General features: G+C 67.5%; 106 protein-coding genes (1 of these 106 running past the window's edge). 60 read left to right on the top strand and 46 right to left on the bottom strand.

Going from position 1 to position 115,343, the window contains the following annotated elements; all coding sequences use genetic code 11:
• Positions 1-87: the start of a cytidine deaminase gene (gene cdd / locus ACSF9G_RS17315; protein ID WP_436643371.1), read on the bottom strand. It extends 309 nt beyond the left edge of the window; 87 of the gene's 396 nt are visible here — the first part of the coding sequence; the start codon lies at positions 85-87; its stop codon lies off the left edge, out of view.
• 54 nt (positions 88-141) lie between these two features.
• Complete coding sequence (locus tag ACSF9G_RS17310; protein WP_436643370.1) at positions 142-645, bottom strand: CAP domain-containing protein; 504 nt, start codon at positions 643-645, stop codon at positions 142-144.
• Positions 646-990: 345 nt separating this feature from the next.
• Here ACSF9G_RS17310 and ACSF9G_RS17305 point away from each other — a divergent pair, with 345 nt between their 5' ends.
• Complete coding sequence (locus tag ACSF9G_RS17305; protein WP_436643369.1) at positions 991-2,412, top strand: saccharopine dehydrogenase NADP-binding domain-containing protein; 1,422 nt, start codon at positions 991-993, stop codon at positions 2,410-2,412.
• Between the two features lie 99 nt (positions 2,413-2,511).
• On the opposite strand, the gene ahcY is transcribed toward ACSF9G_RS17305, so the two are convergent.
• The 12 genes from ahcY to ACSF9G_RS17245 form a co-directional block, all read right to left on the bottom strand.
• Entirely contained in the window at positions 2,512-3,906 is a 1,395-nt protein-coding gene (gene ahcY, locus ACSF9G_RS17300) for an adenosylhomocysteinase (RefSeq protein ID WP_436643368.1), read from the bottom strand.
• An 86-nt stretch (positions 3,907-3,992) separates the two neighbouring features.
• Complete coding sequence (gene metK / locus ACSF9G_RS17295; RefSeq protein ID WP_261616971.1) at positions 3,993-5,183, bottom strand: methionine adenosyltransferase; 1,191 nt, start codon at positions 5,181-5,183, stop codon at positions 3,993-3,995.
• A gap of 31 nt (positions 5,184-5,214) precedes the next feature.
• Positions 5,215-6,645, bottom strand: coding sequence for a hypothetical protein (locus ACSF9G_RS17290; protein ID WP_436643367.1), 1,431 nt, complete (start codon positions 6,643-6,645; stop codon positions 5,215-5,217).
• Between the two features lie 328 nt (positions 6,646-6,973).
• Positions 6,974-7,963 (bottom strand): 3-hydroxybutyryl-CoA dehydrogenase, encoded by a 990-nt coding sequence (locus ACSF9G_RS17285; RefSeq protein ID WP_436643366.1) that lies wholly within the window; start codon positions 7,961-7,963, stop codon positions 6,974-6,976.
• On the bottom strand, positions 7,963-9,048 hold the full coding sequence (locus ACSF9G_RS17280) for an NAD/NADP octopine/nopaline dehydrogenase family protein (protein ID WP_436643365.1): 1,086 nt from the start codon (positions 9,046-9,048) through the stop codon (positions 7,963-7,965). Before ACSF9G_RS17280 ends, ACSF9G_RS17285 begins: the two co-directional genes overlap by 1 nt.
• Positions 9,049-9,066: 18 nt before the next feature.
• Positions 9,067-10,356: a TRAP transporter large permease gene (locus ACSF9G_RS17275; protein ID WP_436643364.1), complete on the bottom strand. Its 1,290-nt coding sequence runs from the start codon at positions 10,354-10,356 to the stop codon at positions 9,067-9,069.
• 18 nt (positions 10,357-10,374) lie between these two features.
• Positions 10,375-10,899, bottom strand: coding sequence for a TRAP transporter small permease (locus ACSF9G_RS17270; RefSeq protein WP_436643363.1), 525 nt, complete (start codon positions 10,897-10,899; stop codon positions 10,375-10,377).
• A 21-nt stretch (positions 10,900-10,920) separates the two neighbouring features.
• Positions 10,921-11,949, bottom strand: coding sequence for a TRAP transporter substrate-binding protein (locus tag ACSF9G_RS17265; protein WP_436643362.1), 1,029 nt, complete (start codon positions 11,947-11,949; stop codon positions 10,921-10,923).
• 40 nt (positions 11,950-11,989) lie between these two features.
• The gene (locus ACSF9G_RS17260; RefSeq protein ID WP_436643361.1) at positions 11,990-13,513 is read right to left on the bottom strand and encodes a class I adenylate-forming enzyme family protein; all 1,524 of its coding nucleotides are present in this window, start codon (positions 13,511-13,513) and stop codon (positions 11,990-11,992) included.
• Between the two features lie 10 nt (positions 13,514-13,523).
• A complete protein-coding gene (locus ACSF9G_RS17255; protein ID WP_436643360.1) occupies positions 13,524-14,795 on the bottom strand; it encodes an acyl-CoA dehydrogenase family protein in 1,272 nt (423 codons plus the stop codon).
• Between the two features lie 8 nt (positions 14,796-14,803).
• Positions 14,804-15,544, bottom strand: a complete 741-nt coding sequence (locus ACSF9G_RS17250; RefSeq protein ID WP_436643359.1) for an alpha/beta fold hydrolase — start codon at positions 15,542-15,544, stop codon at positions 14,804-14,806.
• Entirely contained in the window at positions 15,541-16,587 is a 1,047-nt protein-coding gene (locus tag ACSF9G_RS17245) for a 2,5-dihydroxypyridine 5,6-dioxygenase NicX family protein (RefSeq protein WP_436643358.1), read from the bottom strand. The genes ACSF9G_RS17250 and ACSF9G_RS17245 overlap by 4 nt, the downstream gene beginning before the upstream one ends.
• A gap of 171 nt (positions 16,588-16,758) precedes the next feature.
• Between ACSF9G_RS17245 and ACSF9G_RS17240 the strand changes: the two genes are divergently transcribed.
• The 7 genes from ACSF9G_RS17240 (at position 16,759) to ACSF9G_RS17210 (ending at position 24,477) form a co-directional block, all read left to right on the top strand.
• Positions 16,759-17,721 (top strand): flavin reductase, encoded by a 963-nt coding sequence (locus ACSF9G_RS17240; RefSeq protein ID WP_436643357.1) that lies wholly within the window; start codon positions 16,759-16,761, stop codon positions 17,719-17,721.
• Between the two features lie 62 nt (positions 17,722-17,783).
• A complete protein-coding gene (locus ACSF9G_RS17235) occupies positions 17,784-18,692 on the top strand; it encodes a LysR family transcriptional regulator (RefSeq protein WP_436643356.1) in 909 nt (302 codons plus the stop codon).
• Positions 18,693-18,824: 132 nt separating this feature from the next.
• The gene (locus ACSF9G_RS17230; protein WP_436643355.1) at positions 18,825-19,982 is read left to right on the top strand and encodes an ABC transporter substrate-binding protein; all 1,158 of its coding nucleotides are present in this window, start codon (positions 18,825-18,827) and stop codon (positions 19,980-19,982) included.
• A gap of 281 nt (positions 19,983-20,263) precedes the next feature.
• Positions 20,264-21,259, top strand: a complete 996-nt coding sequence (locus ACSF9G_RS17225) for an ABC transporter ATP-binding protein (RefSeq protein WP_436643354.1) — start codon at positions 20,264-20,266, stop codon at positions 21,257-21,259.
• Positions 21,256-22,206, top strand: coding sequence for an ABC transporter permease (locus ACSF9G_RS17220; protein WP_261616985.1), 951 nt, complete (start codon positions 21,256-21,258; stop codon positions 22,204-22,206). Before ACSF9G_RS17225 ends, ACSF9G_RS17220 begins: the two co-directional genes overlap by 4 nt.
• Positions 22,196-23,011, top strand: a complete 816-nt coding sequence (locus ACSF9G_RS17215; RefSeq protein WP_436643353.1) for an ABC transporter permease — start codon at positions 22,196-22,198, stop codon at positions 23,009-23,011. Before ACSF9G_RS17220 ends, ACSF9G_RS17215 begins: the two co-directional genes overlap by 11 nt.
• Before the next feature lie 38 nt (positions 23,012-23,049).
• Positions 23,050-24,477 (top strand): gamma-aminobutyraldehyde dehydrogenase, encoded by a 1,428-nt coding sequence (locus ACSF9G_RS17210; protein WP_436644024.1) that lies wholly within the window; start codon positions 23,050-23,052, stop codon positions 24,475-24,477.
• Positions 24,478-24,578: 101 nt separating this feature from the next.
• On the opposite strand, the gene ACSF9G_RS17205 is transcribed toward ACSF9G_RS17210, so the two are convergent.
• Positions 24,579-25,655: a right-handed parallel beta-helix repeat-containing protein gene (locus tag ACSF9G_RS17205; protein ID WP_495542737.1), complete on the bottom strand. Its 1,077-nt coding sequence runs from the start codon at positions 25,653-25,655 to the stop codon at positions 24,579-24,581.
• Positions 25,656-25,873: 218 nt separating this feature from the next.
• Here ACSF9G_RS17205 and ACSF9G_RS17200 point away from each other — a divergent pair, with 218 nt between their 5' ends.
• The 15 genes from ACSF9G_RS17200 (at position 25,874) to ACSF9G_RS17130 (ending at position 43,186) form a co-directional block, all read left to right on the top strand.
• Positions 25,874-26,200: a c-type cytochrome gene (locus ACSF9G_RS17200; RefSeq protein WP_436643352.1), complete on the top strand. Its 327-nt coding sequence runs from the start codon at positions 25,874-25,876 to the stop codon at positions 26,198-26,200.
• Positions 26,201-26,313: 113 nt separating this feature from the next.
• Positions 26,314-27,087, top strand: coding sequence for a ferredoxin--NADP reductase (locus tag ACSF9G_RS17195; protein ID WP_436643351.1), 774 nt, complete (start codon positions 26,314-26,316; stop codon positions 27,085-27,087).
• Positions 27,088-27,160: 73 nt separating this feature from the next.
• Positions 27,161-29,239 carry a hydantoinase/oxoprolinase family protein gene (locus ACSF9G_RS17190; RefSeq protein WP_436643350.1) on the top strand — a complete coding sequence of 693 codons (2,079 nt, stop codon included), beginning with the start codon at positions 27,161-27,163 and terminating at the stop codon, positions 29,237-29,239.
• Positions 29,236-31,017 (top strand): hydantoinase B/oxoprolinase family protein, encoded by a 1,782-nt coding sequence (locus ACSF9G_RS17185; RefSeq protein WP_436643349.1) that lies wholly within the window; start codon positions 29,236-29,238, stop codon positions 31,015-31,017. Before ACSF9G_RS17190 ends, ACSF9G_RS17185 begins: the two co-directional genes overlap by 4 nt.
• Before the next feature lie 11 nt (positions 31,018-31,028).
• Entirely contained in the window at positions 31,029-31,898 is an 870-nt protein-coding gene (locus tag ACSF9G_RS17180) for an FAD binding domain-containing protein (RefSeq protein ID WP_436643348.1), read from the top strand.
• Complete coding sequence (locus tag ACSF9G_RS17175; RefSeq protein WP_436644022.1) at positions 31,898-34,666, top strand: molybdopterin-dependent oxidoreductase; 2,769 nt, start codon at positions 31,898-31,900, stop codon at positions 34,664-34,666. Before ACSF9G_RS17180 ends, ACSF9G_RS17175 begins: the two co-directional genes overlap by 1 nt.
• Before the next feature lie 32 nt (positions 34,667-34,698).
• Complete coding sequence (locus ACSF9G_RS17170; RefSeq protein ID WP_436644021.1) at positions 34,699-36,270, top strand: 6-hydroxynicotinate reductase; 1,572 nt, start codon at positions 34,699-34,701, stop codon at positions 36,268-36,270.
• Complete coding sequence (locus tag ACSF9G_RS17165; RefSeq protein ID WP_436643347.1) at positions 36,270-36,734, top strand: MarR family winged helix-turn-helix transcriptional regulator; 465 nt, start codon at positions 36,270-36,272, stop codon at positions 36,732-36,734. The genes ACSF9G_RS17170 and ACSF9G_RS17165 overlap by 1 nt, the downstream gene beginning before the upstream one ends.
• Before the next feature lie 2 nt (positions 36,735-36,736).
• Positions 36,737-37,624, top strand: coding sequence for a UPF0280 family protein (locus ACSF9G_RS17160; protein ID WP_436643346.1), 888 nt, complete (start codon positions 36,737-36,739; stop codon positions 37,622-37,624).
• The gene (locus tag ACSF9G_RS17155) at positions 37,621-38,202 is read left to right on the top strand and encodes an amino acid synthesis family protein (protein WP_436643345.1); all 582 of its coding nucleotides are present in this window, start codon (positions 37,621-37,623) and stop codon (positions 38,200-38,202) included. Before ACSF9G_RS17160 ends, ACSF9G_RS17155 begins: the two co-directional genes overlap by 4 nt.
• 151 nt (positions 38,203-38,353) lie before the next feature.
• Positions 38,354-39,670 (top strand): ABC transporter substrate-binding protein, encoded by a 1,317-nt coding sequence (locus ACSF9G_RS17150; protein WP_436643344.1) that lies wholly within the window; start codon positions 38,354-38,356, stop codon positions 39,668-39,670.
• 204 nt (positions 39,671-39,874) lie between these two features.
• Positions 39,875-40,756, top strand: coding sequence for a branched-chain amino acid ABC transporter permease (locus ACSF9G_RS17145; RefSeq protein WP_436643343.1), 882 nt, complete (start codon positions 39,875-39,877; stop codon positions 40,754-40,756).
• Positions 40,753-41,745, top strand: coding sequence for a branched-chain amino acid ABC transporter permease (locus ACSF9G_RS17140; protein WP_436643342.1), 993 nt, complete (start codon positions 40,753-40,755; stop codon positions 41,743-41,745). The genes ACSF9G_RS17145 and ACSF9G_RS17140 overlap by 4 nt, the downstream gene beginning before the upstream one ends.
• On the top strand, positions 41,733-42,476 hold the full coding sequence (locus ACSF9G_RS17135; protein ID WP_436643341.1) for an ABC transporter ATP-binding protein: 744 nt from the start codon (positions 41,733-41,735) through the stop codon (positions 42,474-42,476). Before ACSF9G_RS17140 ends, ACSF9G_RS17135 begins: the two co-directional genes overlap by 13 nt.
• 8 nt (positions 42,477-42,484) lie before the next feature.
• Entirely contained in the window at positions 42,485-43,186 is a 702-nt protein-coding gene (locus ACSF9G_RS17130) for an ABC transporter ATP-binding protein (protein WP_436643340.1), read from the top strand.
• 42 nt (positions 43,187-43,228) lie between these two features.
• Here ACSF9G_RS17130 and pncA read toward each other — a convergent pair whose 3' ends face one another.
• Positions 43,229-43,861 carry a bifunctional nicotinamidase/pyrazinamidase gene (pncA, locus tag ACSF9G_RS17125; protein ID WP_436643339.1) on the bottom strand — a complete coding sequence of 211 codons (633 nt, stop codon included), beginning with the start codon at positions 43,859-43,861 and terminating at the stop codon, positions 43,229-43,231.
• A gap of 185 nt (positions 43,862-44,046) precedes the next feature.
• Here pncA and ACSF9G_RS17120 point away from each other — a divergent pair, with 185 nt between their 5' ends.
• From ACSF9G_RS17120 to ACSF9G_RS17110, 3 genes are all read left to right on the top strand, one after another.
• The gene (locus ACSF9G_RS17120; protein WP_436643338.1) at positions 44,047-45,513 is read left to right on the top strand and encodes a hypothetical protein; all 1,467 of its coding nucleotides are present in this window, start codon (positions 44,047-44,049) and stop codon (positions 45,511-45,513) included.
• 128 nt (positions 45,514-45,641) lie between these two features.
• Positions 45,642-46,736 (top strand): efflux RND transporter periplasmic adaptor subunit, encoded by a 1,095-nt coding sequence (locus ACSF9G_RS17115; RefSeq protein WP_436643337.1) that lies wholly within the window; start codon positions 45,642-45,644, stop codon positions 46,734-46,736.
• Entirely contained in the window at positions 46,737-49,871 is a 3,135-nt protein-coding gene (locus ACSF9G_RS17110) for an efflux RND transporter permease subunit (RefSeq protein WP_436643336.1), read from the top strand.
• 35 nt (positions 49,872-49,906) lie between these two features.
• Here ACSF9G_RS17110 and ACSF9G_RS17105 read toward each other — a convergent pair whose 3' ends face one another.
• The 5 genes from ACSF9G_RS17105 to ACSF9G_RS17085 form a co-directional block, all read right to left on the bottom strand.
• Positions 49,907-50,338: a GlcG/HbpS family heme-binding protein gene (locus ACSF9G_RS17105; protein WP_436643335.1), complete on the bottom strand. Its 432-nt coding sequence runs from the start codon at positions 50,336-50,338 to the stop codon at positions 49,907-49,909.
• Positions 50,339-50,353: 15 nt separating this feature from the next.
• Positions 50,354-51,589 carry a CaiB/BaiF CoA transferase family protein gene (locus tag ACSF9G_RS17100; protein ID WP_436643334.1) on the bottom strand — a complete coding sequence of 412 codons (1,236 nt, stop codon included), beginning with the start codon at positions 51,587-51,589 and terminating at the stop codon, positions 50,354-50,356.
• A gap of 1 nt (position 51,590) precedes the next feature.
• Complete coding sequence (locus ACSF9G_RS17095) at positions 51,591-52,373, bottom strand: enoyl-CoA hydratase/isomerase family protein (RefSeq protein ID WP_436643333.1); 783 nt, start codon at positions 52,371-52,373, stop codon at positions 51,591-51,593.
• A gap of 138 nt (positions 52,374-52,511) precedes the next feature.
• Positions 52,512-55,172: an AsmA family protein gene (locus ACSF9G_RS17090; RefSeq protein ID WP_436643332.1), complete on the bottom strand. Its 2,661-nt coding sequence runs from the start codon at positions 55,170-55,172 to the stop codon at positions 52,512-52,514.
• A 145-nt stretch (positions 55,173-55,317) separates the two neighbouring features.
• A complete protein-coding gene (locus ACSF9G_RS17085) occupies positions 55,318-56,253 on the bottom strand; it encodes a LysR family transcriptional regulator (protein WP_436643331.1) in 936 nt (311 codons plus the stop codon).
• Positions 56,254-56,406: 153 nt separating this feature from the next.
• Here ACSF9G_RS17085 and ACSF9G_RS17080 point away from each other — a divergent pair, with 153 nt between their 5' ends.
• The 7 genes from ACSF9G_RS17080 to cbbX are packed head-to-tail and all read left to right on the top strand — an operon-like array spanning position 56,407 to position 64,376.
• Positions 56,407-57,435: a class 1 fructose-bisphosphatase gene (locus tag ACSF9G_RS17080; protein WP_436643330.1), complete on the top strand. Its 1,029-nt coding sequence runs from the start codon at positions 56,407-56,409 to the stop codon at positions 57,433-57,435.
• Positions 57,436-57,440: 5 nt separating this feature from the next.
• Positions 57,441-58,316, top strand: a complete 876-nt coding sequence (locus ACSF9G_RS17075) for a phosphoribulokinase (protein ID WP_436643329.1) — start codon at positions 57,441-57,443, stop codon at positions 58,314-58,316.
• A gap of 12 nt (positions 58,317-58,328) precedes the next feature.
• The gene (tkt, locus tag ACSF9G_RS17070; protein ID WP_436643328.1) at positions 58,329-60,359 is read left to right on the top strand and encodes a transketolase; all 2,031 of its coding nucleotides are present in this window, start codon (positions 58,329-58,331) and stop codon (positions 60,357-60,359) included.
• Between the two features lie 3 nt (positions 60,360-60,362).
• On the top strand, positions 60,363-61,442 hold the full coding sequence (gene fba, locus ACSF9G_RS17065) for a class II fructose-bisphosphate aldolase (protein WP_436643327.1): 1,080 nt from the start codon (positions 60,363-60,365) through the stop codon (positions 61,440-61,442).
• Between the two features lie 44 nt (positions 61,443-61,486).
• Complete coding sequence (locus tag ACSF9G_RS17060) at positions 61,487-62,944, top strand: form I ribulose bisphosphate carboxylase large subunit (protein WP_436643326.1); 1,458 nt, start codon at positions 61,487-61,489, stop codon at positions 62,942-62,944.
• 35 nt (positions 62,945-62,979) lie between these two features.
• Positions 62,980-63,369 (top strand): ribulose bisphosphate carboxylase small subunit, encoded by a 390-nt coding sequence (locus ACSF9G_RS17055; RefSeq protein ID WP_436643325.1) that lies wholly within the window; start codon positions 62,980-62,982, stop codon positions 63,367-63,369.
• A 20-nt stretch (positions 63,370-63,389) separates the two neighbouring features.
• A complete protein-coding gene (gene cbbX, locus ACSF9G_RS17050; RefSeq protein WP_436643324.1) occupies positions 63,390-64,376 on the top strand; it encodes a CbbX protein in 987 nt (328 codons plus the stop codon).
• A 30-nt stretch (positions 64,377-64,406) separates the two neighbouring features.
• Here the strand turns inward: cbbX and ACSF9G_RS17045 are convergent, their stop codons facing one another.
• The 3 genes from ACSF9G_RS17045 to ACSF9G_RS17035 all read right to left on the bottom strand — a co-directional run bounded on the left by ACSF9G_RS17045 (position 64,407) and on the right by ACSF9G_RS17035 (position 69,191).
• Positions 64,407-65,570 (bottom strand): osmoprotectant NAGGN system M42 family peptidase, encoded by a 1,164-nt coding sequence (locus ACSF9G_RS17045; RefSeq protein WP_436643323.1) that lies wholly within the window; start codon positions 65,568-65,570, stop codon positions 64,407-64,409.
• 3 nt (positions 65,571-65,573) lie between these two features.
• Positions 65,574-67,316 (bottom strand): N-acetylglutaminylglutamine synthetase, encoded by a 1,743-nt coding sequence (gene ngg, locus ACSF9G_RS17040; RefSeq protein ID WP_436643322.1) that lies wholly within the window; start codon positions 67,314-67,316, stop codon positions 65,574-65,576.
• A gap of 99 nt (positions 67,317-67,415) precedes the next feature.
• Entirely contained in the window at positions 67,416-69,191 is a 1,776-nt protein-coding gene (locus tag ACSF9G_RS17035) for an N-acetylglutaminylglutamine amidotransferase (protein WP_436643321.1), read from the bottom strand.
• A 198-nt stretch (positions 69,192-69,389) separates the two neighbouring features.
• Here ACSF9G_RS17035 and ACSF9G_RS17030 point away from each other — a divergent pair, with 198 nt between their 5' ends.
• Entirely contained in the window at positions 69,390-69,899 is a 510-nt protein-coding gene (locus tag ACSF9G_RS17030) for a MarR family winged helix-turn-helix transcriptional regulator (protein ID WP_436643320.1), read from the top strand.
• A 93-nt stretch (positions 69,900-69,992) separates the two neighbouring features.
• Here ACSF9G_RS17030 and ACSF9G_RS17025 read toward each other — a convergent pair whose 3' ends face one another.
• Positions 69,993-70,619: a LysR substrate-binding domain-containing protein gene (locus tag ACSF9G_RS17025; protein WP_436644020.1), complete on the bottom strand. Its 627-nt coding sequence runs from the start codon at positions 70,617-70,619 to the stop codon at positions 69,993-69,995.
• A gap of 9 nt (positions 70,620-70,628) precedes the next feature.
• Positions 70,629-70,901 (bottom strand): LysR family transcriptional regulator, encoded by a 273-nt coding sequence (locus tag ACSF9G_RS17020; RefSeq protein ID WP_436643319.1) that lies wholly within the window; start codon positions 70,899-70,901, stop codon positions 70,629-70,631.
• 198 nt (positions 70,902-71,099) lie between these two features.
• On the opposite strand from ACSF9G_RS17020, the gene ACSF9G_RS17015 reads away from it, so the two are divergent.
• From ACSF9G_RS17015 to ACSF9G_RS16995, 5 genes are read left to right on the top strand one after another with little or no spacing between them, the layout of a single operon-like run.
• Positions 71,100-71,909, top strand: a complete 810-nt coding sequence (locus ACSF9G_RS17015; RefSeq protein WP_436643318.1) for a cyclase family protein — start codon at positions 71,100-71,102, stop codon at positions 71,907-71,909.
• A gap of 13 nt (positions 71,910-71,922) precedes the next feature.
• Complete coding sequence (locus ACSF9G_RS17010) at positions 71,923-72,732, top strand: cyclase family protein (RefSeq protein ID WP_436643317.1); 810 nt, start codon at positions 71,923-71,925, stop codon at positions 72,730-72,732.
• A complete protein-coding gene (locus ACSF9G_RS17005; protein WP_436643316.1) occupies positions 72,729-73,544 on the top strand; it encodes an SDR family NAD(P)-dependent oxidoreductase in 816 nt (271 codons plus the stop codon). Before ACSF9G_RS17010 ends, ACSF9G_RS17005 begins: the two co-directional genes overlap by 4 nt.
• Positions 73,545-73,562: 18 nt before the next feature.
• Complete coding sequence (locus ACSF9G_RS17000; RefSeq protein ID WP_436643315.1) at positions 73,563-74,492, top strand: 3-hydroxyacyl-CoA dehydrogenase family protein; 930 nt, start codon at positions 73,563-73,565, stop codon at positions 74,490-74,492.
• Positions 74,489-74,824: a cupin domain-containing protein gene (locus ACSF9G_RS16995; RefSeq protein ID WP_436643314.1), complete on the top strand. Its 336-nt coding sequence runs from the start codon at positions 74,489-74,491 to the stop codon at positions 74,822-74,824. The genes ACSF9G_RS17000 and ACSF9G_RS16995 overlap by 4 nt, the downstream gene beginning before the upstream one ends.
• A 19-nt stretch (positions 74,825-74,843) precedes the next feature.
• Here the strand turns inward: ACSF9G_RS16995 and ACSF9G_RS16990 are convergent, their stop codons facing one another.
• Together ACSF9G_RS16990 and ACSF9G_RS16985 are read right to left on the bottom strand one after the other, a co-directional pair.
• Positions 74,844-75,290, bottom strand: a complete 447-nt coding sequence (locus ACSF9G_RS16990) for a L,D-transpeptidase (protein ID WP_436643313.1) — start codon at positions 75,288-75,290, stop codon at positions 74,844-74,846.
• A gap of 211 nt (positions 75,291-75,501) precedes the next feature.
• Positions 75,502-75,936: a MarR family winged helix-turn-helix transcriptional regulator gene (locus ACSF9G_RS16985; RefSeq protein WP_436643312.1), complete on the bottom strand. Its 435-nt coding sequence runs from the start codon at positions 75,934-75,936 to the stop codon at positions 75,502-75,504.
• 161 nt (positions 75,937-76,097) lie between these two features.
• Between ACSF9G_RS16985 and ACSF9G_RS16980 the strand changes: the two genes are divergently transcribed.
• The 14 genes from ACSF9G_RS16980 to hypE all read left to right on the top strand — a co-directional run bounded on the left by ACSF9G_RS16980 (position 76,098) and on the right by hypE (position 93,957).
• Positions 76,098-77,189: a substrate-binding domain-containing protein gene (locus tag ACSF9G_RS16980; RefSeq protein WP_436643311.1), complete on the top strand. Its 1,092-nt coding sequence runs from the start codon at positions 76,098-76,100 to the stop codon at positions 77,187-77,189.
• Positions 77,190-77,493: 304 nt separating this feature from the next.
• Entirely contained in the window at positions 77,494-79,095 is a 1,602-nt protein-coding gene (locus ACSF9G_RS16975; RefSeq protein WP_436643310.1) for a flotillin family protein, read from the top strand.
• Positions 79,096-79,257: 162 nt separating this feature from the next.
• Positions 79,258-80,496: an urea ABC transporter substrate-binding protein gene (locus ACSF9G_RS16970; protein ID WP_436643309.1), complete on the top strand. Its 1,239-nt coding sequence runs from the start codon at positions 79,258-79,260 to the stop codon at positions 80,494-80,496.
• Positions 80,497-80,907: 411 nt separating this feature from the next.
• Positions 80,908-81,774, top strand: coding sequence for a branched-chain amino acid ABC transporter permease (locus tag ACSF9G_RS16965; protein ID WP_261617027.1), 867 nt, complete (start codon positions 80,908-80,910; stop codon positions 81,772-81,774).
• Entirely contained in the window at positions 81,774-82,817 is a 1,044-nt protein-coding gene (locus tag ACSF9G_RS16960) for a branched-chain amino acid ABC transporter permease (protein WP_436643308.1), read from the top strand. Before ACSF9G_RS16965 ends, ACSF9G_RS16960 begins: the two co-directional genes overlap by 1 nt.
• Complete coding sequence (locus tag ACSF9G_RS16955) at positions 82,810-83,523, top strand: ABC transporter ATP-binding protein (protein WP_436643307.1); 714 nt, start codon at positions 82,810-82,812, stop codon at positions 83,521-83,523. The genes ACSF9G_RS16960 and ACSF9G_RS16955 overlap by 8 nt, the downstream gene beginning before the upstream one ends.
• A gap of 5 nt (positions 83,524-83,528) precedes the next feature.
• Entirely contained in the window at positions 83,529-85,988 is a 2,460-nt protein-coding gene (locus ACSF9G_RS16950; RefSeq protein WP_436643306.1) for an amidase, read from the top strand.
• Positions 85,989-86,013: 25 nt separating this feature from the next.
• Entirely contained in the window at positions 86,014-87,798 is a 1,785-nt protein-coding gene (locus ACSF9G_RS16945) for an AMP-binding protein (RefSeq protein WP_436643305.1), read from the top strand.
• 198 nt (positions 87,799-87,996) lie between these two features.
• Positions 87,997-88,257, top strand: a complete 261-nt coding sequence (locus tag ACSF9G_RS16940) for a HypC/HybG/HupF family hydrogenase formation chaperone (RefSeq protein WP_436643304.1) — start codon at positions 87,997-87,999, stop codon at positions 88,255-88,257.
• A gap of 40 nt (positions 88,258-88,297) precedes the next feature.
• Complete coding sequence (locus ACSF9G_RS16935; protein WP_436643303.1) at positions 88,298-88,618, top strand: hydrogenase maturation nickel metallochaperone HypA/HybF; 321 nt, start codon at positions 88,298-88,300, stop codon at positions 88,616-88,618.
• A gap of 36 nt (positions 88,619-88,654) precedes the next feature.
• Complete coding sequence (gene hypB, locus ACSF9G_RS16930; RefSeq protein WP_436643302.1) at positions 88,655-89,476, top strand: hydrogenase nickel incorporation protein HypB; 822 nt, start codon at positions 88,655-88,657, stop codon at positions 89,474-89,476.
• A complete protein-coding gene (gene hypD, locus ACSF9G_RS16925; RefSeq protein WP_436643301.1) occupies positions 89,473-90,609 on the top strand; it encodes a hydrogenase formation protein HypD in 1,137 nt (378 codons plus the stop codon). The genes hypB and hypD overlap by 4 nt, the downstream gene beginning before the upstream one ends.
• A complete protein-coding gene (gene hypF / locus ACSF9G_RS16920) occupies positions 90,587-92,926 on the top strand; it encodes a carbamoyltransferase HypF (RefSeq protein ID WP_436643300.1) in 2,340 nt (779 codons plus the stop codon). The genes hypD and hypF overlap by 23 nt, the downstream gene beginning before the upstream one ends.
• Positions 92,923-93,957 (top strand): hydrogenase expression/formation protein HypE, encoded by a 1,035-nt coding sequence (gene hypE, locus ACSF9G_RS16915; RefSeq protein ID WP_436643299.1) that lies wholly within the window; start codon positions 92,923-92,925, stop codon positions 93,955-93,957. Before hypF ends, hypE begins: the two co-directional genes overlap by 4 nt.
• An 8-nt stretch (positions 93,958-93,965) precedes the next feature.
• Here the strand turns inward: hypE and ACSF9G_RS16910 are convergent, their stop codons facing one another.
• From ACSF9G_RS16910 to ACSF9G_RS16870, 9 genes are all read right to left on the bottom strand, one after another.
• Complete coding sequence (locus ACSF9G_RS16910; protein WP_436643298.1) at positions 93,966-94,436, bottom strand: hydrogenase maturation protease; 471 nt, start codon at positions 94,434-94,436, stop codon at positions 93,966-93,968.
• A complete protein-coding gene (locus ACSF9G_RS16905; protein ID WP_436643297.1) occupies positions 94,433-95,734 on the bottom strand; it encodes a Ni/Fe hydrogenase subunit alpha in 1,302 nt (433 codons plus the stop codon). The genes ACSF9G_RS16910 and ACSF9G_RS16905 overlap by 4 nt, the downstream gene beginning before the upstream one ends.
• Positions 95,709-96,500 (bottom strand): NADH-quinone oxidoreductase subunit B family protein, encoded by a 792-nt coding sequence (locus ACSF9G_RS16900; RefSeq protein ID WP_436643296.1) that lies wholly within the window; start codon positions 96,498-96,500, stop codon positions 95,709-95,711. The genes ACSF9G_RS16905 and ACSF9G_RS16900 overlap by 26 nt, the downstream gene beginning before the upstream one ends.
• A 2-nt stretch (positions 96,501-96,502) precedes the next feature.
• Positions 96,503-97,366, bottom strand: a complete 864-nt coding sequence (locus ACSF9G_RS16895; RefSeq protein WP_436643295.1) for an FAD/NAD(P)-binding protein — start codon at positions 97,364-97,366, stop codon at positions 96,503-96,505.
• Positions 97,366-97,827, bottom strand: coding sequence for a cyclic nucleotide-binding domain-containing protein (locus tag ACSF9G_RS16890; protein WP_436643294.1), 462 nt, complete (start codon positions 97,825-97,827; stop codon positions 97,366-97,368). The genes ACSF9G_RS16895 and ACSF9G_RS16890 overlap by 1 nt, the downstream gene beginning before the upstream one ends.
• A 2-nt stretch (positions 97,828-97,829) precedes the next feature.
• A complete protein-coding gene (locus tag ACSF9G_RS16885) occupies positions 97,830-98,936 on the bottom strand; it encodes a 4Fe-4S dicluster domain-containing protein (protein WP_436643293.1) in 1,107 nt (368 codons plus the stop codon).
• A 103-nt stretch (positions 98,937-99,039) separates the two neighbouring features.
• Positions 99,040-99,582 carry a flavin reductase family protein gene (locus tag ACSF9G_RS16880; protein ID WP_436643292.1) on the bottom strand — a complete coding sequence of 181 codons (543 nt, stop codon included), beginning with the start codon at positions 99,580-99,582 and terminating at the stop codon, positions 99,040-99,042.
• Between the two features lie 119 nt (positions 99,583-99,701).
• A complete protein-coding gene (locus ACSF9G_RS16875; protein WP_436643291.1) occupies positions 99,702-102,323 on the bottom strand; it encodes a winged helix-turn-helix domain-containing protein in 2,622 nt (873 codons plus the stop codon).
• A 149-nt stretch (positions 102,324-102,472) separates the two neighbouring features.
• Positions 102,473-103,660, bottom strand: a complete 1,188-nt coding sequence (locus tag ACSF9G_RS16870) for an LLM class flavin-dependent oxidoreductase (protein ID WP_436643290.1) — start codon at positions 103,658-103,660, stop codon at positions 102,473-102,475.
• A gap of 320 nt (positions 103,661-103,980) precedes the next feature.
• On the opposite strand from ACSF9G_RS16870, the gene ACSF9G_RS16865 reads away from it, so the two are divergent.
• The 5 genes from ACSF9G_RS16865 (at position 103,981) to ACSF9G_RS16845 (ending at position 108,279) form a co-directional block, all read left to right on the top strand.
• Positions 103,981-104,469 (top strand): TRAP transporter small permease, encoded by a 489-nt coding sequence (locus ACSF9G_RS16865; protein WP_436643289.1) that lies wholly within the window; start codon positions 103,981-103,983, stop codon positions 104,467-104,469.
• Positions 104,466-105,758 carry a TRAP transporter large permease gene (locus tag ACSF9G_RS16860; RefSeq protein ID WP_436643288.1) on the top strand — a complete coding sequence of 431 codons (1,293 nt, stop codon included), beginning with the start codon at positions 104,466-104,468 and terminating at the stop codon, positions 105,756-105,758. The genes ACSF9G_RS16865 and ACSF9G_RS16860 overlap by 4 nt, the downstream gene beginning before the upstream one ends.
• Positions 105,759-105,819: 61 nt before the next feature.
• Entirely contained in the window at positions 105,820-106,866 is a 1,047-nt protein-coding gene (locus ACSF9G_RS16855; protein WP_436643287.1) for a TRAP transporter substrate-binding protein, read from the top strand.
• 89 nt (positions 106,867-106,955) lie between these two features.
• On the top strand, positions 106,956-107,795 hold the full coding sequence (locus tag ACSF9G_RS16850) for an alpha/beta fold hydrolase (protein ID WP_436643286.1): 840 nt from the start codon (positions 106,956-106,958) through the stop codon (positions 107,793-107,795).
• Positions 107,796-107,835: 40 nt separating this feature from the next.
• Positions 107,836-108,279, top strand: a complete 444-nt coding sequence (locus ACSF9G_RS16845) for a cupin domain-containing protein (RefSeq protein WP_436643285.1) — start codon at positions 107,836-107,838, stop codon at positions 108,277-108,279.
• Positions 108,280-108,384: 105 nt separating this feature from the next.
• Here the strand turns inward: ACSF9G_RS16845 and ACSF9G_RS16840 are convergent, their stop codons facing one another.
• The 8 genes from ACSF9G_RS16840 to ACSF9G_RS16805 form a co-directional block, all read right to left on the bottom strand.
• Positions 108,385-108,618: a hexameric tyrosine-coordinated heme protein gene (locus ACSF9G_RS16840; RefSeq protein ID WP_436643284.1), complete on the bottom strand. Its 234-nt coding sequence runs from the start codon at positions 108,616-108,618 to the stop codon at positions 108,385-108,387.
• Positions 108,619-108,689: 71 nt separating this feature from the next.
• Complete coding sequence (locus ACSF9G_RS16835; RefSeq protein ID WP_436643283.1) at positions 108,690-109,493, bottom strand: DUF2189 domain-containing protein; 804 nt, start codon at positions 109,491-109,493, stop codon at positions 108,690-108,692.
• A 10-nt stretch (positions 109,494-109,503) separates the two neighbouring features.
• Positions 109,504-109,665 carry a hypothetical protein gene (locus ACSF9G_RS16830; RefSeq protein ID WP_436643282.1) on the bottom strand — a complete coding sequence of 54 codons (162 nt, stop codon included), beginning with the start codon at positions 109,663-109,665 and terminating at the stop codon, positions 109,504-109,506.
• Entirely contained in the window at positions 109,662-110,555 is an 894-nt protein-coding gene (gene ccoP, locus ACSF9G_RS16825) for a cytochrome-c oxidase, cbb3-type subunit III (RefSeq protein ID WP_436643281.1), read from the bottom strand. Before ccoP ends, ACSF9G_RS16830 begins: the two co-directional genes overlap by 4 nt.
• On the bottom strand, positions 110,552-110,746 hold the full coding sequence (locus tag ACSF9G_RS16820; RefSeq protein ID WP_436643280.1) for a cbb3-type cytochrome c oxidase subunit 3: 195 nt from the start codon (positions 110,744-110,746) through the stop codon (positions 110,552-110,554). Before ACSF9G_RS16820 ends, ccoP begins: the two co-directional genes overlap by 4 nt.
• The gene (ccoO, locus tag ACSF9G_RS16815) at positions 110,743-111,489 is read right to left on the bottom strand and encodes a cytochrome-c oxidase, cbb3-type subunit II (protein ID WP_436643279.1); all 747 of its coding nucleotides are present in this window, start codon (positions 111,487-111,489) and stop codon (positions 110,743-110,745) included. The genes ACSF9G_RS16820 and ccoO overlap by 4 nt, the downstream gene beginning before the upstream one ends.
• A 4-nt stretch (positions 111,490-111,493) precedes the next feature.
• Complete coding sequence (ccoN, locus tag ACSF9G_RS16810) at positions 111,494-113,122, bottom strand: cytochrome-c oxidase, cbb3-type subunit I (protein ID WP_436644019.1); 1,629 nt, start codon at positions 113,120-113,122, stop codon at positions 111,494-111,496.
• Entirely contained in the window at positions 113,122-113,541 is a 420-nt protein-coding gene (locus tag ACSF9G_RS16805; protein ID WP_436643278.1) for an Rrf2 family transcriptional regulator, read from the bottom strand. Before ACSF9G_RS16805 ends, ccoN begins: the two co-directional genes overlap by 1 nt.
• Positions 113,542-113,670: 129 nt before the next feature.
• On the opposite strand from ACSF9G_RS16805, the gene ACSF9G_RS16800 reads away from it, so the two are divergent.
• Entirely contained in the window at positions 113,671-114,147 is a 477-nt protein-coding gene (locus ACSF9G_RS16800; protein WP_436643277.1) for a hemerythrin domain-containing protein, read from the top strand.
• Positions 114,148-114,320: 173 nt separating this feature from the next.
• Positions 114,321-114,668, top strand: a complete 348-nt coding sequence (locus ACSF9G_RS16795) for a hypothetical protein (RefSeq protein ID WP_436643276.1) — start codon at positions 114,321-114,323, stop codon at positions 114,666-114,668.
• Between the two features lie 50 nt (positions 114,669-114,718).
• On the opposite strand, the gene ACSF9G_RS16790 is transcribed toward ACSF9G_RS16795, so the two are convergent.
• Complete coding sequence (locus ACSF9G_RS16790) at positions 114,719-115,084, bottom strand: DUF488 domain-containing protein (RefSeq protein WP_436643275.1); 366 nt, start codon at positions 115,082-115,084, stop codon at positions 114,719-114,721.
• Between the last annotated feature and the right edge of the window lie 259 nt (positions 115,085-115,343).

Below are 115,343 nucleotides of genomic sequence, written 5' to 3'. Positions count from 1 at the left end.
CGCGCCGACGGGAAAGTTCGAATGCGGCGCGTAGGCCTTCGCCATCGCCGCCTTCGCGGCCTCGAACAAATCGTGCGGATCGCTCATCACCGCTCCTTCGCGTAACCCGCGCCGCCCATCACCGGCCCGAACATCCCGTCTTCACCTGTCCCGGTCCGGGTCGGGGGCCGCCAGGATCAGCGCCCAATAGGTCCCGTACTTGTCATCCGCCCGCGCCGCGCCGACTCCGATCTCGGTTGCCTGCGGCTCGAGCAGGTTCGACCGATGGCCGGTCGACGTCTGCCAGCCCGCCAGCGCCGCGTCGAAGTCGTCGTAGCCGGCGCTGACATTCTCGACGGCGACGAGCCAGACGTAACCCGCCCCTTTGAGCCGCTTGTGCAGCGGGCCGATCAGGTCGTGGCCGAGCCGTCCGCGTCGCGCCATGGCCATTGCCTGCCGCTCGGCGATGGCGTTGAGGCGGCTGTTGGCGGTAACCGGGCCGCGTCCCTGTGCCGTCCGAAAGGCGGTGGTGGATGCGGCGGCGGCCCGCGTATCGACCGCAACGGGGCTGACGCCGCCGAAACCGACGGGCCCGGCGCACGCTCCCACGAGCAGCGTCAGGCAAAGGATAACGGGAAATGCCGCCCGGGCGGAAATCGCTTTCATCGGGCACCCCGCGGCACGCGGCAGCGCCACTGCGCGTCTGGATTCCGGTTGTTCACGTGCGGGGCTTCGGGTCTTTGACGGCGGTGAGAAATTCGTTCGCCATGTCCACCTCTCTATCGAAAATCCGTTCGGCCGGATCGTGGGCGCCCGTCTTGCCGGCCGGCCGGAGATTGGCACGGGCAGGTGGCGGTTGCACCCGCTTTGTGGACCCCGAACATCAATTTCTCCCGCGTTTTTCTGCCATATGGACAGCGCCGATCCCGGTGGTCGGGCTCGCCCGCATTTGCCTTGGCGGTCGCGACCTGCTTAACAGGAAGGCCCAGCCACCCCGTTTCCCTGGAGGCCGTGATCCGCGCCGCAACGCCGAATGGACATATCGTAATTCTCGGATACGGAACGATCGGCCAGTGCGTCCTGCCGTTGCTGATCGATCGATTGAACCGGCCTGCATCCGATTTCACGATCATCGACCGGATCGATCCGCCGGCCATGCTGTCGCCCTTTCGCGAGAGCGGCCTCACCTACCGGAAACGGGCGGTCTCGGCGCAGAATTTCGCGGAGGTTCTCGCGGAAGCCACGGAACCGGGCGATCTCCTCCTCAATCTCACCATGGGCGTCGACTCCCTCGCTGTCGCCGACTGGTGCCACCACCATGGCGTCTCCTATGTCGATACGGCGCTGGAGCCATGGGAAGGCTTCATCGAGGACTCCGATCTGCCCGCCGGCGAGCGCACGGAATATGCCCTGCACCAGCGCGCCCGGCTGCACGCGGAGAAGACCTGGCGGGCCGATGGTCCGACGGCGATCATCACCCATGGCGCCAATCCCGGCCTTGTCAGCCATTTCGCCAAGGCGGCGCTGATCGAGATAGCCAAGGGCATGAAGCTCGATTTCGCCGCGCCGTCGACGCGGTGCGACTGGGCCCGGCTCGCCCAGCGGACCGGCACCAAGGTGATCCATATCTCCGAGCGCGACACCCAGGTCTCGGCCACGCCGAAGATGCCGGGAGAGTTCGTCAACACCTGGAGCATCCCGGGCTTCGTCGAAGAGGCGATGATGCCGGTCGAACTCGGCTGGGGCACGCATGAGCGCGCCTTGCCGGACGACGCCCTTGAGCACGCGGAAGGCCCCCGCAACACGATCTACATCGACCAGCCGGCGGCCCGCTTCCAGATGTACTCCTGGGTGCCGACGTCCGGCCAGATCCTGGGCCTCGCCCTGCCGCACAGCGAGAACGTGACGATCAGCGACTACCTGACGGTCGAGGCCGACGGCGAGCCGACGTACAGGCCGACGGTCGCCTTCGTCTACCTGCCCTGCGACGGCGCCTTCACCAGTCTGCACGAGACGATGATGGGCGGCTGGCAGGAACCCGAGGCCGAGCGCGTCATCAAGCGCGACGTCATCGAGGGGCAGGACGAACTTGGCGTCCTGCTGCTCGGTCATGGCCTGAACGGGCTCTGGTACGGGTCGCAGCTCGATATCCACGAGGCGCGGCGCGTCGTGCCCCATTCCAATTCGACGGCACTGCAGGTGGCGGCCGGCGTGGTCGCGTCGTCGCTATGGGCGCTCGAGAACCCGAATGCCGGCTTCTGCGAGCCGGAGGACCTGCCGCACGACTTCGTGCTCGATGCGGCACGACCCTATCTCGGCCGCATCGTCTGCGAGCGGACCGACTGGACGCCGGTCGATCAGCGCCCGTTCATCGATGCGCCGCCCGAGCCTAAGGATCCGTGGCAGTTCTCCAATTTCCGCTCCGGCAACTAGCGGCGATCCATGGCTGGCGATCGTGCATCGCTCGCCACCACAAACAAAAACGGCGGGCTGTTTGCCCGCCGTTGTCGTTAAGCCATGTGTGGCCCGGCCTCAGTATCGGTAGTGGTCGGCCTTGAACGGACCTTCCTGCGACACGCCGATGTAACTGGCCTGCTCGGGGGTCAGCGTGGAGAGATTGACGCCGAGCTTGGCCAGATGCAGCGTGGCGACCTTCTCGTCCAGGTGCTTGGGCAGCACGTAGACCTTGTTCTCGTAGGCCGCGCCGTTGGTCCACAGTTCGATCTGCGCCAGCGTCTGGTTGGTGAACGAGGCGCTCATCACGAAGCTGGGGTGGCCGGTGGCGTTGCCGAGGTTCACCAGGCGGCCTTCGGAGAGCAGGATCATCCGCTTGCCGTCCGGGAACTCGATCATGTCCACCTGCGGCTTCACGTTGGTCCACTTGTAGTTCTTCAGGCCGGCCACCTGGATCTCGTTATCGAAGTGACCGATGTTGCAGACGATCGCCATGTCCTTCATCGCCCGCATGTGGTCCACCGTCAGCACGTCCTTGTTGCCGGTGGCGGTGACGAAGATGTCGGCATGGGGCGCCGCCTCTTCCATGGTCTGCACGGCGAAGCCGTCCATCGCCGCCTGCAGCGCGCAGATCGGATCGATTTCGGTCACGACCACGCGGGCGCCGGCGCCGCGCAGCGACTGCGCCGAGCCCTTGCCGACGTCGCCGTAGCCGGCGACCAGCGCCACCTTGCCCGCCATCATCACGTCGGTCGCCCGGCGGATGCCGTCCACCAGGCTCTCGCGGCAGCCGTACTTGTTGTCGAACTTCGACTTGGTCACCGAGTCGTTGACGTTGATCGCCGGGAAGGGGAGATCGCCCTTCTTCTGCATCTCGTAGAGACGCAGCACGCCCGTGGTGGTCTCTTCGCTGACGCCCTTGATCGAGGCCTTCACCTTGGCGAACCAGCCCGGGCTCGCCGCAAGCCGCTTCTTCAGCTGCGCCACCAGCGCCTCTTCCTCCTCGCTCGTCGGCGTCGGCATGGCCGAGGCGTCGGCCTCCACCTTGGCGCCGAGGAGGATGTACAGCGTCGCGTCGCCGCCGTCGTCGAGGATCATGTTGGCGACCTCGCCGTCCGGCCAGTGGAAGATCCGGTCGATATAGTCCCAGTACTCGGTCAGGCTCTCGCCCTTCACCGCGAACACCGGCGTGTTCTTGGCCGCGATCGCCGCCGCCGCGTGGTCCTGCGTCGAGAAGATGTTGCACGAGGCCCAGCGCACCTCCGCGCCGAGCGCCTGCAGCGTCTCGATCAGCACCGCGGTCTGGATCGTCATGTGCAGCGCGCCGGAAATCCGCGCGCCCTTCAGCGGCTGCGAGGCATCATACTCCTCGCGCGTCGCCATCAGGCCCGGCATCTCCGTCTCCGCAATCTCGATCTCCTTGCGGCCCCAGTCCGCCAGTCCCAGGTCCTTCACAACATAATCGCCAGACATCACCTGTCCTTTTCCATTTGAATTCACATTACACATAAGGGGCAGCCGATGCGGCTGCCCCGTTTAGTTCGACCAGGCCGATGGCCCTACGCGGCCGCCGAGCGGATGGCGTCGGCGAGATCGGTCGTTTCCCAGCTGAAGCCGCCGTCGGTCTCGGCCGGCCGGCCGAAATGGCCGTAGGCGGCGGTACGCGCGTAGATCGGCTGATTGAGCTTCAGGTGCTCCCGGATGCCGCGCGGACGCAGGTTCAGAACCTGGCGCAGCACCGAGCCGAGCTTGTCCTCGGCGACCTGCCCCGTCCCGTGCATGTCCACATAGATCGCCAGCGGATCGGCCACGCCGATCGCGTAGGAGAGCTGGATCGTGCAGCGATCGGCGAGGCCCGCCGCCACCACGTTCTTGGCGAGGTAGCGCGCCGCGTAGGCCGCCGACCGGTCGACCTTGGTCGGGTCCTTGCCGGAGAAGGCGCCGCCGCCGTGCGGAGCCGCGCCACCGTAGGTGTCGACGATGATCTTGCGGCCGGTCAGCCCGCAGTCGCCATCCGGCCCGCCGATCACGAACTTGCCCGTCGGGTTGATGTGCCAGTCGGTCTTGGCGGTCAGGAAGCCGTCCGGCAGCGCGCCGCGCACGTAGGGCTCGACGATGCCGCGGATGTCGTGCGAGGTCAGGCGGTCGTCGAGATGCTGGGTGGAGATGACCACCTGCGTGACCTCGACCGGCTTGCCGTCGACATAGCGCATGGTCAACTGGCTCTTGGCGTCGGGGCCGAGCATGCCGGACTCGCCGGACTTGCGGCCGTCCGCCATCAGCTTGAGGATCTTGTGCGAATAGTAGATCGGCGCCGGCATCAAATCCGGCGTTTCCTTGCAGGCATAGCCGAACATGATGCCCTGGTCGCCGGCGCCTTCGTCCTTGTCGCTGCCGGCGTCGACACCCTGCGCGATATCCGCCGACTGCGAATGCAGCAGCACCTCGATATCGGCGTGTTCCCAGTGGAAGCCGTCCTGTTCATAGCCGATGTCGCGGATCGCCATGCGGGCGCGGTGGGCGATGAGCTCCTTGGAGATGGTCTTCGGCCCGCGCGTCTCGCCGGCGATGACCACGCGGTTGGTGGTAGCCAGCGTCTCGCAGGCAACGCGCACCTGGCTCGGATCCCAGCCCTCGGCCAGGGCGATCCCGAAAAAGGTGTCGACCACCTCGTCCGAAACGCGGTCGCAGACCTTGTCCGGATGGCCTTCGGAGACGGATTCCGAGGTGAAGAGATAATCTTTCTGCATTGGGTGTTCCCCCTTTTCTGGGCAGACGGACTTAGGCTTGCCGTCGCGAGATCACATAGGTTTCGTCGTTGAACCACAGGCCGCCGTGCTTTCGCAGGACACCGGCGGTCGCGTCGATGTAGCGGCCGTCCTTGACGACATCGCTCAAGCGCTCGTCCTCGATCTGGGCCACGTAGATCGCCGCGTTCCAGGCCGCGAACAATGTCGAGGTGCCTATCGCCCCGGCAAGCTCGTTGGGCAGCGTGTGCATGTCGTAGCGGAACACCGACCGCGCGTCCGAATAGGCGTTGTACTTCAAATCCCGGTGCGTGGAACCGAGGATTTCTTTCGTCGCCTTGAGAATGTCGTGTCGGTCGTTCGTATAGGGCCGCTCTCCCGGCCAGACCGTCTGCACGATCTCGAGTCCGGGATCGTTGCCGTGGCTGTGGATACCCACGAGCCGGCCGCCGGGCCGGAGCGCGCGGGCCAGCGGGGCGACCACCTTGTTCGCCTTGAACTCGGCCGGCACGCGCAGGCGATAGGGCTGCGATGCGATGATTAGGTCGAAGTCGGCCGTCGCCATGCCCGGCTTCGGGATCACCGAGTCGAGCAGGAAGCGATGGTCGCGGCGATAGATGACGAGCACCACCGGCCGTTCGTAGATCGGATTGCCGGTTTTTTCGCTGGTCTTGGCCTGCCAGTGCTCGGCGAGGAACGGCTGCAGTGCCGTGATCTGTTCCTCGAACTCGAAGGACGACGATCCGTCCAGCGCCACCTCGTGCCAGACCAGACTGTTGGCTGCCGCCGGAGAGCGCACGCGAAGCCACGGCGCCTCCGCATAGTACATGTTGGTCAGCACCAGCACGGAGGCGGGGTGTTCGTGGAACCGGTCCGGCATCTTCTCCAGCGCCAGTCGGATATCTTCCAGGCTGATCTCCTTGCCGGAGATGTAGTGCGGCATGGTCGGGAAGCGGGCATGCATGGCCCGCATCAGACGGGTCAGCACCGTACCGTCGCCGAGGCCCGCGTCGAACACGCGCACCGCCGGCGGCGCCGGGTGGATATGGGCAAGCTCCATCGCCACGCGGTTCGCCACGACCCACTTTTCCGAGCAGGTGTTGACGAACATCAGGTATTTCTGGCGATTGTCGAAAAAGCGGAAGTTCTTGCCTTCGCCCTTCTCGTCCTTGGCCTGGGCGTTCGAAGTCGCGCCGGCCGGTGTCAATGTTTCCGTCCGCACCACCGCGCCGTTCGGCCCGAGTAGGGATCCTTCGGCTTCGGCGTTCCCGTTGTCGCGGTCGCCGTCTCGTTTCATGAAGTCTTGCAGGCGTTCGAGCGTGTTGAGTGTGACGCTCTTTCCGTCGCGCAGTCTGGCTACGAGCTTGCCGTCATTGACCGCCAGCCGACCAAACGTCGATTCCGCCATCCGATGGCGCTGGCAGTATTTGCCGATATCGGCGAGCAGCGCTTCGTGTCCGGACATGACCGTTCCCTCCCGACACTGTTCTTGTTTGGCTGGCACCAATTGCAACGCGGCTGGACTTTCTTGTCAAAGTAAACGTTGCCCATGCAGATAATGGGAAATTTTCCGAAATGCAAGCTGGGCCGGGGGTCGACCGGATGGGCTGGGGGGTGGTTGGGTCGATAGTTTCGAGAGAATTCAGCGGTTTTTGGACAAAATCACATCGAAACGGAAGGGCTGGCGTTTCCTTCGGGCGGAACACGCACGTTTGCCGGCCCACGGAGCGCAGTGGCAGTGGGAAGGGCGCCTTATTGCGGCGAGTGGGACAAAGCCCACTCGTTATTCGCATTCAGAGGATCGGGGGCCGAGCCGCGCCCATGTGCCTGAGCAGTCCGACGAAGGCGGCAAGGCGATCGCGCTGGTAGGCGCCGACGTCCATGCCGGAGTAGTCGAGGAAACCCTCGCGGGTCTTCAGGCCGATGCGGCCGGCCTGCATGTTGTCCTCGACGATCTTCGGGGCCACGTAGCGATCGGTGCCGAGCGCTTGGGTCATGTAGCGGTCGGCGTGGTAGAGGATGTCGCCGCCACCCCAGTCGATGAATTCGAGCACGCCGAGGACCGCGAACCGGAAGCCGAACCCGAAACGGGTCGCCTTGTCGATTTCCTCCGCGCTCGCCACGCCTTCCTCCACGAGCCGTGCCGCCTCGTTCATGCACAGCGCCTGCAGCCGCGGCACGATGAAGCCGGGGCTCGCCTTGCAAACCACGGGCACCTTGCCGATGCCCTCCAGCAGGTCGACCAGCCGCTGCGTGACATCGCGGTCGGTCTTCGCCCCGGGCGAAATCTCGACCAGCGGCACCAGGAAGGCGGGGTTGAGCCAGTGTGCGTTGAGAAAGCGCTCCGGCGGCGTGACGAAACCCTGCAGTTCGTCGGACAGCATGGTCGAGGTCGTCGAGGCAATGATCGCGTCTGCGCGCGCGTGTGCCGACAGGAGCGCGAAGGCGTCTTGTTTGGCCTCGATCGTTTCCGGCACCCCCTCGAAGATCACGTCGGCCCGGGCGAGCGCCGCCGGGGCCTGATCGGCGGTGGCGAACGCCACCCGCGACAGGATCGGTTCGATGGCCTCTTCGCCCATCATGCCGATGCCGGCGAGCATCGTCAGCGTCTGCCTGATCTCGCCGAGCGCGTCATCGCGTACCCGCTCGGCATCGGCGCCGTCGCGCGCTTTCAGGTCGACGAGCGTGACGCGGTGTCCGGCATAGGCGAAGACCACGGCGATGCCGCGGCCCATGCGGCCCGCCCCGGCGGCGGCAATGGTCTCCCTGTCGGCGTCGGCCATCACACTCCCTCCCGAAGCAGTCTCGTCATCCCGGCACGGTCGAGCCCGGCAAGACCGAGCACTTCGAGGGTCCGCCCGTTGACGCGGAATTCGTCGTCGCAGATGGCCGATCCGATCGCCAGCAGCCCCGTGGCGGTCGGCGCGGGAACGCCGGCCCAGTCGGCGACCGAGACGAGGAAGGCGAGCCCCTGCTGAACGTCCTCACGCATGTAGCGGTGCTCGGTCAGTACGATGTGCTCGCGCCAGTCGCCGGAATCGACCAGTTGCTCGTGTCCCCTGCGCCCGTACATCCACTCGTCGCCATCGGTGGCGTAGTGGTCGGCGAGCGGAAAATGCGGCGCGCCGTAGCCGAGCGCCTCGCGGACGGCCACCCGTTCCGAATCGAGCCGGTTGGTGACGCGGCGGACCGCTGCCTGGGTGCCCTCGTTGTGGATGTCCCAGTGATCGAAATGTTCCAGCGGCCCGGCATTCATCACGATCAGCGGCGGATGGATCACCGGGCCGGCGTTCATCAGCGCGCCTGACAGGCCATCGCCGCAATCCTCGACGCTTGGGTAGGCCTCGCGGATCAGCGCCAGCGCCCGATCCTTGTCCTGGAGCGGAAAGACGCCGGTCGGCAGCCGCGTCGCGCGCACCGTGATGGCGATGTCGCGCGGGCCGTGCTTGCGGGTCAGGTAGGGCAGGGTGCCGGTCTCCGCGAAGGCCACCTTGGCAGTGGACCCGGCATCGCGGATCGCCTTCGCCATCAGGTAGCAACCGAAGGTGCCCGGCGGCAGGAACACCACCTGCCCGTCCGAAAGATGCCGCGCCATCGACCGGGCGATATCGGTTTGCGCGAAGGCCGGTGCCGGGCAGACGATCAGATCGGCGCCGGAGACCGCCTCGCCGATATCGGTGGTGACGACCGCGATCGCGATTTCGCGCGTGCCCTTGAAGTCCTTCAGCGTCAGGGTGTTGCCGGCCGCGTTCAGTTGCTCGACGCCCGCCTTGTCACGCCGCCAGAATCGAACGCGGTGACCCTGTTCGGTCAGATCCGCGGCCGCCGCATGCGATCCGTTACCGCCGCCCAGAACGGCTATTTCCATGGCCTGTCAGCCTCCGGTCTACATTGTCGAGGGGATCAGAAGCGCCATCGACGGCACCGCGATCAGCAGGGCGATGCGGACGATATCGACGGCGATGAAGGGGACGACGCCCTTAAATATGGTACCGGTCGGCACCTCGGGCACGATTGACTTGAGGACGAACACGTTCAGGCCCACCGGCGGCGTGATCAGGCTGATCTCGATGGCGACGACGACGAAGATGCCGAACCAGATCGGATCTATGCCGAGCCCGATGACGACCGGAAAGAAGACCGGCACCGTCAACAGCATCATCGAGATCGATTCCAGCACCGCGCCGAGAACGAGGTAGATCAGCAGGATCACGATGATGACGGCGGTCGGATGCGCGCCGAGCGCCGTGATCCAGTCGCGAAGGTCGTTTGGCATGCCGGCGAGGTTGACGAAATTCGAGAACAGAAGCGCGCCGAACAGCACCAGGAACAGCATCGCCGTCATCCGCGCCGTCTCGACGAGGATCTCGTAGAGCGTCGCCCAGGTAAGGCGCCGGCGCAGGGCGGCGAGCAGGAATGCACCGAAGGCGCCGATGCCGGCGGCTTCGGTCGCGGTGAAGATGCCCAGATAGATGCCGCCCATGACGCAGGCGAACAAGCCGAGCACGCCGATGACGCCCTTGGTCGCGCGCACCCGCTCCATGAACGGCAGGGCTTCGATTTCGCGCTGGTGTTCGGGGCTGATGATCAGCGACAGGCGTACCGCGATCAGATAGCCGAGCACGCCGACGAGACCGGGAAGGATGCCCGCGAGGAACAGCTTGCCGATGTCCTGCTGCGTGATGACGCCGTAAAGAACGAGGACGATTGACGGCGGGATCAGAATACCGAGCGTACCGCCGGCGGCGATCGAACCGGTGGCGAGCGAGTCGGAGTAACCGTAGCGTCGCATCGACGGCATCGACACGCGCGCCATCGTCGCCGCCGTCGCCAGCGAAGAGCCGCACACCGAGGAAAAGCCGCCGCACGCGACCACCGTGGCCATGGCGAGGCCGCCGCGATAGTGGCGCAGCCAGGCGTTCGCGGCCGCATACATGTCGTCGGCGAGCCCGGCCTTGAGCACGAAGTTGCCCATCAGCACGAACAGCGGCATCACCGACAGGGTGTAGCTCATGCCGTTGTCGTAGAAGACCTGCCCGAGCAGCGCCATGGCTGGCGCCAGGCCGATCTTGACGATGATGCCGACGAACGCCACCAGCGTCATGGAAAACGCGATCGGAATGCCCCCGGCGATCAGGGCGAGCAGGACGACAATGCCGACGATCCAGTCAATCATCTCGTATCTGCCGGCCCGTTAGCGCAAACGCGAAGGAGCGGCGCGCAGCCTGCGCCAGTGCTCGGCGGCGACGACGAGCTGCGCCAGCGCCGCCAACGTGGTGAAGCCTGCCATCGTGTAGCCGATCGGGCCCTTGGGGACGCGCAGGAAGATCGTGACGTCGCCATAGGAGGCGAGTTGCACGGCATGCATCAGCAGGCGCCAGGCAACCAGCAGCAGGACGCCCGAACAGATGATCGAAACGATCACCGCGTGAATTTCGCGGGTGCGGCTGGAGAAACGCTCGGTAACCAGCGACACCGCGACGTTCTCCTCGTGTAGGCAGACCAGCGGCAGCGCGATGAAAATGATCATGCCGAGCATGATCTCGGTAATCTCGAAGGCGCCGGGCAGAGGCCGCGAAAGCAGGTAGCGGCCGAACACGTCGATGGTCGTGACCATCATCATCGCCATCAGCAGGACGGCGACCAGTACACCGAGCGTCAGCTCGGCGATCCGCAGGGCACGGCTGCGCCCCGCGGTGATATCGTGTGTCCTTGCCATCGGCCGGCGGCCGGTGCGGGATCAGTTGCCGGCCTTGACCTTGGCGATTTCCGCTTTCAGCGCCTCGTAGACGGCCGGACCGTCGACGCCCTTGGCGGAGATCTGCTTCAGCGCCTCGTCGCTGTAGGGCTTAAGCGCGGCATTGATGGCGGCAAGCTGATCTCCGGCGGGAACGACGAATGTCATCTTGCCGCTTGCCTTCATCGTCTCCATGGCGCCGGCGTCCGCCTTGTCCCAGACCTGGCCGGCAAGGCGGGCGAGGTTTTCACCCGACACGCTCGTGATGGCGTCCTGATCTTCCTTCGACAGCGCGTCCCACTTGGCCTGGTTGATGACCACGAAGAACGAAACGTTGTAGAGACCGCCGGGCATGATCAGGCCCTGGTCGAGCACTTCGTTGACCTTGAAGGCGGTGATGGATTCGGCCGGGAACTCGATGCCGTCGGCGACGCCGCCGGACAGGATCTCGTAGGCCTTGGTCACCGGTGCCTGGATCGGCACGAGACCGAGCGCTTTCGCGGCTTCCTGGGCGAAGCCGCCGCCGATGCGGATCTTCGACCCCTTGATGGAATCCATCGAGCTAAGATCGCGGCCCTTGGTCCACAGCTGGCCGGGGCCGTGGGTGAACACGCTCAGCACATGCGTGCCTTTGTGTTCGTCGACCTTGGCCAGGTCCTGTTCGTAGATGCGCCAGTAGGCGACCGACAGCCACTCCGACTTGTCGGACAGGCCCGGCAACTCGGCGATGGTCGTTACGCCGAAACGGCCGGGCGTGTAGTTGTGGACGCCATAGGTGACGTCGGCCACGCCGTTGACGGCGAAGTCGAAATGCGCCGGCGGCGGACCCAGCGGGGCTTCGAGCACTTCCATCTTGACCCGGCCTTGGGTCGCTTCCTCGACCTGCTTGGTCCAGGGCACGATGATCTCCGCGAGCAGCGGATGTTTCGGGGGCAGCCAGTTGGCGACGCGCAGAACGGTCTGGGCCGAGGCCGGCGAGACCGAAAGCGCCACACCCGCGGCGACAAGTAAAGCTCCGACAGTTTTTTTCATGGTCAGTTCCCTCTTTTTGTCGCGTTCTCGGCCAAGCCCCTTATGCCGGGGCGTTTGTCGCCTCGGCCGCGATGCGTGAAACTTCGTCGATGCGCACCTTGCCCATCGCGTTCTTCGGCAGCTCCGCGACGAACACCACGTCGCGCGGATGCTTGTAGCGAGCCAGCTTTCCCTCGAAATGCGCGGCGATCGTCTCCCGGCTTACCGAGGCGCCGGCCGCCACCACGACGGCGACAGGCACCGCCCCCCAGCGCGGATCGGGCCGGCCGACGACGCAGCACTCCGCAACCCCGTCGATCTCGCGCAACAGCCGCTCGGCTTCGGCCGGATAGATGTTCTCGCCGCCGGAAATGATCACGTTCTTGATCCGGTCTCTGAACCAGTAATCGCCGTTCTCATCATACTCGGCCACATCACCGGTCCGAAACCAACCCTCGGTAAAGGCTTTCGCGGTCGCGTCCGGATCGTTCCAGTAGCCGCTCGCGATATGTGGGCCCCGCACCAGGATTTCCCCGGCAACGCCCGGTCCGAGATCGTTGTCGGCGGTATCGACGATGCGAACCTCCGTATGCAGGCCGACCCGGCCCATCGAGCCGACGGTCGCATAGGCCTTGTCGATGCGCTGGTAGATCGCGATCGGCGCCGTCTCCGAGGAGCCGTAGACCTGAATGACCGGCACGGAGCGGGCGTGGAACGCCGCGATCAGGTCGTCCGGCACGATCATCGAGCCGGTCGCCAGCGCCCGCAGCGACGACAGATCGGTCCTGGCCCAGTCGCCATGGCCCGCCACCGCCGCAATCGTCGCCGGCACCAGCACCGAGAGGGTCGGGCGGTCGTCGTTGACCGCCTTCAGGAACGCTGCCGGATCGAACTTCTCGTGCAGCGTCACGGTCGCGCCGAGGTGGAGCGCCGGCGTCGTCTGGATGTTGAGGCCGCCGACATGGAACATCGGCAGGACGGTCAGCACGTGGTCGTGCGACGTCATGTCGTGCATGTGGATCGAATTGATCGCGTTCCAGGCGATGGCGGACTGGGTCAGCGCGGCGCCCTTCGGCCGGCCGGTCGTGCCGGAGGTATAGACGAGCAGAAGCGGGTCCTCGGCGCGGCCGGCCCGGTCCGGCGCGGCTCCCGCCGCCGCGATCAGGTCGTCGAGCGTGTCGGCGCCATCCAACGGTCCGTCCACCGCGACGCGACGGCAGCCGTCGGGGTAGTCGTCTTCCGAAAGCGCCTCCAGCAACTGTCTGTGGCCGATCGCCGCCTTGACCGCGGCGTTGCGCAGGATGAAGGCGTGCTCCGGCGCGGCAAGTCGCCAGTTGAGCGGCACGACGATCATGCCCAGCCTGGCGGCGGCGAACAGCAGGACCAGAAGATCGGGATGGTTGAACCCGAGCCAGGCGATGCGGTCGCCGCGGCCTGCGCCGAACGCGCCCGCGAGCACCGACGCCATCTTGTCGACACGTCCGGCGAGGCCGGAATAGCTGAGCGTCTCGCCGGCGAAACGGATCGCCGGCTTATCCGGTTGGAAGCTGGCGTGTCGTTCGATCCAGAGAGAGATATCGCGCATCGAATATGGCTCAGTCGTCCGTTTCACCCGGTTTATAGAGTGCCTCGCGGCCGATCCGGTCGAGGCACAGCTCGGCGGTCCACGGTAGCATCAGCGAGCCGCAGCGGCTGTCGCGATAGAGCCGTTCGAGCGGCAGGGTTTTCAGCATCGACTGGCCCCCGCAGGTGCGGATTGCGAGCTGGCAGAGCTCGTTCGCGTTCTCCATCACCGTATACTGGGCAGTATAGGCGCGCAGCACCTGTTCTTTCGACGGATCCGCCTTCGCCTCTGTCACCGCCTGGAACCACAGCGCCTTCGTCTGCTGCAGCATGACGAACATCTGCGCCAGCGCGATCTGCTTGGTCGGGAACTTGCGCCGCTTTTCCGGACCGGTATTCGGGATCTCGCCGCGCAGGTACTTCACCGTGAAGTCGACCGCGGCCTGGGCGATGCCGAGATAGGTCGGCGATAGCGTCATGAACATGTGCGGCCAGCGAGAGGCGGCCTGGTAGTAGACGCCGCGCGGCATCAGGGCCGCATCGTCGGGGACGAAAACGTCCTCGAAGATGAGCGTCCGCGAGACGGTGCCGCGCATGCCGAGCGGATCCCAGTCGCCGACCACCTTGACGCCCTCGGCATCGGCCGGAACCGCGATGTACATCGTATCGCGCCGAGACGGTTTCTCGCCCGGTTTCATCTCGCCGCACAGGACCCCGTAGTAGTTGGCCGAACCCGACAGCGAGGCGAAGATCTTTTTGCCGTTGATGAGCCAGCCGCCGTCGACGCGCTTGGCCGACGTCGAGAACGGCACCACGCCGGCCGCCGCCGCGCCGCCCTCGGAGAACGGCTGGGCGTAGATCGCGCCCTTGTCGATGATCCGCTCGTAGTGGATCGCGCGCCGTCGAAGGTGCTCTTCGCGGTCGTCCGCGGACATCTCCAGGTCGTCGGAGAGCGGGCCGGTCCAGAGGCACGAACACACGTGCATGTTCCAGGTCAGCGCCGTCGAGCCGCAGTAGCGGCCGATCTCGGCGGCCGTCGTCGCGTATCCGCGGAAATGCGCGCCCGCGCCACCATGCTCCTCAGGCACGCAGATGCCGAGCAGGCCGACCTCGTGCATGTCCCGGTAGTTCTCTGTCGGGAAGATCGCTTCCCGGTCGTACATGGCCGCCCGCGGGGCGAAGTTGGCCTGACCGATCTTTCGCGCCCGCGCGTTAAGCTCGGCTTCCTTGTCGGACAGCCGAAACGCCTCCGGATCGAAGATCGGCTGGTCGAGATCGATCGTATCGAGATCCAACACTGTCATCGGGGCTCCTACGGAAGGTCGTTGAGGAATCTCCTTACCGCCTTGGCGAAACGGCATGGGCATTCGAGCGGGGCGAGGTGGCCGGTCTCCGGCAGGGTCTCGATCCGCGCGCCCCTGATCTTCTCGGCCATGCGCTGCATGGTCTTCAGCGGGGCATTGGTGTCCTGTTCGCCGGCGATCAGGAGCGTCGGCACCGCGATCCGCGCCAGTTCCTCGCGGCGGTTGAAGGTGACGAGGCAGGTCAGCCCGGCGCGATAGCTCTGCTCGGGAAGTTCCGACATCAGCTTCGTCGCCGTCGGCCCGGCCTCCGGGTCGGGGTTCGAGCCGAGAAGATCCTTGGCGAAACTCTGCGCCAGCTCCGGCATCGTCACGCCCTGATCGAGCGGCGCGAGCCTGGCAGCGAGGAACTGCTTCTGGAACTCGCCGTCCGGGCTGCCGAAGACCGGGGTCGTGCCGGACAGGATCAGCGCGGCAACGCGGCCGGGATGGCGGGCGGCGACCTCCTGCGCCAGCATGCCGCCGATCGAATGGCCGAGGAACGCCGCCTTGGCGATGCCGGCCTTGTCCAGATCCTCGATCACGGAATCGGCCATGCCCGCGAAGGTAAACTGGCCGTCCAGCGGCTTACCGCCGTAGCCGGGCATGTCCCACGGGATCATCGGGTAATCGGCCTTCAGCCGGTCGATGACCGGGGCGAACATGCGGCAGTCCGAGCCGACGCCGCTGAACAGGACGAGGGGCGCGCTCATCCCTCGGCTCCCGCGAGCCGGCCTTTCTCGACGACCGCCACGCCGTCGAGCGTGATCGTGCAGTTGCGGGTCGGCAGGTCGAAATGGCCCTTGGTGAAGCGGTTGGCGAACTCGTTTGCGCCGGTCGAAAACAGGAAGTTGCCGGCGAACGCGCGCACCTCCGTGCCGTTGGTCTCGCGCTGGTCGTACATCGTCAGCGCCTCGTACCGCGCGCCTTCATTGAGCCCCCAGCCGACATGGCTGACGGCGTAGGCCTCCCGGTCGCCCCAGGCCGCCAGATAGCGGCGCATCAGTTCCGCATCGGTGCCCGTGCCCTGAATGTCCGTCACGTAGTCGTTCTCGATGACGAAGGTCACCGGGTGCTCGAAGTAGCGCTTGAAGGTCAGGTTCACGTCGCCGACATCGAAGACGAGCGTGCCGTTCACCGAATTCGCCCGGGGAAAGCTGACGACGACTCCACCCGGCCAGTGGGCAACAGTCTTTGGCCGGTCGGTGTAGCCCCACACGCCGGCGGTCGCCGCTTCGCGCATGTCGACGGTGAGGTCGGTGCCGGCGGCCGAGGTAACGCGCATTTCCGTCGCGGACCGCGCCTGCTTCACCGCCGCCTTCACCCGCGGTTCCATGGACGGATGCGGGATCAGCCGCTCGAGCGCTTCGGGGTGTTCGTTGGAAATCATCTGGATGCGGGTGCCGCCGGACAGGATTTCGGGCATTTCCGGCGAATGCAGGAGGCCCTCCACCGTGCAGTCGACGACGAGCGTCGATGCTTTCAGCGCCTCGATCGCGGCCCGCTGGTTGGTCATCGCCAGCGATGCCCCCGTCGAGCGGACCGGCACCGGCGCATCCTGCGGCGGAGTGGGAATGACGACATGAAAGGCGGTCACGCCGAAGCGGGCAAGCGCAAGCTCGGCGAGGTGGACATTGAGTGTCCGGGACTGGGTTTCCGAAAGGATGGCGACTTGTTCGTCTGAAGTAACCTTGCAGAGCTCGAACACCTTGACGAAGGCGTCGATCCACTTGGCTTCAATCCGGTCGCTCAGCATATATCCCCGTCCCTTTTCTTTGCCTTGCGTGTGAGGCGATCTCATCGGGGCTCATCACCCTCGTATTTTTATAAAGACTAGCACTCGCTTTTTTATATGAAAAGTGATAATTTTATACTTGAAATAAAGGCGTGCAGTCATGCGCGAAGAATGACACGAGGGAGGCCCGCGGTGAGCAACGCGAATTCCTTTCGGATGGCGCTGGGACGGTTCGTTACCGGTGTGACCGTCATTACCGCCCTGGACGAGGACGGCGAGCCGGTTGGGCTTACCGCCAATTCCTTCAATTCGGTTTCACTGGATCCGCCTCTCGTCCTGTGGAGCCTGGCGCGCCGGTCGAAAAACCTTTCGGCCTACGAGAACGCCTCGCATTTCGCCGTGAACGTTTTGTCGGTCGAGCAGAAGGCGATCTCGGATCGCTTCGCCAGACCCGTCGAGGACCGTTTTTCCGGCGTCGAATGGGCGCCGGGTACCGGCGGCGCGCCGGTGCTGAAGGGCTGCGCCGCGGTTTTCGAATGTTCCAAGGAACAGTGCTACGAGGGCGGCGATCACGTCATCTTCCTCGGCCGCGTCGAGAGTTTCGACGAGCAGAACCGCGTGCCGCTCGCTTACCACGCCGGCCGCTATGCCACGACCGCGCACTATGCCGGCGAATTCACCAACGGCCCGTTCCAGGACGACTATCTGCTTTATCTTCTCGCGCGCGCGTCCAGTCTGGCCAGCGCCGAGTTCCATGCCGAACTCGCCAGCCTCGGCGTGCCGGTGCCGATGTGGCGGATTCTCGCGATCCTCAGCGGCAGCGAGGGCCATCCCGTCGGTGAGATCGCCGCCCGCGCCCTTCTCAAGCAGCCGAACGTGACGAAGATCGTCAACCGGCTGGAAGAGCTGGGCCACGTCCGGCGGACCGCCGACCCGGATGACCGGCGCAAGGTTCTGGTGCGGATTACCCCGGCCGGAGAGGATCTGGTGGCGTCGCTGATCATCCGGGCGCAGGCCCACGAATCCAGTCTGCTCGGCACCCATACGCCGGCGGAGGCGGAAATTCTCAAGCGGGTACTGAAGCAGCTCATTCACCGTCTGGCCGAACGCCGATCGGGAATCCCCTTCGACGCCCCGGAGATGGAGGCGGTTTGAGGCGATACGGTCTGTCGGCCGGCCTGCTTCCATTCCGTTCGTCGGCGTAGTCTAGTGCGCGGATGGCCTTCACCCTCCGTCAGCTCCAATACTTCATCGCCGTCGCCGGGCAAGGCACCGTTTCCGGCGCGGCGCACACCCTGTCGATCTCGCAGTCCGCGGTGACCGAGGCGATCAAGGAGCTGGAACGCGATCTCGGGGTCGAGCTGTTCGAGCGCCATCCGCGCGGCCTGTCGATCACCCACAAGGGCCATCAGTTCCTCCGCCACGCGACCAAGATCCTGGCCGACGTATCGGATGCGCGCCGCACCTTTTCCGAGGAGCAGTCCGCCGCGACCGGCAGGTTGCAGCTCGGCGTCACCTCGCTCGTCGCCGGCTACGTGCTGTCGGATCTGCTGGCGCGCTACCGTCGCGCCTTTCCGGCGGTCGAGGTCTCCGCGATAGAGGATAACGGCGAGTATCTCGAACACCTGCTGATCGGCGGGGAGCTCGACGTCGCGGTGATGGTCATCTCCAACCTGCGCGATCGCATGGCGCTGCAGGCGGAGATCCTCGAAGTGTCGCCCTACCGGCTGTGGTTGCCGCTCGGCCACCGTCTGGCGAGCGCCGATATCATCAATGTCAGCGATATCGCCGCCGAACCGCTGATCATGCTCACCGTCGACGAGATCGAGGAGAATACGGGCAAGCTTCTGTCGGCGCTCGGCGCGCGGCCCCACGTCGCCTTTCGCACGCGCTCGGTCGAGGCGGTGCGCAGCCTCGTCGCCACCGGCGCGGGCATCGCGCTCCTGCCCGATCTGGTCTACCGGCCATGGTCGCTCGAAGGCGACCGCATCGAATCCCGCGACATCTCGGACCCGCTCCCCGTCGTCCAGGTCGGGGTGGTCTGGCGCCGCGGTTCGCACTTGCCGGAGTCCGCCCGGGATTTCGTCGGCATCGCCCAGACCCAGCGGGTGCTTCGGCAGCGGTGACCTAAGGGTATCGGATATTCCGATACCGGCCTTCTGATAAATGAAATTGCGAAACCGTTCGCAAGTCATGACGATACGGTCCCGGGAGTGCGCCGCCGGGAGGGTGGCGGCGCGTTGACCGGGAGAGAACACATGAAAACCGTCCTGAAATCCTGCACCGCCATGGCGGTGATCCTGAGTTTTGCGGGCCAGGCCGTGTCCGCCGAGATGATGACGAAGCTCGGCGACGGCGAGGGCCAGGTCGATATCGTCGCCTGGCCGGGCTACATCGAGCGTGGCGAAACCGACGCCGCGTTCGACTGGGTGAGCGACTTCGAGAAGGCCACCGGCTGCAAGGTCAACGTCAAGACCGCCAACACTTCCGACGAGATGGTGGCGCTGATGAACGAGGGCGGCTTCGACCTCGTCACCGCGTCCGGCGACGCCTCTCTGCGCCTGATCGCCGGCGACCGCGTCCAGCCGGTCAATGTCGATCTGATCCCGAGCTGGAATACCGTCGACGAGCGCCTTCAGAGCGCGCCGTGGCACACCGTGGACGGCAAGCACTACGGCACGCCCTATCAGTGGGGCCCGAACGTGCTGATGTACAACACCGATGTGTTCAAGGAGGCTCCGACGAGCTGGAACATCGTTTTCGAGGAGATGGATCTTCCCGACGGCAAGTCGAATGTCGGCCGTGTCCAGGCCTATGACGGCCCGATCCATATCGCCGACGCAGCCAACTACCTGATGTTCCACCAGCCCGATCTCGGCATCAAGAGCCCCTACGAGCTGAACGACGACCAGTACAAGGCGGCGCTGGACCTGCTGCGCGCCCAGCGCAAGCTGGTCTCCCGCTACTGGCACGACGCCTTCATCCAGATGGACGACTTCAAGAACGAGGGCGTGGTCGCCTCGGGCTCCTGGCCGTTCCAGGTCAACATCCTGCAGAGCGAGGGCCAGCCGATCGCCTCGACGATCCCCGAGGAGGGCGCCACGGGCTGGGCGGACACGACGATGATGCACGCCGATGCCGCCCATCCGAACTGCGCCTACATGTGGATGGAGCATTCGCTGTCGCCGAAGGTCCAGGGCGATCTCGCCGCCTGGTTCGGGTCGGTTCCGTCGGTTCCGGCCGCCTGCAAGGGCAACGAGCTGCTGACCGACGAGGGCTGCGCCACCAACGGCTTCAACGACTTCGAGCGGATCAAGTTCTGGCGCACGCCGGTATCCAAGTGCGAGAGCCAGGGCGAATGCGTGCCCTACTATCGCTGGGTCTCCGACTATATCGGCGTGATCGGCGGCCGCTGAATCGCCGTGACGCGGGTGCTCTCTCGTTGCCCGGATGGCCGCAGGGCCGTCCGGGTCGACGGGGAGGCGCGGCTCGGGAGTTTGCCTGGGGCGCGGTGCCGACACCTTGCTCCGCTCGCTCCCGCAAAAGCGGGAGCCCAGGAGCAACACGGCGCGCCGGTGCCCCAGGCTGTGGATTCCCGCCCGCGCGGGAATGAGCGGAATACAGACAGGCCGCGGCGATATGGCGGGCATCGTGGTCCGCTTCGGCTAGCGGCAGAAGCCAGACGGCGAATGCGTTTATGACAGCGGCAGTTTCCTTCCAGAAAGTCTCGCGCCACTTCGGTGCGGTGCGCGCGGTCGACGATGTCGATCTCGACATCGTGCCGGGCGAGTTCTTCGCCATGCTCGGGCCGTCCGGCTCCGGCAAGACCACCTGCCTGCGCCTGATCGCCGGCTTCGAGCAGCCGACATCGGGTCATATCGAGATCTTCGGCGAGACCGCTGAGGGCGTGCCGCCCTACCGCCGCAACGTCAATACCGTCTTCCAGGACTACGCCCTGTTCCCGCATCTGAACGTGATCGAGAACGTCGCCTACGGCCTGATGGTGCGCGGCGTGGCGAAAGCCGAGCGCCGGAAGGTCGCCGCGGAGGCGCTGGATCTCGTGCAGCTTCCCGGCTACGGCGACAGGAAGCCGGGCCAGCTCTCGGGCGGCCAGCGCCAGCGCGTCGCGCTCGCCCGCGCCCTCGTCAACAAGCCCAAGGTTTTGTTGCTGGACGAACCGCTCGGCGCCCTCGACCTGAAGCTGCGCGAGCAGATGCAGGAGGAGCTCAAGGCGCTGCAGAAGCGCCTTGCCATCACCTTCGTCTTCGTCACCCACGACCAGGGCGAGGCCCTGTCGATGGCCGACCGCATCGCCGTCTTCAACGAAGGCCGCATCATGCAGATCGGCTCGCCCGAAACGATATACCAGCGCCCGGCCTCGCGTTTCGTGGCCGACTTCGTCGGCTCCTCCAACGTGCTGCCGCCGGACTTCGTGGAACGGCACGCCGGCGTGCGGCGCTGGGCGAGCCTGCGCCCCGAGGCGGTCCGGGTCGAGCCCGCATCGGCCGGCAACATCACCGGAACGGTGGTCGCCAGTAACTTCCTCGGCGCATCGACGCGGATCGCCGTCGACGTCGAGGGTCTGCGCCTGCACTCCATCCTGCCCGCCTCGCAGAAGGCGCCCGTCGAGGGCGAGACGGTTGCACTGGCCTGGTCGGCGGCGGCCCTGCACCTGATGGACGATACGGTATGAGCGCGGCGGCCTCCCACGCCATCCTGCCCGGCCGCGGCGGCGTACTCGCAAGCCTGTCGGATCTGCTGTGGCGTCGGCCGGGACTGTTGCTGCTGGCGATGCTGGCGCCGCCGGTCCTCTGGCTGGGCATCATCTATCTCGGTTCGCTGTTCGCGCTACTGGCCCAGAGCTTTTTCTCGATCGACGAGTTCTCCGGCCTGATCCGCTACGAGCTCACCCTGAAGACCTACGGCGAGCTTTTGCGCCCGTCCAACATGGACATCATCCTGCGGTCGGTCCTGATGGCCTCGGCTGTTACCTTGGCCGCGGCGATCGTCGCCTTTCCGGTCGCCTACTACGCGGCCCGATACGCGCGCGGCAAATGGAAGGCGCTGTTCTATCTCGGCGCCATGCTGCCGCTGTGGTCGAGCTATCTGGTCAAGGTCTATGCCTGGAAGCTGATCTTGGCCAAGGAGGGCATCCTCACCTGGGTCTTCACCAAGCTGCACCTGATGTGGCTGCTCGACGCGGTCTTGTCGATCCCGGTCCTGGGCGGCAACTCGCTGTCGGTGAGCTATATCGGCACCTTCCTGGTGTTCCTCTACGTCTGGCTGCCGTTCATGATCCTGCCGACGCAGGCGGCCCTGGAGCGGGTGCCGGTCAGTCTGATCGAGGCGTCCTCGGATCTCGGCGCGGCGCCGGGACAGACGTTTCGCAACGTGCTGCTGCCGCTGGCGCTGCCGGGCATCGTCGCCGGCTCGATCTTCACCTTCTCGCTGACGCTCGGCGACTACATCATCCCGCAGATCGTCGGCTCGTCACGGCTGTTCATCGGCCAGGCGGTCTACGCCCAGCAGGGCACGGCCGGAAACATCCCTTTGGCGGCGGCCTTCACCGTCGTCCCGATCGTCATCATGGGCTTCTATCTCTGGGGCGCCAAACGGCTGGGGGCCTTCGATGCGCTCTGACCGGGGATACCGCGCACCGCTGGGGCTGAAGATCGCCGCCGCCGCGGGCCTTCTGTTCCTGCACCTGCCAATCCTGCTGATCTTCGTCTATGCCTTCACCACCGAGGAGCGCAGCTACCAGTGGCCGCCGCCCGGCTTCACGCTGCAGTGGCTCGGCGTGACGTGGAACCGTCCCGACGTCTGGGATGCGCTCGGCCTGTCCCTCAAGGTGGCCAGCATATCCACCGTGATCGCGCTCGTTCTCGGTACGCTCTGCGCCGCCGCCGTGTCCGGTTCGCGCTTTTTCGGCCGGGAGACGATCTCGCTCCTGGTCATCCTGCCGATCGCGCTGCCCGGCATCATCACCGGCATCGCCCTGCGTTCGGCCTTCTCGATCGCCGATATTCCCTTCTCCGTCTGGACCATCGTGCTCGGCCACGCGACCTTCTGCGTCGTCGTCGTCTACAACAACGCGATCGCGCGTTTCCGGCGCACCTCCGGCTCGCTGATCGAGGCCTCGATGGACCTCGGCGCCGACGGGTTCCAGACCCTGCGCTACGTGATCCTGCCCAATATCGGCACGGCGCTCGTCGCCGGCGGCATGCTCGCCTTCGCGCTGTCCTTCGACGAGGTGATCGTCACGACCTTCACCGCCGGACAGCAGGCGACCCTGCCGATCTGGATGCTGGAGGAGCTGGTGCGCCCGCGCCAGCGTCCCGTCACCAACGTGGTGGCGATGGTGGTCGTCCTGGTGACGCTCCTGCCCATCGTCGCCGCCTACTACCTGACCCGCGGCGGCGCCGAGATCGCCGGCCACGGCAAGTGAAGTCGCTTCAAGTGAGGGAGTGCCCCATGAATGCGCCCGTGAATACCGAAATGCTGATCGGCTCCCGGTTCGAGGCCGGCAAGGAAACGCCCGAGACGATCCTCAATCCGAAGACCGGCGAGACCATCCTCGATCTGCCCGAGGCGTCCGGCGCCCAGATCGACGCCGCCGTCGCCGCGGCCGCGAAGGCGTTCACCACATGGTCGCGCACCACGCCGGCCGAGCGGTCGGGCTATTTGCTCAAGATCGCCGAGCGCATCGAGGCCGAGGCCGATGCGTTCGCCGCGCTCGAGGCGCTGAACTGCGGCAAGCCGATCAATGCGGTGAAGGGGGACGAGATCCCGGCGATCGTAGACTGCTACCGCTTCTTCGCCGGTGCCGTTCGCTGCGTGCCCGGCACGGCCGCGGGCGAGTATATGTCCGGCTTCACTTCGATGGTCCGCCGCGACCCGATCGGTGTCGTCGCCTCCATCGCGCCGTGGAACTATCCCCTGATGATGATGGCCTGGAAGCTCGCGCCGGCGATCGGCGGCGGCAACACGGTCGTCTTCAAGCCCTCCGAGCAGACGCCACTGACCGCGCTGAAATTCGCCAGGATCCTCGCCGACGTGCTGCCCGAGGGCGTCGTCAACGTGGTTCTGGGCCGCGGCGAGAGCGTCGGCAACGCGCTGATCAATCATCCGAAGGTTGACATGATCTCGCTGACCGGCGACGTCGCCACCGGCAAGAAGATCCTGCAGGCCGCCGCCAGGTCGGTGAAGCGCACGCACCTGGAGCTTGGCGGCAAGGCGCCCGTCATCGTCTTCGATGACGCCGATATCGGCGAGGTCGTCGAGGGGCTGCGCGCCTTCGGCTATTACAATGCCGGCCAGGATTGCACCGCCGCCTGCCGCATCTATGCCGGCGACAAGGTCTACGAAAAGCTCGTCGCCGACCTGTCGTCCGCCGTTTCGACCATCAAGTACGACGACGAAGACGATTCGGTGAACGAGATTGGTCCGCTGATCTCGAAGCGCCAGCGCGAGCGCGTGTCGAGCTTCGTGGAGCGGGCATCGGAACTGAACCACATCGAGATCACCACCGGCGGCAAGCCGGCGGAGGGCAACGGCTTCTTCTATCAGCCCACCGTCGTCGCGGGCGCCCTGCAGACAGACGAGATCGTTCGCCGCGAGGTATTCGGGCCCGTCGTCTCGGTCACGCGGTTCTCGGACGTCGAGGAGGCGGTCGTCTGGGCCAATGATTCCGACTACGGCCTCGCCTCGTCGGTGTGGACCGGCGACGTGTCGCGGGCGATGGCGACGGCGGCGCGGCTGCAGTACGGCTGCACCTGGATCAACACCCACTTCATGCTGGTCAACGAGATGCCGCATGGTGGCCTGAAGCAGTCCGGCTACGGCAAGGACATGTCGCTCTACGCGCTCGAGGACTACACCGCCCTGCGCCACGTCATGGTGAAGCACGGCTGAGGGTGAACGACGCGGGGCGGGGGACGAAGCGGCTTCGCCCACCGGTCCCCGCGTCGCCCGTTCCGGTCCGGGCCCGTTTCCCTTCGTGGTCTACGGGTCCATCAGTGATGTACGGGCGCGCCCGTATCGTCCCAGATGTTGCCCGACCAGACGTTCCCGACACCGTCCGGATTGTAGGCCGTGACGGGGCCGTAGTAGCCGCCGCGGGTGAAATAGAGGCGCGAGAACCGGTTGTTCGTGACCTTGATGTTGTAGGTGGCCGGCGCGCCGCTGTTCTGTCCCGCGTACAGCGTGTAGCCGCCCCCCGCCATCAGGTTGTCCGAGATGGTCCGGTTGGCCTCCAGTCCGAAATCCTGGAACAGGCTGATGGCGTCGGTCTGTCCCAGGGGATTGAAGACCGTGTTGTGAATGATGTCGAGTTGCTGGGTGGACCCGGTCGACGTCGTGCCGTTGGTGTGGTCTCCGGGCTCGAAGCCGGGGCTGTGAATGAAATTGTGCGCGATCAGGCCCTGGTAGATTTGGACGCCCGTTGACCACCCGTAGATGTTGCATCGGCGGATCGTCGTGTTCTTCGCGTCCCCGTAGACGTCCTTGATCGCGGCCTCGACCCGGCGCTCGCCCTTGGCCGGACCGACCGTGCAGCGATCGATCGTGGTATTGTCGGCATGCCGGATCGCGATGCCGAAATATCCGCTGCTGTAGACGCGAACGTTGTCGATGGTCACATTGTCGGCGACGACGTCGACCGGACCATTGACGATATAATCCCTGAACACCGCGCCTTCGGTGTCGATCGTGACCCATCCGCGCGGGTCCCAGCGCCAGCCCGGGCCGGACTGGACGTCGTCGGGAATGGTCTGGAGGTCGACGTCGACTTCACGATACCGGGTGATGAACCGGAACCGTTTCTTTCCGCGCAGCTTCTTGCGCTTGATGACCCACTTCTTTTTCTTGATTCTGATGACCTTCTTGACCTTCAGCTTGGTGACGATCCCCGTGTTCGTCGCGTCGGGATAGCCGCATTCGCTGGGCGCCGCGGCGCAGTTGAGCGCGGTCGCGGCCTGTGCCCGTGCGGGGGCGCCAAGAACGAAGACAAGAAAAAAAGCGAACAGAAGAGCGCCTGGAACCAGAACGCGGCGTTTGAGATCGCGTGGGCGCGCGGTTGGTATCATGGACAAAGCCGTCAGCCTCCACTCTGCCCTCCGTCCTGCCTGGTCAGTCGCCCCACAGCTTCGGAAATACACGCGTGCGCGTTACCGGTGGTTGAGCGCGCCGGCTAAAATTTGACCAATCAAGAATTTAGTCGGCAGGGGATGCCGCGAGGCCTGGACTGGTCGCGTTCTCCGCGTCCCCATACCAGAGGCAATCGCTTCGCCGATCTGCTAGGCTCGCGCGCATGCTGAATCGACGCCGCGTTTTCCTTTTCCTCTTTGTCCTTGTGGTGCTGGTGCCTGGCGCATCGGCCACGGTGGCCGCCGGCGATCCCGTCAACGGCCGGCTCGTCGTTGAAAAATGGTGTTCGCTGTGCCACTCGGTCAACGGTGTAAACACCGATCCCGACCGCGCCCCGACCTTCGAGCAGATCGCCAATCGCGAGGGCCGCGACAGGGCCTATCTGACCCGGATCGTGCATGAGGACCACTTCCCGATGACGACCTTCCGCCTGTTCGAGGACGAGAAGCGCGACGTCGTCGCCTTCATTCACTCGCTGCGCGGCAAATAGCGGCGCGGATTCCCGCACCGCCGGATCGAAGAGTCCGATTGACACAGATCATTTGTGTACTAACGTATGTGCGATAACGTATGTACACGAATGATCTCCGCGGAGTGCTCGCAATGGCCGCGATCGATACCCAACGTGTCCTCGACGTCCATCACTGGACGGACCGCCTGTTTTCCTTTCGCACGACCCGTGATCCCGGTTTCCGGTTCGAGAACGGCCAGTTCGTGATGATCGGTCTGCCCGTCGACGGGCGTCCGCTGCTGCGCGCCTATTCGATGGCGAGCGCGAACCACGAGGACACCCTCGAGTTCTTCTCCATCAAGGTGCCCGACGGTCCGCTGACGTCGCGGCTTGCCCAGATCAAGGAAGGCGACCAGATCCTGGTCGGCCACAAGCCCACCGGCACCCTGGTCCAGGACAGCCTGTTGCCGGGCAAGCGCCTCTATCTGATCTCCACCGGCACGGGCGTCGCCCCGTTCGTCTCGATCATCAAGGATCCGGAGGTCTACGAGCGCTTCGAGGCGGTGGTTCTCGTCCACGGTTGCCGCTTCGTCGACGACCTCGCCTACGGCGAGCGGATCGTCGACAGCGTTCTCAAGGACGAAATTCTCGCCGAGATCATCGGCGACAAGCTGCGCTACTATCCGACCGTCACGCGCGAGCCGTACGAGCGCAAGGGCCGGGTCACCGACCTGTTGCGCACCGGCGAGGTTTCGGCGTCGTTCGGCCTGCCGCCGCTCGATCCGGAAGCCGACCGGGTGATGATCTGCGGCGGTCCGGCGATGCTCGCCGACATGGTCGAGATGATGAAGGACCTGGGGTTTTCGGAGGGATCGGCCTCGCGGCCGGGGCACTACGTTATCGAAAAGGCCTTCGTCGAACGCTGACGCCGTGCCGCTTGCGGTGAGTTGGCGAAGCTGATCGACTGGGGGCCTCGATCGGGGGAAGGAGGAAACGGCTTTGAGCGATGAAGCCGTCCAGTCGGCTGTTTCGGGCGCCCGCCAGCGGCGGGTGAGCGGCATCGACGTCGGCGGCACCTTCACCGATCTCGTCATCCACGAAAACGGTCCGGACGGACCGGCGGTCCGCATCGCCAAGGTGCCGACCACCCTGCCCAACCAGGCCGAGGGGGTCCTGTCGGCGATCGCATTGGCCGGCGTCGGCCCCGCCGACATCGATCTCCTGATTCACGGCACCACGGCGACCACCAACGCGATCCTGGAACGCAAGGTCGCGATCGTCGGCCTGATCACCACGGCGGGCTTCCGCGACACGCTGGAGCTTGGCCGGCGCACGCGGCCCAGGCCCTATGGCATGACCGGGGTGTTCAGCCCGCTCGTTCCGCGCGACCGGCGCCTCGAGGTCGACGAGCGCATGGACGTGAACGGCCAGGTCGTCCGCCCGCTCGACGAGGCCGGTGTCGCCGCGGCGGCCCGCGCGCTGCTCGCGATGGGGTGCGAGAGCGTCGTCATCCACTTCCTGCATGCCTATGCCAACCCGGCGCACGAGCTGCGCGCCGGCGAGATCGTCCGCGAGATCTGGCCGAACGATTACGTGACGCTCGGTCACGCGCTGCTGTCGGAGTTCCGCGAATACGAGCGCGGCACCACGGCGTCCGTGAACGCCGCCGTGCAGCCGATCCTCGACCGCTATGTTCACCGCCTGCAGGGCGAACTGGAGGCGCGCGGCTTCGCCCACGATCTTCTGGTGATGAACGGCAACGGCGGCACCGTCTCCGCCCGGCTTGTCGCCCGCGACGCCGCCAAGACCGTGATGTCCGGGCCCGCGTCCGGCGTCATCGCCGCCGCCGCGACGCTTCGGCAAACGGGGCTTGCGAACGCCATAACCTACGACATGGGCGGCACCTCCACCGACGTCGCGCTGATCCACGGCGGCGTGCCGGAGGTGTCCTCCGAGCTCTCCATCGACTACGGCCTGCCGATCCACGTGCCGATGGTCGATGTGCGCACGGTCGGCGCCGGCGGTGGATCGATCGCCTCGATCAACGCGGCGGGCGTTCTCAGGGTCGGGCCGGAGTCGGCCGGCTCTGCGCCGGGCCCGATCTCCTATGGCCGCGGCGGCACCGAGCCGACCATAACCGACGCCAACATGACGCTCGGCCGCCTCGATCCCGCCGGCCTCACGGCAGTGGAGGGCACCGTCGACGTCGACGCCGTTCGCGCGCACATCGACGCGGCGCTGGCGAGGCCGCTCGGCTACACGAGCGAGGAAGCCGCCGCCGCCGTCCTAAAGCTCGCCAACACGCACATGGCCGGTGCGATCCGGCTGGTGTCGCTGTCGCGCGGCTACGACCCGCGCGATTTCGTGCTGTTCGCCTTCGGCGGCGCGGGGCCGCTGCACGCCGTCGCCATCGCCCGCGAGCTCGGCATTCCCGAGGTGCTGGTGCCGGCGCGGCCGGGCCTTACCAACGCGCTCGGTTGTCTTGTCGCAGACCTCCGGCAGGACCTGGTCAACACCGTCAACGAGCCGCTCGCGACCCTCGACATGGCCGCGGTGAAAGCAACGCTCGAGGCCCAGCGAGCCCAGGGTCAGGCGGTCAACGCCGCGAGCCGCGACGAAATCGCCGAGACCGTCGTCCTGCACGGCGCCGACATGCAGTTCCGTGGTCAGACCCACCTGATAAGGGTGCCGATCCCGTCGCCGGACGTGAGCCGCGAGGCGTTGCAGGCGCTGTTCGAGGATGCCTATTTCTCCCGCTTCAACGTCCGCCTGCCCGAGATACGCGCCGTGCTCGTCAATCTCGTCACCTCGGTGATCGGCAAGCGGCGCGGCATCGAACTGTCCTCGCTCGCCGGTACGGCGGAGGGGGAGGCCAGGATCGGCACACGCGCGCTCTACGCCGACGGCAACTGGCACGAGGCCGCGATCTACGCCCGCGACCGGCTGCGCCCCGGCGACACGTTCGCCGGCCCGGCGGTCGTCCAGCAGATCGATGCCACGACGGTGGTCGAGCCCGGTGCGACGGCGCGCGTCGACGCGGTCGGCAACCTGCGCATCATGGTCGGGGAGGCCGCATGACCACCCGGACACCAGAAAGCGTCGATCCGCTCACCCTGGCCGTGATCCAGGCGGCGCTGCAGCAGGTCTGCAACGAGATGGACCTCGCCTTCTCGCGCTCCGCCTTCTCCCCGGTGATCGCCGAGGCCGACGACCGCTCGTCCGGCATCTACGATCGCCACACCGGCGCGCTGATCAGCCAGGGCGAACTCGGGCTGCCGGTCTTCGTCGGCACCATGCAGTATTCGACCGCCGAGCTGATCCGCCTGATCGGCGAGGGTAATGCCGGCGCGCCGGAGCCCGGCGACATCTACATCGTCAACGATCCCTATCTCGGCGGCACGCACCTGATGGACGTGCGCTTCGCCATGCCCTTCTACTACGACGGCGAGCTGTTCTGCTGGCTGCAGAACACCGGCCACTGGCCCGACGTCGGCGGCATGGTGCCGGGCGGTTTCTCCGCCCACGCGACCGAGGTCGAGCAGGAGGGCCTGCGCCTGCCGCCGGTCAAGCTGTTCAAGCGCGGCGAGATGGACCGGGAGATCTACGCGATCCTGTGTTCCAACATGCGCGTTTCCGAACAGCGCATCGGCGACATCAAGGCCCAGGCCGCCGCGCTGTATGTCGGCGAGCGCCGGCTGCGCGACCTGATCGACCGCTACGGGCTCGACACGATCACCAGGGCGATCGGCGAGATACGCGAGCGTGCGGCGACGCTGATGCGCGCGCATATCGCCGAGATTCCGGACGGCACCTACACCTCGGAGGCGTTCGTCGACTCCGACGGCGTCGTCAATGAGCCTTTGAAGATCGCGCTCACCGTCACCAAGGCCGACGGCAAGCTGCACTTTGATTTCTCGAATAGCTCGCCGCCCTGTCAGGGGCCGATGAATTCCGTCGTCGCCACCACTTATTCGTCGGTCTATCTGGCGGTCCGACACATCTTTCCGGACATCCCGCTCAATTCGGGCGCGTTCGAGCCGCTGGTGATCGAACGGCCGGAAGGCACGTTCCTCGACGCGCGCTATCCCCGGCCTGTCTCCGGCTGCGCGGCGGAGGTCTCCCAGCGCATCGCCGAATCCGTGTTCCTGGCGCTTGTGCAGGCCATTCCCGACAAAGTGACGGCGGCGCCGGCCGGTTCGTCCGGCAACTTCGCGCTCGGCGGTTTCGATCCGGCCAAGGGCTCGGGCTACGTCATGTACCAGATCTCCGGCGGCGGCTATGGCGGCAACGCCGACCACGACGGCCTGAGCAACGGCTGTTCGACCATCGGCATCTCGCGCACCCCGCCGGTTGAGGTCATGGAGCAGTATTTTCCGGTTCTGTTCCACCGCTTCGCCCTGCGCGAGGGCTCGGGCGGCGCGGGCCTGCATCGCGGCGGCTTCGGTGTCCACTACGAGGTCGAGGTGCTGCGCGGGGAGGCGCGCGCCTCCTTCGTCATGGACCACGGCCGCTTCGGTCCGCCCGGCGTGCTCGGCGGCGCCGACGGCGGTCCGAACGTCGTCAAGGTCCATCGCAACGGCACGGTGATGATCCCGGAACACCTGTCCAAGGACCAGGGCATCCCGATGCAGGCCGGGGACCGGGTCGAGGTGATGACGCCCGGCGGCGGCGGCTATGGCGACCCGTTGCTGCGCGATGTCGCCGCCGTCCGCAACGATTTCCGCATGGGCTATTATACGACCGACGAGATCCGCCAGCGGTTCGGCGTGGCGATCCGTGCGGACGGCACGGTCGACGAAACGGAAACGGCACGCCTGCGCGGCCAGGCCGGCCCTGCATCCCGGATGACGGCGTGAGGGAGAGCGGAATGGCGATCTATTTCCGACCTGCGACCCTCGACGAAGCACTGGAAATCCGCGCGCGCCGGCCGGTGACGATCCTGGCCGGCGGCACCGATGTCTACCCCGCGCGCGCGAACCGTGTCGGCTGGGGCGATATGCGCCGCGACGATATCCTCGACATTTCCGCGATCGAAGAGTTGAGGGGAATGGAACAGACCGCCGATGGTCTGCGGTTCGGCGCGCTTGCGACCTGGTCCCGGTTGCGTGGCGCCGATCTGCCGGACGCCTTCGCCGGGTATCGGGCGGCCTCCCGCGATATCGGCGGTGCGCAGGTGCAGAACCGCGGCACGCTGGTCGGCAACATCTGCACCGCCTCTCCCGCCGGCGACGGCATCCCCTGCCTGCTCAGCCTCGACGCCCAGATCGAGATCGCTTCGCCGCGCGGCCGCCGCACCGTGCCGATGGCCGATTTCATCGATGCCTACCGGCACACGGTCTGCGGGTCCGACGAGATCGTCACGGCGATAATCGTGCCGCATCCCCCGGCGGGCGCCCGCGGCGCCTTCGTCAAGCTCGGCGCCCGGCGCTATCTCGTCATCTCGATCGTCATGGTCGCCGCGGTCCTCGCTGCCGACGAGGCCGGCATCGTCACCCATGCCCGCGTCGCCGTCGGCGCCTGCTCGGCGGTCGCGCAACGGCTGGAGGCGTTGGAGGCGGGCCTCGTCGGCCGGCCGCTCGCCGCCGCGCCGGATTTCGTTTCGGCGAACCAGTTTGCGGGTCTGGCGCCCATCGACGATGTGCGCGGCTCCGCGGCGTTTCGCGCGTCCGCCGCCATCGACGCGGTCCGCGACGCCCTTTCACAATTGACCGGCACGGGCCGGCGGAGTGCGGCGTGATGCTCGACAAGGCGCAGACGGCAACGACCGCGATCCGCTTCACCGTCAACGGCGACGCCGTGACCGTTTCCGCCGATCCTTTCGCCAGCCTGGCCAACACGCTACGCGACAGGCTGGGCCTGACAGGCACGAAGATCGGCTGCGATGCCGGCGATTGCGGTGCCTGCACCGTTCGTCTGGACGGCGAGCAGGTCTGCGCCTGCCTCGTCGCGACCGGACAGGCCGAAGGCGCGACGATCGAGACGGTAGAAGGACCCGGACCGGACGGTCTCACCGATAAGCTGCGCAAGGCGTTTCTGGCGCACGGCGCCGCTCAATGCGGCATCTGCACTCCGGGCATGCTGATGGCGGCGACCGACCATCTCGCCCGTCAGCCCGAGACCTCGCGTGCCGAAGTCGAAGACGCGCTCGGCGGCGTGCTCTGTCGCTGCACCGGGTACCTGAAGATCGTCGATGCGATCATGGACGTCGCCGAAGGCAGGGTCCTCGAGACGCCGACGGCCGCGGGCGGAAACGCCGTCGGCGCCCGCATCGCCCGCGTCGACGGCTGGGCCAAGGTCGCCGGCACCGACCGGTTCGGCGCCGACGAGGCGCCCGCCGATGCCCTGTGGATGCGCGTCGTCCGCTCGCCGCACGCACGCGCGACCTTCACGCTCGGCGATCTCGATGCGGTTCTCGCCGCGACGCCGGGCCTCGAAGCGATCCTGACCCACAAGGACGTTCCCGGCGAGAACCGCTTCGGCATCTTCCCGCACACCCGCGACCAGCCGGTCTTCGCCGAGGGCCAGGTCCGCTTCCGCGGCGAGGCGGTCCTGGCGCTGGTCGGCACCAGGGACGCCGTCGACGCCCTGAGCGACGCCGATCTGCCGATCGCGTGGGCGGCGGAAACGCCGATCGTCGGCGTCGAGCAGGCGCGCGCCACCGGTACCGCCGCGGTACACGCGGGCAAGCCCGACAACGTGCTCGCCGCCGGCCGGCTCATGTGCGGCGATGTCGAGGCGGCGCGGCCGACGGCGGCGGCCGTCACCGAGGGCCGCTTCGAGACGGCCTTCGTCGAACACGCCTATATCGAGCCGGAAGCCGGCTTCGCCGTCGCCGTCGGCGACCGCGTGGAAGTCACCGTCTGCACGCAGGCGCCTTACATGGATTTGGAGGAGACCGCCCGTGTGCTCGGCGTCGACGCCGCGAAGGTCCGCATCAGGCCGACCGCCTGCGGCGGCGGCTTCGGCGGCAAGCTCGACGTCTCGGTGCAGCCGCTGCTGGCGGTCGCCGCGCGGGTGACCGGCAGGCCGGTGCGCGTCGTCTATACCCGCACCGAGTCGATGGCCTCGACGCCGAAGCGCCATCCCTCCCGACTCTGGGCGCGCGCCTCCGCCGACAGCGACGGTCGCCTGCGCACCTACGAACTGGAAGGCGACTTCAATACCGGTGCCTACGCGTCTTGGGGCCCGACGGTCGCCGGCCGCGTTCCGGTCCATGGCACCGGCCCCTATACGGTGCCGAACGTCCTGAACATCGCCCGCGCGATCTACACCAACGAGACGCCCTCAGGCGCCTTCCGTGGCTTCGGCATCCCGCAGGCGGCGATCGCGCACGAAACCCTGCTCGACGATCTGGCCGAGACGCTCGGCATTGACCGCTGGCAGATCCGCCGCATCAACGCCATCGGCAACGGCGACAAGACGCCGTCCGGCCAGACGCTGCATGCATCAGCCGGCCTGCCCGAATGCCTGGATGTCCTGAAGCCCGACTGGGACGCGGCGCTGGCGCGCGTCGCCGAAGTCAACGCCGGCGGCGACGGTCGCCGACGCCGCGGCGTCGGCATCGGCTGCATGTGGTATGGCTGCGGCAATACCTCAGTCGCCAACCCGTCGACGATGCGCATCACGCTGGGCAGCGACGGACGGCTGACCTTCTTCAACGGCGCCGTCGACATCGGCCAGGGCTCTTCGACGGTGCTGCTGCAGATGGCCGCCGACGGGCTCGGCCTGCCGACAGACTGTTTCGACATGGTGGTCGGCGACACCGATCTCACCCATGACGCCGGCAAGACGTCGGCGTCCCGGCAGACCTACGTTTCGGGCAACGCCGCGCGCCTTGCCGGCGAGGATCTGCGCGCCCGGATCCTCAAGCTCGTCAATGCCGGCGAGGACGCGGTGCTGAGCCTTCGTGGCGACAGGGTCACCATCGCCGACGGCCAGGCGGCGCACGTCATCGACCTCACCGCGCTTAACGCCGATACCGAGGGCACCGTGCTCGAAGGCCTGGGGACCTGGGACCCGCCGGCGACCCCGCTCGACGAGAACGGGCAGGGCAGCCCCTACGGCACCTACGGTTTCGCCGCGCAGATGGCCGAGGTCGAGGTCGATCTGCGCCTGGGAACGGTGACGGTGATCGAGATCGTCGCCGCCCATGACGTCGGCCGCGCCATCAACCCGACGCTGACCGAAGGCCAGATCCACGGCGGCATCGCCCAGGGGCTCGGCCTGGCGCTGATGGAGGAATACATTCCCGGCCGCACCGAGAACCTGCACGACTACCTGATCCCGACGGTCGGCGACATTCCGCCGATCAAGGCCTACCTGATCGAGGACGCCGAGCCGACCGGGCCCTACGGCGCGAAGGGCGTCGGCGAGCCTGCGCTGATCGCCACGCCGCCGGCGATCCTCGGCGCGATCCGCCACGCCACGGGCGTCACGATCCGCCGGGTGCCGGTGCTGCCGCACCGCCTGTGGCAAGCGCTGCGCGAGAAGGAGGGCGCCGCGTGACGACGATCGACAAAAGCCCCGCGACCGACCGGTTGTCCGCCGAGGCCCGCTCGAAGCAGTTCGGTGCCGCGGAGGAGGGCGGCGTCATCCGCTGCGACGCCTGCCCGGTGCTGTGCCGCATCAAGCCGGGGCGCGCCGGCGCCTGCGACCGCTACGCCAACGAAGACGGCCACCTCGTCCGCGTCGATCCGGTGCTGCTGCTGGAAAAGGCCCTCGAAACGGGCGGCGATCTCGTGCCCTTCGCCGATGCCGGTTGGGACGGCAAGCTGCTCGACCCCGAGCGCACCTTCGTCACCGGCGTCGGGTCCGGCACCACCTATCCCGACTACAAGCCGGCGCCCTTCATCGTCGCCGCGGAGCATGACGGCGTCGACACGGTCACCGTCGTCACCGAAGGCATCTTCAGCTACTGCGGCGTCAAGGTGAAGATCGACACCGACCGCCACCTCGGCCCGGAGACGGCCCCGGTGCGCGCGAACGGTGAGCAGATCGGCCACGTGACAACGGCCGAATACGGCTCGCAAATGCTGTCCATCGGCGGTGTCCGCCATCTCACCGGTGGGTCCAAAAAGGAAGGCAACGTCACCTGCCGTGCCCTGATGGATCTGTGCGCCGGCGATCCGGTGACGCTGACGATCGACGGCGGCCACGAGGTCGTCGTCCAGGCCGGGCATGCTCCGATCGTTGATGGCCATCGGGAAGAGCGCATGCGCGTCGGCTGCGGCTCCGCCGCCGTCGGCATCTTCGCCAGGCAATGGCTCGGCCATGTCGACGAGGTGATCGTCGTCGACGACCACATCACCGGCGTCCTCACCGAGCACCAGGCCGGCAAGGTGCTGCAGATGCCCGCCTCCGGTATCCGCGTGCGCGGACGCCGCTCGACGCCCGGCCGTTATTTCCAGGTCGCCCAGCCCGGGCTCGGCTGGGGCGGCACCGACATCACCGAACCGCTCGAGATCATATCGAAAATCGATCCGGCAACGGCCTGGCCCGGTCTGCGCCTGCTGATGACCTCGACCACCGGCGAGGACGCGCTCTACTGCGTGCTCGACGAAAACCTCGTTCCGGTGCCCGCCGAGATGCCGTCCGCCGTGCGCGCCGTCGTCGACCGGATCGGCGAGAACTGCGAGCCGTCGCTGTGCTCCGTCGTGTTCATGGCCGGTGCCGGCGGATCGCTGCGCGCCGGCGTGACCGAGAACCCGGTGCTGCTGACCCGCTCGGTGGCCGCCGGCGAGACGCGCGTCACCATGGGCGGCGCGCCGGTTTATCTGTGGCCGGGCGGCGGCATCACCGTCATGGCCGACGTGACGCATATGCCGAAGGGCTCGTTCGGCTACGTGCCGACGCCGGCGATCGTCGCGCCGATCGAGTTCACGCTGCCCGCCGCGCTCTACGAGACGCTCGGCGGCCATGCTTCCGATGCCGTCTCGATCGACGACATCCTGCGCGCCGTCGCACCGGAGGCGCGCGTCGAGGCCTGGCACGGCGGCAACCCGTGGCCGTTCCAGAAAGGCGCCGGGACGAAGTCGGGGGGCACTACCAAAGGGGGCGCCAGATCGGGTGGCAACGAGACCGGGGGAACCGGGACCGGAGGAGCCGGGTGATGGCCGCTGCCAGCGAAACCGCCGCGCCGCCGAGCCGTCACGACCCGGCAGGCTACAAGCTTGATCCGCAGATCGGCTTCGTGCTGCGCCGGGCGCACCAACGCGCCACCCAGATCTTCAATTCCGTCATGGGCGAGTTCAAGGTGACGCCGACCCAGTTCGCCGCGCTCGCCCGGCTCGACGAGGTGGGGCGCGTCTCGCAGAACGAGCTCGGCCGGCTGACGGCGATGGACCCGGCGACGATCTGGGGCGTCGTCAACCGCCTGATCAAGCAGGACTACATCGTCCAGTCGACCGACCCGAACGATGCCCGCCTCGTCATGCTGGAGTTGACCCAAACCGGCCGCGAGGCGATCAGCCGGATGATGTCGGTCGCCGGCGAGGTCTCGCGCGAGACGCTCGCGCCCCTCAACGAGGAGGAATCCAGAACGCTCCTCGACCTGTTGAGCCGGATAGGGAGCTGACCATGCTGGCCGACGCCGCTCGGATCCGGGCCTTGGCGGGCGGCAGGTTGCACCTCTCGCACGGGCCGATCGACGTGGTCCTGCGCGCCTGGGGCGCGCCGGAGGAAATCGGCGAAGCCTATCGTGCGGTTGCGGCGCGCTTCCCCGATATCCTCCCGGAGCTCTGCGGCGAGTTGCCGGTTCTGCGCGCGCCGCTCGGTGCCGGGCAGACGCCGGAGAGCCCGGTCGGCCGGCGCATGCAGGCGGCGTGCGCGCCGTTCGCCGGGACCTTCGTCACGCCGATGGCCGCCGTCGCCGGCTCCGTCGCCGACGAGCTGCTGGCGGCGATGCTGGATGCGGCGCCGCTGACCCGCGCCTTCGTCAATGACGGCGGCGACATCGCCGTTCATTGCGCGCCCGGCGCCGATGGCGCCACGACGCTCGACGTCGGCGTGGCCGGCGACTTCGGGCGCGGCATCCTGCCGGGCGTGAACGGCGTCGTGCGGATCGGCTCCGGCGACGGTATCGGCGGTATCGCCACCTCCGGCGCCCACGGCCGTTCGCGATCGCTGGGCATCGCCGATTCCGTCACCGTGCTGGCCACGGACGCGGCCGGCGCCGATGTCGCGGCGACGCTGATCGCCAATGCCGTCGATCTGGATCATCCGGCGGTTCATCGCCTGCCGGCCTCCGAACTCGATCCCGACAGCGACCTTGGCGACCGCCTGGTCACGGTCGCGGCCGGCGACCTGTCGCGCGCGGCGATCCGTGCCGCGCTCGAAGGCGGTCTCGCCCGCGCGCGCGACTATCGGGCCCGTGGACTGATTGTCGACGCGGCGCTGATGCTGCGCGGCGAAGTCGTCGCATTGAACGAAGGCCATCTAAGGTCAATTCAGGGGAGAGCCGCATGAGCGTCGACGTCCGCAAGATCGTCACTGGTGTCGAGGATATCTGGCACGGCGGCGGTCCGCCGCTCGCCGAACCGGTGCGCCGGGGATGGATCGCCTGTGTCATTGCCAATCCCTTTGCCGGACGATACGAACCCGACATCGAAAGCTTTATGGACGACCTGAAACCGATGGGTCTCGACTGTTCCAGGCGCCTCGTCGCCGCGATCGGTGGCGACGTCGGCACGGTCGAGGCCTACGGCAAGGGCGCGCTTGTCGGCGTCGACGGCGAGATTGAGCATGGGGCGCTGTGGCACGTGCCCGGCGGCTATGCGATGCGCGAGCTGCTCGGCCAGGCTCTCGCGATCGTCCCGTCCACGGCGAAGCTCGGCGCCATGGGCACCGCGATCGACATCCCGATCCACCACAAGGACGCGTGCTACGTGCGCAGCCATTTCGACGCCATCACCGTGACGGTCGCCGACGCCCCGCGACCCGACGAAATGATGTTCGTGCTGGTTATGGCCACCGGCGGCCGCCCGCATGCCCGTGTCGGCGGCCTCAAGGCATCGGAGATATCCAAATGGGACGGCCAGCGCTGAGGAGGAGTATCGTGCCGGCCGGCCCGAACCGGGAGAGAGCAGCTTCCGAAAAGAGTGAAAATCTGCTCGTATTCGAATGGTTCCGCACGGGACCGGTCCGATCCGGCCAGGAACGAGCCGGCGGATCGGCCAGAACAGAGGGAATGGCACCATGAGTGATTCGAAGAAGAAAACGTCCGCCCCGTCCAGCATCATCACCCGTCGCTCGGCTCTCAAGGGCCTCGCGGCGACCGGCGCCGCGGCCGCCGCCGCGCAGGTCGCGCCGGGCGCCGTGCGGTACGTCCAGGCGCAGACCTCCGAACCCCTGAAGCTCGGTTTCCAGGTCCATCGCACCGGCATCGGCGCCGCCTACGGCCGCTGGTACGAGCGCGTCGTCAACGCCTGCGTCGCCGAGATCAACGCCAATGGCGGCATCGCCGGCCGGCAGATCGAGATCGTCGCCGAGGATGACGGCACCGATCCCAAGCGCGGCGCCGAGATGGTCGAGAAGTTCGCGACCCAGCACGGAGTCGATATCGCCTTCGGCACATTGTTCTCGCACGTCGTGATGGGCTCGGCCCCGCGCGCCGGCGAGCTGAAGCTGCCCTATTACGTCGTCTCCGAAGGCTACCACGTCGCCTCCGGCGCCCTGAACCGCTACACCTTCCAGCCCGGTATCACCGACGTGCGCTCGCAGGTGATGTCGATGGCCCCGTGGGTCGCCGGCAACCTCGGCAAGAAGGTGACGATGATCTATCCGGACTACGCGTTCGGTCATGATCACCGCGACTATTTCTCCGAGGCGATGAAGAAGCAGGGCGGCGAGATCGTCGAGCTGATCCCGATCCCGCCGACGGAGACGTCCTACACCAAGTACTTCCCGAAGATCCCGTCCTCCACCGAGGTGCTCTATCACGTCATGGTCGGTCCGGGCGTGCTCACCTTCGTCAAGGAGCTCGGCGAACACTTCGGCTCGAACCGTCCGGAGCTCTTCGGCTTCATCGACTCGCTCGAGGCCGTGCCGCTGGCGAGCCCGGGGCTCGAATTCCTGGAAGGCACCTATTTCTGGGAAGGCTACCCGCGCTACGCACAGGCCGACCAGACGCCGTACGACAAGCACTATCGCCAGGCGGTCGGCGTCAACGACGACGGTGCGTCGGTCAACGATCCCAAGGATATCTCGACCTACTCGCACATGTTCGGCTGTTGGGAGACGCTCTACACGATCAAACAGGCGGTCGAGGCATCGGGCTACAAGGGGCCGAAGGACAAGGCCGCGCTGGTCGAGGCGACCGAGGCGATCACCGACATCCCGTGGAGCAATCAGCATCCGCAGGGCGACAAGGTGTTCAACGGCAAGATGCACCAGGTTTTCGGGCATCAGAACATCTCGCAGGTGGCCAACGCCACGCTCGACGTCGTGCACCGCACCTCGATCGAGGATGGCATGTACGAGAACGACACCGACTACACCAAGATGCCGTTGTAGGACGGGATCCTCTTTGCACCGGAGGGGCCGGAATTTCCGGCCTCTCCGTCTCCCACTCATTCCCGCGAAGGCGGGAATCCGGAAGCGGCAAGCGCGGAGCAAGCGGCCCTAGAGTCCCGCCTTCGCGGGAATGAGCGGAGAGAAGTCAGTCGTCCGTCGCGATACGGCCATGATCGCGCGTTTCCAGTCTGAAAGAGACCGCCCTTGGATTTCGGACCCTACCTGTTTCTCGCCGTTCTGGAGGGAACCGTCACCGCCGCGGTGCTGGCGCTCACCGCGCTCGGCCTATCGCTGGTGTTCGGCGTCATGCGCATCGTCAACGTCGCGCATGGCGAGTTCTTCATGCTCGGCGCGGTGCTGGCCTGGTGGATCGCCAGCATGCTTGCCGGCCACCCGGCGGTCGGCTTCCTCGCCGCGCTGGTCCTCAGCCCGCTCATCGTCGGTGCCGTCGCGCTCGTGTGCGAGCGCACGGTTCTGAAGCGTATCAACTACGATCCGGAGGCGACCATCGTCGCCACCATCGGCATCCTCTACATCATCCAGCAGCTGGCACTGACCTTCTACGGCGCCGACGCCCGGCCGGTCGAGGCGCCCGTCCATTTCCGGGTCGTGTTCCCCTGGTTCGGCTATTCCGGCTACAAGCTCGTCGTCGTCGTCGCTTCCGCCGTGCTGCTCATCGCCACCTGGTTCGTGCTGACAAAGACCCGCCTCGGCCTCGTCATGCGCGCCACCCAGTACGACCGCGAGACGGCGCAGGCCTTCGGCATTCCCGTCGACAGGGTCTACGCGGTGGTCTTCGCCATCGGCGCCATGCTGGCCGCCACCGCCGCCGTGCTGATCGTGCCGATCCAGCAGGCGCACTACCTGATGGGCGGCGATCCGCTGCTGCTGTCCTTCATCGTCGTCATCATCGGCGGGCTGGGCTCGATCCTCGGCACGGTGGTCGCTGCGATCATCATCGGCCTCAGCGACGGCATCATCTCGGTGTTCTTCTCGCCGACGCTGGCCAAGATCCTCGCCACCCTGCTCGTCGCCCTCGTCCTCGTCGTGCGGCCGCAGGGCCTGTTCGGGAGGACGTCGCGATGAGCACGGGCCTGGACGCGCGCACGATGTCGCGGCCGCGCGGTGCCGACCGCGCCGTGCTGCTGCATCTCGCCGTGATCGCGGCGCTGTTCCTCGTCCAGTTCGTGGTCGGCGATTATCAGCACCTGAGCCTTGCCCGCGTCATGGTGCTCGCGGTCTACGCCGTCGGCTACAACATCCTGTTCGGCTACACCGGCCTGCTGAGCCTCGGCCACGCCATGTTCTTCGCCGCCGGCCTCTACGGCGCCGGGCTGACGGCGACCTACCTGTCCTTCGGCGTCCCGGCGGCCTTCGTCGCCGGCATCGTCTCGGGCCTCGTCCTCTCGGCCGGGATCGGCCTGATCGCGCTGCGCACCACCGGCGTCGCCTTCATGATCGTCACCATGATGTTCGCCCAGGCCGGCTACCTGATCGTGCTCTATTTCGGCGCGTTCACCCGCGGCGACGAGGGCATCGTGCTGACCGGCGATATCCGCGCCGCGCATCTGTTCGGCCTGACCCTGGACCTGACCAGCGCGACGGTGCGCTACAACCTGGCGCTCGGGCTGCTCGCGGTCGCCGTGCTGCTGAGCCTAGCGCTGGTGCGCTCGCCGATGGGTCGCGTTCTCGTCGCCATCCGCGAGAACGAGGAGCGCGCCCGCATGCTCGGCTACGACACGTTCCGCGCCAAGCTGTTCGCCCTCGTGGTCTCCGGCACCTTCGCCGCGACGGCCGGTGCCGCCTACGGCCTGATGTTCGCCTATGTCGGCGCCACTTTCGCCTCGATCCAGTATTCGATCCTGCCGCTTCTGTGGGTTCTGCTCGGCGGCGTCGGCACCGTGCTCGGCCCGCTCGTCGGCACGCTGCTGATGTTCTACCTGGTCGATTTCGCCAGCGGCTACACCTCCGCCTACATGCTGGTGGTCGGCGTTGCCCTGCTCGGCCTCGTCGTCTGGTTTCCCAAGGGCCTGCTCGGCACCCTGCGCGAGAAGAGGCTGCCATGGCTGCCGTGACGCTGCTTCGCACGGAGGGTCTGTGCCGCTATTTCGACGGCCTGCGTGCCGTCGACGGCGTCAGCTTCAGCCTCGACGCCGGCGAGATCCGTGCGATCATCGGCCCGAACGGCGCCGGCAAGACCACCTTCGTCAGCCTGATCTGCGGCCGCGTCCTGCCGACGGCGGGCAGCATCGCCTTCGAGGGGCGTGACATCTCCGCCATGCCGGCGTTCAGGCGGGTCGGCCTCGGCATCGCCTACACGTTCCAGATCACCTCGATCTTCGGCAACCTGACCGTCTTCGACAACGTCGCGCTTGCCGTCCAGAACAGCATGCAGCGGGCGGGCGGCTCCGGCCTCTGGCTCGACGAGCGCGAGATGACCACGCGCGTCGCCGACGCGCTCGATCGCGTCGGCCTGACCGATCGCCACGACGCCAGGGCCTCGGCGCTGTCCTACGGCCACCAGCGGCTTCTCGAAGTGGCGATGGGGCTGGCGCTCAGTCCGAAGCTCTTGATCCTCGACGAGCCGACGCAAGGCCTGTCCGATGCCGAGATCGCCGGCTTCTGCGATCTCGTCCGCGAGATCGCGAAGGATGCGACCGTGCTCCTGATCGAGCACAACATGGGCGTCGTCATGGACCTGGCGAGCCGTATCACCGTCATGAACAACGGCACCATCCTGTCGGAGGGAACGCCGGACGAGATCCGCGCCGACGAAGCCGTTCAGCGCGCCTATCTGGGGACGTGAGGCCGGCGATGCTGGAGGTGAAGGACATCAATGCCTGGTACGGGGACGTCCATATCCTGCGCGACCTCTCGCTGAGCGTCGACGCCGGTGAGGTGCTCTGCATGCTCGGCCGCAACGGCGCCGGCAAGACTACGGCGCTGAAGGCGATCATGGGGCTGGTGAAGCCGCGATCCGGATCGATCGCGCTCGACGGCGTCGAGCTGACCAGGCTGCCGGCATACAGGGTGCCGAAGCAGGGCGTCGCCTATGTGCCGCAGGGCCGCCGCCTGTTCGCCGAGCTGAGCGTCGCCGAGAACCTGGAGATCGGCCTGATGGCCCGAGACAAGGGCCGCGACACCCGCGATCGCGTACTCGACCTGTTCCCGGTCCTGCGAGAGCGGCTGAAGCAGCGCTCGGGAACCCTGAGCGGCGGCGAGCAGCAGATGCTGGCAATGGCGCGCGCGCTGTGCCTGGAGCCCAGGGTTCTGTTGCTCGACGAGCCGACCGAGGGGCTGATGCCCTCGATGATCGCGGCCATCCGGGACTCCGTGTCCCGGCTGCGCGGCCAGGGTGTCGCCATCGTCCTGGTCGAGCAGCGCGTCGACGCCGTTCTGCCGGTCGCCGACCGGGTCGCCTTCATCGAGAACGGCTGCACCCGCGACACCGTCGCCGTCGAGGCCCTGCACGGCGATCTGTCGCTGGTGCACAAATATGTCGGTGTCGGGCGCTAGAGGCAGGACAGGCGGAGCGTGTTGCCGGCCGGCCGCTCCGCCTTAAGCCGGCAGCGCCTCGAACTCCGTCAGCACCACGCCCGCCTCGCGCATCTGCGCTTCCGCCGCCGCCAGCGACCCGTCCAGGTCGATCGCCCGGCAGGCGTCCATCACCACGGTCGTGTCGAACCCGAGCCTGGCGGCGTCGAGGGCGGAATAGGCGACGCAGAAGTCCGTCGCCAGACCGGCGAGGACGAGTTTCGTCAGTCCGCGCTCGCGCAGGTAGCCGTTGAGACCCGTGGGCGTCGTGCGGTCGTTCTCGAAGAAGGCCGAGTAGCTGTCGATGCCGCGTCGGAAGCCCTTGCGGATGATGAGTTGCGCCTTGTTCCAGGCAAGCTCGGGGTGGAAGTCGGCGCCGGCCGTGCCCTGCACACAGTGGTCGGGCCACAACGTCTGCTCGCCGTAGTGCATCTCGGTCGTATGGAACGGTTCTTTGCCCTCGTGGAAGGAGGCGAAGCTGGAATGGCCTTCCGGATGCCAGTCCTGGGTCAGCACCACGTGCTCGAAGCGCCGGATCATCTCGTTGATCGCCGGAACCACCTCGTGCCCGTCGCCGACGGCCAGCGCCCCGCCGGGGCAGAAATCGTTCTGGACGTCGATGACGATGAGGACGCTGTCGTCGGTGGCTTCAGTCATGGGAATCCCCGCATATGCGTGTGCCGACGCGAACGATAGAAGTCGCGCCCGCGGATATCAAACGCGCGCCGTTCGACACCATATCGTCGCATCTGCGCGCAACCGATTGGACCGTTCGCGAGCGAATGATAGCGTTGAAAAAACGACAGAGCGAGCGGGGGGTGAAGACCGTGCGGATGGGGCGCATGCCGCGAGTGGCGGGGACGGTCCTGGCCGTCCTGGGTGCGGTCGGTCCGGCCGCGCCGGCCTTCGCGCATACCAGCGAGCGCGCCTTCGTCCTGTTGCTGCCGACCGGCTACTACATGACCGCCGGCGCGGTCGCGGTCTTGGCGACCTTCCTGCTGCTCGCCTTCATCCCCAAGGGCATTTCCGACCGGTTGGCCGATGCGCGGCTCAGGCTGCTTGCGCTCAGGCCGCCGAGCCCGGTCGCCACCAGCCTCCTCGCTTTCGCCTTTCTGGTCGTTCTGGTGTTTGCCGGGTTCTACGGCACCCGCGACCCCCTCGAAAATCCGTTGCCGCTGACGATCTGGACCCTGTGGTGGATCGTCTTCACGATTCTGACCGCGATCGTCGGCAACCTCTGGGTCTACCTCAATCCGTGGAGCGGCCCGCTGCGGCTCGCGCGGCGCCTGTTCGGCGGGCTGAGCGCCGGGCACACCGACGGGCATCCGGTCGCCCTTCCGCCGCGGCTGGGCTATGGGCTCGCGATCGTCCAGTTCCTGGCGTTTGCCTGGTTCGAGAAGATCAACATCGCCCCGGCCGATCCCGAACGCCTCGCCATGGCGGTTTCAGTCTACTGGCTCGTTAACTTCGCCGCCGCGCTGCTGTTCGGGGACGAGGCCTGGTTCGGCCGCGCGGAGCCGTTTTCGGTGTTCTTTCGCTTCATCGCCCGCCTGTCGCCGCTCGTCTGGGAGCCTGCCAGCGGGCAGCCTGCCGATAGGGAGCCCGCCGACGGGGGGCGAATGCGGCTGTCGCTGGCGATGCCCGGCGCCGCCCTGATCGGCGGCGAGCCGCTACCCCTGAGCGGCGTCGTCTTCCTGCTGCTGACGCTGACGCTGGAGTCCTTCGACGGTCTGTCGGAGACCTTCTGGTGGCTTGGCATCAACGGCATCAACCCGCTGGAATTCCCCGGCCGCTCGGCGGTGGTGTGGATCAACACCTACGGCCTGCTGCTGTCCTGGGTCGTTCTCGTCTCGGTCTATATGGTCGCCACGGCGCTCGGCTGGTTGCTCGCGGGGCGGCCCGGCTCGCTCGTCGCGCTCTTCGGCACGCTGGTCTTCTCGATTATGCCGATCGCGCTCGGCTTTCATTTCTCGCATTATCTGACGGCGGTGCTGATCGACCTGCAATATGCTCTGGCCGCCGCGTCCGATCCGTTCGATGCGGGCATGAACCTGCTCGGCTACGACGAATCCATGGTCACCACGTCGTTCCTGAACACGCATGACGGTGTGCGCGTGATCTGGAACGCCCAGACCGCCGGCATCGTCGTGGGCCACGTGCTCGGCATCCTCCTGGCGCACGAACTCGCCTGCCGTGCGATCGCCGACTATCGCGCCGCCGTCATCAGCCAAGCGCCGCTGGCGCTCGTCATGGTCGCCTACACGCTGTTCGGCCTGTGGCTGCTGGCGTCGCCGGTGACGGGCGGATAGAGCCCTTTTCACTGGACCCGACTCGTATAAGAGACGAAACTTAGCCGAAATCGAAATTGTGGTGGGAGGCGCCATTGTACGTCGGCAGCCGGTCGGGAGCGTATGCTCGGCGTCGCGGATTGATTGTCTTGGCGGCGCTGGGCGCCTCGGTGCTGGGGCTCGTCGGGCCAGCGGCGTCACAGCAAGGCGAAGCGCCTCCGCCCGCGGTGGTGGTGGCGCCGGTGACGACGAAGGCCGTGTCGTCGTCCACCGAGTTCATCGGCCAGACCGGGGCCTTCCATACGGTCGATCTCAGGGCGCGCGTCCGCGGCTTCCTCACCGAAAGGACCTTCGAGGAGGGCCATCGCGTCGCCGAGGGTGACGTGCTCTACGTCATCGACCCGTCGGAATACGATGCGGCTCGCGACGCGGCGGAGGCGCGGGTCAAGGGCGTCGAGGCCACCATCGCGCAGGCCGAGGCCCAGCTTGCCCGGTACGAGAAGCTGGCGACCACCGGCACGGCCAGCGAGGCCTCTCTCGACGAGGCCCGCGCCGCCGCCGGGCGGGCCCGCGCCGATCTCGCGGCCGCCAAGGCGGAACTGGAGCAGGCCAGCCTCAATCTCGGATACACCCGGATCTCCAGCCCGATATCCGGCCGCATCAGCCGCTCGAGCGTCGACACCGGCAATCTCGTCGGCCCCGACTCCGGCGTTCTGGCGACCGTGGTCGCCACCAATCCGGTCTACGTGACCTTCTCTGTGACCGAACGCGACTATCTCGCCTATCTGAAGGCCTATCTGGCGGGCAACACCACGGCCTACAAGCCGCAGATCCGCCTCGTCGACGGCACGGTCTTCGATCACGATGGCAAGATCGACTTCTTCGGAACCGAGGTCGACGCGGCGACCGGCACGATTCCCTTTCGCGCCGTCTTCGCCAATCCCGACGGCGTGCTGCTGCCGGGCCAGTTCGTCACCGTCGTCCTGGTGAGCTCGGAGCCGACGCAGGAGATCGTCGTGCCGCAGGCCGCGATCCAGCAGAACCAGGCCGGCTATTTCGTCCTCGTCGTCGACGCCGACAGCAAGGTCGAGCAGCGGTCGGTCACCCTCGGCGAGCGCCAGAAGACCGAGGTCGTGGTCGCCAGCGGCCTGGAGGTCGGCGAGCAGATCATCGTCGAGGGCATACAGAAGGTCCGCCCCGGCGCCACCGTCACCGCCGTCCCGCAAGGCGAGGCGAGCCAGTAGATGCTCAGCGCCTTCTTCATCGACCGGCCGAAGTTCGCCTTCGTCATCGCCATCGTTATCGTGCTGGCCGGCCTCCTGTCGATGGCCGTTCTGCCCGTCGCCGAATATCCGGAACTGACCCCGCCGCAGGTGCAGGTGACCGCCACCTATCCTGGCGCCACCGCCCAGGTGGTGGAGGAGACGGTGGCCGCGGTCATCGAGGCCGAGGTCAACGGCGTCGAGGGCATGATCTACATGTCGTCGAAGAGCGCCAACGACGGGTCCTATTCGCTGGCCGTGACCTTCGAGGTCGGCACCGACGGCGATCTCGCCCAGATCAACGTGCAGAACCGGGTGTCGCTGGCGACACCGAAACTGCCCGAGGAGGTGAACCGGCAGGGCGTCTCGGTGAAGAAGCAGTCGACCAACATGCTGATGGTCGTCTCAGTCACTTCGCCGGGCGACACCTATGACGACCTGTTCCTGTCGAACTACACCTCCATCAACATTCGAGACCGGCTCGCCCGCGTGCCCGGTGTCGCCAAGGTCGACATCCTCGGCGCGCGCGACTACGGCATGCGCATCTGGCTCAATCCGGACCGATTGACCAGCCTGCAGCTGACGCCCTCCGACGTGATCGCGGCGATCCGCGACCAGAACGTCCAGGTCTCCGCAGGCGCGATCGGTCAGGAGCCGGTCCCGGCCGGCCAGCAGTTCCAGTATCCGCTACAGGCCAAAGGCCGCCTCACCGACGTAGCCGAGTTCTCCAACCTGATCATCCGCGCCCGCCCCGACGGCTCGACGATCAAGCTCGCCGACGTCGCCCGCGTCGAGCTCGGCTCCGCGTCCTACGGCTGGTTCGGCCGCCTCGATGCCAAGCCCGCCGCGCTGCTCGCCGTCTATCAGCTACCCGACGCCAACGCCCTGGACGTCGCCGACGGAATTCGCGCGGCGATGGACACGCTGTCGCAGCGGTTCCCGGAGGATCTCGCCTACGACGTCACCTACGACACCACGCTCTACGTCAAGACGTCGATGCGCGAGGTCGTCATCACGCTGTTCCAGGCGCTGGTGCTGGTGATTCTCGTCGTCTTCCTGTTCCTGCAAGACTGGCGCTCGACACTGGTGCCGGCGATCGCCATCCCGGTCTCGCTGATCGGCACCTTCGCCGTGCTTCTGGCGCTCGGCTTCACCATCAACACGATCAGCCTGTTCGGCCTGATCCTGGCGATCGGCGTCGTGGTGGACGACGCCATCGTCGTAGTCGAGAACGTCCAGCGCCACATGGCCGACGGGCTCGATTCCCGCTCGGCCACGCGTGTGGCCATGCAGGAAGTGACCGCGCCGGTCATCGCCACCACGCTGGTGCTGCTCGCCGTCTTCGTGCCGACCGCCTTCGCGCCGGGCCTGACGGGCCGAATGTTCGAGCAATTCGCCGTCACCATCGCGGTCTCGGTGGCGATTTCGTCGGTCAACGCGCTCACCCTGTCGCCGGCGCTGTGTGCGCTGCTTCTGCGGCCGCCGCCGCAGACCCGGCGCGGCCCGCTCGGCTGGTTCGAGGCCGGTCTCGACAAGACGCGCGCGGGCTACATGGCGATCGTCAGGTGGATGTTGCGCCTGATGGCGGTATCGCTCCTGGTCTTCCTGGCGGTGCTGGCCGCCGCCGGCCTGCTGCTCGGCCGTCTGCCGACCGGCTTCCTGCCGGCGGAGGATCGCGGCGCCTTCTTCGTCGACGTGCGCCTGCCCGACGGCGCCGCCCTGCCGCGCACCGAAACGGTGCTGCGCGAGATCGAGTCGATGATCATGGAGACGCCGGGCGTCCAGAGCGTCATTTCGGTCGGCGGCTATTCCGTGCTGTCGGGCGCGGTGGTGCCGAATGGCGGCCTGGTGATCGCCGTGCTGGAGCCGTGGAACGACCGCACCGAGCCCGAGCTCGGCCTTGGGCACATCATGGCAACGCTGGGGCCGAAACTGCTCGCCATTCCCGGCGCGACGGCGATCCCCTTCAATCCGCCGCCGATCCCCGGTCTCGGCGCCACCGGCGGCTTCGAGTTCGTCCTGCAGGATACCGAGGGCCGGTCGCCGGCCGAATTGTCGACAGCGCTCGGCGGCATGATCGTTGCCGCCAATTCCGACCCGGTGCTGACCGGGGTGTTCACGTCCTATCGCGCCAACGTGCCGCAACTCTTCATCGATATCGACCGGCAGCAGGCGAAGTCGAAGGGCGTCGACGTCTCGACCATCTTCCAGGTTCTGGGGGCCACCTTCGGGTCCTACTACGTCAACGACTTCAACAAGTTCGGCCGAGTCTACCGGGTCTTCGTGCAGGCGGAAGGTCAGTTCCGCACGACACCCGAAGACGTCGGCAAGATCTATGTCCGCGCCAACGACGGCACGATGATTCCGCTTCGCGCGCTCGCCCGTGTCGAGCCGATCCTCGGGCCGGAGAACATCCAGCGCTACAACCTCTACCGCTCGGCGGTCATCAACGGCGACGCCGCGCCGGGCTATGCCTCGGGCGATGCCATCGCGGCGATGGAGCGGCTGGCCGCGACCGGCCTGCCGCCCGGCTACACCTACGAGTGGACCGGCATGGCGCTCGAGGAGATCAAGGCCGCCGCAGCCGGCTCCGTGGTCTTCGTGTTGTCGATCATCTTCGCCTATCTGTTCCTGGTCGCCCAGTACGAGAGCTGGACGATTCCCTTCCCGGTCATGCTGTCGGTCGGCTTCGCCCTGTTCGGCGCGGTCGGTCTGCTGCTGCTGACCGATATCCCGCTCAACATCTACGCGCAGGTCGGGCTTGTGCTGCTGATCGGGCTGGCGGCGAAGAACGCGATCCTGATCGTCGAGTTCGCCAAGCAGCGGCGCGAGGAAGGCCGGCCGATCGTCGAGGCGGCCGAGGAGGCGGCGTCTCTGCGCTTCCGCGCGGTGCTGATGACCGCGATCTCCTTCATTCTCGGCGTGGCGCCGTTGGTGCTGGCGAGCGGGGCCGGGGCGGCGGCGCGGGTATCGGTCGGCATGACCGTGTTCGGCGGTATGCTGATGGCCACCATCCTCGGCGTCGTCTTCATTCCCGTGCTCTACGTCGCCTTCCAGTCGGCGCGCGAGCGCATCAACCGCAAGTCCGCGCCGCCGGCGCCCGAGGCGGCCGACTAGTTCGCGGACCGGGTCGCCAGAAACGCGGAGCGATATCAGCCGGTCTCGGCCGTCAGTCCCGCCGCCTCGATGCCGGCGACCGCGCAGGCCTCGTCGTTGTCTGAGGTGTCGCCGGTGATCCCGACCGCCCCCATGAGCGCGCCGTCCGCATTCCGGATCAGCACGCCGCCGGGCACCGGCACCAGCGATCCCTTGGCCAGCGCGTTCATGGCCTGGATGAAATAGGGCTGCTCCTGTGCGCGCTGGTAGATCGCCCGGCTGCCCATCCCGAGCGCGATCGCGCCGTGCGCCTTGCCGATGGCGATCTCCGGGCGCATCAGGCTGGCACCGTCCGCGCGCTCCAGCACCTTCAGCGCGCCAGCGGAATCGAGCACCGCAATGGTCAGGGGCTTGAGCCCGAGTTCGCGGCTCTTGTCGAAGGCCGCCGCGACTATCGTGCGGGCAGCCTCAAGCGTGACGTCCGGCATGGTGTCTCCCCCTGTCTACTCGATATCCGCGGCGATCGCCGCGCCGTCGGCGACGAGCCGTTCGATGTCTTCGTCGCTCAGGCCCGCCTCGGCGAGCACCTCGCGCGTGTGCTGGCCGAACAGCGGCGCCGGCCGGCGGATGCCGCCGGGCGTGTCGGAGAATTTCACCGGGAGCCCGATCGCCTTGGTCTTGCCGGCCTTCGGGTGGTCCAGTTCGACGATCATGTCGCGGGCGTTGACGTGCGGATCGGCCTGCATCTCGAGAATGTCCAGCACGGGGCCGCCCGGCAGCCCGATCTCCTCGAAGCGGGCGAGCCAGTCCGCGCTGGTGCGGGACTTGAAGTGGGGCGTCAGCACGTCCACCAGCGCCGGCAGGTTCATCATGCGGTCGCCGTTGGTGGCGAAGCGCGGGTCCTCGCCGAGTTCATCGGCGTCGAGAACCTTGAGCAGCCGCTGCCAGTTCGCCTGGTTGGCCGCGCCGATATTGATCCAGCCGTCCGCCGTCTCGAAAGCCTGATAGGGCGCGCTCAACGGGTGCGCCGAACCGATCGGCATCGGGCTCACGCCGGTCGCGAGCGCGATCGCCGACTGCCAGTAGGTCTGGGTGATGCCCGCCTCCAGCAGCGAGGAATCGACCACCTGGCCCTCGCCGGTCTTGAGTCGGCGGACATAGGCCGCAAGGCACCCCATCGCCCCGAGGATGCCGGCGGTGATGTCGGTGATCGGGGCCGCGACCTTGACCGGCGGCCGGCCCGGCCCTTCGCCGGTGATCGACATCAGCCCCGACATGCCTTGCGCGATCAGGTCGAAGCCGCCCCGAGTGGCGTAGGGGCCGGTGCGCCCGAACCCCGACAGCGAGCAGTACACCAGGCCGGGATTGTCCTTGCGCAGGGCCTCGTAGCCCAGGCCGAGCTTCTCCATCGTGCCGAGCCGGTAGTTCTCGATCAGGATGTCGGCGCCCTTGATGAGGCGGCGCAGCGCGTCCGCCGCGCCAGGCTGCTTGAGGTCGAGTGCGATGCCCCGCTTGTTGCGGTTCATCATCATGAAGGCGGCGCTCTCGCCGTTGACGTCGGGCGGGATGAAGCGGCGGGTGTCGTCGCCGGTGGGCCGCTCGACCTTGACGACGTCGGCGCCCATGTCGGCGAGCATCAGGCCGCAGGTCGGCCCCGCCATGATGTGGCTGAGTTCGACGACGCGCACCCCCTCGAGCGGGCCGCCCGATGCCGCGCCCCCTTCAGCGGCCACGCCCATGTCAGCGGCCCTTCCAGTCCGGCTTGCGCTTGGCCAGGAACGCTTCCATGCCTTCGCGGAAGTCCTCGCTCATATAGGCTTCGACGATCAGGTCCTTGTCTTCGGCTTCCGCGCCGTGGACGCGCAGGCGCCGCAGCCCTTCCTTGATCGTGCGCATCGTCAGCGGCGCATGGCCGGCGAGTTGCGCGGTCAGCTCGTCGACGCGCGCGAGGAGGGCGGGGTAATCCGGCACCACCTCGGTGACGAGGCCGATCGCCAGCGCATCCTCGGCGCCGATCAGCTTGGCGGTGAAAATCGCCTCCTTGACCCGGCCGATGCCGATCAGCGCGGCCATGCGCGACAGGTTGTCGATCGACAGCGTATTGCCGAGCGTGCGGGCGATTGGGAAGCCGAACTTCATGTCGGCGGTGGCGATCCGCAGGTCGCAGGCCGCCGCGATGCCGGCGCCGCCGCCGGTGCAGGCTCCCGATATCGCCGCGACGGTCGGGACCGGGCAGGTCTCTATCTGGTGGAAGACCCGGCTCATGCGGTGTTCGTAGTCGAGGGCGTCCTGCTCGCTGGAGAAATCGCGGAACTGGCGCATGTCGGTGCCCGCCGCGAACGCCTTCTCGCCGGCGCCGATGACGACGATCGCCTTGACCGAACCGTCGTCGGGGATCGACGAGCAGACCTCCGCCAGCCCCTCGTACATGGCGAAGGTCAGGGCGTTGCGCGCCTGCGGCCGGTTCAGCGTGACCCAGCCCGTGGTGCCGCGGACCTCGTAGAGAAGCTCGTCTGTTGCCATTGTATTCATTCTTCGAATTTCACCCGCTGCGTGACCAGACCATGCCGACTATTGGTGCATATCAGAACCGTGCTGGAAAGCACCCTGGCAACGGGTAGATTCACCTTTGCCGTGGGTTTGACACCGAAAGGCGTCCGCTCAGCATGCGCCGGAGGAAGAATGCGATTTCGGGTCGGCCCTGTCGACGCCGAGCAGGGTACCGAGCGTGTTCAGCGGGAGGGCCAGTGTCTCGGCGATGGCTCGCCCCGCGACCCCGCCGCCCTCGATCACCACTTTCGGTGCCGACAGCGGACCGCGGATCGCGAACGGAGAGACGATCGGGATCAGGTTGTCGACGCGGGCCTTGGGCTTGGCTTCGATATCGATCGTGTCGTCCTTGAAGTCGATCGGGCCGGTCGCCGTGACGATGACGTCGTCGGTTTCGACGATTCCCGACCGCAGCGTCGCCAGGCCGGGCTGCAGGTCGACCTTTGCCGAGAAACAGTCGACGCGTGACATGCCCGTCTTTGCCGAGGGCGCGAACAGCCAGGTCGGCAACACCAGCCCCGACAGATCGATCAGCCGATTGGCGATCGTCCCGTCGACGAGGCGGATCGTGATGTCGCCCTTGGCCTCCCGGATTGCCGTCTGCACGGAGGCGCCGGAGGACGACACGTCGAATGCCGCCTCCAGGATGCCCTCGATCGGTAGGTCGATCTCGAGTTCCTGCAGGGCCTTGCCGACCGGCCACCCATTTATCCGTCCGGTCGCGCTGAAAGGCCGGCTGGCCTCGCGCACCTTCATGTGGCCGTCGAAACCGAAATGGCCGCCGTCGAAGCGAAGCGCGAACGACTTCGCCGTCATCAGGCCCTCGTCATAGAGCAGCCGCCCCGACACGCTGCTGACCGCGCCGCCGCTGGCGCCCGCGATCTTGCCCGCGCTGACGGCGACGTCGAACCGCGGTCGGGCGACGGCGACGGCAGTCGCGGGGGCCGTCGCCGGGGCATCCGCCGTGGCGTCCGCCGGTTCCGTGCGCGCCTTTTTGTCCTTGCGCAGTTGCTGGAACGCCGCCCCGATCCCGACCAGCCGCCAGACATCGGCGACATGCAGGGCCGGTGTCGAGATGTCGCCGCCTATGAGCGGGCGCCCGTCTTCCGGCTTGATTGAGAGGTCGCCGGTCAGTGCGGTCTTGCCGAAGCGCAGGCTGCCGTCGATGTCGCCGCTGTCTTCGCTCAGGGCGATCTGACCCTTGAAGGCGATGGCGCCGACGGCTTCCGGCGACAGGCCGATCGCCTTTGCCAGCGCTGCGTAGTCCGGCACGTCGAGTGTCAGCGCGAACCGTCCCGTCTGCGTCGGCTGGCTCTGGTCGGCGCTGAGCTCGAGGTTGGCGGCGGCGAGCCTGGAGCCGGCGAGGCTCGCGGTCAGCCGGTCTACACCGGCCGCGCCGCTGGCATCGGACACCCCGAAAGCGCCGGCAAGCTTGCCGAGCGCCGCCGGATCGGCCACCGCGATGCCGAGCACCTCGACGGTCGGAATGGCGATGTCGCCCGACAGGTTGAAATCGGCGAGCTGCAGCAGGTCGCCGATCCGGCCGGACAGGTTGAATGTCGGTGCGTCGGCCGGGCCCGCGAGCACATGCAGGTCCTCCACCGAAAGCCGTCCCGTCTTGTCGCGGCGGATGGCGCCGGCGGTGATCGGACCGAGGCGCGGAATCGCGTTGGAGAAGAAGTTGGTGGTGATCCATCCGTCGCGCATTGCCAGCGCCGAGAGTTCGCCAGTGAACCGCCCCGTGATGGCGTGGACCTCGAAGCTCAGCAGGTCGGCGTCGTCGACGCTGCCGGCGGCGTCCTGCGGCCATTCGGCTTCGACAATCACGTCGAAGCCTTTTCGCGCCTCGAGGTTGTCGATTGCGCCGTGGGCCTCGAAGGTCGGCCCGTCGGCAAGCGCCAGCGTCGCGTTCAGGTCGCGCAGGGCGGAGACGCCGGTGGTGCTATCGATGTTGCCGGCAAGCGTCGCGGTACCTTCAACGGTCCGGGCGATCTTCAAGGCATCGAGCAAATCGCCAATCGAGGTGATGTCGGCGCTGACCGCGGTCCTGCGCAGCGATGCGGTCCGGTTGCGGGGAACGATGCTACGCATCGAGACGGTGCCGCCCGAGCTCGTCACGATGAGGGTGAAGCCGTCGCCGAGCGACCGGTCCCCGGCAACGAGCGGCCGGACCTCGACATCGGCCTTGACGGGCGCGCCGTTGACCGTGCCGGAGGCCGTGATCGTGGACGGTGCCCCCGGCTCGCCCCTGGCGGTGGCGAAGGTCGCAAGTGCGATGTCGAAGTCCCAGCCCGACACGGGGTTTAGGTAGTGGTAGCTGACATCCGAGACGGCGATGTCGGCCGTCTTGGCGAGCCGCACCGCGCCGGGCACCAGGCCGAACCAGCGATCGGAGATGCTGACGTCCGATGGAGCGTCCGGATCGAAACCGACCAGGGTGCTGTTGCGAGCGAGCGAAACGCCGTGCAGCCGCAGCGCCCTGAGGTCGAGCGTGCCGCTCAGCAGCGCATCGAGGCCGAGCCCGATCGCGCCTTCCGCGATCGTGTCGGCCTCGCCGGCGGGGGCGCCCTGCGGCCGCTCGATGCGGATATTCGAACCGGAGACGACGACGGTCGAACCCCAGTCGAAGGTCACGGGGCCCTCGATCGTGACAGGCGCACCGAGGCTTGCCGACAGCAGTTTTTCGATCGCCGCGGCGCGCAGCGGCGCGAAGAACCCGACCGTGCCGAAGAGAAATGCGGCGATGGCCAGCAGCAGGGCGAGGCCGATCACCCCGGATACGATCCGCGCGAGCCTGCGTGCTCCCGACCGGCGGTCGGATGTATTTCCTGGCGAAGCCTGCATCTGAACTTTGCCGTTTCGAATCGAGGATGCCCATTTGAGCACGTAATCGTGGCGCGCTCACGGCCTATCAGCTTCACTGGGGGGTGGCCGGCATCTCCAGGTGCGGCAGGAAGCCGGCGCCCGACCCGGCGAGGAAATCCCACAGTGCCTGGGCGGCCGGAGACAGCCGCTTTTCGGCCAGCCGGACGACATACCATTGCCGGATGATCGGCAGGCCCACCACGTCGAGGACCGCGAGCCGCCGGTCGGCCACCTCGGTGGAGACGGTATGGGCGGAGATCAGCGCGATCCCGAGCCCGGCGATGACCGCCTGCTTGATGGTCTCGTTTGAGCCCATCTCGGCGCCCTTTCGCGGCGTGATGCCGGCGGTCTCCAGAAGCCGCTCCATCAGGAGCCGCGTTCCCGAACCGCTTTCGCGCACGAGGAAGGTCTCCGCGGCGAGCGCGGCCATGGCGATGGCGCGTCTGCCGGCGAGCGGATGATCGGGCGGGGCGATGATCACGTGCGGGTGCGGGCCGATGATCGTCTGCTCCACCTCGATATCGCGCGGTGGGCGCCCCATCACGGCGAAGTCGGCCTGCAGGTCGGCCATTGCCCCGATCGTCTCGCCGCGGTTCCCGACGATCAGCTGCATCTCGACGGTCGGATGCTTTTTCAGGAACGCGGCCAGCGCCTGCGGCGCGAAATACTTCGCGGTGCTGACGACGCCGACCCGGACCGTGCCGCGCTCGATGCCGCGCATCGCGTCGAGCCGTTCGTCGCAATCGGCGATGGCAAGCTCGATCAGGGCGGCCGCATGCAGCAGTTCGCGTCCGGCGTCCGTCGGCCGGAAGCCCTCCGCCCCCCGCTCCAGGAGCGGCATTCCGGCCAGTTCCTCGAGCTGCTTCAGCTGAAGGGATACGGCGGACGGCGTCAGGCCGAGTTCCCGCCCGGCGGCGGTGACGCTGCCGGTCCGTGCGGTCGCTTCGAAACCGCGCAGTTGCCGGATGGTGGCGTGATGCAGGTTCATTTTAAATTTTCTCAATGAGAACCAAAGTTATTCGAAATTTACTTCATATTCAATATCCGTAATGTGTCCCGAGCGGCGAAGACCGCGCGGCCGAGAACCCCGAAAAACACCCGAAAAACATCGGAAAACGGGGCAAGGCAGGGAGACACCGGGATGCAGGCCCGACAGAGCCTCGAAAGCCACTTGGACAACTGGGCGGTGGACGACCCGCGGCGCGTCGCGATCGCCGACACCCTGAAGGCGGTGGCGTTCGCGGCCACGGCGCTGTCCGAGCTGATCGGCCGCGGCCCGCTGGCCGGCAGTCTGGCGGCCGAGGTCGGTGGCAATGCCGGTGGAGACGTCCAGAAGCTTCTCGACGTGCGCGCCGACGAGCTGTTCGCCGATGCGTTCAGGACAGCGCCGGTCGCCATCGTCTGCTCCGAGGAATGCGACCAGGCCGTCGCGATCAACGACGGCGCCCCGCTCGGCGTCGCCATCGATCCGCTCGACGGGTCCTCCAACATCGACACCAATGTCTCGATCGGCACGATCGTCTCGGTCTTTCCGGCCCCCGCCGATGGCATGAGCCTGCCGCAGGGCCGCGAACAGCTCGCCGCCTGCTTCGTGATCTACGGGCCGCAGACCGCGATGGTGTTCACGGTCGGCGATGGCACCCATGCCGCCACCCTCGACCGCGCCGCCGGTCGGTTCATCGTCACCGCGACCAAAATCCAGATCCCCAGGGGCCGGCGCGAGTACGCCATCAATGCCTCGAACTACCGGTTCTGGGATCCGGCGGTGCAGGCCTATATCGACGACTGCATCGCCGGTGCCGAGGGCCCGCGCGGCGAGAACTTCAACATGCGCTGGATCGCCTCGCTGGTCGCCGAGACCTATCGCGTGCTGCAGCGCGGCGGCATCTTCCTGTACCCGCGCGACGCCCGCCCCGGCTATCAGGAAGGCAGGCTCCGGCTCGTCTACGAGGCCAATCCGATCGCCTTCATCGTCGAGCAGGCCGGCGGCGCCGCCACCGACGGCATCGACCGTATCATGACCATCCAGCCCAGGAGCGTGCATCAGCGCACGCCGCTGGTGTTCGGCTCCAGCGACAAGGTCGAGAACGTTGTCCGCTATCACACCGAGCCACCGGCGACCGGCGAGCATTCGCCGCTGTTCGGCCGGCGCGGCCTGTTCCGGGTCTGATCGCCATGTCCCAGAAGCACCCCATCATCTCGGTCACCGGCTCCTCGGGCGCGGGCACCTCGACGGTCAAGCACACCTTCGACCAGATCTTCCGGCGCGAGGGTGTCGACGCCGTCTCGATCGAGGGCGATGCCTTTCACCGCTTCAACCGCGAGGAGATGCGCGCCGAGCTGGAAGCCCGCGTGGCCAAAGGCGACCACACCTTCAGCCATTTCAGTTACGACGCCAACGAGTTGAAGCAGCTCGAGGCCGCCTTCCGCGAATACGCGGAGACCGGCAACGGTCGCACCCGCACCTATGTCCATGACGAGGCCGAAGCCGAGGTCTGGGGGGTGGAGCCGGGCAGGTTCACCGACTGGCGCCGCTTCGAGGATGGCTCCGACGTGCTGTTCTACGAGGGCCTGCACGGCGCGGTCCTGACCGACGACGTCAGGATCGCCGACCATGCGGATCTCAAGATCGGCGTCGTGCCGGTCATCAATCTCGAATGGATCCAGAAGATCCATCGCGACAAGGCCTCGCGCGGCTACACGACCGAGGCCGTGACCGACGTGATCCTCAGGCGCATGCACGACTATGTGCACTGCATCTGCCCGCAGTTCACCAACACCGACATCAACTTCCAGCGCGTGCCGACGGTCGACACCTCGAACCCGTTCGTCGCCCGCTGGATCCCGACGCCGGACGAGTCGATGGTCGTCATCCGCTTCAAGGACCCGCGCGGCATCGATTTCTCCTACCTGGTGTCGATGATCCACGACTCCTTCATGAGCCGGGCGAACTCCATCGTCATTCCCGGCAACAAGCTCGATCTCGCCATGCAGCTCATCCTGACGCCGATGATCCAGCGTCTCGTCGAGCGCCGCCGGCGCATCCTTTAGGGGGAAGACAGAATGACGACCGCGTTGCAGACCGTCGCCGTGGAGACCGCGCCCTTGGCCATCGACGACCGCTTGATGGCCAACGCCATCCGTGCCCTGTCGATGGACGCGATCGAAAAGGCCAGGTCCGGCCATCCCGGCATGCCGATGGGTATGGCCGACGTCGCCACCGTTCTGTTCACGCGCTTCCTGAAATTCGATCCCGCCGATCCGACCTGGCCCGATCGCGACCGTTTCGTGCTATCGGCCGGCCACGGCTCGATGCTGCTCTATGCGCTGCTCTACCTGACGGGCTACGAAGGGGTGACGCTCGACGAGCTGAAGACTTTCCGCCAGCTCGGCTCGAAGACCGCCGGCCACCCCGAATACGGTCATTGCCCGGGGGTGGAGACGACGACCGGGCCGCTCGGCCAGGGCATCGCCAATGCGGTCGGCATGGCGCTCGCCGAACGGATGCTCAACGCCCGCTTCGGCGACGATCTCGTCAATCACTTCACCTATGTCGTCGCCGGCGACGGCTGCCTCATGGAAGGCCTGAGCCACGAGGCGATCGATCTCGCGGGGCACCTGAGGCTCAATCGCCTGATCGTGCTGTTCGACGACAACGGCATCTCGATCGACGGCGATACGTCGCTGGCGACCTCCACCGATCAGCTTGCCCGTTTCGCCGCCGCCGGCTGGGACGTGACCCGGGTCGACGGCCACGACCCCGAGGCGGTCGCCGCGGCGATCCAGGCGGCGAAACTGACCGGCACGCCCTCGCTGATCGCCTGCCGGACCGTGATCGGCTACGGCGCCCCGACCAAGCAGGGCACCGAGGCGACCCATGGCGCGCCCCTCGGCGCGGACGAGGTCGCAGGCGCCCGCGCGGCGCTCGGCTGGTCCCATGCGCCCTTCGAGATCCCCACCGATATCCTGTCGGCCTGGCGCTCGGCCGGGTCGCGCGGCGCCGACGCGCATCTGTCTTGGGAACGGCGTCTGCAATCCGCCGACCGGAATACCCGCCAGGCCTTCCTCGACGGCCAGCGCGGCACGCCGGGCCTCGGCCTGGACACGGCCCTGGCCGACCTGAAGGCGGCCTTCGCCGCCGAGGCGCCGAAGATCGCCACGCGGCAGGCCTCGCAAAAGGTCATCGAGGCGATCGCGCCGGTCCTGCCGGCCCTGATCGGCGGTTCGGCCGATCTGACCGGATCCAATCTCACCAAGGCCAGGAGCCAGGAAACGGTGACGGCCGACAAATTCGCCGGCGGCTACATCCACTACGGCGTGCGCGAGCACGTCATGGGCGCGGCGATGAACGGCATCGCCCTGCATGGCGGGTTCATTCCCTACGGCGGCACCTTCCTGGTCTTCACCGACTATTGCCGCCCGTCGATCCGGCTTTCCGCGCTGATGGGCCAGCGGGTGATCTACGTGATGACCCATGACTCGATCGGCCTCGGCGAGGATGGCCCGACGCATCAGCCGGTCGAGCATCTGGCGAGCCTGCGCGCCATGCCGAACGTCAACGTGTTCCGTCCGGCGGACGCGATGGAGACGGTCGAGGCCTGGGCCTGCGCGCTCGCCGACACCGATACGCCTAGCATCTTGTGCCTGAGCCGCCAGGGCCTGCCGGCGCTGCGCCGCGAGGCGAGCGACGACAACCCGGTCGCCAAAGGCGCCTACGTGGTCTCCGGCGATATCGAAAGGCGCGACGTCACGCTGCTCGCCACCGGTTCGGAAGTCGCGCTGGCCGTCGAGGCCGCCGGTCAGCTGCGCGAGGAGGGTATCGCCGCCACCGTCGTGTCGATGCCGTGCTGGGAACTCTTCAGGGTCCAGCCCGAGGCCTATCGCACCCAGGTCCTCGGCACCGCCCCGCGCGTCGCGGTGGAAGCCGCCGTCGAGACCGGATGGGAGCGCTGGATCGGCGAAACCGGCCGCTTCGTCGGCATGACCGGGTTCGGCGCCTCCGCGCCGGCCGACGACCTCTACGCCCATTTCGGCATCACGGCCGTGGCAATCGCCGCCGCCGCCAAAGCGATCCGCACTTCGAAGGGAGAGTGACCCATGGCCCGCATCACACTGCGCCAGCTACTCGATCACGCCGCCGAGCACGGCTACGGCGTTCCGGCCTTCAACATCAACAACATGGAGCAGGGCCTCGCCATCATGGAGGCGGCCGACGCGGTCGATGCGCCGGTCATCATCCAGGCCAGCCGCGGCGCGCGGTCCTACGCCAACGACATCATGCTGGCGAAGATGATCGACGCGCTCGCCGAGATCTATCCCCACATCCCGCTGTGCATGCATCAGGACCACGGCAATTCCGAAGCGACCTGCCTGTCGGCGATCCGCCACGGCTTCACCTCGGTGATGATGGACGGCTCGCTGGAAGCCGACGGCAAGACGCCGGCGAGCTACGACTACAATCTAGACGTCACCCGCCGCGTTGCCGACATGGCCCACTGGGTCGGCGCGTCGGTCGAGGGCGAGCTCGGCGTCCTGGGCTCTCTGGAAAGCGGCCGGGGCGAGGCAGAGGACGGCCACGGCGCCGAGGGCGCGCTCAGCCACGACCAGCTTCTGACCGACCCCGACCAGGCGGTCGACTTCGTGTCGCGCACCAAGGTAGACGCCCTGGCGATCGCCATGGGCACGTCGCACGGCGCCTACAAGTTCACCCGCAAGCCGGATGGCGAGATCCTCGCCATGGGCGTGGTCGAGGCGATCCACGAGAAGCTGCCCGACATCCATCTCGTCATGCACGGCTCCTCCTCGGTGCCGCAGGACCTGCAGGACATCTTCAACGAATACGGCGGCGAGATGCCCCAGACCTGGGGCGTACCGGTCGAGGAGATCGTGCGCGGCATCCGATTCGGCGTGCGCAAGGTCAACATCGACACCGACTGCCGCCTCGCCATGACCGGCATGTTCCGCAAGGTGGCGAGCGAGAGGAAAGCGGAATTCGACCCGCGCAAGTTCCTCAAGCCGGCGATGGACGCCATGCGCGACCTCTGCCGCGCGCGCTTCGAGCAGTTCGGCACCGCCGGCAACGCCTCGAGGATCAAGGTAATCCCCATGGCCGAAATGGCCAGGCGCTACGAAAGCGGCGCCCTCGACCCGCGCATCGCCGCGAAGCGCGCGGCCTGATCGTCAAGGGGCAATCGCAACGGTTTCACGAAGGGAGCCCGGCAATGGAAACGAAGACCAAGGAAATCAAAGGCAAGGAACGTTACAAGGCCGGTGTGCTGAAATACGCCCAGATGGGCTACTGGGACGGTGACTACGAACCCAAGGACACCGATGTCATCGCGCTGTTCCGGATCACACCGCAGGAAGGCGTCGATCCGATCGAGGCGGCCGCCGCCGTCGCCGGCGAAAGCTCCACCGCCACCTGGACGGTGGTCTGGACCGACCGCCTGACCGCCTGCGACAGCTATCGCGCCAAGGCCTACAGGGTCGAGCCGGTGCCCGGCACGCCGGGCCAGTATTTCTGCTACGTCGCCTACGACCTCATCCTCTTCGAGGAAGGCTCGATCGCCAACCTGACGGCCTCGATCATTGGCAACGTGTTCTCGTTCAAACCGCTGATGGCGGCCAGGCTCGAGGACATGCGCTTTCCCGTCGCCTACGTGAAGACTTTCAAGGGGCCGCCGACCGGCATCGTCGTCGAGCGCGAACGCCTCGACAAGTTCGGCAAGCCGCTCCTGGGCGCGACCACCAAGCCGAAGCTCGGCCTGTCGGGCAAGAACTACGGCCGCGTGGTCTACGAGGGCCTGAAGGGCGGCCTCGACTTCATGAAGGATGACGAGAACATAAACTCGCAGCCCTTCATGCACTGGCGCGACCGCTTCCTCTACTGCATGGAGGCCGTCAACCGCGCGTCCGCCGAGACCGGCGAGGTGAAGGGGCACTATCTCAACATCACCGCGGGAACGATGGAGGAGATGTACCGGCGCGCCGAGCTGGCCAAGGAACTGGGCTCGGTCATCGTCATGGTCGATCTCATCATCGGCTGGACGGCGATTCAGTCGATCTCCGAGTGGTGCCGGCAGAACGACATGATCCTGCACATGCACCGCGCCGGCCACGGCACGTATACCCGCCAGAAGAACCACGGCATTTCGTTCCGCGTCATCGCCAAGTGGCTCAGGCTCGCCGGCGTCGACCACCTGCATTGCGGAACGGCGGTCGGCAAGCTCGAGGGCGATCCGCTGACCGTGCAGGGCTACTACAACGTTTGCCGCGAGACGAAGAACCAGGTTGACCTGCCGCGCGGCATCTTCTTCGAGCAGGACTGGGCGGACCTGCACAAGGTCATGCCGGTCGCCTCCGGCGGCATCCACGCCGGCCAGATGCACCAGTTGCTGGATCTGTTCGGCGACGACGTGGTGCTGCAGTTCGGCGGCGGCACCATCGGCCACCCGATGGGCATCCAGGCCGGCGCCACCGCGAACCGGGTGGCGCTGGAAGCCATGGTGCTGGCCCGCAACGAGGGCCGCGACATCGCCACCGAAGGGCCGGAGATCCTGCGCGCCGCCGCCAGGTGGTGCAAGCCGCTCGAGGCCGCGCTCGAGACCTGGGGCAACATCACCTTCAACTACACCTCCACCGACACCTCGGACTTCGTGCCGACGCCGGCGGTGGCCTGAGCCGCGAACCGAGACAGGAGCAAGGAGACAGGACGATGCGCGTAACCCAGGGCTGCTTTTCCTTCCTGCCCGACCTGACCGACGAGCAGATCGTCGCCCAGGTCGAGTATTGCCTGAACAACGGCTGGGCCATCGGCGTCGAGTACACCGACGATCCGCACCCCCGGAACACCTACTGGCAGATGTGGGGCAACCCGATGTTCGATCTGCGCGACGCCGCCGGCGTGATGATGGAGCTGGAGGCCTGCCGCAAGGCCAATCCGGACAGCTACATCCGGCTCAACGCCTTCGATTCGACACGCGGCTTCGAGACCGTGCGGATGTCCTTCATCGTCAACCGGCCCAAGGTCGAGCCGACCTTCGCCATGACCCGAACCGACGTCGCCGGCCGCACGATGCATTACGCGTTGCGGGCGCGCACCTGACCCGTCTGGAGGCGTGAGCGATGTCGAACCATCTCGCCGACGCGCTGGCCGGCCACAAGGCCGGCGAGGGGGGCGAAACGCAGGACCCCGCCGCTGAACCCGGGCAGGAGCCGGTCACCAGCGTCGATCTCGCCGCGGACTATCGCGAGTCGGGCGTCGGCGAGATCCTCGAGGAACTCGACCGGGAGTTGGTCGGCCTGAAGCCGGTCAAGCAGCGCATCCGCGAGATCGCCGCCCTGCTGCTCGTCGAGCGTGCGCGCAAGCGCATGGGTCTCGTTCACGAGACGCCGACCCTGCACATGAGCTTCACTGGCAATCCCGGCACCGGCAAGACGACGGTGGCGCTGCGGATGGCCGATCTGCTGCACCGTCTCGGCTACGTCCGCAAGGGTCATCTCGTCTCGGTGACCCGCGACGATCTCGTCGGCCAGTATATCGGCCACACCGCGCCCAAGACCAAGGAGGTCCTGAAGAAGGCGATGGGCGGCGTGCTGTTCATCGACGAGGCCTACTATCTCTATCGGCCCGACAACGAGCGCGACTACGGCCAGGAGGCCATCGAGATTCTGCTGCAGGTTATGGAGAATCAGCGCGACGACCTCGTCGTCATCCTCGCCGGCTATGCCGACCGGATGGACAAGTTCTTCGCCAGCAATCCCGGCTTCCGCTCACGCATCGCCCATCACATCGACTTTCCCGACTACTCGAACGAGGAGCTGTTCCGGATCGCCGAGACGCTGCTCGCCGACCAGAATTACCACCTCGCCCCGGCGGCGAAGGAGGTGATGTCGCGATACATCGAGCTGCGCCGGCACCAGCCGCATTTCGCCAACGCGCGCTCGATCCGCAATGCGCTAGACCGCGCGCGCCTGCGCCAGGCCAACCGGATCTTCGAGGCCGCCGAGGGACCGGTGACGGCCGAGCAGCTCTGCACGATCGCCGCCGAGGACATTTCGGTGAGCCGCGTGTTCCAGATCGGCGCCGGCGACACGGACCACCGCCCTTAGCGGTAGTGCGCGTCGGTGCGTCCCGTGTCGCTATGAATCCAGCAGTTTGTTCGCGGCCTTCGGCGACAGCCGCTGCTTGGCGTCCTCGGTCGGCTGCCTGGTGAAGCCTTTCGCATCGGCCGTCTCCTCGAAATCGCGTTTGATCGCGACCGGGCTCGACACGTAGGCGGTCACCAGTTCGGCGAGCGACCGCAGCGCGTGCATGTGGATCCGCTCGTAGCCGTGCGAGGCGTCGACGCCGAAGGTGATGAGCGCGGTGCGGACATCGGCGCCGGCTTCGATGGCGCTCGCCGAATCCGACCGGTAGTAGCGGAACACGTCCTTCTGGAAGCGGATGTCGTTGGTCCGGCACAGCTCCACGAGCTTCTTGGTGAGGTGATAGTCGAACGGGCCGGTCTGATCGGCCATGGCGATGGTCACGCCGAACTCGGCCGAATTCTGACCCGGTGCCGTCGTGCCGTTGTCGACGGTGACCATGGAGGCGATGTCGGAGGTGAGGATCGACGACGCGCCGACGCCGACCTCTTCGGCGATCGTGAACAGCCAGTGGATGTCGACGGGCGTGACGGTCTCCTCGTCCTGCAATGCCTTCAGGGCGGCAAGCATCACCGCCACGCCGGCCTTGTTGTCGAGGTGGCGCGAGACGATGAAACCGTTGTCGAGGAATTCCGGCTGCGGGTCGATCGCGACGATGTCGCCGACGTCTATGCGGAGCTTTTCCAGATCGGCCGCGTCGCGGGCGAGCGCGTCGACGCGCATCTCCACGTAGTCCCAGCCGACCGGCATCTTGTCGACCTGGTCGTTGTAGGTGTGGCCCGAAGCCTTGAGCGGCAGAATGGTGCCGCGGTAGCCGCCCTTCTCGGCGAACACGGTTGCCCGTGCGCCCTCGGCGAAGCGGGCCGACCAGTGTCCGATCGGAACGACCGCGAGGCGGCCGTTCTCCTTCAAGGCCTTTACCTGAGCGCCGAGCGTATCGAGATGGGAGACGATGGCCCGTGCGCCCTGCTGCTTCCGGCCCGGCCGGATGGCGCGGATGGCACCACGCCGCGTCATCTCGACGTCGAGCCCGAGCTTTTCCAGTTCCGTGGATACGAACCGGACGACCGGATCGGTGTATCCCGTCGGGCTGGGGATATCGAGGAGCTGCTTCAGGATCTCGGAAATGTAGTCCGCGTCGATCGCTAGCCGTGACATCGATCAGCCTCTGAGGTCCGCGCTGTCGGCGACGGCCTGGCGAACACTGGCCGGCATCGACAGCGGAAAGAGAAGATCCACGAACCGTTCGGCCGTCGGCTGCGGTTCGTGGTTGGCGAGACCCGGTCGTTCATTCGCCTCGATGAAGGCGTAGTCCGGCTCGCGCGGCGACTTGACCATGAGGTCGATGCCCACAACCGGGATGTTGATGGCGCGGGCCGCCTTGATCCCGGCACCCACCAGGGTCGGGTGGACGGAATCGGTCACGTCGTGGATCGTCCCGCCGGTATGGAGGTTCGCCGTCTTGCGAACCTGGAGCTCTTCGCCCTCCGGAAGCACGGCCTCGACGTCGTATCCGGCCTCGCGGATGGTGCGCTCGGTTTCCGCGTCGAGCGGGATCGCGGACTCTCCGCCGGTCGCGGCCGCACGGCGGCGGCTCTGCGCCTCGATCAGATCACGGATCGCGCGCCGGCCGTCTCCCACCACGAAGGCGGGGCGCCGAACGGCGGCGGCGACAAGCCGGTAGTTGATGACGATCAGGCGAAGGTCGTTTCCGGCGACGTATTCTTCGAGCAGCACCGCGTCCGACACGGAGCGGGCTGTTTCGATGGCCGCGGTCACGTCCTTCGGCGTCGACAGGCCGACGGCGATGCCGCGTCCCTGTTCGCCGCGGGCCGGCTTCACGACCACCTTTCCATGCCGGTCGAGAAAGGTCTCGATCGCATTGTCGCCGTCGTCGGCGGAGATCTGCTCGGGCACGCGCACGCCGGCTGCCGCGACGAAGCGCCGGGTGACGGCCTTGTCGTCGCAGATCGACATGGCGACGGCGGAAGTCAGTTCCGTCAGGCTCTCGCGGCAGTGGATCGACCGGCCGCCATGCGACAGCCGGAAGAACCCGCCCTCGGCATCGGTGACCTCGACATGAATGCCGCGCCGGCGCGCCTCCTTGACGATGATCTTGGCATACGGGTTGAGATCGCTGTCGACATCGGGGCCGGCGTAGAGCGTTTCGTTGATCGGGTTCTTGCGCTTGACCGTGAAAAACGGCACGCGCTCGAAACCGAGCTTCTCGTAGAGCGCAATCGCCTGATCGTTGTCGTGCATCACCGACAGGTCGAGAAAGGACGAGCCGCGCGCGGCGAAGTATTCCGCGAGCCGGCGCACCAGCGCCTCGCCGACACCCGGTTGGCGCGCCTGAGGGTCCACGGCCAGGCACCAAAGCGACGCACCGCGCTCGGGATCATCGAAGGCGCGGTAGTGATCGACCCCCATGACCGTGCCGAGGATCTCGCCCGTTACATCGTCCTCGGCGACGAAATAGGAGATCGACCGGGCGTCGCGCTGTGTCCAGAAGAACTCCGGAGGCACGGTGACCATGCCGCGCGACGCGTAGATCCGGTTGATTGCCTCGGCGTCCGACTGCGATGTCAGCCGGCGGACGAAGAAGCCCTTCGGCGAGCGGCGCGATGCGCGATAGGTCGCAAGCGTGAGTCGATAGGTGTGCGAGGGGTCGAGAAAGACATCCTGCGGCGCGTTCGAGAGCAGGACGTGCGGATCGCGCACATAGATCGCGATATCGCGCCGGTCGGGAAGCTCGGCCTGCAGCGTCGTGATCAGCGTCTCCGGATCGGCGAAGGTCTGACCGAAGATCAGGCGGCCCCAGCCGCAGTTCAGCGAGAAATCCGGCTTCGCGTGGGGCTGATTGTCGCCCTGGTCTATCGGCGGCTTCAGACTCTGGTCTCGCATTCGCCTTAGACGGTGGGTGTAGGCGTCTCGGGTGCCGTGCTCCCGCCCGCCGCGGTGGGGTGACGCGTCGCGTTGCTTGCGGTCAGACATGGTTCACCTTCAGATGCCGTGAGACTGAAGCCACATTTCCAGTAACGCGACTTGCCACAGTTCCGATCCCTGCAAAGGCGTAATGTGTTCCGTCGGCTCCGTGAAAAGGCTCTCCAGGTACTCCCCCCGGAACATACCGCGTTCGCGGGCCGCCCGCGACCCGAGTGCGTCACGAACGAGATCGAGATAGGGGCCGTCGATGTACTTTAGCTGCGGAACGGGGAAGTAGCCTTTCTTGCGATCGATCACTTCGCTCGGCACGACCAGCCGCGCGGCGTCCTTGAGGACGCCCTTTCCGTTTTCGGCGAGCTTGAAGTCGGGTGGGATCGTCGCCGCCAGTTCCACCAGCTCGTGGTCGAGGAACGGCACGCGTGCCTCCAGCCCCCAGGCCATGGTCATGTTGTCGACCCGCTTGACCGGATCGTCGACGAGCATGACCTGGCTGTCGAGCCGCAGTGCCCGGTCGACCGGCGTCGCCGCGCCCGGCCGCATCAGGTGCTCGGCGACGAGGTCGCGGCTGACGTCGGTGTCGGCGATCCAGCCGTCGGCGAGCTGGGTCTTGAGCGTCTGGTGGCTGCGGTCGAAGAATACCCTGGCGTAGTCCGAGACAACGTCATTCGAGCTGGCCAGCGGCGGATACCAGTGATAGCCGCCGAATATCTCGTCCGCGCCCTGGCCGGACTGCACGACCTTGATGTGCTTCGAAACCTCGCGGCTGAGCAGGTAGAAGCCGATGTTGTCGTAGGACACCATCGGCTCCGACATGGCGTGGATCGTCTCGGGCAGCGCCGCCATCAGGTCGGACGACGGCACGAAGATCTTGTGGTGGTCGGTCGAGAAGGTCTTGGCGATCAGGTCGGAATAGACGAACTCGTCGCCTTTCTCGCCCTTGGCTTCCTCGAAGCCGATCGAGAAGGTCGACAGCCCGGTCTGGCCTTCCTCGGCGAGCAGTCCGACGATGACGCTGGAATCGACGCCGCCGGACAGGAGCACCCCGACGGGTACGTCGGCGACCATGCGGCGGCGGACGGCGGTGCGCAGCGCCTCCAGCACCCGGTCGCGCCATTCCTCCCGGCTGACGTTGCCTTCGCCGGGTATGCGGTCGTAGGGCGGCGCCCAGTAGACGCGATCCGTTGTCGCTCCGTCGGGCGTGAGGCGCCGTATCGTCGCCGGCGGCAGCTTGCGCACGCCCTTCAGGATCGTGCGCGGCGGCGGCACGACGGCGTGGAAGGTCATGTAGGTGTGCAGGGCCGCGAGGTCGATCGCGGTGTCGACGTCCCCGGCTTCGAGCAGGGCCGGCAGCGTGGAGGCGAAGCGCAGCGCCTTGTCCGTCTCGGCGTAGTAGAGCGGCTTGATGCCGAACCGGTCGCGCGCGAGCGTCACGATGCCGGAGTCGCGGTCCACGATGGCGAAGGCGAACATGCCGTGGAAACGCTCGACGCAGGCATCGCCCCAGGCATGGAAGGCCTTGAGGATCACTTCCGTGTCGCCGTGCGAGAAGAACCGGTAGCCTTTGGCTTCGAGCTCGGCGCGCAGCTCCGGGTAGTTATAGATGCAGCCGTTGAAGACGATGGTGAGGCCGAGTTCGGGATCGGTCATCGGCTGACCGGCCTTGTTGGACAGGTCGATGATCTTCAACCGCCGGTGTCCGAAGGCGACGGGCCCCTGCGCTATGACGCCGCTGCCGTCCGGCCCGCGCGGCGCCAGGGCCTCCGTCATGCGCGACACCGCGTTGGCGTCGGCGAATGTCCCGTCAAAGCGAATTTCTCCGGCGATTCCACACATCCCAGGCAGTTGTCTCCGTCATTGGCGGGTCGGTATCCGACCGTCGGCGGCACGTGCCGCCCGGCCGAGAAACAACCCGCGGAAAAACAAAGCGCGGGGTGTTCCCGCGCTGACGACGCGACACTATGTAATGCAAAATCATTTGAAATCAAATTATTCGTTCTGTAACGGTTTTCTTCCCACGAATGGAGAAGCAGGTTGAGCGAGAAACGCCCGGTTGAGCATGACGGCGCGGCCAAGGTGATGAAGTCGATCCGGCGCATCGTGCGCGCCATCGACATGCGCTCGAAGAGGGTCGCGCGGGAAACGGGGCTCACCATTCCGCAGATCGTCATCCTGCAGGCGGTACGGGAACTGGGCGAGGTGACGACGGCGGCGTTGTCGAAACATGCCGATCTCAGTGCGGCCACCACCGTGACCATTCTCGACAAGCTGGAGAGCCGGGGACTGGTGACGCGTCGGCGCAGCGCCACCGACCGGCGCATTGTTCACACGGCACTGACCGACGATGGCAACCGCATTCTCGCCGATGCACCGCCGCTGTTCAGCGAAGGATTCAGCCGGCGCTTCGCGGCCCTGTCCCGCGCCGAACAGGACAACGTGGTCGCGGCGTTTCACACCGTCGCCGATCTGCTCGACCCCGGCCCGATCGATGTCGATGTCGATGTCGAGGCCGAGGACCCACGACCGATCCCGATCCGTAGCTGACGTCGTCCCGGTCGATGCCGCTTCACCGCGGGCACGCGGTCCAGAGTTTCTGAGCTGGTTCACCAGGCGCGGCATAAAGCGAACAAGCTCGGATCATTGCGCGGATCCCGGCCGCCGGTGCATGGCGTCGCGGATGGCTTCTATGAACCGCGTCTGCGCCGGCAACCGGTTGCCGGATTGCCGATAGACGATCCCCGCCGGTGTTTCCCAGAACGTGCCGGGCACTGACAGCGTCGTCGCGCCGTGTCGCGCGGCCTGCGCGAGCATGACTTCGGGGATATGCGCGATGTAGGGGCCGCGCGCCACCATCTCGTACATGAAGGTGGGTGATACGGTCTCGATCGCGATCGGCGGCGGGGCGCAGCCCTGCGCCGCGAAATAGGACCAGATCCGCCCCGTGCCGACATGGTCGTTCGCCAGCACCACCCACGGACTGCCGGCGATATCGGTGGCCTCGACGCGCCCGCGCCCCGCCATCGGGTGTGTCTGCGAACCGATTACCACGTGCCGCAGATTGACCATCGCCTCCTTGGCGATGCCGGCGATGTCGGGGAAGTCGAGTGACGCGCAGACGATGTCGTATTCGCCTGCCGCCAGTGCCGGGATCAGGGTCGAGATGACGCCGGCCTCGACGCGGACACGGGTTTCCGGCCACCCTTGGAGAAATGTCCTTACGATGTCCGGCAGGAAGCATGAGTACCAGGCCGGACCGGCGCCGATCCGGATCAGTCACTCGCGACCGCCGCGTGCCGCCTCGATCTCGGCGATGGCGTGCCGGTATTCGATGTCCATCAGCCGCACCCGCCGGGCCAGGATATCCGCATAGCGGGTCGGCACCACGCCGCCCGGCCTGCGCTCGAACAGCCGTGCGCCGACATCGGCTTCAAGCTTCTGGATACTCTTGGTCAGCGCCGGCTGGCTGATCCTGAGGTCGTCCGCCGCGGCGCTGATGCCGTGGCTCTCGTAGACGGCGAGGAAGTATCTGAGCAGCCGCGAGTCCATGCACTCCGCCCCTGATCGTCGCACTATTTGTCCAACGAATGCCGCGTTCTCTGGATAGGCGGCAAACAATATAACTGAAAGTTATGGATCTGGGTGCCGATTGTATTGGCTCCGTCCTGCCTGGGTTGCTGGAATGCGGACGTGGGGAGCCGGCGAAGCGGCCGGGACGAGACCTTTCGATGCAGCGGGGAGGCGCACATGCCCGCGGTGACCGATCCGGCCACCGGTCTGCAGTTCTACGAGCTCAGCCACCAATGGGGGCACGGCACGCCGTCGATGCCGGGGCACGAGGACGTTCACCTGCGCCGCACGGTGAAACATGCCCAGCACGGCGTCATGGCCCATCGCATCCGGATGGTGATGCATTCGGGGACGCACCTGAACGCGCCGGTCCATCTGATCCAGAAGGGTATCGGTGTCGGCGGCATCGCCCTCGACCGTTTCTTCGGCAACGGCGTGATCGTGCGCATCCCGAAAGACCGGTGGGAGTTCGTCGAGCCCGCCGATCTCCAGTCCGCTCTACCGGCCATCCAGGCCGGCGACATCGTGGTGATCAACACCGGGTGGCACGCGCGCTATGCCGACAGTCTCGAATATTTCGGCGACAGCCCCGGCCTGTCGCACGCCGCCGCCGGCTGGCTGGTCGGCAAGGACGTGAAGCTCGTCGCCGTCGATACGCCGCAGGTCGACCATCCGCTGGCGACTTCGCTGGGCCTGCATCGCGGCGGGCCGTTGATGAACCGGCTCCCGAGAACATACGCCGCCGAAACCGGACGCGACCCGAAGGCCGATTTTCCCGACTGGAATCCGGCGCACAAGGCGCTGCTCGGCGCCGGCATTCCGACCATCGAGAATGTCGGCGGCGACATCGCCGAGCTATCGGGCAGGCGCGCGACCTTCCAGTGCTACCCGTGGAACTGGATGGAAGGCGATGCCTGCGTCGTCCGCTTCGTCGCCATCATCGACCCCTCAGGCACCTGCCGGATCGACGCCGGCACGGCCAGGTGAGAAAGGCGGGACAATGACCGGCACGAGCGGATTGCGGTTCTACAACCTGTCCCACCGCTGGGGCCACGGTATGCCGGAATGGCCGTCCTCGCCCGGCGTCAACGTCGCGGTTAGGAAGTTCCACGCCAAGGACGGCGTCTACGAGACCGAGTTCGAGGGCATCATGCATCGCGGGACCCACATGGACGCGCCGCTGCATGTCAGGGAGAACACGCCGTCGCTGACCGGATATCCGCTGTGGCGCTTCTTCGGCACGGGCGTCGCCGTCTCGATCCCCAAGGGCAAATGGGGGATCATCACCGCGGAGGATCTCGAGACCGCTACGCCGGCGATCCGCGAAGGCGATATCGTGATGATCAATACCGGCATGCATAGGAAACTCGCGGATTCCGACGAGTATTACGCCTATTCGCCGGGCCTCTACGAAGAAGCGGCGGAATGGCTGGTTGAAAGACGGGTGAAGATGGTCGGCGTCGACGTTCAGGCGCTCGATCATCCGCTCGGCACCAAGCTCGTCGATCATGGCCCGGGCCCCTCGCACCCGCACCTAATGGAGGAATACCGCAACGAAACCGGCCGCGATGTGATGAAGGACTTCCCTTACTGGGAGATCGCGCACAAGACACTGATGGTGAAGGGCGGCATTCCGGGCATCGAGAATGTCGGCGGCGATCTGGACGAGGTCACCGGCCGGCGCTGCACCTTAATGGCCTTCCCCTGGCGCTGGCCGGACGGAGAGGGCTGCGGTGTCCGCGTCGTCGCCGTCGTCGACCCCGACCAGGCCTTCCGTTTCGAGACCGGTGACCAAGGGCCCGGGCGATGACGATCTCCGAACCGCTCCGCAATCCGCTGTCTCTGTTCGATGTCACCGGCAAGGTCGCGGTCGTCACCGGTGCCTCCGGGGCCTTCGGCCGGGCCTGCGCCCTGACGCTCGCCTCGCTCGGCGCCAACCTGGTGCTCGCCTCGGGCGCGAGGGTAGACCTCGACGCGGTGGCTGCCGAAGTCGCCGAGGTCGCCAGGTCTGGCGCCGAGGCCATCACTGTCGTCCGCCGTCCCGATTCACCGGAGGATGCCGAGGCGATCCGCGACGCCGCGCTCGAGACGTTTGGCCGCATCGATCAGCTCGTGATCGGGTCGGGCTACAACAAGGCCGGCTTCATCCAGGATCAGCCGCTCGAGGAATGGCAGACGGTGATGGACGCCAACGTGCGCGGCCCCTGGCTGATGGCCAAGGCCGTCGGCAGCTGGTGGATCGCCAATGGGGTGAAGGGAAAGGTGTTGCAGATGTCGTCGGTGCGCGGGCGCCACGGCAATTACTCCGGCTATACCGGCTATTGCACCTCCAAGGGCGCGACGGACGCGCTGACGCGTGTGCTTGCCACGGAGTGGGCGCAATATGGCATCACCGTTAACGCTATCGCGCCGACCGTGTTTCGCTCGAAGCTCACGGCGTGGATGTGGAGCGACGACGAGGTGGGGCAGGCAACCCGCAAGCGCTCGCTGTCGCGCATACCGCTCGGGCGGCTCGGCGAGCCGGAGGATCTGATGGGAATGGCGCTGTACCTGCTATCCCCGGCTTCGGACTTCTGCACCGGCCAGATAATGTATGTCGACGGCGGCTATACTGCGGGATGAAAAGGGCGGGTTGTAGCCATGACGACGAAACCGAAGATAGGCGTTGTCGGTGCCGGCCTGATGGGACACGGCATAGCCTATCTGTTCGCCCGCGCCGGCCATCCCGTTGCGGTCTACGAGCCCGAGCCCGCGATCCTGCGCACGCTGTCTGCGCGGCTGGAGGCGATTGCCGACCTTCTCGACGACGACCGCGCGGCTGTTCGCAGGATCGAGGCGGCTACAGACCTCGCCTTCAGCGTCGGCGACGCCGGTCTCGTCGTCGAGGCCGCGCCGGAGAACGTGTCGCTCAAGCAGGCTCTGTTCGCGGAACTGGAACGCATCACGCGGCCGGACGCGATCCTCGCTTCGAACACCTCGGCAATCCCGATCTCGGTCGTCTCCGAGACGGTCAGGGACAAGTCCCGTGTGGTCGGGACCCATTTCTGGAACCCGCCGCATCTCGTTCCGCTGGTCGAGGTGTCGCAGATCGCCGATGAGAACCTGCCGGCCGTCGAATGGGTTATCGGCCTCCTGCGCGAGGCCGGCCGTCATCCGGTCCATGTGCGCCAGGACATTCCCGGTTTCATCGGCAATCGCCTGCAGCATGCGATGAAACGAGAGGCGATCGCCATGGTCGCCGCCGGTATCTGCGATGCCGAGACGATCGACGATGTGGTCAAGTTCGGCTTCGGCAGTCGCATGGGTGTGCTCGGTCCGATGGAGCAGTCCGATCTCGTCGGTCTCGATCTCACGCGCAACATCCACGAAACGCTGATGCCCTCCCTCGACAACACGCCGCATCCCCATCCCTTTCTCGTCCGCAAGGTCGAGGAAGGAAAACTCGGCATGAAGACCGGAGAAGGCTTCCGGACGTGGACGCCGGAAACCGCGGAGGCGGTCCACAAGCGCCTGCGCGAAACCTTGGTGGCGATCGAACGGGCCCGGAAAGGGAAGACGGAAGCCGGATGAGGGTGACCCGTATCGCCGACGCCAGACCCTATCATGCGCCCGGCCACTCCGGCATGGTCGGCCTGCGTCTGCAGGGCAAGGAAGCCAGCGATACCGGTGCCTTCTGGGTCGGCCTGTCGCATTTCCTGCCCGGCGGTGGCGCCGAATCCGGCGCCTCGGATATCGAAAAGGTCTATGTCGCCCTCTCCGGACAGTTGACGGTCATGACCGACGACGGCGAGACGGTTCTCGGACCGCTCGATTCCTGTCGGCTGGCACCCGGCGAGCGCCGCGAGATCGTCAACCGCACGTCCCTGCCGGCCTCGATGCTGGTGATAATCCCGAACGATTAGAGCCGCTCGGCCGAACCGGTCAGCGCACGACGGTGATCAGCGTGCTTCCCCGGCCGTGTTTCAGGACGAGGTCGAAAAGCGTGCGGGCATTCTGGGGGGCGAGCCGGACGCAGCCATGGGAGACCGGGCGGCCGAGATTGCGGACCTCGTATGTGCCGTGGATGGCGTAGCCGCCGTAGAAGAAAATCGAGTTCGGCATCGGCGAGCCGTTGTAGCGGGTGGAATACCAGGTGCGTTCGAGCCGCTTGGGGCGAAAATTCCCGATCGGCGTCCGGTATCCGCGCCGCGCCGTCGACACCTTCCACGTATAGGCAGGCCTGCCGCCGACGCTCACATGCATCCGCTGTTCGGAAATGTCGATGCGTACCGATACGCTGCCTGCGGTTGCGGGCTCTGCCGCAAGGATCGTGAGCGCGCCGGCGACGATCAGGAAGAAACTGGCCGTCCATTTGCGAAATGCTGACATCGCGGTCGGTCCGGCTGGACGTCTGCACCTCGATTAATGCAATACGACCGGAATTTTGTCATGAAGTCCCAGAGATTTACAAGGGATTGAATGGTGCCGGCCGGTCACGTGTGATCGAGCGCGGTCCGCCTGAGGCCTGAGGCCCGAGGCCTGAGATAACGCCACCGTTTCCTGCCGGGCGGAGCGGGTTGGAGCCCGCCCCGGTCGTCCCCTAGACACTTTCCGCTTTGTCGGCGCCTGCGACGGTGGCGTTTTCCAGGAGCGCTTCGATCGCTTTCGCGTTGGTCGGACCGATCAGCGCGCGCATTTCCGTCTCGTGCGTTTTGACCTTGCGCGACAGCTCGTCGAGCTGGGCGCTGCCGCGATCGGTAATGTAGACGAGTACGCGGCGCTGGTCGTTCTCGTCCGGGGCCCGGTGGACAAGTCCGTTGGCGACCATCCGGTCGATCATTTTGGTCAGTGCGGGATGATTCATCAGAACGGTCGTGGCCAGTTCGCCCATGGAGCGTCCTTCGCGGTCGCGTAGCGCGTAGAGAACCCGCCACTGTTCGACCGAAACGCCGGCCTTTTGCATGCATTCCTCGAGGCGATTGTGCAGGAACCGATGAATCCTGGCTACCAGATACGTCAGATTGTCCGCGCGCATTTTCCCTAGCCGTTTCCTCGATACCCGGGCTGCCTACCCGGCACGACCCATCGAATTGCGTCCGAATAGGTTTGCTCATAACATGCTTAAATCGGAAAATGAAATAAGCCACCGGCCGCACATTTCCAGTGCGGATCGGGGCGATAAGAAGCAGGGGCTGCATGGAAAAGTTAGCCCTTCGAATCGAGGGGGGGACCGCACGCTCCGAAAGAGCGGAACGCGGCGAGCAGGTGATCGCGGTTCTCGCGCCGATGAGCGGATCGGCCGGGATCTGGGGGCCGTCCTGCATTTCGTGTGCCCAGATTGCGGTGGCCGAGGTCAACGAGGCCGGCGGCATCGCCGGCTCGCGACTGGTGCCCTATTTCCTCGATTCCGATGACGGAAATGTGAGTGCGCTGGAAGCCGAGGTTGCCGGCCTGATCCAGGAAAAGGCGGTCGCGGCCATCGTCGGTATGAATGTCAGCTCGGTGCGCCAGCGCCTCAACAAGATCGTCGCCGGCCGCATTCCCTACGTCTACACGCCGCTCTACGAGGGCAACGAGCATTCCCCCAACGTCTTCGCCATCGGCGAGACGCCCGCCGACCAGCTCGAGCCGGCGATCCGCAACCTGACCGAGACGCTGAAGGTGCGGAACTGGGCGCTGATCGGCAACGATTACGTCTGGCCGCGCTCCTCCCACGCGGTTGCGCGCAAGCGCATCGGCGAATGCGGCGGCACCGTGGTTTTCGACGGTTACGTGCCGTTCGGCCTGAAGAACGCCGAGTGGCTAGCGGAAAGGATCGCCCGGGCAAAACCGGACATCGTGCTGGTTTCGCTGGTCGGCCAGGACGCGGTCGAGTTCAACCGGGCCTTCGGGGCCATGGACCTTGACCGCAGGATGTTCCGGCTGTCGACCGCCGTCGACGAGAACGTGCTGCTGGCCACCGGCGAGGAGAACACCAAGCGGCTCTTCGTGGCGTCGGGCTACTTCTCGGCGCTGAAGACCGACCCGAACGAGGCCTTCAAGGAGCGGTACCGCGCCTGCCACGACGCCCATCCGCCGGTTCTCAACGCCCTCGGCCAGTCGCTCTACGAAGGTGTTCATTTCTATGCGGAAATGCGGGCCAACGAGGTCCGTGGCCGCGGTCCGGGGCCGATCCGCTACCGCAGCGCCCGATCGGGCGCCTACATCTCCAACGACCGCAAGGACCTAACGATCTACCTGTCCCGCGCCGACGGCCACCAGTTCGCCATCCTCGGCGAGCTCGCCTGACCGGATTCCGGCACGGAAAATGTCGGCTCGCGCGTCGTCTGTCGCGTCGGTTCGGTCGCCGCCCGGTCGTCTGCCGTCGGCTTCGGTTTCCTGCCCCGCCATACCCTCTCCCTGCCCGCTGCGTGTGCAGCTGCGTATGCATCGTGCCCACCAATAATGCTTGAATTGGAAAATAAATAACGCTAGTCATTTTCCAATTCAAATAAATCCGCCGGGCCCGGCCCCTCCCGAACGGGGCGCCCGGAAGGATGCCCGACCCGGACCGATGCCGTACCCGGTCGGGTTACGAAACGTGGAGGCTGGGGTGGTCTGGTTCCTGTCGCTCGTCGTCCTGATCGTCGTGATCGCGATCGTCATAGCGATCCTGAACCGGTTCTACGTGAAGTCGTCACGCGATACCGCGCTGATCCGCACCGGCGCCGGCGGCCGCCGCATCGTCATCGACGGCGGTGCCATGGCCTGGCCGTTCCTGCACAAGGTCGACCGCATGAACATGCGCGCGATGCGGCTTACCATCGAGCGCGCCGGCGCGCAGGCGCTGATCACCGCCGACCGGCTCCGCGTCGACATGGCGCTGGAGTTCCACGTCCGCGTCCAGCCGAGCGAGGAGGGCATCGCGCGGGCCGCCCAGGCGCTGGGCGCCAAGGCCTTCCGCGAGGACGAGATGCAGGTGCTGCTCGCCCCCAATCTCGTCGACGCGGTGCAGGCCGAGGTCGCGGTGCGCACCATGGACGGGCTGCACGAGGACCGCAGCGGCTTCGTCGCCGCCGTCGCCGAGCGGCTTGCCGGCAAGCTCGACAGTTCCGGCCTGATGGTCGATTCGGTCTCCCTCGTCCGGCTCGATCAGACGCCGTTTTCCGCGCTCGACGATTCCAACGCCTTCAACGCGGTCGGCATGCGCCGCCTCGCCGAGGTGATCTCCGAAAACCGCAGGGCGCGCATCGACATCGAGACCGAGACCGACATCGCCATCCGCAAGCGCCAGCTCGAAGGCGTACGCGAGCGGCTCGCCATCGAGCGCCAGCAAGAGGAGACGGAGATCGCCAAGCGCGTCGACGTCGAGCAGCGCAGGCTTCACGCCGATGCCGAGATCGAGACCGCGCGGGCCGCCTCCAACCGTGTCTCGGAGGAAGCGCGCATCGAGCGCGAGCGCGAGATCAAGCAGGCCGAGATCGAGCGCGACCTGCACCTGCGCAAGCGCGAGATGGAGGCGCTGACCGAGGTCGAGACCCGCAAGCTCGACAACGCCATCCTCGTCGCCGCCAAGCGCGCCGAGGAGACGTTGCAGCAGGCCAAGACCGAGTCCGCCCGCGGCAAGGTGATCGAGGCGCAGGAAACCGTGCAGACCGCGAAGGATATCGCCGCCGCCGAGCGCGCCCGCAAGCTCGCGCTCGTCAAGGCCGCGCAGGAGGCGGAGGTCGACGAAAGACGGGTCAAGTCGCAGGTCTCCTCGCTGCTTTCGGTGGCCAAGGCCGAGGGCCAGGCGGCCGCTGTCCGCGGCGACGGCGAGCGCGACCGCCTCGTCGCCGAAGCGGTCGGCCGTCGCGCCCAGATCGAGGCGGAGAACCAGCAGTCCGACGCCGTGCTCGCCGCCCGCCTGGAGATGCACAAGCTCGACCGCCTGCCCGAGATCACCGCGCAGATGATGAAGCCGGTCGAGAAGATCGACTCGATCCGCATCAATCAGATCGCGGGACTGGGCAACGGCTCCGGCGGCGGCCAGGGCGCGACCTCGCCGTTCAACCAGGCGCTCGAATCGATCCTCGGCATGTCGGTGCAGCTGCCGCTGATGAAGAAGATCGGCGACGAGATCGGCCTCGAGTTCGATCCGCAGATCGGCGGCCGCACCGCCGACGCCGCCGGGCGGGCGACCGCGGCGCAGCGCGTCGCCAAGAAAGACGACTGACGATGCATCGGGTCGAACCGGACTGGCACGTTCCTTTCCCCGCTTGTCCCCGCGGGGACGAGCGGAGACACGGTAGCCCGGGCGCGTCAACGCAACACCCGGGCGCGTCAACGCAACAGCGGACTACTGCAACGAACATCCGGACCAGCAGGGAGAACTGGAATGACTAACATCAACAGGCGTTCGGTGCTGAAGGGGGGCGTCGCCCTGACCATCGGCGCCCTGGCGGCACCCGCGATCGTCGGCCGCGCGCGCGCGGCGGAAACGATCAAGCTCGGCTCGATCCTCGATACATCGGGCATCTTCGATGCCTACGGCAAGCCGATGGACATGGCGATGCGGCTCGCCGTCGACCAGATCAACGCGGCCGGCGGCCTAAACGGGCAGCAGATCGAGGTCGTGTCCTACGACACCCAGTCGGACATGGCGCTCTACACCCAGTACGCCCAGCAGCTGACCCGCAAGGACAAGACCGACGTCGTCCACGGCGGCATCCTGTCGGCCTCGCGCGAGGCGATCCGCCAGATCCTGCGCAAGGCCAAGATGCCGTATTTCTACAACGTGCTCTACGAGGGTGGCGTCTGCGACCGCAACATCGTGGTGACGGGCGTCACGCCGGCCCAGCAGGTGGAGGTGCTGGTTCCCGCCGCGATCAAGAAATGGGGCCCGAAGGTCTACATCCTGGCGGCCGACTACAATTACGGCCAGATCACCGCGCGGTGGATGGAGAAATACGCCAAGGATGCCGGTGGCGAGGCGGTCTCGACCGATTTCTTCCCGCTCGACGTCGCCGACTTCGGCTCGGCCATCGCCAAGATCCAGCAGGCCGCGCCCGACGTGATCCTGTCGGCGCTGGTCGGCGGCAACCATCTGTCGTTCTACCGCCAGTGGGCGGCCTCCGGCATGAAGGACAAGATCCCGCTGGCCTCGACGACGCTGGGCGTCGGCAACGAGCACAAGGTGCTGACCCCGGAGGAAGGCAACGGCATCCTGGTCGCCTACAACTACGCCCCGGCGATCGAGACGCCCGAGAACCAGGCCTTCCAGACCGCGTGGACCGAGAAGTACGGCGACACCAGCCTGATCCACGAGATCGCGGTCTCCAACTACCAGGGCATCCAGGTCTGGGCCGAGGCGGTCCGCCAGGGCGGGGGAACCGGGTCCGAGGCGATCACCAAGGCGATCGAGGGCGGGCTCTCCATCGTCGGGCCCGGCGGCAAGGTGACGATCGATCCCAAGACCCATCACGCCACCCTCGACGTCCATCTGATGGAGTTCGAGAACCAGCAGATGAAAGTCCTGGAGAACTTCGACCAGCGCCCGCCGATCGACACCCAGGCGGTGTGCGATCTGCAGGCCAATCCGGACGACAACACCCAGTACGAGATCAAGATCGACTGATCGCCATCGGCGGGGCGGGGCTTTCGGCCCGCCCCGTACCGGTGCCGCCGCCGGCGGCCCCCCCCCCCCGGGACCCGATCGGCCAGGCCGGATCGGGCAGGACGCCGGAACGGTAGAGGTTCCCCCGGAAACGGGCCCGCGTTGGATGGAAACCCCGAGCTGGATGGAGACGTTGGAAACCGCACCCGCCACCGCCCGCCGCACGGCCCGGCGCTTCCGTGCCGCCCATGGTTCGAGACGCGGTCTGTCGCCCGCTCCTCACCATGAGGGTGTCCGCGTTTCGGGATCCGTCACAAACTCCGACCTCATCCAGAGGAGCGGCAAAGCCGCGTCTCGAAGGATGGGAGTTGCGCGGAGCGGCATGTCACAGCGACCGGGGATTTCCCGGCACGGACGAGATGAGGGGAAGCGGTGGACCTGGCCGGCGTCATAGCCATCGAGATCGTCTATTCGATCGCCATGCTTGTGCTGATCAGCGCCGGGCTGGCCGTCGTCTTCGGCATGATGCGGGTCATCAACCTGGCCCACGGCGAGTTCATGATGATGGGCGGCTACGCCACCATCGTCGCCGCCAAGGCCGGCATCAACGTCTATGTCGCGATGCTGATCGTCGCCCCGCTCGTCGTCGGCGTCATCGGCCTGATCGTCGAGCGGCTGGTGATCCGCTTCCTCTACGGGCGGCTGATCGACACGATGCTGGCGACCTGGGGGCTCAGCCTGTTCTTCATCGGCGCGGCGACCATGATCTTCGGCAACACCACGACCGGGATCTCGCCGCCGATCTCCGGCTTCGCGCTCGGCGACTACCAGGTCAACGGCTACAACCTGTTCATCGTGCTGGTGGCGGCGGTGATCCTGATCGCCATGTACGCGGCGCTGTCGCTGACCCGCTTCGGCCTGATCGCGCGCGGCGCCATGCAGCGCCCCGACATGGCCTCGGCGCTCGGCTACGATCCCGACCGCATCTACATGCTGACCTTCTTCGCCGGCTCCGCGCTGAGCGGGCTTGCCGGCGGCATCCTCGCGCCGCTGGTGGGCCTGGTGCCGACCACGGGGGCGACCTACATCGCCAAGGCCTTCATCACGGTGATCTCCGGCGGCGCGTCGGTGATCGCCGGGCTTGCGAGCTCGGCCACCCTGTTCGGCCTGATCTCGCAGTCCTTCACCTTCCTGTTCACGCCGGTCGTGGGCGAGGTGGCGCTGCTGGTCGCCGCCGTCGTCCTGCTCAGGCTCCTGCCGCAGGGCATCACCGGGCGCTTCTTCAAGGGTGGCATGTGATGGTGGCGTCGGAGTTCAAGAGCGCGATCACCGTCCTCGTCGTCGCCGCGATCCTGTTCGTCGTCGCCCCGGCGGTGATCGAGACCTACACGCTGACGGTGCTGATCATCTACGGCATGCTGGCGCTCAGTCTCGGGCTGATCTGGGGGTTCGGCGGCATCCTCTGCTTCGGCCAGGCCGCCTTCTTCGGTCTGGGCGCCTACACCTACGCCATCGCCGCCATCAATATCGGCGAGAGCACGGTGCCGTTCCTGCTCGGCATCGCCGTTCCCTTCGCCTTCGCCTCCGTCCTCGGCGCCATGCTGTTCTACGGCCGCCTGTCGGACGTCTATCTCGGCGTGATCACCCTTGTGGTGACCCTGATCTTCTTCAAGTTCATGAACTCGACGGCCGGGCCGGAATACGTGATCGGCACCGCCCGGCTCGGTGGCTTCAACGGCATCCCCGGCTTCCAGACGCTGAATGTGCCCGGCGATCCCGGCGCCTACATCTACGACGTCGACTACTACTGGTTCTGCGTCGTCGCGATCCTGATCGTCTACGCGCTGGTGCGCTGGCTGCTGGCCAGCCCCTTCGGCCGCATCGCCGTTGCCATCCGCGAAAACGAGTCCCGCGCCGAGCTGATGGGCTACGACGTGCGCATCCGCAAGACCGTGCTGTTCGCGGTCGGCGGCGCCATCGCCGGCCTGGCGGGCACGCTGTTCGCCAACTGGGCCGAGATCGTCACGCCCGGCATGTTCTCGCTGGCCCAGTCGGCCGAGATCATCATCTGGTGCATCGTCGGCGGCCTCGGCACGCTGATCGGCCCGGTCATCGGCGCGATGGCGCTGGCCTATCTCAAGTTCCTGCTCGGTCAGCAGGACGTCGTCGACAACATGATGATCCTCGGGCTGATCCTGACGCTGTCGGTGCTGTTCCTGCCGCGCGGCATCGTGCCGAGCATCGGCCTGGCGATATCCCGGGCGATGCCGAAGCGCCGCCGGCGGCGGCGCCATCGCCGCCCGCGCCGGGTCGCCGAGGAAGTCGAGGCGCTCAATGGCTAGCATCCTCGAGACCCGCGGGCTCACCATGCAGTTCGGCGGCGTCACCGCCGTCGACAATGTCGACTTCAGCCTGGAGCGCCACGAGCTGCGCTGCCTGATCGGGCCGAACGGGGCGGGCAAGAGCACGTTCTTCAAGTGCCTCACGGGGCAGCTCAAGCCGTCCGCCGGCCACGTCTTCATCGAGAACGAGGAGACCACCGGCTGGGACCCGCACGCCATCGCCCGGCTCGGCATCGGCATCAAGACGCAGGTGCCCAGCGTCATGGACGGCCTGAGCGTGCGCGAGAACATCTGGCTCGCCGCCTATCGCACCCACGGGCGCGAGCGGGCGCGCCGCTTCGCCGACGACGCCATCGACCGGCTGTCGCTCGGCGCCATCGCGTCGGCGACCGTCGGCCGCCTGTCGCACGGCGAGCGCCAGCGCGTCGAGCTCGGCATCGTCATCTCGATGGAGCCGTGGCTGATCCTGCTCGACGAGCCGGCCGCCGGCATGACCGGCGAGGAGGTCGCCCGCATGGCCGAGCTCATCGGCGAGCTGAACGCGGAGGCCGCGATCGTCGTGGTCGAGCACGACATGCAGTTCATCCGCTCGATCGCCAAGACGGTCACCGTCTTCAACCAGGGCCGCATCCTGGCGCAGGACGACGTCGACACCATCATGACCGACCCGCGCGTGCGCGACGTCTACCTGGGCAAGAAGGTCTGAGGCCCATGCTGCAGCACAGCCCGCCGGAACACCCACCCGCCGACCATCCCGCCCTCGAGGTTCGGTCTCTGGCGGCGGGCTACGGGCGCATTCCCGTCCTGCACGGCATCGATCTGGCCGTCGGGTATGACGAGATCGTCGGCATCCTCGGCCACAACGGCATGGGCAAGTCGACGCTTCTGAAGACCATCATGGGCTTCCTGCCCGCCCGCGGCGGCCATGTCGCGCTCGCCGACGAGGACATCACCCGGCTCAAGCCGCACGACCGGGCGCTGCGCGGGCTCGGCTACATCCCCCAGGGCCGCGGCATCTTCCCGAAGCTGTCGGTCGCCGAGAACCTGCGGCTGGCCTGGCACGACCACGGCGATGCCAGCGAGGCGGACGCGCTCGAGCGCATGCTCGCCGACTTCCCGCGCCTCAAGCCCCTGCTCGGCCGCGAGGGGGGCGCGCTGTCGGGCGGCGAACAGCAGCTGCTGGCGCTCGCCCGCGGGCTGATGGGCGATCCCTGGTTCCTGCTCCTCGACGAGCCGACCGAGGGCATCCAGCCCTCGATCATCGACGAGATCGAGGAGACGCTCCTGAGGCTGCGCAGGCAACGCGGCCTGACCGTCCTGCTGGTGGAGCAGAACTTCGAGTTCCTGAGCCTCCTGTCCGACCGCGTTCTGGTGATGGAGCGCGGCGCGATCACCGCGGAGTTCGGCCGCGAGGCGGTGCGCGACGTCAGCCAGATCGAGGCCTTCCTGGGCTTCGGCGCCGTGCGCCAGACCCGCGGCGCGCCCGCACATGCACACGCGCCCGCGCTTGCCCCCGTATCTGCGGTGCCGGCCGGTGCCGGGCCGCTCCATGGGGCGGCGCCCGTCCAATCGATGCCGGCCGAACGGCCCGGCCAACAAAAATCCCCCGCGCCCCGGAGCGACCGTGCGTCGCCGGCGCGGCCAATGGAGGCGTTCATGAGCGTCAGACGACCGACCGTGGAACAGATGCGCGACATCGTCTCGGGCCTGCACATGTCGATGAGCGACCGCGAGATCCTCGACTACCTCACCATCATGGAGGACACCTTCAAGGCCTACGACGCCGTCGACGCAATGCCCGACAACCTGCCGAAGGTGAAGTATCCGCGCACCCCCGGCTATCGTCCGCCCGCCGCCGAGAACCCGATGAACGCCTGGTACGTGAAGGCCGAGGTGAAGGGCGCCGCCTCCGGCCCGCTCGAGGGCAGGAAGGTCGTGCTCAAGGACAACGTGTGCCTCGCCGGCGTGCCGATGATGAACGGCGCCTCGACGCTGGAGGGCTACACGCCGGACGTCGACGCCACCGTCGTCACCCGCATCCTCGATGCCGGCGGCACCATCGTCGGCAAGGCCCACTGCGAGTATTTCTGCCTCTCCGGCGGCAGCCACACCAACGCCACCGGTCCTGTCCACAACCCCTACCGGCTCGGCTATTCCGCCGGTGGCTCCTCGTCCGGGTCGGGCGCGCTCGTCGGCGCCGGCGAGGTGGAGATGGCGATCGGCGGCGACCAGGGCGGCTCGGTCCGCATGCCCGCCTCCTTCTGCGGCGCCTACGGCATGAAGGGCACCCACGGCCTCGTTCCCTATACGGGCATCATGCCGATCGAGCCGACCATCGACCACGCCGGCCCGATCACCGCCAACGTGCGCGACAACGCGTTGCTGCTGGAGGTGATCGCCGGCGAGGACGGTCTCGACCCGCGCCAGTACTGCCCGAAGGTCGACCGCTACACCCAGGCCGTCGGCATGGGCGTGTCGGGCATGCGCATCGGCGTGGTCCGGGAGGGCTTCGGCCGCCCCGAATCCGAGGCCGACGTCGACGACCGGGTGCGCGCGGCAGCCGAGAAATTCCGCTCGCTCGGTGCGGCGGTCGAGGAGGTGTCGGTGCCGATGCACCTGACCGGCCCGGCGATCTGGACGCCGATCGCGCTCGAGGGCCTGACCGACATCATGATGCACGGCAACGGCTTCGCCACCGGCTGGGAGGGGCTCTACGTCACCAGCCTGCTCGACTACCACGCCAACTGGCGCGCGCGCGCCAACGAGCTGTCGAAGAGCCTGAAGATCTCGATGTTCGTCGGTGAGTACATGCAGAAGCACTATCGCGGCCACTACTACGCCAAGGCCCAGAACCTGAGCCGCGTGCTGCGGGCCGCCTACGACGACGCGCTGTCGCGCTACGACGTGCTGATCATGCCGACCACGCCGATGAAGGCGCAGCCGCTGCCCGCGCCCGACGATCCGCTGGCGAACTACATCCAGCGCGCCTTCGAGATGATCGGCAACACCGCCCCGTTCGACGCCTCGGGCCATCCGGCGATGAGCGTGCCGGTCGGCCTCAGCCAGGGCCTGCCGGTGGGCATGATGATCATCGGCCGGCACTACGCGGAATCGACCATCTACCGCGCCGCCGGTGCCTTCGAGTCGCTGGGAGACTGGCGCGCCATGTAGGGGCCATGTCTAGGGAGGACATGCCATGACCATCCTGTCGGAATCGATGGCGGGACAACTGTCCGTCAGCCTGTTCGAGCGCAACGACGCCGCCCAGGCGTCGGGCGGGGCGGTCGTCGCGCCGGTCGACGGCAAGTCCTACGTGTCCGGCGACCGGTCGGTGCCGCTGCGCCGGGTGACGATTCCGCAGATGTTCGCTGAGACGGTGTCGCGCTTCGGCCCGCGCGAGGCCGCCGTCTTCCGCGCGTCGAACCGGCGCTTCACCTACTACGAGCTCGATCGCGAGATCGACCGGCTGGCCAGCGGCCTGCTCGCGCTCGGCCTGGAGAAGGGCGACCGCATCGGCATCTGGTCGCCCAACCGCCCGGAGTGGCTGATCACTCAGTTCGCCACCGCGCGGATCGGCCTGATCATGGTCAACATCAACCCGGCCTATCGGCTGTCCGAGGTCGAGTACGCGCTGAACAAGGTCGGCTGCAAGGCGCTGATCGCCGCCGACCGGTTCAGGAAATCCGACTATCTCGGCATGATCGCCACCCTGGCGCCGGAACTGGCCGCCTGCCGGCCCGGCGCGCTCAGGGCCGAGCGGCTGCCGGCGCTGCGCAGCGTCGTCCGGCTGGGCTCGGAAAAGACGCCGGGCATGTTCAACTTCGAGGAGGTCTGCGAGATCGGCGGGCCGGCGCAGCAGATGCGCCTGGACACCGTGACCCGCGCGCTCGATCCCGACGATCCGATCAACATCCAGTTCACGTCGGGCACCACCGGCGCGCCCAAGGGGGCGACGCTGACGCACTACAACATCGTCAACAACGCCTGGTTCACGGTCCGGACGATGGGATTCAGCGAATCCGACCGGCTGTGCATTCCGGTGCCGCTCTATCACTGCTTCGGCATGGTGCTGGGCACGCTCGGCTGCGTCACGGCGGGCGCGTCCATGGTGTTTCCCGGGGAAGCCTTCGACGCCGGCGAGACGCTGGCGGCGGTCTCGGCCGAGCGCTGCACGGCCGTCTACGGCGTGCCGACCATGTTCATCGCCATGCTCGACCACCCGGATTTCCGGTCGCACGACGTCTCCAGCCTGCGCACCGGCATCATGGCCGGCGCGCCGTGCCCGGTCGAGGTGATGCGCCGCGTCGTCCGGGACATGCACATGCCCGAGGTCACCATCGGCTACGGCATGACCGAGACGAGCCCGATCTCGTTCCAGTCCGCCATCGACGACGGGCTGGAGGAACGCGTCTCCACGGTTGGCCGCATCCATCCGCATGTGGAGGTGAAGATCGTCGACGAAACGGGTGCGACCGCCGACGTCGGCGTCGGCGGCGAGCTGTGCACCCGCGGCTATTCGGTCATGCGGGGCTACTGGAACGACGAGGAGCGCACCCGCGAGGCGATCGATGTCGGCGGCTGGATGCATACCGGCGACCTCGCCGAGATCGACGCGCGCGGCTATTGCAGCATCGTCGGCCGGGTCAAGGACATGGTCATCCGCGGCGGCGAGAACATCTATCCGCGCGAGATAGAGGAATTTCTCTACCGCCATCCCAAGATAGCCGAGGTGCAGGTCTTCGGCGTGCCCGACGAGAAATACGGCGAGGAGCTTGCCGCCTGGATCGTGCTGCAGCCGGGCGAGAGCGCCGGCGAGGACGAGATCCGCGACTACTGCAGGGGCGCGATCGCCCACTACAAGGTGCCCCGCTACATCCGCTTCAAGGATGCCCTGCCGATGACCGTCACCGGCAAGCCGCAGAAGTTCCTGATGCGCGAGGAGATGGCCGAGGAGCTGCAGCAGGCGGGCGGGGCCCGCTAGTGCCCCCCCCTCGGCGGCGACCCTGCCGCCGGCCGAGCGCCCTGACGACGCGAACGCCGATCCGGTGCCGCCCGGCGGGAGTTCACCGCTGGCGGGGACGGCAAACGGGCGCGCCACGAAGACACCATCATTGATGACGAACATCGATGGTGGGTATACTTGACCGAGCAAATAAAATTGGTTGCTTGAAGACTTTTCGTGAAGGAGGCCGTCATGTGCCTGGCCGTGCCCATGCGAGTGGTCGAGCGCGATGGCTTCACGGCACGGTGCGAGGCCAAGGGCATCGAGCGCGCGGTAAGCCTGTTCCTGCTTCAGCACGAGGACGTCGGCCCCGGCGACCATGTCATGGTCCATGTCGGCTACGCGATCCAGAAGATGACGGCGGCGGACGCGCAGAGCGCGTGGGCGCTCTTCGACGAGGTTCTCGCCGCGGAGGAAGAAGCGCGCGGCGGTGCATGAGCTAGCGATCTGCCGGAGCCTGTTGCGGGAAGTGCAGCGCGTGGCCGCGCGGAACGGCGCCCGCGAGGTCGTCGGGATCGGCGTCGTGGTCGGGCCGCTGTCCGGCATCGAGCCCGCGCTGCTGGAGCGCGCCTTCGCGCAGGCCCGGTGCGGCACCATCGCGGCGAACGCGACGCTCGAGATCGAGGAAGCGCCGCTGACGGTCTGGTGCGAAGGCTGCGGCGTCGAGTCGCAGGTGGCGATGAACGCGCTGCTGTGTGGCCGGTGCGGTACCTGGAAGGTTGATCTGAAGTCCGGAAACGAGCTGCTGTTGAAGCAGGTTGAATTGAGCCGCGACGAGACCGCCGGGGCGACCGGCTGACACCGGCGGCCCGCGCGGCGGCGAAGGGAGACGATCATGTGCGACCAGTGCGGATGCGCGACGACGCCCGACAGCGTTCATGTCCATGACCACGCCGGCGTCGTGGCGACCCGGTCCGTCGACCCCCAGTCCGTCGCGGTCCTGACGGGGCTGCTGCACGAGAACGACCACGCCGCCGCCCACAATCGCGAGCACCTGGGCCGCCACGGCATCCTCGCTGTCAACCTGATGTCGTCGCCGGGCTCGGGCAAGACCAGCCTGCTGGAGGCGACGATCGAGGCGCTCGGCGACCGGCACCGCATCGCCGTCATCGAAGGCGACCTCGAGACTGAGAACGACGCGCGCCGCATCCGCGACAAGGGCGTGCCGGCGGTGCAGATCACCACCGGCCAGACCTGCCACCTCGACGCCCATATGGTGCATGACGCGCTGCATGCGCTCGATCTCGGCGCGATCGACATCCTGTTTATCGAGAATGTCGGCAATCTGGTCTGTCCGGCGAGCTTCGATCTCGGCCAGCACGCCAACGTGACGCTCCTCGCGGTGACCGAGGGCGACGACAAGCCCGCCAAGTATCCGGTGATGTTCCGCGGCTCAGACCTCGTGCTGCTGACCAAGGCCGATCTCCTCGACGTGCTCGACGACTTCTCGCCGCAGAAGGCCGTCGGCCATGTCCGCGACCTGGCGAACCCCGCCGACGTGTTCACCGTCTCCGCGCGCCGGGCCGATACGCTGGCGCCGTGGTTCGCCTGGCTCGACGACAGGCGCGCCGCCTGCCGGGGCGGGATGGCGCCGCGGCCGCGGTCGCATCCCGTTCCCCCGCATTCGCATCCCCATCACGCGGGCGCCGCGGAATGATCGGCGCGCCGCAATCCGCAGTCGCCGCCAGGCGGTGGCTGGAGCGCATTCGCGCCCTGCCGCTGAACGGACGAGTCCGGGTGATGAACGTCTGCGGCGGCCACGAGCGTTCGATCTCCATGGCCGGCCTGCGCGGGGTATTGCCGCAGCAGATCGAGCTGATCCCGGGTCCGGGCTGTCCCGTCTGCGTCTGTCCCGAGGAGGACGTCTATGCCGCGATCCGGCTCGCCGCGCGCAAGGAGGTGATCCTGGTCGCCTTCGGCGACATGCTGCGGGTGCCGGCGAACCTGCCGAAGAACGAGCCGCGCTCGCTGGAACAGGCGCGCGCCGCCGGCGGCGACGTGCGCCCGATCGCCTCGCCGCAGGAAGCCGCCAGGATCGCCCGCGCCAATCCGGACAGGGACGTGGTGTTCTTCGCGGCCGGCTTCGAGACCACGACCGCGCCGGTGGCCGCCCTCGTCGCCGAGGGGCTTCCCGACAACCTGTCGATCCTGCTGTCGGGACGGCTGACCTGGCCGGCCGTCGCCATGCTGCTCGACAGCGAGGAGGCCGGTTTCGACGCGCTGATCGCGCCCGGGCACGTCTCCACGGTGATGGGCCCCGAGGAATGGCGCTTCGTGCCGGAAAGGCACGGCATTCCGTCCGCCGTCGCCGGGTTCGAGACCGACAGCCTGCTCGCCGCGCTTCATTCCGTCCTGTCCCAGCATCTCGAGGGGCGGGCCGTCCTGGACAACAGCTACGAGACCGTCGCCAGGCCCGGCGGCAACCCGACCGCGCGGCGCCTGATCGCGGAGACGCTGGACGTGGTCGACGCGACCTGGCGCGGCATCGGCGTGATCCCGAAGTCGGGCTTCGCGTTGAAGCCGCGCTTCGCCGCGTTCGACGCGGTGCGCCGCTTCGATCTCGATCTCGCCGAGGCCCGCAAGCGCGCCGGCGAAATGCCGCCGGGATGCGATTGCGCCCGCGTCGTCCTGGGCAGGATCTATCCCAACCAGTGCGTTTTGTTCGGCAAGGCCTGCACGCCGCGCACCCCGATCGGCCCCTGCATGGTGTCGGACGAGGGCGCCTGCCGCATCTGGTGGTCGTCGGGCATCCGCCACGCCAAGAGCCATGACCGCGCCGTTGCCGGATAGCGGCCGGGTCGCCGAACGGTCTGCCCGCCGCATCGTCATCGGCGGTCGGGTGCAGGGGGTCGGGTTCCGGCCGTTCGTCTACCGCACGGCGACGGCGCTCGGGCTGTCCGGCTGGGTCCGCAACGGCGCCGGCGGGGTTGTCATTCACGTCGAGGGGCCGGCGCGCGCGCTTGTCCGCTTCGAGGCCGCGCTGAACGAGGAGGCTCCGCCCTTCGCCGAACCGCGCCTCGAACGCGCCGAGGACACCGTCGCCGAGGGGGCGGATCGGTTCACGATCGTGGCCAGCGAAACAGGTGACGACGCCGACATCCACGTGCCGCCGGACATGTTCTGCTGCGAGGCGTGCCGCGCGGAGATGGCCGATCCGCGCGAGCGCCGCCATCGCTACCCCTTCACCAACTGCACCCAGTGCGGGCCGCGCTACACCATCATCGAGGCGCTGCCCTACGACCGGCCGAACACCGCGATGGCCGGTTTCGCGCTCTGTGCCGCGTGCCGGGGCGAATACGAGGATCCGCGCGACCGGCGCTTCCATGCCCAGCCGCTCGGCTGCCCGGATTGCGGGCCGCGCCTGACCTTCCGCAGCGACGCCGCCGCCGTCACCGGCGGCGAAGCGCTGGCCGCGGCGGTCGCGCATCTGCGCGGCGGCGGCATCGTGGCGACGAAGGGCATCGGTGGCTATCACCTGATGTGCGACGCCGCCAGCGACGCGGCCGTCAAAGCGTTGCGCGCGCGCAAGCGCCGCCCGCACAAGCCGCTGGCGGTCATGGTCCCGCATGTCGGGGCGGACGGGCTCGACGCGGCGCGGGCGCATGTCGCGCTGGACGATGCCGAAGCGCGCGCCTGCGCCGATCCGCGCCGCACGATCGTCCTCGCCCGCCGCAGGGCCGGGAGCGGTCTGAGCGCCGCGCTGGCGCCGGGCCTCGCCGAGCTGGGCGTCTTCCTTCCCTACAGCCCGCTGCACCACCTGCTGCTGTCGGATTTCGCCGCGCCGCTGGTCGCGACCTCGGGAAACGTCAGCGGCGAGCCGGTCCTCACCGACGATGCCGAGGCCGAGGCGCGGCTGGGTGGCGTGGCGACGGCGTTCCTGCACCACGACCGGCCGATCGTCCGGCCCGCCGACGATTCCGTCGTTCGCGTGATCGCCGGCAAGCCGCGTCCGGTCCGTCTCGGCCGCGGCCTGGCCCCACTGGAGATCGACCTGCCGCGTGCCTTCGCCGAGCCGACATTGGCCGTCGGCGGGCAGATGAAGGGCGCCGTCGCGCTCGGCTGGGGCCGCCGCGCCGTCGTGTCGCCGCATATCGGCGAACTGGACAGCCCGCGCAGCCGGCGCGTCTTCGAACAGGTCGTCGCCGACCTGCAGGCGCTCTACCGGGTCGAGGCCCGGCGCGTCGTCTGCGACGCCCATCCCGGCTACGCCTCCACGCGCTGGGCGCGCGACAGCGGTTTGCCGCTGATGCAGGTGCAGCACCATGCCGCCCATGCCTCGGCGCTCGCCGGGGAGGCGGCGCGGATCGATCGCTGGCTGGTGTTCGCCTGGGACGGCATCGGCCTTGGCACCGACGGCAGGGATCGGGACGAGCTTTGGGGCGGCGAGGCGTTGCTCGGAGCCCCCGGCTGCTGGCGTCGCGTCGCCAGCATGCGGCCGTTTCGGCTCACCGGCGGCGACCGGGCCGGGCGCGAGCCCTGGCGTTCGGCCGCCGCCGTGATGTGGGAGGCGGGCCATGCCTTCGCGCCGGCCGCCGACGGTGCCGGCCTCGCCGCCCAGGCCTGGCGCAAGGGCGTAGGAACCGCGCGGACCTCCTCCGTGGGCCGCCTGTTCGATGCCGCCGCCGCGCTGATCCTCGGCGTCGACGTCGTCACGTTCGAGGGGCAGGGGCCGATGCTGCTGGAAAGCGCGGCCGATGCGACCGGTGAGGCGGTGCCGCTGCCGCTCGCCCGCGATCCGGACGGGCTGTGGCGCAGCGACTGGGCGCCGCTGCTGCCGGTGATCGCCGATGCGACCCTGCCCGCCGGCGCCCGCGCCGCACTGTTTCACGAGAGCATGGCGCGTACGCTCGTCGATCAGGCGACGGCGCTGGCGCGGACCGAGGAGGTTCGCGCGGTCGGGCTGACGGGCGGCGTCTTCCAGAACCGGCGGCTGGCCGAGCGCGTCTGCGCGCTGCTCGCGGCGGCGGGGATTACCGCCTATCTTCCGGAGGCGCTGCCGGCCAACGACGGCGGGCTGGCGTTCGGACAACTCGTCGAAGCGCTGTATCGTGGCGCCCGCGGCGACGATGGCCGCGGCGACGATACCCGAGGCAGCGGACAGGCATGACAGACGCCCGGCACGTGGAGCTCGCGCACGGCAACGGGGGCCGTTTCATGCGGGAGCTGATCGAGGCGGTTTTCGCCAGGCATCTCGCCGATCCCGGCCTCGATACGGGGCTCGACACGGGTCTCGACATCGGGCTCGATGCCGCCCCGATCGGCCTGGAGGCCGGTTTCGTACCGTACATCACCACCGACGCGTTCACGGTGCAGCCGCTCGAATTCCCCGGCGGCGACATCGGCTCGCTCGCCGTCAACGGGACCGTCAACGATCTAGCCGTCGCCGGCGCGACGCCGAAATACCTCACCCTCAACGCGATCATCGAGGAGGGGCTCGAAGTCGCCTGCCTTGACCGCATCGTCAGGAGCCTCGCCGCCGCCGCCCGCGACGCTGATGTGCACGTGGTCGCCGGCGACACCAAGGTCGTCCCGCGCGGGCAGGGCGGCGGCCTCTATCTCGCCACCACCGGGGTGGGCCTGCGCGCCGACGGGTGCCGGCTCGGCATGGCGCAGGTGCGCGCCGGCGATGCGCTGCTGGTCAGCGGCCCCGTCGGCGATCATGGCATCGCGGTGATGCTGGCGCGCGAGGATTTCGATCTGAAGGGCAGCGTCGCCTCGGACTGCGCCTCCGTCGCTCCGTTCACGGCGCCGCTCGCGACGATGCCGGGCGTTCGCTTCATGCGCGATCCGACCCGCGGCGGCCTTGCCACCGTCGCGCACGAGATCGCCGCGGCGACAGCGCTGACGGTCCGGCTCGCCGAGCCGTCCGTGCCGGTACGCGACGCGGTGCGCTCGGTGTGCGAGATGCTGGGCTACGATCCCTATTATCTGGCCTGCGAGGGCCGCGTCGTGGCGGTCGTGTCGCCGCAGGTCGCCGACGATGTCCTCGCGCTGTGGCGCGCCCTGCCGGGCGGCGCGGACGCCGCGATGATCGGCCGCATGATCGAGGGGCCGGCGCAGGTGATCCTGGAAACGGAGATCGGCGGGGAGCGCGTGCTGGAGGAACTGGAGGACGATCCGCTGCCGCGGATCTGCTGACGCCGTTCCTAGGCGGCCGGCTCCGGATGTGCGGCGAGTTCCGCACAAATCTCCTCGGCGACGCGGCGCGCGGCCTCCGCCACCGCCGGCGTGAGCCGTCCGCCGGGCGCGAAGGCCGCCGCCTCGATCGCGTACACGGTCAGGCGGGGCGGCAGCGCGCCGAGCGCGCGGGCAAGCTCGATGGTCGTGGCCAGGCCGATGCCGTGGGACGACAGGGCGCCGAGGCGTTCCGGCAGCGGCGCCGCATGGGCCTCGAAGCGGTGAACGGCCCCGGCGCGCGTCATCGGCGCGCAGGCGTCGACGAGCCAGACCGCCGGTACGCCGCGCCACGCCTGTATCAGGCTCTGCGGCTCGGCCGCCGATCGGATCACCCGCACGCCATCGAGGCCGGCATCCGCGATAAATCCCGCAGCGATCAGTCCGGCCGCGTCGTCGCCGCGATCGGCGTTGCCCACTCCGATGACGAGGCGGTCCGTCATGCCCTGTCCTCGCCGCGGTCGATATCGAGCGTCAGGAAATGGGTCGCGCAGGAGATGCAGGGATCGTAGTTGCGGATCGTCTGCTCGCAGCGCAGCTTCAGCGCCTCGTCCGCCATCGACAGGTTGGCGGCGAGCACGCCGCGCAGGTCGTCCTCTATGGTCGGCTGGTTCTGGGCCGTCGGCGGCACGATCCGGGCGCTTTGAATGGACCCGTCGGCGGTAATGTCGTAGCGGTGGAAGAGCAGGCCGCGCGGCGCTTCCGTTGCCCAGGCGCCGCGACCATCGCGCGGCGTCACGGGCACGGCGGGTTCGGCTGGTGGCGCGTAGGCATCGATCAGGCGCAAGGCCTCCTCGAAGGCGAACAGCACCTCGACCGCGCGCACGACGATGCTGCGGAACGGATTGCGGCAGACCGGCCCGAGACCCGCCTCCCGCGCCACCGAGCGCACTGGCTCGGGCAGTCGCTCGAAGTTCAGCGCGTAGCGCGCCAGCGGACCGGTGAGATAGGGCCCGCCGCCCCTGATTTGCGCGTGCAGCGCGGTGGAATGGGCGACGTGTACTTCCTCGAAGGTGTCCTCGTAGTCGTCCGGCGCGATGTTGATGCCGCCGCTGGAGGCGATGCGGCCCTCCGACATGGGGTATTCGTCCTCGGGCCGCAGCGCGACGAACGTGTAGTCGCGCTCGAAGTCGGGACAGTCGAGCGCGGCCGTCCACAGCACGGTCTCGCGGGCGGCGTCGCGCGCCCACAGAAGCTCGTCGCGCAGCACCGCGAGCTCACTTTTGCGCGGGGCGCGATAGAACCCGCCGACGCGCACGTTGATCGGATGCACCTCGCGCCCGCCGAGCGTGGCGACGATATCGTTGCCGGCCTTCTTCATGCGCAGGGCCCGCTGCACCGCCGCCCGGTGGTCGCGGGCCATGTCGACCACGCTGTCGAAGCCGAGGAAATCGGGCGCGTGCAGCATGTGGATGTGCAGCACGTGGCTTTCGATCCACTCGCCGCAATACAGCAGCCGGCGCAGGTCGCGCAGCGCCCCGCCGACTTGGACGCCGCAGGCCGCCTCCATCGCGTGGACGGCGCTCATCTGGTAGGCGACCGGGCAGATGCCGCAGATCCGCGCGGTGATGTCGGCGGCCTCGCGGAAGTCGCGTCCGCGCAGCAGCGCCTCGAAGAAGCGCGGCGGTTCGTAGATGTTCAGCTCGACATGCTCGATCGCCCCGTCGCGCAGGCGCACGTGCAGCGCGCCTTCGCCCTCGACGCGGGCGAGCTGCTCAACCTTGATCGTGCGCTGCGTCATGGCGCTCGCTCTCCTCCCGGAACGGCGGGGCGGCCGCGTTGAAGGTGCTCAGGATCCGCTGGATGTCGCGCGGGGTCATGCCGTGGCGGGCCAGCACGGTGCTGATCGCCGGCATCTCGGGCGTGTCCTGCGGCCCGTAGCAGCCGTAGCAGCCGCGGTCGTAGGCCGGGCAGATGGCGCCGCAGCCGGCCTGCGTCACCGGTCCCAGGCATGGGGTGCCGTGCGCGACCGTCACGCAGACGGTGCCGCGCATCTTGCATTCGAGGCAGACGCTGTGGCCAGAGACCGCCGGCCGGCGGCCGAAGGCGAAGGCGCTGACCACCTCGAGAAGCTGGTACTTGTTGACCGGGCAGCCGCGCAGCTCGAAATCGACCGGCACGTGATCGGCGATCGCGGTGGAGGTCGCCAGCGTGTCGATGTAGTCGGGTCTGGCGTAGACGGCGGCGATGAAGTCGTCGATATCGTGGAAGTTGCGCAGCGCCTGGATGCCGCCGGCGGTCGCGCAGGCGCCGATGGTGACGAGCGCCTTCGACTGGGCGCGCACCTGCCGGATCCGCTCGGCATCGTGCGCCGTGGTGATGGACCCCTCGACCAGCGACAGGTCGTAGGGCCCCGCGACGACGGCGCTGGAGGCTTCGAGGAACTGGGCGATCTCGACGGCGCCGGCAAGCGCCAGCAGCTCGTCCTCCAGGTCGAGCAGCGACAGCTGGCAACCGTCGCAGGAGGCGAATTTCCAGACCGCCAGCTTGGGCTTGCGCGCCGCCATCGTCACAGCCCCTGCACGGCGAGCAGGCCGGCGACGCGGTCGTGCGGGAACACCGGCCCGTCGCGGCAGATGAAGGCGGGGCCGAGCTGGCAGTGGCCGCAATGGCCGATCGCGCATTTCATGTTCCGCTCCAGCGACACGTGGATGTCGGCGCCGCGCATGCCGCGCGCCTTCAGCGCTTCTGCCGAGAAGTGCATCATGATCTCGGGGCCGCACAGGAAGGCCGTCGACCGGTCCGGATCGAAGTCGGCGGCGGCGATCAACTTGGTGATGACGCCGACGCGCCCGTGCCAGGTGGTGTCGGCGTGGTCCACCGTGATCTCGAACGCCAGATCGGGTGTGTTGCGCCAGCGTTCCAGGTCGTCCCTGAACAGGAGCATCTGCGGGTTTCGGGTGCCGTAGAAAAGATAGACCCGGCGGTAGCGCCGCCGCTCGGCCAGGATCCGCAGGATGGCCGGCCGCAACGGCGCCAGCCCGAGGCCGCCGGCGAGGATCAGGACGTCGCGTCCCTCCGCCTCCCGCGTCGGCCAGGCGGTGCCGAACGGCCCGCGCACGCCGACGGTCTGGCCCGGCTGTAGCCGCGAAAACCCGCGCGTGACGCTGCCAACGGACCGCACCGTGTGGACCAGCCGGCCGGCATCGGCCGGATCGCCGCTGATGCTGATCGCCACCTCGCCCAGGCCGAACAGGTAGAGCATGTTGAACTGGCCCGGCGCGAACGCCAAGGGCAGGGCGCCGCCGAGCAGTTCGAGATCGCGCGGTTCGAGATCGAAGGTGCAGGTGTCCTCGGTCTCGTCGCGCCGCGCGCGCACCGCGAACAGGCGCGGGATCATCGGGTCGGACAGGGGCGCCGCGCGTGCGTGCATCAGGCCATGCCCGCGCCGTAGACGTCGAGGGTCTGGAACCGCGCGTGCGTCAGTCTGTCGACCAGGACCGGGACGAAGCGTTTCATCAGCTCGTAGCCCAGGTGGTGATCGGCCTCGCACTTGTCGCGCAGGCACTTGCCGTTGAGCGCCACGGCGACCGTCGTTTCCAGGGCGCGCGCGTCCGTGCTGCAGCGATAGGGCGGCACGATCCAGGCGGCGTTCAGCACGCCGCCGGGGTGCTCGGTATCGAACATCATGTTGCCCTGCGGCCCGCGCATTTCCAGTCCGACGCTGCCGCGCCGGATGATGTAGAAGGTGTCGGCCGGGTCGCCCTGGCGATAGAGATACTGGCCGGTCTCGAAACGCACCTGTTTGCCGCAGCCGGCGATCGCGCGCGACAGCTCGTCCTCCAGCCCGTGGAAGAACGGATGCTCGATCATGACGGATTCGAGAGTGCGCATGCTCAGGACTCCTCCGCGGACGCGCGTATCGCCGCCACCTCCGCCGTGATGTCGATGCCCGCGGGGCACCAGGTGATGCAGCGCCCGCAGCCGACGCAGCCGCTTTCCCCGAACTGGTCGATCCAGTTGGCGAGCTTGTGCGTCATCCACTGACGATAGCGCGAACGCACGTCGGGGCGCACCGGTCCGCCGGGCAGATGGGAGAAATCCATGGTGAAGCAGGAATCCCAGCGCTGGCGCCGCTCGGCCCTGAGCCCGTCGAGATCGGTGACGTCCTCCTCGGTGTGGCAGAAGCAGGTCGGGCAGACGAAGGTGCAGTTGGCGCAGGAGAGGCACCGCGCGGCCACGTCGTCCCATCGCGGATGCTCGGGATTGTCCTGCAGCAGCGACTTGATGCCGCCGGTATCCATGGTCCGCCCCATCGTGGCGGCGGTGCGCGCGAGAAGCGCGTCGGCGGCGGCGGTGTCCTCATCTGTCGCTGGCACGAGCGGCAGCCGCGCCGCCAGCGCCGCGCCGCGGTCGCTGCCCGTCTCCACGAGAAAGTCGTGCCGGTCGCCGTCGACGAGTTCCGTCAGCGCCAGGTCGAAGCCTTCCCGCGCCCGGGGGCCGGTCTCCATCGAAACGCAGAAACACGTGCCGCCGGCGGTGGCGCAGTTGACGGCGACGAACAGCGCGTCCTTGCGCCGGGCCGCGTAGTCGGTCTCGGTCGCGCCTTCGCGCAGGAAGACGTTGTCCTGGACCGCGACCGCGTGAAGCTCGCAGGCGCGCATGCCGACGAAGGCATAGCGAGGTGTTTCGTCCCGGTGCGCCCGGATGGCAAATCCGTCGCCCTCGCGCTCGGCCTGCCAGAGCGTGCGTTGGGGCCTGAACAGGAACCGCTTCCACGACTGCACCCCGGCGGTATAGCCGAACAGCGAGGGATCATCGCCGCGCGTCAGCCGGTAATGTCCCGCCTCCTGCGCGTCGGTCCAGCCGGCGGGCAGGTCGTCGACGCCGGATATCTCGTCATAGATGACCGCGCCCGCGTCGAGCCGGGGGCCGATGACGGTATAGCCGTCGGCCTGCAATAGCTGCAGAAGCAGCGGGAAGTCGTCGCGCGATAGTTTCACCGGTCCGGGGCCCCAATCGACGTCGGTCCCATTCAAAACCGGAACTGCGGCAATTCAAAGTACGACGTCGATCGTCTCGACGCGGGATCGGGAAACGCGGGGATCAGTCCCCGGCGAGGTCGTCGCCCAGTCTCGCGTAGCTCTTGGCGAAGTAGACCAGCGGATCGCCGGGCGTGTGCGCGGCGTGCGTAACCGTCCCGATCACGATGTCGTGGTCGCCCGAAGGCACGATCTCGGCCACGTCGCACAGGATGTTCGCCACCGCGCCGGCGATCACCGGCACGCCGCCCTTCGTCACGAAGTGCTCGACCGTTTCGAACTTGCCCTGGCCCTTGCCGGCGAACCGGTTCGAGATTTCCGCCTGCGATGCGGACAGGACGTTGATGCAGAAAACCCGATGCTTGCGGATCGCGGCGAGCGTCGCGGACTTGTGACCGAGGCACGCGAGATATTGCATCGGCGAGATCGAGACCGGAACGACCGCGGTCATCGTCAGCCCGCAGCCGTCCCCGTCCGTGCCCGCCGTCGTCACGACCGCGACGCTGGAGGCGAACCGGCTGGAGGCTTCACGAAACAGATCGGGATCGGCCGGGAGCAAATCCCCTGTCGACGGCTCCGGCTCTCGCTCGATTTGGATTGCGCGCATTACGCCTCCCGCTTGGTATCTACACTGGCAACCATTGCCGCAGCAGACACCAACGCGGGCGATCGAGGCACCTATCGAAAGATAGCTTTCGCGACCGCCGCGCCGTCTTCAGGAGTGGTTTACGGGATAAGGCCCAGCTCGCGGATGCGCCGGATCGCCCCGGCCCGGCGCCGGATGCCGATCTTGTCGTACACCTGCTGCAGGTGCCATTTCACCGACCCCTCGGTCATGCCGAGCCGCTGGCCGATTTCGCGGTTACTCAGTCCCGCGGCGACGAGCGCCGCGATCTCGGTCTCCCGGCTCGTGAGCGGCGATACCATGACGGCGGCGCGGTCCTCGGCGGAAAGCGGGTGAAGGCGCTGATTGGTATCGGACGCGCGCAGGATCTCCTCGACGAACGCGTCGGTCGCCGTCGCCGTCCGGTGGCTGCCGTCGTCCGACTCCGCCAGCAGGTGGATCGTCGTTTCGCCTTCGTCGAGGAACGCCCGCACGAACCGGCCGGGCGCGCCGGTCGATGCCGCTTTCCTGACCTGCCGCCGCGCCGCCAGGTCGTCTCCTTCGAGCAGCTTCAGATGGCCGATGAGGATGTCCCAGCGCACGGCTGAGCGGATCGCGCCGCTCTCCAGCGTGAACGCGGCCCAGCGCCTGGCCAGCCGCAGCGCGTCCGCGATCCGGCCTTCGGCCCTGGCGAGGCGCGTCCAGGCGAAGGCGCGCGCCTCCGTGGCGGTGGTCGCGCCGGCGACCGGCAGCAGCAGTTGCGCATCGACCGCCAGCCCCTCGCTTCGGGCGAGCTGCAACGCCTCGTTGGCGCGGCCCGACAGCAGCAGCAGCCTGATCCGTTCCGCGGCGACGATGTCGTGCAGCCGGGCGATCCCCCGGGTCTTGGCGAACACCGAGTACTCCGCCAGCATGGCGAGCGCGTCGTCCACGTTGCCCTCGGCGGCGAGAAGTCGGGCCCAGGTCACGTGGCCGGCGATCATCTGGTCGACGAAGCCGTGCTTGATGTGCCCGCGATAGGCCTCCAGCAGAGACCGGGCCTCTTTGAGCTCGTTGCGTTCGTAGTGCACTTCGGCGAGCAGACACGCCGGTCCGGCGAGAAACCATTCCTGGCCCTTCGCGTAGGCGCGGGCCGCCTCCACGCCCTCGCCGAGCGCGCGGATCGCCCCGTCCGTGTCGCCGGCCATGCATCGCGACGGGCCGACGATCGACTGGTTCCAGACGAAGCCGTAGGTACTGTCGGCGCGCCGGAACCGCGCCAGAGCCGAGGCGTCCAGTTTCGCCAGGTTCTTGAGGTTGAACTGCTCGCGCTGGGCGTACAGAAGGGAGCTCTCGACGCTGCCGACCACGTAGGGGTCGATCTCGACCGTCCGGGACAGCAGCTCCAGGCATCGGCGCTCGGCTTCGGGCTGGTTGTCGGTGAACTGCGCGATCATCATCTCGCCGTGGTCGAGCAGGTATTTCAGCCTGTCCCGGTCGGCGTTCTCCCGGTCCGATGCCGTCTCCTTGAGATATTCCGTGGCCAGATCGAGGAGCTCGTGCGCCGCGACGAAGTTGCGCTGGGTCGACATCGCCCAGGCCATGGTGAGCAGCACCCTGGGAAACTGCTTCAGAATGTCCTTCGGCAGCTCGTGCACGAACTGGGCGAAATGGTGGACCCTGCCCTTGTAGGTCGCGTCGGGACAGCAGGCGTTGAGGACGTCCACGGTGCGCGCCCAGTCCTGAACGCCGATCGCGACGTTCAGCGCTTCGGCGACCTGCCCCGACGCCTCGAGGAAGGCGCTGCCCCGCCCGGCGATAGCGATCATCTCCCCGCTGTCGTCCTTCGCCAGCTCGCCCCGCAGGAATTCGCGGAAGAGGGGATGGAGCGCATAGTGTTCGCGATTGACGTCGGTGCGCTGCAGGAAGCCGCCCAGGCGCTCGACCTCGCGGAGCCGGTCGGCGGAATCGGTACGACCGGTCGCCCGGTCGCAGAGCTCGGCGGACAGGACGTTGAAGACGGATATGCCGCGAAGGAACGACCGGGTGCCGTCGGTGAATTCGTGCATCACCTCTTCGGCGAAGAAGTCGGCGATGTATCCGTTCGCGCCGCTGATCGACAGTTCGTCGAGCGTTGTCGGCGCTTCGGACGCCCCGAGCGTCGCCAGCCGGACGCCGGCCGGCCATCCGCCGATCCTGGCGTTGAACCGTGCCACCGCGTCCGCGCCGAAGTCCGCGTGCAGCTGCAGCCGGAGCAGCCGGGTCATTTCCTCGGCGTCGAAGGCCAGCTCGGCGGCGCCCAGCTCGCAATAGCGACCGGACGCGCGCAGCCGCGCCAGCGGCATGTCGGGTCGGCGACGGGACGCCGCTATCAGGCGGCAGTGATCCGGGAGATCGCGGACGAACCCCGACAGGATCCGCGCCGAGGCGGCATCATCGATCTCCAGGTCGTCGACGAATACGGTGACCGGCTCTCGCTTGCGGGACAGCGCGTCGATGGCGGCGGCGGCAACGGCCGCATCGGCGGTGGTTGGTTTCGCAGCGGCACCGTCCGGCCGCAGTACCGCCGCGAGGTCGCGAAACAAAGCCGCCGGGCGGTGACGCCCGTGGCCGGCGAGCCATATGGTCTCCTCGCCGGCGCTCTCTATGGTTCGGTGCCATTCGGCCAGAAGCGTGGACTTCCCGTAGCCGGCAGGCGCGTGCACCAGCGTGAGCCGTGTGCGCCGAGCCGCGTCGAAGGCTCCGCCGAGCCGGGGCCTCTCCACGGTCCCGGCCGGTAGCCGGGTCGACGAAAACCGGGCCTGGCTCAAGGGAGCCGGGACGGACGGTCGATCCATTTGGCTACGACTGGTCCCATGTTGCCGATCGCTGTTTATAGCCGCCGCGCGTGGTCCCCTTCAACTCGAACCGGCGGTCAGGATGCAAGCGCGGCTGAACGGTCCGCCACCGATACCTGGGCGCGCGACCGCAGGTACGGGATCACCTGTTCGCCGAGATAGGTGAGCGTGCGGACGACCTTCCAGTGCGGCATGTCGCCGAGATGGACCTGGAAGATGACGCGCGTGGTCTGGGCGTCCTCGGCCCATTTCTCGACCGCATGGGCGACGGTCATCGGCGAGCCGGCGATGATGCGGTGGGTCTTGCGCACCCCCTCCCAGTCGAATTTGCCGTGGCTGGCCGGCAGCACCTGGCCGTTGCGCTTGCGGAACTGCTCGAGCGTCAGATAGCCGGGAACGTCGGTGAAGCGGCCGGCGCGCAGCAGCACGTCGAAGAAGAGGCGGGCGTGCGGCTCCATCTCCGCGACCGCCTGCTCGTCGGTTTCGGCGATGTGCACCTGCACCGTCATCGGCGTCTGGTCCGGCCGGATCTCGTGACCGTATTCGGCGGCGAGCTCGCGCAGCCGCTGCTGGGCGGCCAGCTGGGTCGCGATCGGGCTGAAGGTCGACGAATAGCCGAAGCCGTACTTGGCCGCGAGCTCGATGGTTTCCGGGCTACCGGAGCCGACGAAGTAGATCTTCGGATGTGGCTTCTGGAACGGGCGCGGCCAGACGTTCAGGTAGCGGTAGTTGTAGAAGCGCCCGGTGTGGCGATGCGGCGACCCCGGCGACCACGCCTTGAGCATGACCTCGACCGCCTCGGCCTGGCGCTCGCGCGCCGTCACCGGATTGATCGGGTTCAGCCAGTACTCCATCGGCGTTCCGAGCGGCACGGCGATCTCGAGCCGGCCGCCGGACATCACGTCCAGCATCGCGTAGGTCTCGGCCAGCCGGTGCGGATACTCGATCGCCGGCGGCGTACCCATCACGCAGATCTTCGCGCGCGAGGTCTGCGGGATCAGCGCCGCCGCGATGATCGAGGGAACCGGCATCATGCTGTAGGCGGTGCCGTGATGCTCGTTCACGCACAGTCCGTCGAATCCGAGTTTCTCCGCGAGCACGAGCTCGGAGATGTAGCGGGTGTACAGCTTGTGGCCGACCTCGGGATCGAACAGATCGTTCGGCAGGTCGACCCACAGCGAATCCCGGTCTTTCACGTCCTCGGGAAGGTTCGAGAATGGCATGAAGTGCCATGCGTAGAATTCGGTGCCCGACAGGATGCCCAATGCTTGATCTCCATGTAAGTGTCGGCCGGTGGTCGACAGCGCCTGCGCCGCAGCGCCCGCGCCGCCGCGCTCGACGGTGCTCGCGATTTTTCCGCAGTTGCCGACGCTATGGTCCTCGCCCCGGGCCGGTCACCTATCGAAAGATAGTGTCGCGTATGCCTCCACGCGCCCGACCTATCTTTCGATAGGTGACGGAGACGTGACCACGCCCAACGATCACGCCCTTCCCGATGTCGGGCCTCCGGCGAGACCGCGGGGGCGGCGGACTTTGGATCGGCGGACTTTGGATCGGCGGACTTCGGATCACGGAGGGGCGGGACTTGATCGACAGACTGCAAAAGGGCCTGCTCTCCTTCGCCGGCGTCGTCGTTCTCGCCATTATGGGCGTGACCGTCGTCGACGTGTTCGGCCGCTATGTCCTGAACCGGCCGTTGGCGGGGTCCTTCGAGATCACCCAGCTGCTGCTCGTCCTCGTGATATTCGCCGGATTGCCTGCCGTCTGCGCGGCCGGCTCGCACGTTCGCGTCGACGTGCTGCTCTATCTGATGAGCGAGAGGACGCGGCGTTTCATCGAACGGGCGATCGCCGTCGTCATTTCGGCGACCCTCGTGTATCTCGCCATCCTGATTTGGGGAAAGGCCGGGGAGGTGGTCGCGATCGGCGACGTGACGCCCTACCTGCATGTCCCGATCGGGCCGTTCGCGTATTTCATCTCGGTGTCCTGCGGTTTCGCGGCGATCGCGTTCACGGTGAAGACGCTGCGCGGGCAGCGGCGCGACGCCAATGCCGCCGGCCGGTCGTCGTCGTGACATCGGCACTGGTATCCATCGCCGCGCTGCTCGCCCTCATGGCCGTCGGCCTGCCGATAGCCTTTGCCATGCTGATCGTCGGCTTCGTGGGCCTGATCTACGTTCTCGGCTTGGCGCCGGCGGCCGCGTTGGTCGCGCAGACCACCCTCGACGCCGGCCAGGCCTACGAGCTGTCGGTCGTGCCGCTGTTCATTCTGATGGGTAGCCTCGTGGCGAGAGCCGGCATCGCCGACGACCTGTATGTCGCCGCGAATGTCTGGCTCGGCCGGTTCCGGGGCGGCCTGGCGATGGCGACCATCGTCGCCTGCGGCTTGTTCAGCGCGATGTCGGGAAGCTCGCTCGCGACGGCCGCGACCATGGCCAAGGTCGCCATGCCGCCGATGAAGCGGCACGGCTACCAGGACAGCATCGCGGCGGGCTCGATCGCCGCCGGCGGCACCATCGGCATCCTGATCCCGCCGAGCGTGGTCATGATCGTCTACGGCCTGCTGACGGAGACGGACATCGGCAAGTTGTTCGTGGCCGGTATCGTTCCCGGCCTCATCACGATCGCCGGATACATGGCGGCGATCTGGGTGACCGCCGTGCTCAAGCCCGGCGTCGCGCCGCGCGGAGAGGCGACGTCCTTCGTCGAGAAGGTGGCCGTGCTGCGGCGCGTGTGGATGTTCACGCTGCTCCTGACGGTCGTCATCGGCGGCATCTATCTCGGCGTCTTCACGCCGACGGAATCCGCCGGCATCGGCGCGTTCGGCGCGTTTCTTCTCGCCATGGCGCGCGCGCGGCTGCGCCCGGCCATGGTGCTGGAGATCCTCAGAGACGCCGCCGGCATCACGACGATGCTGTTTTTCGTCCTGATCGGCGCGCTGATCTATACCGCGTTCCTCAACATCGCGGGATTCTCCTACTGGCTCAGCGAGGCGATCACCGGCCTCGGGCTGACCCAGCTGGAGCTGATCTTCATCCTGATGGCGGGCTACGTCGTGCTCGGCATGTTCCTGGAGAGCATGTCGCTCATCATCCTGACGATCCCGATCGTCTTCCCGATCGTCCAGGCCGCGGGGATCGATCCCATCTGGTTCGGCGTCTTCGTCGTGGTCCTGACCGAGGTGAGCCTGATCACGCCACCCGTGGGAATGAACATTTTCGTTCTGCGCAGCGTGCTCCCCGAGGTCGGCTTCCGCACGATCTGCGCCGGCCTCATACCGTTCTACGTCGCCGACATCATCCGGATCCTGATCTTCCTGTTCGTCCCGATGACCGTGATGTTCCTGCCGACATCGATGCACTAGGGCGCAAGCAACGACAACAAGCACGACACAACAAACATAGCGAAAGCAGAGGAGACATAGCGTGAGCACACTGACGAGACTTCTGTCCGCCGCGGTCGCGGCGATCGGCCTGGCCGCTTCGATCCAATCCGCCGCCGCGCAGACGACGCTGCGCGTCTCGAGCTGGGCGCCGCCGACCCATCCGGTCACGACCGAGATCTTCGGCAAATGGGCTGCGGACGTCGAGCGCGTCACGGAAGGCCGGGTGAAGACCGAGATGCTCGGCGCTCCCCTCGGCGCGCCGCCGGCCTATTTCGATCTGGTGAGCAAGGGGATCGTCGACGTCAGCTTCGTCACCCACGACTTTCTGCCGAACCGTTTCGTTCTGAGCGGGCTGTCGCAGCTTCCCTTCTCGACCTACAGCGCCGAAATCTCTTCGGTCGCCCTGTGGCGGACGCACGAGGCCATGCTGGCCGAGCTCGACGAGCACAAGGGCGTGAAGGTGCTCGCCTTGATGGTGCACGGCCCCGGACAGCTCTACACGATCAGCAAGCCGGTCACCGCCATCGCCGACTTCGCCGGCCTGAAGGTCCGCGCGTCCGCCGCGATCCAGACCGAGATTCTCGAACAGGTCGGCGGCTCGCCGGTCTCGGCCCCGCCGACCAAGTCCTATGAAGTGATGGCCAACGGGGTCGTCGACGGCACGCTGTTCCCGCCGGAATCGATGAAGGGCTTCAACCTGATCCCGCTGGTCAAGCACGAGCTGGCCGTACCGGGCGGATTCTACACCACCAGCTTCGTGATCATGATGAACGAGGCGAAGTGGGACGGCCTGTCGGACGCCGACAAGGAGGCGATCATGTCGGTCTCCGGCGAATACCTGTCGCGCCGCGCCGGTGCCGTCTGGGACGCCTCGGACGAGGTTGCCAACGCGGAGATCGACGCGGCCGGCGTCGAGCGGGTCGTCGCCGAAGGCGCCTTCCTGGAGGAACTGAAGCGGACGTTCGTCCCGTTGGAGGCGAGCTGGATCGAGCGGGCGAGTGCCAAGGGCCTCGATGCGAAAGCCGCGCTCGAATTCTATCGCGCGGAGGTCGCCAGGGAGATGGCCGCGCGGAACAAGGCCAACTGAGCGCGCCCGCCGCCCGGTCGCCTATCTTTGGATAGGTGACCGGCCCGCGCGCTTTCTCGAATGTCGTCCGACAACGGAGTGAGACAGGAATGACGATGTTGAACAAGCCATACGTGGCGGCACCCGACGGCTTCCGCCGAAGCGAGTACGAAATCAGCGGCGTCCGGACCGTCGTCTATGAGAGCGGCGGATCCGCGGTGCGAGAGGGGGGGCAAGAGGGCGCGCAAGGCGGGCGGCCGCTGGTCTTCCTGCACGGCGCCGGCACGTTCACCGGGTTCGATTTCCTCGCCGGCCTCGCCGCCGAACGTCGCGTCATCGTTCCCTATCACCCTGGCTTCGGCGAATCCGGCGACGATCCGGACATCGACGACATCAACGACTACGTGCTCCACTACCTCGAGCTATTCGACACGATGGGGCTTGCCGACATCGATCTGGTCGGCTTCTCGTTCGGCGGCTGGATCGCCGCGGAGCTCGGCGTGTCGCGACCGTCGCTGTTTTCCCGCGTCGTGCTGGTCGCACCGTCCGGCCTGCCGGTCGACGAACCGCCCGCAGCCGACGTGATGACGATCCCCGCGACCGACCTGCCCGGCTATCTCGCGCACGATACCTCCATCTTCGAGAACAAGCTGCCGAAGGCGCATGACGTCGATTTCCTGACGCTGGGCTACCGCGAGCGCGTCGCGGCGGCGCGGGTCGTCTGGGACCGGCCGATGGGGAACCGCAAGCTGGGCCGGCGCCTCGGTCGGCTGTCGCAGCCGGTGCTGCTCGTCTGGGGCAAGGAAGACCGCATCCGTCCGGTCGAGCATGGCGACGCCTGGCTCGACCGCCTGTCCGACGCCCGGCTGGAGGTGGTGCCGAACGCGGGCCATCTCGTGCTCGACGAGGCACCCGGCGCGATCCGGTCGATCGCCGCGTTCCTTCGCTGACGACCCGCTCTCATTTCAGCCGCCAACAGGAGCCAAGCAAATGATCGTCATGCCTGCCGGCATAACGCCCTCGCAGGAGGGTTTCGACGGGGTCGTCTGGTCGATCCTCGGCCAGACCTACACCCTGAAACAGCATTCGGATCACTCGATGGCGTGGCACGCCCTCTTCCCGTCGGGAACCTTCGTGCCGCCGCACGTACATCCCACCCAGGACGAGTTCGTCTACGTGCTCTCGGGGCGCTACGACCTCTGGCTCGACGGCAAGGAGTTCACGGCCACGGCCGGCGATCTGGTACGCATGCCGATGGGCATTCCCCACGGGATCTTCAACAAGTCCGACGCGGACGCGACCAGCCTGTTCTGGGTCGCCCCGACCCGCTCGCTGAAGGGCTTGTTCGAGCGCATCCACAACGTGCCGGACCCCGCCGAGGTGGTCCGGATCGCCGCCGAGCACGAGGTCGACTTCCTGCCGCCGCCCGGCTGAAGCCGGATCGAAACCGGGCCGACGCGCCGGATCGAAGAGTCGGCCCCGTGCGCCGGAACACGACACACGCGGCGCCCCACGGCCGCGTGTTCCTTCAGGCGCCTGTCACGTGCCGGCCCGCCAGTAGTCGTTGGCCGCCGCGATCGTGGCGAAGTTGGTGGCGACGACCTGCGAGACCGCGATGAGGGAGTCGGCGTCGCCGGCATAGTCGGGGCGCATCCGCTCGCGCTCGGCGGCGTCCGGCTGGGTCTTCTTGACGGCGATGCGCGCCAGTTTCACGGCCAGGTCGTAGCCCTCGCTCGGTGTCGCGGTGACGAGGGTCGGCAGCCAGTTGTCCATTCTTCTCTCCTATCCCCTTGGTTTGTGGTGGCGGGTCTCGCCGGTCGGCAGCGTGATGCGTGGTCCGGGGGTCACGGGCTTGTCTCGTTTCGGGCGATCGCGCGCCAGGCGTGCCAGGTGCCGTGGCCCAGGACCGGATAGATGACGATCAGGCCGACGAGCCCCGTGACCACCGACAGGGCGATCCCGGCGACGACGATCGCGCCCCATGCGAGCGTCGGCGGCAGGTTGCTGGTGGTCATGCCGAAACTGGTGCCGAGCGCTGTCAGCGCGTCGCGTCGCTCGCTCATCAGCATCGGGATCGAGAACAGGCTGATGGCGAAGGCGAAGGCGGCGAAGAGGCCGCCGACGGCGGTTCCCACCGCGATCAGCGTCCAGCCGCGCGGGGTCGTCAGCACGTTCGTCAGCGCCTCCTCGGCGCCGGGAAACGGCTGCAGCCCGAAGAACAGCGCGTACAGGAGGTCGGCCGCCCGCAGCCAGAAGAACACGAGCAGCCCCAGCATCAGGCCGGCGAACGCCAGCTGGCCCGTCGAGGTCGGCCGGGCGCGCAGCATCGCGCCCAGGCTCACCGGCTCGTTCGCGGCCAGGCGCCGGCTCTTTTCGTAGAGCCCCAGCGCGAAGAACGGACCGACGATCAGGAACCCGGCGAGCGCGGGCAACGCCAGATAGATCGTCCCGGTCGCGTGGAGCCCAGCCAGAACGCCGACGGAGATGGCAACTATCAGCAGTCCGTAGACCAGGCTCGGCCCGGGTGCGTGGCGGAAGTCGTCCCATCCGGCGCGCAGCCAGTCGAACGCGGTGCCGGCCGGCAGATCCCGCGCGAACGGCGAGGCGGGCCGGAGCGGGTCGTGAAGGGCGGGAAGCGGCTCGAGCATGAAACTGTCCTCAGCAGGCGCGCCGCGCGGGCGGCTTGTCCGGCGCCGGTGCGACGCAGTCTGGCTGCGAGCGCAGGGCAACCGTCAGGAGATGGGCGTTGGCGGCGAGGAACACGCCGGCCAGGACGACCGCGCCGAGGATCGCGAGGCGCCGTTGCGATATCTGTGTCACTGCCCGCCTCCGGTGCTTGCCGCCGCGCTCATCGCCGCGACGTAGAGGGCGAGCATGTTGATCTCGGCGTCGTCGAGCCGGCCCTCCCAGGACGGCATCACGCCCTGGCGGCCGTTGCGCAGCGTGGTCAGGATGGCGTCGCGGCTTCCGCCATAGATCCAGTGGTCGTCCGCTAGCGACGGCGCGCCGATCCCCAGGCCGCCGGCCCCGTCGTCGCCGTGGCAGGCGGCGCAGTTGTCGGCGAAGATCGCCGCGCCCGCGCTGGCCGGATCGGCCTTTCCGGAAGACAGCGCCAGCACATGGTCGGTCACCGCCGCGATGTCCTCGCGCGGCAGCATCCCGTCGCGACCGAAGGCCGGCATCTGGCCGAAACGGGTATCGGGATGGGGACTGTTGATGCCGACGCGCAGGGTTTCGGCGATGGCCTCGGGCGCCCCATCCCAGAGCCACGTGCCATCCGCCAGGCTCGGGAAGCCGGGCCCGCCCGTCCCGTTGCTGCCGTGGCAGGCCGCGCAGTTGTCGGCGAACAGGCGCGCGGCGGCCGGCATGGCGCGTGCCATCAGCTCGCTGTCGGCGGCCAGCGCCGGGAAATCGCCGGAGGCGAAGGGGCGCGTCCAGTCGGCCCGTTCCTCGGTCAGGCGCCGATAGCGCTCCGTGGCGACAACCTGCTGATCGAGCCCCAGCAGGCCCCGCGTATAGTCGCGTCCCACGGGCCAGGCGGGCAGCAGCACCCAGGTCACGACGGAATAGGCGAAGGTCAGGACCAGCGCCGCCACCACGATGCGCGGGAACGGCGTGTTCAGTTCGCGGATGCCGTTCCACTCGTGCCCCGTGGTGCCGTAGCCGGTGACGGGATCGATGTCCGGTTCGTGAGGCGCGGGGCCGCTCATGGCCGATCGTCCGGTGTCCGTGCGGCGTTCGTTGCCGCGTTTCCGGGCAGGATGGAGCGCGCGGCGCGTTCGTGCGCGGCGCGGCGGCTCGGCCGGTAGGCCAGCACCACCACGATCACGAAGAAGCCCATCATCCAGATCAGGCCGGCGGTCTTGGCGAAAAAGACGAGGTCGTCGTGGCTCGGGCTCATCGGGCCACCTCTTCCGTGGTCTCCCGATCGGCGCTTTGTCCGTAGGCTGCGCCGGTGAGGCGGCCCAGCGACTGCAGGTAGGCGACGAGCGCGTCCATCTCGGTCAGCCGCGCGGGATCGCCGTCGAACGCGCTGACGGCGACACCCTCGCCGTAGCGATCGGGGATGCCGGCCGCGTCGTCGCCCTCGGGGCGGGACTGGGCCAGCGCGTCGCGCTCGGCATTGGCGATCATCGCGTCGGAATAGGGGACGCCCAGCCGGGCCAGGGTGGAGAGTTGCGCGGCCATGTCCCCGGTTTCCAGCGGCCGCATCAGCCATGGATAGGCGGGCATGATCGACGCCGGCACGACCGCGCGCGGATCGATCAGATGCGCGACGTGCCAGGCATCGGAATATTTTCCGCCCAGCCGCGCCAGATCCGGCCCGGTGCGCTTCGAGCCCCAGAGCATCGGATGGTCGTAGGCGGACTCCGCGGCCAGCGAATAGGGGCCGTAGCGGTCGATCTCGTCGGCCAGCGAGCGCACCATCTGGCTGTGGCAGGCATAGCAGCCCTCGCGCAGATAGATCTCGCGGCCGGCGAGTTCCAGTGGCGTCTGCGGGCGCAGGTCCGCCGGAACGTCCACCGTCTCGTCGATGGTGAAGAGCGGGGCGATCTCGACGATGCCGCCGACCGAGGCGGCGAGGATGATCGCCGCCACCAGCCCCATGGAGAGCTTCTCGAGATTGTAGTGGAGCTTCAGCATCGGCCTACTCCGCCGGAACCGTGGCGAGCGGACGGTCGGCCTGCGCCGCGCTCGCAGCGGTGCCGCGCATCGTCGCCCAGGTGTTCAGCGCGCAGAGCGCGGCGCCGGTCAGGAACAGGGCGCCGCCGATGGTGCGCAGCAGGTAGTAGGGCGCCATCGCCATCACCGATTGCAGGAAACTGTAGGCGAGCGCGCCGTTCTGCGCGTAGGTGCGCCACATCAGCCCCTGGGTGATGCCGGCGTTCCACATGGCCACCACGTAGACGAGGGTTCCCGCGACGGCGAGCCAGAAGTGCCATTCCACCGCCCGCGGCCAGGCCATGGCGGTGCGGCCGGAAAGCTGCGGCACCAGCGTGTAGATCGCCCCGAAGATGATCATCGCCACCCAGCCCAGCGTGCCGGAATGGACGTGGCCCACCGTCCAGTCGGTGTAGTGCGACAGCGAGTTCACCGGCCGGATCGCCAGGAACGACCCCTCGAAGGTGGACAGCCCGTAGAACACCGCGGCGACGAACATGAACCGCAGCGTCGCGTCGTCGCGCACCTTGTGCCAGGCGCCGTTCAGCGTGGCGATGGCGTTGCCCGCCGAGGCCCAGGACGGCACCAGCAGCATCACCGAGAAGGTCATTCCCAGCGTCTGCGCCCAGTAGGGCAGGGCGGTGTAGTGAAGGTGGTGCGAGCCGACCCAGATGTAGAAGAAGACGATGCCCCAGAAGCTGACGATCGACAGCCGGTAGGACCATATCGGCCGGCCCGAGCGCACCGGGAGGAAATAGTAGAGCATGCCCAGGAATCCGGCCGTCAGGAAGAAGGCGACGGCGTTGTGGCCGTACCACCACTGGACCATCGCATCCTGCACGCCCGACCAGATGGTGAAGCTCTTCGTGCCGGCGAGGCTGACCGGCAGCGCGAGGTTGTTGACGATGTGCAGCATCGCCACGACCAAGATGAAGGCCATGTAGTACCAGTTGGCGACGTAGATGTGCGGCTCGTTGCGGCGGGCGAGCGTGCGCAGGTAGAGCACCAGGTAGGCGACCCAGACCACCACCAGCCAGAGGTCGGCGTACCACTCCGCCTCGGCATATTCCTTCGACTGGGTCGACCCCATGAGATAGCCGCTGACGGCCCAGACGCAGAACAGGTTGTAGCCGATCAGCACGGCCCAGGGGCTGACGGCGTCCGCCAGCCGGGCGCGCGACGTGCGCTGCATCACATGGAACGAGGTGGCGATCAGTGCGTTGCCGCCGAAGCCGAAGATCACGCCGGTGGTATGCACGGGCCGCAGGCGACCGAAGCTGGTCCACGGCAGCGCCGGCGTCGCCTCGGGCCAGTACAGCAGGGCCGAGACCCAGACGCCCACGCCCATGCCGACCATCGCCCAGACCAGCGCCATGGCGATCCCGAAGCGGGTCGGCGCGTCGTAGTAGCGCCCGGTCCTGTCAGGCGCGGGCTCGGCGTCGTAGAGCGCGCCGCCCAGCGCGAAGGCCAGCAGCAGCCCCAGGACGAGCGCCATGCCCCCGTGCACGGCCATGGGTCCCTGCCGTGCCGCAGCCGCCATCGTGAGCCCCAGCAGACTCAGCAGGATCGCGAGCGCCAGGCCGTATCGGCGCTCCGGGACGCTCAGGGTTCGGATCACGGCGCGACCTCGAGCTCCGGCAGCGCGATATCGGCGAGCGTCGAGCGGTCTAGGTCCGCCAGGAAGGCCGCCTCGGCGGACCGCAGCCGTGCCTTCAGGCGGCAGCAGCCGGTGATCGTGCAATCCCCGCCATCCGGCGCGAAGCACTCGACCAGCGCCTGGCCCTCCTCCAGCAGCCGCACCACCGCGCCGATGCGGATGTCTTCGGCCGGGCGCGCCAGCACCGCGCCGCCGCCGCCGCCGCGCCGCGTCACCACGATTCCGCCCCGGGCGAGCCGTTGCATGATCTTGGTCAGATGGTCGCGCGACAGGCCGAACTCCTGCGCCAGCTCGGCCGTCGAGACCGCCCGGTCCGGGGTGCTGGCCATGCGCATCAGCATGCGCAGGCCGTAATCGGTGAAGGAGGTGAGACGCATGGTCGCGCGAGCCTCTTTTTAATCGGTATTTACAATACCTATTAGCAGGAATAAGTCGAAATACAAGCCCGTTCCACAGGAACCGGCGGCGACTGGCACCGCGACATGAGACCGTGAAAGGAAACGACCATGGACGGAGACACCACGCAGACCCCCAGCGCGATCGAACTGACCCGCCACATCGAGACGCGCTATCATGCACGCCACCGCGAACAGCTGCCCGAACTTGTCGCGTTGTCGGCGAAGGTCGAGCAGGTCCACGCCGCCGTCCCCGATGTGCCCGCGGGATTGTCGGCGCTGCTGCATCAGATGATCGGCGAGCTCGAGGTGCACATGAAGAAGGAGGAGCTGATCCTGTTCCCGGCGATGCGCCGCGGCAGCCCCGGGCTGGAAACGACCATCGCGGTCATGCGCGCCGACCATGACGACCATGCCGCCGAGATCTCGCGCATCCGCGCCCTGACCAACGACCTGAGGCTGCCGGACGGCGCCTGCCGCAAATGGACGGCGCTGTATCAGGGGCTGACCGAATTCGTCGCCGATCTCGATGCGCATGTCCGCCTCGAGAACGACGTTCTGTTTCCGCAGTTCGAGACCGCGCCCTGAGGCGCGGCCATGGAACCGTGGCGGCCGAATGACTATGTACTAACATGCCGTATCCGCGGAGAAACCCGCCCCGGCGCCGCCCGTTCCAGAGCAACGGCAACCGTTCGGCGGGCGGGTTCGGGCCATGCGCGAAAGGCAGGCACATGACGGCGGCGCGGACATCGAGATCGCAAGTGCCCGGCTTCCTCGCCGCCTTCTTCGCGCCGGAGATCCGCGCATGGTACGGCGCGGAGCCGTTGTGGAAGGTATTCTGGGTCTACGGGGTTCTCGTCAGCAGCGCCCTCATCGCCGCCGGGGCGTTCGCCGTCTACCGGAACCAGATCGCGCAACAGCAGATCATGCTTGTCTGCTTCGCCGCCTATACCGTGTGGATCCTGGTTTCGGTGTGGCGCTGCGCCGAGGCTGCCCATCCGTTCTGGGGGCCGGTGGCGCGCTGGCTGACCGTGACCTGGGCCGGCAACACGATTCTGACCATCCTGTTCCTTCAGCTCGACTTGGCCGCGCGCTACCTGGGGCACTGATAGCCCGGTTGCCGGGGAGGGTGCGATACCGGCGCCGGCCAGCGGAAAACTCAATCCCCGTTGGTCGCCTGGAGCTCGTCCAGCAGCTCCTTCAGCACCACCGCCTGGTTGTGTTCTGCGTCCCGCGCCGAGAACAGCAGCGTTATCGGCCGGCCGCTGTCGGCGCGCAGGGGCTTCAGGTCGTCCATATGCCCGCGCAGTTCCTCCCGGTACCGGCGGCGGAATTCCTCCCATCGCGCCGGATCGTGATTGAACCACTTCCGAAGCTCCGTCGACGGCGCGATGTCCCGGGCCCACCGGTCCAGGTGCGCGTCCACCTTGGAGACGCCGCGCGGCCACAATCCGTCGACCAGCACCCGCAGCCCGTCCGACGGCTCGGGGGCCTCGTAGATCCGTTTGATCCGATACTCGGTCATGGCGTCGGGCTTGCTCCATCGCCCACGGTCGATCCGAGTATGGCACGACAAATAGGTATTTCGAATGCCGAATGTCGGGCGGCCACGCCCGGGCGGTTCTCCAGCGCGGATCGCTGATGGGCCCACGTGGCGGAAAGACCGGAAACGCAAACGGCGGGCCGGAGCCCGCCGCGCATTCTCTGAGACGAGAATTTTGTGCACTTCAGAGTGCTTGTTAACGGGTGGCCCTCGATCTCTAAGCGGCTAGCTTAAGTCACCC

This window comes from Microbaculum mangrovi (genome assembly GCF_051390635.1).
GTDB lineage: Bacteria > Pseudomonadota > Alphaproteobacteria > Rhizobiales > Tepidamorphaceae > Microbaculum.
This window is presented reverse-complemented; position numbering and strand designations above follow the sequence as displayed.

Coding starts and splice junctions, on each gene's coding strand:
- hypB (WP_436643302.1), top strand. CDS start 88,655: ATGTGCGACCAGTGCGGATGCGCGACGACGCCCGACAGCGTTCATGTC.
- ACSF9G_RS17080 (WP_436643330.1), top strand. CDS start 56,407: ATGCAGGCCCGACAGAGCCTCGAAAGCCACTTGGACAACTGGGCGGTG.
- ACSF9G_RS16995 (WP_436643314.1), top strand. CDS start 74,489: ATGAGGGTGACCCGTATCGCCGACGCCAGACCCTATCATGCGCCCGGC.
- ACSF9G_RS16845 (WP_436643285.1), top strand. CDS start 107,836: ATGATCGTCATGCCTGCCGGCATAACGCCCTCGCAGGAGGGTTTCGAC.
- ACSF9G_RS16970 (WP_436643309.1), top strand. CDS start 79,258: ATGACTAACATCAACAGGCGTTCGGTGCTGAAGGGGGGCGTCGCCCTG.
- ACSF9G_RS17225 (WP_436643354.1), top strand. CDS start 20,264: ATGACAGCGGCAGTTTCCTTCCAGAAAGTCTCGCGCCACTTCGGTGCG.
- ACSF9G_RS16905 (WP_436643297.1), bottom strand. CDS start 95,734: ATGACGCAGCGCACGATCAAGGTTGAGCAGCTCGCCCGCGTCGAGGGC.
- ACSF9G_RS16955 (WP_436643307.1), top strand. CDS start 82,810: ATGGCTAGCATCCTCGAGACCCGCGGGCTCACCATGCAGTTCGGCGGC.
- ACSF9G_RS16960 (WP_436643308.1), top strand. CDS start 81,774: ATGGTGGCGTCGGAGTTCAAGAGCGCGATCACCGTCCTCGTCGTCGCC.
- ACSF9G_RS16895 (WP_436643295.1), bottom strand. CDS start 97,366: ATGCACGCACGCGCGGCGCCCCTGTCCGACCCGATGATCCCGCGCCTG.
- ACSF9G_RS17055 (WP_436643325.1), top strand. CDS start 62,980: ATGCGCGTAACCCAGGGCTGCTTTTCCTTCCTGCCCGACCTGACCGAC.
- ACSF9G_RS17290 (WP_436643367.1), bottom strand. CDS start 6,645: ATGTCCGGACACGAAGCGCTGCTCGCCGATATCGGCAAATACTGCCAG.
- ACSF9G_RS17100 (WP_436643334.1), bottom strand. CDS start 51,589: ATGGGCGTGGCCGCTGAAGGGGGCGCGGCATCGGGCGGCCCGCTCGAG.
- hypD (WP_436643301.1), top strand. CDS start 89,473: ATGATCGGCGCGCCGCAATCCGCAGTCGCCGCCAGGCGGTGGCTGGAG.
- ACSF9G_RS16850 (WP_436643286.1), top strand. CDS start 106,956: ATGACGATGTTGAACAAGCCATACGTGGCGGCACCCGACGGCTTCCGC.
- ACSF9G_RS17180 (WP_436643348.1), top strand. CDS start 31,029: ATGGCGATCTATTTCCGACCTGCGACCCTCGACGAAGCACTGGAAATC.
- tkt (WP_436643328.1), top strand. CDS start 58,329: ATGACGACCGCGTTGCAGACCGTCGCCGTGGAGACCGCGCCCTTGGCC.
- hypF (WP_436643300.1), top strand. CDS start 90,587: ATGACCGCGCCGTTGCCGGATAGCGGCCGGGTCGCCGAACGGTCTGCC.
- ccoO (WP_436643279.1), bottom strand. CDS start 111,489: ATGCTGAAGCTCCACTACAATCTCGAGAAGCTCTCCATGGGGCTGGTG.
- ACSF9G_RS17185 (WP_436643349.1), top strand. CDS start 29,236: ATGACCACCCGGACACCAGAAAGCGTCGATCCGCTCACCCTGGCCGTG.
- ACSF9G_RS17135 (WP_436643341.1), top strand. CDS start 41,733: ATGGCTGCCGTGACGCTGCTTCGCACGGAGGGTCTGTGCCGCTATTTC.
- ACSF9G_RS16800 (WP_436643277.1), top strand. CDS start 113,671: ATGGACGGAGACACCACGCAGACCCCCAGCGCGATCGAACTGACCCGC.
- ACSF9G_RS16835 (WP_436643283.1), bottom strand. CDS start 109,493: ATGCTCGAGCCGCTTCCCGCCCTTCACGACCCGCTCCGGCCCGCCTCG.
- ACSF9G_RS17010 (WP_436643317.1), top strand. CDS start 71,923: ATGACCGGCACGAGCGGATTGCGGTTCTACAACCTGTCCCACCGCTGG.
- ACSF9G_RS17200 (WP_436643352.1), top strand. CDS start 25,874: ATGCTGAATCGACGCCGCGTTTTCCTTTTCCTCTTTGTCCTTGTGGTG.
- ngg (WP_436643322.1), bottom strand. CDS start 67,316: ATGCGAGACCAGAGTCTGAAGCCGCCGATAGACCAGGGCGACAATCAG.
- ACSF9G_RS17140 (WP_436643342.1), top strand. CDS start 40,753: ATGAGCACGGGCCTGGACGCGCGCACGATGTCGCGGCCGCGCGGTGCC.
- ACSF9G_RS17220 (WP_261616985.1), top strand. CDS start 21,256: ATGAGCGCGGCGGCCTCCCACGCCATCCTGCCCGGCCGCGGCGGCGTA.
- ACSF9G_RS16805 (WP_436643278.1), bottom strand. CDS start 113,541: ATGCGTCTCACCTCCTTCACCGATTACGGCCTGCGCATGCTGATGCGC.
- ACSF9G_RS16910 (WP_436643298.1), bottom strand. CDS start 94,436: ATGACGGACCGCCTCGTCATCGGAGTGGGCAACGCCGATCGCGGCGAC.
- ACSF9G_RS17020 (WP_436643319.1), bottom strand. CDS start 70,901: ATGGACTCGCGGCTGCTCAGATACTTCCTCGCCGTCTACGAGAGCCAC.
- ACSF9G_RS17215 (WP_436643353.1), top strand. CDS start 22,196: ATGCGCTCTGACCGGGGATACCGCGCACCGCTGGGGCTGAAGATCGCC.
- cbbX (WP_436643324.1), top strand. CDS start 63,390: ATGTCGAACCATCTCGCCGACGCGCTGGCCGGCCACAAGGCCGGCGAG.
- ACSF9G_RS16945 (WP_436643305.1), top strand. CDS start 86,014: ATGACCATCCTGTCGGAATCGATGGCGGGACAACTGTCCGTCAGCCTG.
- ACSF9G_RS16820 (WP_436643280.1), bottom strand. CDS start 110,746: ATGAGCCCGAGCCACGACGACCTCGTCTTTTTCGCCAAGACCGCCGGC.
- ACSF9G_RS16985 (WP_436643312.1), bottom strand. CDS start 75,936: ATGCGCGCGGACAATCTGACGTATCTGGTAGCCAGGATTCATCGGTTC.
- ACSF9G_RS17005 (WP_436643316.1), top strand. CDS start 72,729: ATGACGATCTCCGAACCGCTCCGCAATCCGCTGTCTCTGTTCGATGTC.
- ACSF9G_RS17105 (WP_436643335.1), bottom strand. CDS start 50,338: ATGCCGGACGTCACGCTTGAGGCTGCCCGCACGATAGTCGCGGCGGCC.
- ACSF9G_RS17175 (WP_436644022.1), top strand. CDS start 31,898: ATGCTCGACAAGGCGCAGACGGCAACGACCGCGATCCGCTTCACCGTC.
- ACSF9G_RS17150 (WP_436643344.1), top strand. CDS start 38,354: ATGAGTGATTCGAAGAAGAAAACGTCCGCCCCGTCCAGCATCATCACC.
- ACSF9G_RS17270 (WP_436643363.1), bottom strand. CDS start 10,899: ATGGCAAGGACACACGATATCACCGCGGGGCGCAGCCGTGCCCTGCGG.
- ACSF9G_RS17235 (WP_436643356.1), top strand. CDS start 17,784: ATGGCCTTCACCCTCCGTCAGCTCCAATACTTCATCGCCGTCGCCGGG.
- ACSF9G_RS17000 (WP_436643315.1), top strand. CDS start 73,563: ATGACGACGAAACCGAAGATAGGCGTTGTCGGTGCCGGCCTGATGGGA.
- ACSF9G_RS17250 (WP_436643359.1), bottom strand. CDS start 15,544: ATGAGCGCGCCCCTCGTCCTGTTCAGCGGCGTCGGCTCGGACTGCCGC.
- ACSF9G_RS17015 (WP_436643318.1), top strand. CDS start 71,100: ATGCCCGCGGTGACCGATCCGGCCACCGGTCTGCAGTTCTACGAGCTC.
- pncA (WP_436643339.1), bottom strand. CDS start 43,861: ATGACTGAAGCCACCGACGACAGCGTCCTCATCGTCATCGACGTCCAG.
- ACSF9G_RS17265 (WP_436643362.1), bottom strand. CDS start 11,949: ATGAAAAAAACTGTCGGAGCTTTACTTGTCGCCGCGGGTGTGGCGCTT.
- ACSF9G_RS17120 (WP_436643338.1), top strand. CDS start 44,047: ATGCCGCGAGTGGCGGGGACGGTCCTGGCCGTCCTGGGTGCGGTCGGT.
- ACSF9G_RS17060 (WP_436643326.1), top strand. CDS start 61,487: ATGGAAACGAAGACCAAGGAAATCAAAGGCAAGGAACGTTACAAGGCC.
- ahcY (WP_436643368.1), bottom strand. CDS start 3,906: ATGTCTGGCGATTATGTTGTGAAGGACCTGGGACTGGCGGACTGGGGC.
- metK (WP_261616971.1), bottom strand. CDS start 5,183: ATGCAGAAAGATTATCTCTTCACCTCGGAATCCGTCTCCGAAGGCCAT.
- ACSF9G_RS17085 (WP_436643331.1), bottom strand. CDS start 56,253: ATGAACCTGCATCACGCCACCATCCGGCAACTGCGCGGTTTCGAAGCG.
- ACSF9G_RS17075 (WP_436643329.1), top strand. CDS start 57,441: ATGTCCCAGAAGCACCCCATCATCTCGGTCACCGGCTCCTCGGGCGCG.
- ACSF9G_RS16950 (WP_436643306.1), top strand. CDS start 83,529: ATGCTGCAGCACAGCCCGCCGGAACACCCACCCGCCGACCATCCCGCC.
- ACSF9G_RS17275 (WP_436643364.1), bottom strand. CDS start 10,356: ATGATTGACTGGATCGTCGGCATTGTCGTCCTGCTCGCCCTGATCGCC.
- ccoP (WP_436643281.1), bottom strand. CDS start 110,555: ATGAGCGGCCCCGCGCCTCACGAACCGGACATCGATCCCGTCACCGGC.
- ACSF9G_RS17165 (WP_436643347.1), top strand. CDS start 36,270: ATGGCCGCTGCCAGCGAAACCGCCGCGCCGCCGAGCCGTCACGACCCG.
- ACSF9G_RS17245 (WP_436643358.1), bottom strand. CDS start 16,587: ATGCTGAGCGACCGGATTGAAGCCAAGTGGATCGACGCCTTCGTCAAG.
- ACSF9G_RS16980 (WP_436643311.1), top strand. CDS start 76,098: ATGGAAAAGTTAGCCCTTCGAATCGAGGGGGGGACCGCACGCTCCGAA.
- ACSF9G_RS17045 (WP_436643323.1), bottom strand. CDS start 65,570: ATGTCACGGCTAGCGATCGACGCGGACTACATTTCCGAGATCCTGAAG.
- ACSF9G_RS16900 (WP_436643296.1), bottom strand. CDS start 96,500: ATGGCGGCGCGCAAGCCCAAGCTGGCGGTCTGGAAATTCGCCTCCTGC.
- ACSF9G_RS17230 (WP_436643355.1), top strand. CDS start 18,825: ATGAAAACCGTCCTGAAATCCTGCACCGCCATGGCGGTGATCCTGAGT.
- ACSF9G_RS17035 (WP_436643321.1), bottom strand. CDS start 69,191: ATGTGTGGAATCGCCGGAGAAATTCGCTTTGACGGGACATTCGCCGAC.
- hypE (WP_436643299.1), top strand. CDS start 92,923: ATGACAGACGCCCGGCACGTGGAGCTCGCGCACGGCAACGGGGGCCGT.
- ACSF9G_RS17195 (WP_436643351.1), top strand. CDS start 26,314: ATGGCCGCGATCGATACCCAACGTGTCCTCGACGTCCATCACTGGACG.
- ACSF9G_RS17095 (WP_436643333.1), bottom strand. CDS start 52,373: ATGGCAACAGACGAGCTTCTCTACGAGGTCCGCGGCACCACGGGCTGG.
- ACSF9G_RS17255 (WP_436643360.1), bottom strand. CDS start 14,795: ATGACAGTGTTGGATCTCGATACGATCGATCTCGACCAGCCGATCTTC.
- ACSF9G_RS17160 (WP_436643346.1), top strand. CDS start 36,737: ATGCTGGCCGACGCCGCTCGGATCCGGGCCTTGGCGGGCGGCAGGTTG.
- ACSF9G_RS17310 (WP_436643370.1), bottom strand. CDS start 645: ATGAAAGCGATTTCCGCCCGGGCGGCATTTCCCGTTATCCTTTGCCTG.
- ACSF9G_RS16840 (WP_436643284.1), bottom strand. CDS start 108,618: ATGGACAACTGGCTGCCGACCCTCGTCACCGCGACACCGAGCGAGGGC.
- ACSF9G_RS17110 (WP_436643336.1), top strand. CDS start 46,737: ATGCTCAGCGCCTTCTTCATCGACCGGCCGAAGTTCGCCTTCGTCATC.
- ACSF9G_RS17280 (WP_436643365.1), bottom strand. CDS start 9,048: ATGGAAATAGCCGTTCTGGGCGGCGGTAACGGATCGCATGCGGCGGCC.
- ACSF9G_RS17260 (WP_436643361.1), bottom strand. CDS start 13,513: ATGCGCGATATCTCTCTCTGGATCGAACGACACGCCAGCTTCCAACCG.
- ACSF9G_RS16890 (WP_436643294.1), bottom strand. CDS start 97,827: ATGCGCACTCTCGAATCCGTCATGATCGAGCATCCGTTCTTCCACGGG.
- ACSF9G_RS17130 (WP_436643340.1), top strand. CDS start 42,485: ATGCTGGAGGTGAAGGACATCAATGCCTGGTACGGGGACGTCCATATC.
- fba (WP_436643327.1), top strand. CDS start 60,363: ATGGCCCGCATCACACTGCGCCAGCTACTCGATCACGCCGCCGAGCAC.
- ACSF9G_RS16990 (WP_436643313.1), bottom strand. CDS start 75,290: ATGTCAGCATTTCGCAAATGGACGGCCAGTTTCTTCCTGATCGTCGCC.
- ACSF9G_RS16790 (WP_436643275.1), bottom strand. CDS start 115,084: ATGACCGAGTATCGGATCAAACGGATCTACGAGGCCCCCGAGCCGTCG.
- ACSF9G_RS16880 (WP_436643292.1), bottom strand. CDS start 99,582: ATGCGCGCAATCCAAATCGAGCGAGAGCCGGAGCCGTCGACAGGGGAT.
- ACSF9G_RS17155 (WP_436643345.1), top strand. CDS start 37,621: ATGAGCGTCGACGTCCGCAAGATCGTCACTGGTGTCGAGGATATCTGG.
- ACSF9G_RS17285 (WP_436643366.1), bottom strand. CDS start 7,963: ATGGCCGACGCCGACAGGGAGACCATTGCCGCCGCCGGGGCGGGCCGC.